Genomic DNA, 106,930 nt, shown 5'->3' with positions numbered 1-106,930 from the left:
CGTACACTTAGGGGTGGCTCTCGCCGTAGACGGCCTCGTACATCGCGACCGCCTGCTCGGCGATCGCGTAGGCCGCGGCGATGTCGCCGATCGCGCGCAGCACGTTGGACAGGTTGCCGGCCACCGTGGCGGTCTCCGGGTGGTGGTCGCCCATGCTGCGCCGTAAGCGGGCATGCACGTCCTTTGGCGAGCTCAAGCGATCCGTCGAAGTCGCCCGCCCTGCGCTTGGCGATCGACAGATCGCGGGCCGGGCGCGGCGTCCGCGGGTGCTCGGCGCCGAGCTCCTGCACCCCGTAGGCGTAGGCGTCCTCGCCAAGGTCCATCGCGCCGCGCGAGTCACCGGTCAGCCGGACGGCCTTGGCCAGGCCGTTCCAGCTGTTGAGCATGTCGGTCTCGCAGATCCGCTTCCGACGCTGTTTCGGAGCACGACCTCGTGCAAGGTCCTGGCAGCCTCGTAGTCGCCGTTCAGTCCATAGTCGACAGCCAAGCTTGTTCATGATTCGCAGGGTCGTCGGCGCCTGATCGCCGAACGCGGTGACGTGCTGGGACTGCAGCCGTTCGTCCAGTTCCCCGCGGGAAGCCGGTCTCGACCCGCCTGTTCCAAGGCGAGGGGAAGATCACCGAGCTGCTCCGCCAAGCGGTCCGCGTCACTGTCGGACAGCGAAGCCCGCCTGGACAGGAACTCCACGGTGTCGACGATGCCCTGCCATTGGTGGTTCCGCGAGGTGATGATCACCTGGCCGGGCCCGCGCGGGATGAGGGCGCTGATCTCCTCCGGCTGGTCGGCGTTGTCGAAGACCAACAGCCATCGGTCGTACGGCTCGCCGCGCCGCAATGCGTCGAACACCGCGTCCGCCGCGTCCTCGGCCCCGCTCCTGCTCGCGGCCTGCAGCTCCAGATGCGGCGCCAGGCCTGCTAGCGACGACTTGACCAGGACGGGCTGCTCTGCCGGAACCCACCAGACCACGTTGTAATCGGACCGGAACCGGTGGGCGTACTCGACCGCGAGTTGTGTCTTGCCCACGCCGCCCAGTCCGTGCAGGGCGTGCGGGACCACGGCGGTCACCTCGGTGGACAGGCCCGCGTGCAACCGCTCCAGCAGGATGGACCGACCGGTGAAGGTGACGTTACGCGGCGGGATCCTGCCCCAGACCTCGGGAATCCGCCCAGCCGGCCGTTAACCTGACTTCACGCCTCCGAGGCGGGGACCGTCCACCCGATAATGGAGGCTGAGCCTTTCCAGCTCCCAGGACTCATTTGCCGTATCACTACGGTTATCCTCTTGCCGACAGAGTTCCGGATCGTAAAAGGGCTTCAATGAGCGATGAGCAGGCTGAGCCAGGCCTAGTCGATACGAGTGACTTGTCGCTGGTCAAACTCGACAAACTGGACAAGTCAGCACTTTCCCATGCGCTGCGCACATTGATGCGCGTAGGTGAAGATGCGATGGGGCCGATCTCCGGGTTCAGCCAGAGCATCGATGGCCACGTCACGCCCCGGTCACGCCACAACCGCACATATCAGCAACAGTGACAGCCCATAGAGCCCGATGGCGAAGTGCAGGACCGCCCACAGCCGATGAAGGCGAATGCGATGCATCCGGGGAAAGGCACGGTAGTGATCAGCGCGCGCTTGTACCAACCTCTCATCCGTGCCCAGTACCCCACGCTCCGCGAGGTCTTTGGTCAAAGCACGCGCCTGAGACAGGTGGTAGGAAGCTCTCTCGTAGTACTTTGAGACGGCGACGGCGCCGTACAGGCCGGCCATCGAGATAAAGACACACAAGGGCAGGACGTACAGCGAGAAGCGCTGCTGAACGATCAGAGCGCTCAAGGCGGCCGTGATTACCATCAGAAGGTTGCTGAGCGTCGAGCGCTGGGTCTCACACTGGCGTAACTGTTCCCGATGTTCCTTCCAGTAGGCGCGTATCGCTTCATCCGAGATCTCGGCCATTGACTCCGCCTCATCTGCATCCGGATACCATCTGCCGCACGAACCGCCACGGTTCACAAAGTGAAACCTCGACCAGTGGAGACATCATATCGTGAGAGCCTTTATCAGCAGCGTACGGAAGGGCTTGGAGGAAGAACGCGACTCCATCCCCGGCTTGATCACCGCGCTGGGCCATATCCCAGTGCGCTTCGAAGACTTCTCAGCCCAGACCACTCCGAGCAGAGAAGCATGTCTGGCCGCCCTGGAGTCCGCAGATGTCTGTCTGTTTCTTATGGGTGCCCACTATGGCCATGTGTTCCTGGAAACTGGACGGTCGGCCACGCACGATGAATGGATACACGCGCAACGCCTGGGGAAACCACGACTGGTCTTCCGTAAGAACGGTGTGAGACTCGAGCCCGATCAGCACGAATTCATGCGCATCGTGGAGGCGTACGGGACGGGTGTGTTTCGGGACTCCTTCTCCAGCAGCATGGAGCTTCAGACCAAGATCGTCAAAGGCTTGCACGAGCTGGATTCACAACCATCTCCCCTAGAATTCAGAAGATTGACTCAGCAGCCTCCTCTGATCTGGATCGCAGATGACGGCGGAGTAAATTCATTCAGGAGCATCCAAGAACCCCTTCTCGAACTACACGCGCTACCCATGGATCACCCTGGATACTCGGTTCGCGAGATGGACCGACTCGTTGATTCGCTGGTGCGTCGGGTTCGCGGGGCCGAATATATCGAGACCAGCCAGGCGCTCAATCTTCTCAGATCCCAGGATCATGCGGCCGTCAGTACCGATAACGATCAGCGGCGCGCAGGGGACAAACCTCAGAACGGAAGAATCAGGGAAGTTCGGTTGCATAAGACGGGGCAGGTCTCAGTTCGATCAACCCTCCCTCAAGACCAGATGGGCTCAATTCTGGATCCCAAAGCGCTACCGGAGCAGCTCGCTGAGATGCTGCGCTTTACAGGAGCGTTGGGCCTTATCCAGCAAGGACGTGTCGTCGTGGCCGCGGGCGTGCCGTCGGACGGACGCATCAGCGTCGATACCTTTGACCCGCATCGCTCGCGAACCCGTGCTCACCCGTTGGGCATTGGCCGTTCGGTTGGCATGTATCAGACGGAACCGGACGAATCCGTCAGCCTGGCAGCTTTGGATAGTGGAGCTCACGAAGTCGGCAGCGTCCTATCCCGAGCACTGTTTGGCCGGCTACCGACGTAGTCATCTGTAGTTCCCTGATCCAGCAAGTCGCTCCGCCTGGAGAACCTCCTTCTCCGGCCTCCTCAAGTGCCGCGCCTCATGGCAGGCGGCCTTTGCCCGTCATCAGAGATGGGAGTCCGACCTCGTCTTCACCCCCAGGCACGGCACACCCACGAAGCCGCAACCTGAAGCGCGCCTTCGGCGTCCGGTGCAACAGGGCAGACGTCCCGCACATCCGCGTACCTGCGCCTCGCTGCTGGCCGCCCTCGGCGTGCACCCTCACGTGGCGACGTGGATCCTCCGCCACATCCAGACGACAGACCCCGCAGCCATACAAGATCGAAAAAGGCCCTCTGGGATGATCCCGGAGGGCCTTTGAGCTGTGGTGCGGCCGGAGGTACTCGAAACCCCAACCTTCTGATCCGTAGGCAACGGCGACGGGGTGGCGGAGACGCTGCTGCGCTGGTCAAGCGTGTGGAGGGGTACGTAGTGATGAGCCGGTGTCCGGGTGCGTTGCTGTACCTGCGTGCTGTACGGCAGAGGCCAGACCTCAGTCTGCCTCGATGGCAAGTGGACCCGTACCGGACCGGGGAGCGGAATCCACACGGCAGTAATGCATCTTTGACGTGTTCAGATTCGTTGATCTTACGATCTGCCGACAGAAAAGTCTCAGTCTTGGCATAGTAGTGCTTATGGGCGACAACGCCAATATTCCGGCCTCCCCGAAATCCGAAAACGGGAAGCCCATATCGGGTGTCCCGCTCCGCATTGTAGTAGCGATTTGGGTTACGGCTAGATTCATCAAACGACCATTTTTAGCAGTCGATGCCTTTTTGTACGGAGCGGTAGAGGAATTCAAAAGCCTCGGTAGAGGACAAAGAGAATATTTCGATGATAGCGCTTGGCGTATTACAGAGGCAACAGAAGCTGGCCTAAGGCTCTCGCTCGAAGAGATAGAGCGAGTCCGGCCGGCACTGCAGGATTCCATCCGTAATGTACTCATCGAGCAGTGGCGTCATTCTCCGATTCAAAGTCGTGGCCTTGTAGAGCGGACTCGACTCTTCACTCTTGCCGTAATGGTTCCTGCATTCCTGGCACTGCTACTGGCGATTCCTGTGATGTCGCGTGCGTTCTCGGGCGAGCCGAGTGCCATAGTCGTATCGCTCTTGCTCTTGATTGGCATCGTATTGATAAACGCCTTGTTTGTGAGAATGATAGGGCGCAAGATTGTTGTAATACTTGGCCTCACCGTTGCGGCCTTTTTGGGCCTCAGCTCTTCACCGGAGAGCCCACAATGGGCAAGATATTGGCTGCATGACATTCAGTCCCTTGTGGGAGAACTTGCCCTCATTTTCGAGGGAGCAACTGGATGGAATATTACTCAATCGCTCGATTGGATGCATGTCGGGGATGCCACTGCTAGGTTAGCAGCATTTACTGGAATAGTTTGGTGGGGGAGTCTCGCGATTCGATTTGGGATCTGGCTTACCACTTTAGAGCAGATTGGGTATATTCATCGATCTCAAGGCGTGACTTCACTAATAACGCACAAACTAGCTCTGATTTGCCAATACCTGAATGCGGTGACAAATATCACACAGCCGTCTCCGGTTTATGCCGTTAGTGCAATCAGGACGGAACTGGTTCGCGAGGCCGAGTCTATCGCACGTCTTATCGAAGGCCCCTTGGTGTCGATCTTTGAAAATTGGCTACAAGGAGAGTGATCGCGAGCTATTTGAACTTGCGACACGCATCTCTCATGCCTTCAGAAGGTGGAAGATACGGCTTGCCCTGGGAGGAGTTGTCAATATCGAACAGGCTCACGTAGCCTTCTCATTGGCCCTTCTAAATGTATGCGATGGAGATTGGGAGCTTCTCGCGGCTACCGAACATCCAAACGAAGGCCATCGGTCTCGTCCTGTGGTCAGGGTATTTCTAAGGATACTCGCTCTCCTTGCCTCATTGGGACTCTTGTTCGCCTCGATCCTCCTGGCAAGCATGTTTCCTGCCGGGCTCTCTGCTGCCGTTACCACTGCATGTACAGTTATGGTGATTGCACAGCTTCTGGCTATCCTCGACCCTTCCGCCAGTGCACGCTACGACACTGGAATAAAGATCCTCGAAGCATCCAAGAAGTAGTTCGGCAACTTATGGCATCGGACGCAAGGCTGAGACACAGCACGACACGTTGCGGTCGCCGCGAGCCAGGCTGCCCCTGAGACCATCGGCAACAGGCCAAGAAGAGCAAGCCACGCATCTGCCTTGATCTGTGTCCGTACGGCCGTGCCGGCACCAGCTCAGATGGAGGGCCGTTTCCTCGGCAGCCGACCTCCCTACGGCTACCGCCTGGTCAACTGTGGCCCGGCACCCCAACCCGGCCAGGCCGCGGACGGCGAGCGCATACACCGCCTGGAACTCGACGAGTTCTCCGCCCCCGTCGCCGCTCGGCTCTTCCACGAGTACCGCGAGAGCCTCGGGCTCTACGCCATCGCCGAACACCTCACTGCTGACGGCATCCCTCAGCCCGGCTGCGCATGATCCCGAGCGTAACCGGCTCGACCTCACCGATGTGAGGTAGACCGATCTCAGACACGTGGCGCTCGTTCCGTGTCGTTATGGAGGATGGTGCTCAGGAGCTTTCCGGTCGATATGGCCGCTTCCCGAGGGGCGGGCCCGCTGGTGGAACTGGTCGGCGCGTCAGGTCGCGTCCTTCTGGTGTCGCTTCCCTGCTCACGGCCGGACGCATGGTGGGGAGAACGGACGATGGCCATACGGCCGGCGCTTGTGACGGCGACCATACACACGGCGCTCGGTCGCGGCTGGGATCCGCGGCAAGCAGGCAACGCCTTCGAGCTTGCCTTCACTGATGAGGACCTGACCAAGCTGATGAACGGCCATCCGCCTGCCTACAACGTCCCGTTCATGCGGAGATAGCCTGCTGCGCGACCAGCACGACCGTCCGCTTCCCAGGCGGAGCAATCACCCTGCTCGCCCAATGGAGGCCGAGCTCGGGGCGTCGTGTACGGCTGTCGCCAGATGCCTCTGGTGGCTGACGTTGCTTTCAGCGCTACTGTCACCTCCCGCCTCGACTCTCCTCCGTCGGAATACACATGTCGATTGAGGCAACCGCTGTCCAGAGGCATGGCACAGGCTTGAAGATAGATCACGCCGCCTGACTGAGGAGGTTCCCAACCCGTCCATCGTCATGGCGGCCCTGATTGACGATGGCGGTAAACGGAGGAGTATCGTGCCCATCCCCGACTTCCAGACTTTGATGCGGCCCGTTCTGGAGATGCACTTCGACGGCGGTGACCATGAGTCCGCTGAGGTGATCGCATCCATGGCCGACCGCTTCGAGCTGAGCGCGGACGAGCGCACGGAGATGCTGCCGTCGGGCGGACAGAAGCTCTTCAACAACCGGATCGCATGGTCCGTCACTCACATGGCCCAAGCCGGCTTGTTGGAGCGGCCACGTCGAGGCGTCACCCGGATCACCGACCGAGGCCGGAAGGTCTCGGCCGAGCACCCGAACCGGGTGGACATGAAGGTGCTGAACCGGTTCACGGAATACCAGGAGTTCCGTACCCGCCGCCGCAAGGCCGACAAGGCTGCGGAGGAGCCGGAGCTGTCCGCGGCGGATGCGCCGCCGCTGGAGTTGATCCCTCAGCTCATCACCGAGGCGCATACAGCACTGGCCGACGAACTGGTCGAGCGACTTCGTCAGGCACCGCCGCAGTTCCTGGAGCACTGCGTCCTCAAGCTGCTGACCCGGATGGGCTACGGTGGCCCCGAAGGCGAGGTGCGCCACCTCGGCGGACCGGGCGATGAAGGCATGGACGGGCTCATCCGCCAGGATCCGCTTGGCTTGGACGTGGTCTACGTCCAAGCCAAGCGCTACGCCGCCGACCGGACGGTGCAACGACCAGATGTCCAGGCCTTCGCCGGCGCTCTCCAAGGCGCCCAGGCGTCCCGGGGGATCTTTATCGCCACCACCCGGTTTTCCCCAGGTGCCGTCGATTTCGCCGAGAAGGTTCCCTCCCGGATCATCCTGATCGACGGCCGCCGCCTAGGAGAACTCATGGTCGCCTACGACTGCGGAGTCCAAGAAGCCCAGACCATCACCATCAAGAAGATGGACGAAGACTTCTTCACCATCGAATAGGAGTCTGCGGAGGCATCGCCGCATGGACTACCTGGTCCGTAGGGCAGGGCGGCCTCTCGGTCATTCCCGGGTGGCGATGCAGCTATCAATCGCATCAACACTGCCGTGCTGGACCGATCCAGTGTGTATGCATGACCTCATGATCTGGTCACGACGACACTCCCACGCCGCCGCCGCGCTTGCATTGGCCGGCCTCCTCACCGCCTGTGGCGGGGCCACGACCAACAAGGACACCGCCGCCATCATCGGCGACCTCGGCGCCAACGGCGTACCCGCCAAGCTCGGCACCGTCCACGACGAGAACACCGACCCGAACAAGCTGCTTGGCCGCCCCAACGGCTACCTCAGCAAGGCTGAGTTCACCGATAGCAGAGTCAAGGCCGAAAGGGCGGGCAGTGTGGAGGTGTTCGAGGACGCCAGCGGCGCCGAAGCTCGCACGGAGTACATACAGGCGCTCGGGAAGACTCCGATGCTGGCTGAGTACACGTACGTCAAGGGCAACGTTGTGGTGCGTGTGGACAAGGACATGGCTCCTTCCGACGCCAAAGCGTACGAGGACGCGCTCAACGAGATCGTCGAATAGCTCCAAGAAGCGCCGAAACGGTCCCATCTCCGGAAGAGGACAGGGCCGGAGCCGCTGGTCCGAGAAAAGCTCTACAGACCGCAGGAGTTCCGAGCGGTCGGGCTCTCCACGTAGGGAGGTGAGACCGCTGGTGGAGCCTAGGAGATTCGAGCTTAGACTTCCTGCTTGCAAACGGGCGCCGGTCACGATTTAGAGGCCTCGTCACGCTGGTCAGACAGCAGATGCGGCCTGGCGACATACGCCCGCGTAAGCCAGCGTTGCTGTACCCGGTTGCTGTACACAGCACCCTCGCTGGCGGCCCGCCTCACTGCTCGATGGTAAGGAACCCGTACCGCAGGGCCGCCAGGCCCGAGGAACGGAGGCCCGCGGCAGCAGATCGCCCCAGCCACCTGCGACGGAAACCGAAGTCAGCGATCGTGACGGTACCGACCCGACTAGCTCTCAGAATCGACAAGTACCCGCTAACTCAAATTGCCTGATCGCTCTCAGTTTGCTGTTCATTCCCGTTCAGCTAGCGCAGCTATGGCCCTTCGCATCCCTTCGGACTCACTCTCAGTGTTCTCTAAATCAAACAACGGCAGTTGTCCCGAAACTGCAAGGTCTGGCACATCAAGAGAATTTGCAAGACGATACCTCCGGACTGCACTCTCAACTACCTCGAAGCTATCCGTACCAATTTGACCCTTGGCATATTCCAGAATATCCTCTACAGTTTCGAGCGTGTACTCACCCTCAAAGGTGCCAAATTCCTCTATATATCCGAAGCACTCTTTGATGTATCTTCTGATCTCTTCGTGAATAAATTCGAGCGCATCATAGGGAACAAGATCACCATATTCCTCTAGAATTCCAAGAGTCAGTCGTGCGGACTCCCAGTCCTCGATGCCCTCCAACTCCATCTCGATAACTCGCTCAAGAACAGGCTCCTTTAGGTCCTGAAGCTGCGGATCATTCGACGCCCACAAGGCTTTTACCATGGGAGGACACCAGTCAGTGTGCGGGTCGATGCTATTGACTGGATGCTGCTCCAGGTATTGCTTCAAGAACGATCCAACATTGACTAGCTTAAGCGCGTTTGACATATTGAGCGCCTCGGTTAGCCGCCTAAAGCGATCCACGATCCTCTTGCGCCCCAGGAGGTATTGAGGGTCGTATGCTAGCGAAGAATCAAGGGTCCTGATGATTGCATCTGATATATCATTGGAATGATGATACAGTCGAGATGGGAGGGGCGTACCCATCCAACGTCCGCCGATTTTCCAGAGATTGTATATCTGCTCGAAATGAGCGGATGCCTGGAATAGATGTGAAACCGTTTCCGGAAGTTTTCCGAGATGCATTACTAGGTAATCGCGAATAGATGGATTGTGGAATCTAAGGAGCGGGCCGTCGGGTGTGATATTTATCTTGAGCATCGTTTCCTCAAGAAGATCTATCGACCGTCGGAATCGGCTCACACTCCACGGACTTCCGATGTTACTGCAGTATTCACGCAGTGCGCCTTTGATGTCTTCGACAAGCGCACCCCCCGGACCGAAGGTCAGGAGCACCAAGAGAAGGTCGACAGCAAATTCGTCGAGCTGATTTTCAACAATATGCTCCCAAAGGCTCGCGGGATGATCCAGGTGTGCGAGGACATCGTCAGCAATTGATATGGAAGGATCCTCCTGCGGAGCTACCTTGGCAAGAATGAAAGATATAATGCGAGGATTGAAGCTCTTATGGGAAACTATCTTTCCGAAGATATCACGATCTGCGAATTCAGCTATCTGTCGAGCCTGGAGATTGGAGAAGTATATGTGATTATAGAGGATACTTCCACGGGCAGCGGGTGAGGTTCGGTCAAGGTCGACTACACATACAAGAGGTGATAGATCGTAGCGACTCAGGCGCTCGTATCGCTGCTGCGCCTGCCTCAGGATATATTCGCGAGTTGTTAGCACTATGCGCTTGTTGTTCGACTTCTGAATTCGCTTAAGAGCGGACAATAGTCTGCCGTCCTCGTTTTTTCCCAGCTTATCGTCGAGACTCGACTGGCCTAGAAAGTCATCATAGTAGAAGAATTGCGGAACATCATCGTTCCATACGGAGTTGATCTCATGAATGTCTTCCGAAATGTCAATGACATCGAAGCTCCGGCTAGCATAGGTGGCAGCCAGAACTTGAGCGAGTGTAGTTTTCCCGGCTCCTGGGTTCCCTGAGATGATGCATACATGTTCCTCGCTCAATAGCTCTTCCGCTTCCGAGAAAGACTCGCTAGGGACATAGGTTTTGATAGATTCATTGATTTCTTCCCTGAGCCACGCCGAACGCGCCAGTAGGCCTCTATTGAGCAGAGAGCTCAGCACCGCTGCGCTGCTAAGCCAGAGGCGAACATGGCTTTCAACGATTCGAGGATTAGACTTTAGAAGTGCTTGGATATCATTGAGCCCGAATATGTCTCCCGGCGCTGAATAGGGAGCCAGGATGTTAGCGAGCTTATCCTTGGCATCGACAGTCAGCTCAGTCGATGTGGCCAATATGTATCTCGCGGGATTCAATCGACGTACTTTGGGAAGTTCAACTTCTTGAATGTGCTTAATCAGGGTTGTGCGCTTGGACCTTGCCCAGTGTTTGCATTGGACTATGATCGCACGATCGGAGATCGACCCAAGATGACGAAGATCCACTCCCTTGTCCTTCCCTTGAGAGAAGATCTCCAGGGGGAGATTTAGCTGGTACTCAAATAGACTCTTGCATACTTCTTCAAAATCAAAATCGGTGAGTCGGCCGATGTCGAAAGCGTCCAACTATTCTCCAGGGATCTTGGTCCAGGCACACGTGGACGGGTGAGATCTATCGTAGAGGTGAAGTGAAAGTTTGAGAGGAAGTCTCCTAAAGATTGCGCGTGGGCGGCGCTGACCGCGACCGGCCGAAGAGCCGCAGCGCGGCCAGCGACCGCCCCGACGCGCACCGGCCGCCGCAGGCGGGCGGCCTTGATTGACGTAGAGATATTTGGCTCTCGTGGCTCAGGAGGTGCTGCGTATCGGCCTGGCTGTTCTCCAGGTGCGTTCCAGGCTGGTGAGGTAGGTGGCTGTTGTGCCGTTGGGGATGGCGTGGTGGAGGCGGATGACGGGTGCGTCTGGAGCTTTGGTGCCGTAGGCGTGGGTGTTGACGTACAGGTCGTCGTCGGCTCGGTAGATCGAGTTGTAGAGGACCGTGCGGTGGAGGCGGATCTCCGCGCTCGGGATCTTCTGGAGTGGGCTGAATAGGGTGAGGGCGTTTCGGACGCGGGCGGCCATGATGTCGGCACCGATCCCCTCGTCGACGCCTCGGGCTGCGACCTCGGGGCTGTCGGGGTCGCCAAGCAGGATGCGGAGTTGTACGCCGGCGCGGCCACGTTCGGCGATCAGGCTCATGAGTCCGGCGTCCTCGGCCAGGAACAGCCCGCTGTAGGTGAGGATGTCGATCTCTCTGGTGGCCCCGGCGAGGAGGGCTCGCCAGGCTGCGTTCGGGACGGCCCAGCGGTGTGGGTAGATGCCGCGGACCTCGTGGCTGATCACTTGGTGAACGTCGGTGGCCTCGGGCCAGAGGTCGATCTCGTCGACCTGGAGGCAGTCGGCCACGGCCGCACGGTGGCGAGGGTAGGGGATGCGGCCGTGTAGCCACCGGCTGACGGTTTTCGGGTCGACGCCGAGACGGGCTGCCAGGTCGAGAGGCTGCAACCGGGCGTGGGCCAAGGCGGCACGAAGGTAGTCGTTCACGGGGGTGTTTCCTCCCATGCGGCTGGCGCTCCTACGCGGACGGTAACACAAGACGTCCCTAGACGTCCCAGAGATGCGGTGCCGATGTTGATGGCCGCGAACGAAGCTCGTTCGCACGACATCCGTCACCGAAGGGCCTGATCATGAGCGAAGCCCCTGCCTATGCCGGAGCCGCGTCCTTCCGCACGAAGCGGCGCGGCTCCTGGTCGCCGAACTCGCCGGTCGGGACGTGGCTGCTGACCTTCAGCCGTTCTTCCAGGGGCGGGCGTGGGTCACACTTTGGGGCGGGTTTGCTCGTCAGTTGCGACGGTCTGCTCTTCTCGTGGATCACCGGCGCGCGAGGAGCTGTTCCGATCTGGGACCACGCTCCCGCTGACACCCCGAGCGCAGCCGCGACCAAGCTCGTTGCGCGCTACAACGAGCTGCGCGCCCGCCAGTGAACCCCGGTGCACGCCTACGGTCAAGAGGCGGTGCCGCGATGACGATGCCCGGCGGCCTCACCGCCTCGTGCGCGTTCGACGACCGGCCGATCAAGATCTCGCCTGGCGCTCGGGTCGTTCCCAGCCCGCGGCACGTGTGCGAGGCCGTTCACTGGTGCGGTCTGCGGTACTGCCTCAACCACTGCGGTGACATCCGCTGCGGTACCTGCTACCCGCCCCTCTGGTAGCGACCTCGGGTACTTCCCGGCGTGCGCCGCCGCGTCCGTGCAAACGGGAGGGAGCGCGGCGGACTCGGCCAGGAACGGGTGCGTACCTCCAATGACTGAGTACGCACCCCGTGCAACCCCCGCTTCGGAAGGACGCTCCCTCCCCGAAGCGGGGCTACAACCTCGCGCGACTGGGTCTCTGCGGCAGTCGCGCCATCCCCTGGTCCAGGCCCATGCCAGGGAACGCGCGGGGCCTTCGGGTGACGGCTCCCAGACCCCGAGGGCCCCGCGGCATTGTCGAAACGTCAATCCAGGTCAAGGTACATGTCTTCGTCTCCGCCCGCTGTATCAAGGAGTAGGTCCATGGCCACTGAGGACCAGCAACCGGCGTCTCTGTTTCCAGATGCCTGGTTTGAGCCGTACTGGCAAACCATGTACGGCTCCTCGCCTGCAACGGTCTCGATCATGGCCAGGTCAACATCGCCCTAGAACGTGTGGGTGTGTCCCCGATCCCTGACGAAGCGTGGAACCAGGCCGTAGCCGACCAGATCCCCTTCTTCGCCCCCTTCGCCCCCTTCGCCGTCGACGTCGATGCGTTGCCTGAATGGGCCGTTGAGAACTTCCAACGCAACTACAACAACGCCCACTGGTGCGAAACTATGCGCCGCTGGGAGCGCACAGGAGGCACGCTCTCCTCGCTCAACAGGTTCGTCGGTACCGTACTGAGCTTCCCGCCGATCCCCCAAGAAGCGTGGGACGCAGCCCTCGCCGGCACCGATCCAGCACCATGAGCCAGCATGTCCAACGCCGATGAGGACGGCTCCTGGCTGACCGGCAACCGCGTCTATCCCCAGATCGCCGCGCGCCTGCGAACACGGATCTCCACCGGCGTCTATCCGGTAGACAGCCTCCTGCCATCCGAGGCTGAGCTGGGGCGTGAGTTTCGGGTCGCGCGCAACACGGTACGGCGCGGCCTGGCGATCCTGGAGAGGGAGGGCTTGATCGTCACCGTCCCCTCCAAGGGCCGCGTGGTGACCGGCGGCCGCGACGAGAGCATGTCCTACCGCTATGAGGTCATCGCCGGCGACCTGCGGGACGCGATCAAGCGGGGTGAGCTGGCTGAGGTGCCCAGCGAACGCACCCTTCGGTGCCGGTACGCGGCGTCGCGCAACACGGTACGGCGTGCGCTGGCCGTACTGGAGCAAGAAGGTCTTATCCACGCACGACAGGGGAGGGGGCGATTCCTCGGGCAGAAGTGACTTTCAGGTGAGACGTCCAGGGACGTCTCACCTCTTCCTCTAGCCCTCGGTCAGGGTCCCCCGCTTATCGTGAACCGCGTGGGACAAGTTGCCTGGGCCTATGACCTGGCCAAACGACTGTTGGAAGAGCCCCTGCCGCGCAGATGGGCACACACGCAAGGCGTCGGCAAGCGCGCCGAGACCCTCGCCCCGATCCTGGGCGCCGATGCGGACACCCTCGTGGCCGCGGCCTACCTCCACGACATCGGATACTCTCCACAGCTTGTGGACACCGGCTTCCACCCTCTCGACGGTGCCCGATATCTGCGTGATGTCCACAAGGCCGACGAGACACTCTGCCGACTGGTCGCCCACCACTCCTGCGCCGTCAACGAGGCCCTTGAGCGCTCACTTTTCGATGCGCTGACCAGCGAGTTCGACAAGGAACGTCCCCACCTGATGGACGCGCTCACCTACAGCGATATGACGACAGGACCGGACGGCCAGCATCTCGATGTCGAGGAACGCCTTACTGAGATCCACTCACGCTACGGTCCCGACCATCTGGTGACGCGCTCCATTGCCGCCTCGACGCCATGCATCCGAGCTGCCGTCCAAGCGATCAACGTATCCCTGGCGGCCCAGGACTAAGCGAGGTGCCGACCCTTCATCATCCAGTTCGCCAGGTGATCGGTGAGGTTCTGGAGCGCAGCCGAGGCCGCGTGTAAGAGATCTTCGTGAGGAAGCTGCTGGCCTTCCGCCAACTCCAGGGCGCGACGTAGTTCACCGATTTCCCGGGAGAACTGCCGGCCAACGTCCCGCCCCAGGGTGAACATGGCGACCTCGACCTTGAGCGCGTTGACGATCCATTCACGGTCGTTCGTGACGTTGCCCAGAGGAACGCCACTGTCGAGAGCTTGCGTCAGCTTGATGTCAAGCGTCCCTAGCATCACGAAGAGTTCGATCGCCGCGCCGCGGGCTTCGACCTCCAGAAGGGTCCGCTGGTCGTGCCGGCGGCTCGCCACCACGACACCCCACGCGGTGAGCGCCGCCGCCACGCCACCGATGATCGAGGAGAAAGCGCCTTGCAGTAGGTTCGGCCACCATCCCTGCACGCCGACCGCCTCTCCGGTCCGCCATCGCCAAGATCAGCCAATGTACGGCAACGCCGTCTCCGCCAGGAAGTGCTCAATCCGTATCCGCATCGAGCGGTCCATGGACAGCGTCGACACCTGGTCCCGTGGCACCCATCGGACCTCGCGCGACTCGTCACTCGGCGTGGGCGTTCCGCTGACGGCGCGGCCGGTGAGCACGAGGGAGAACTCTTGCCGAGCTTCACCGTTTGAGGTGTAGAGGATCACATGCCGCGGATCGCTGTACGTCCCCGAGATCCCGGTGATCTCACAGGTGATCCCGGTCTCCTCCAGCGTCTCCCTGATTGCGGCGTCCGGAATCGACTCCCCGAGATCGATGGCGCCGCCAGGGACGGCCCAGTTGTCGTTGTCGCTGCGCCGGATCATCAACAGCGCACCCTCGACATTGGTGACCATGACGTTCACGGACGGCACCAGGCTGTTGGCCGCGGGCGCGTCGGGGTCGTCGAAGTAGTCGATCCGCGTAGCCATGGGTCAGGACTCTAGCGGGACCGCCCCGTCCCACGTCTTCTCGAAGCTCCCCAGATACAGCCCCACCATGTCCCCACCTGCCACCCTGCGCAGATGCATGACGGGCGCGTCGCCGGCGGGTTGGCCGTACGCGTGAGTGTTGACGAGAAGCTGATCGTCGCCGCGGAAGATCGAGTTGTACAGCACAGTCCGATGCAGCCGAATCTCAGCCCCGGGCACCAGGTTGCGGAAGTACGTGATGGCCTGCTTGCACCGATCGCGCATCGCGTCACCGATGTTCTCATCGATCCCGCGCTGAGCGACCTCGGCACTCTCCGGCTCACCCAGCAAGATCCGAACCCGCACCCCGGCCCCCGCCCGATCGGCCAGCAGCCGCATCAGCCCCTTGTCGTCATGGATGAACGTCCCGCTGTAGACCAGGATCCCGATCTCCTGGGACGCCTTCTCGAAGAGATGTCCCCAAGCGTCCCGAGGTACGGCCCAGCGGTGCGGATGCACGGTGACGATCTCACTCTCGGACGCCGACGCCACCTGCTCCCGCGACAACGCCTTGGGCCAGAGATAGCTCTCATCCACCCCAAGGTAAGAAGCCGCAGCGTAACGATGCTTCCGATACGGCTCACGATCTTTGGTGACCCACCGCTCCACGGTTTTGGGATCGACCTGAATCGCCTCAGCCAGGTCACCCACGCCCACACCCTTGGCCAGCAGCGCAGCCCGCAGTCGCTCGTTCGCCATCTCACCTGCCCACATGGGGGACGTCCGGGGACCTGGCCATCGTAAGCGGGACGTCTTGAACATGTCCCGTCGTGTAGTGATCCCGTCCCGATCACCCGGCGCATCCTCGGTTGCACAAGCTCCACAAGCCCGCAACCGAAGGAGGAATGCCTATGAACGATCCCCAGACCTGCGCATGCGCCGCCGCCCTCGAACCAGGCCAGACGCTCTGCACCAAATGCCGCAACCGCGAGCGCTGGCACAGAAGACAAGCCGCGAACCAGCGCCGAGCCGCCCGCCGCCGCAAGAACCGCCCACCCCGAAACCCTCGTAAGGAGCCTCAGCCATGACCTGGATCCCACTGATCGCCGCCGCCGTCATCGGCATCGCACTCGCGTACGGCTTCGCCACCCTGGTCATCAACATCCGCCGCGAAGACAAGGCCATGAGCCTCCGCCACCGACCAGCGACCGCGGCCAACTCGATGACCCGCATGGTGACCGGCTGCTACGCCAGAGGCGCTAACTCCGCAGCTTCTTCTCTACCCGAGCGAGACGTTCCCCTAGATCTCGCACCGCACTACGCAACTCGCTGACTTCAGCCGCCAAATCCACGGCCGGCACCGAGTCGAGATCCCGGACGTAGACGCCCTTCCCCTGCTGCCCGATCACGAGCCCCTCGTTGCGCAGCAACCCGACCGCCATCTTCACCACCGACAGCGAAGCGTCGTACTGCTCGGCAAGCTGAGCCGTAGAAGGCAACGGCGCCCCAGGCGCAAGAGCGCCACCGCGAATCTGCTCCCGCAGATCATCGGCGATCTGTAGATATCCCGGCCGCCCGGTGTGCTTGACCATCGCCCCAATCTCACCACACCAAGTCACCCACGCCAACGTTGACAACCGAGCCAACTAGGTTAACTATGTTGGCTATGACGGATAGGAGGCACTCGATGCGTACCATCCCGATCCCCGTAGACACCGCCCGCCTGACCTTCACCTGCGCCAAAACCCCACGCCCCCGCCTCGTCAGCAAGGACACAGGCCAGATCAAGACCGACAAGGAAGGCAACACGCTCTACGAGACGATCCTCATGGCAGAGGACACCCTCGGCCGCATCGAACTCGTCAAGGTCAACACCACCGGCGAACCCGCCATCACCCAGGGCCAGGACGTCACCCCGCGCGACCTGCTCGGCTACGTCTGGGAGATCGCCCAGGGCGGCCAGACCCGCTGGGGCATCAGCTACAAGGCCTCAACCATCGAGGCCACCCATGCCTGACACCTTCACCCTCACCCTGATCGCCATCTCGGCGGCAACCGGAATCCTGTGGGCCTGGCGAGCCCTCCACCCGCGCTCGTTCTGGTGGATCATCGGCTACCCCCTCACCGCCCTGAGCGTCCGCCTCACCTGGCGCCGCGTAGCCCTCGGCTGCGGCCTGACGAAGAAGCGCCAGCAGTGGTGGTTCACAACGGTCCCCGGCGCCATCGCCTCCACCGGCATCGTCAAGGCCAAGCGCCGCTTCCAACGCGTCGCCGTAGACACCAAACCGTTCATCTGGCTCCCGCTCCCCACGCGGTACGGCTGGCGCGTCACCCTCCACACCCTGGAGGGCCAGACCCCCACCAACTACTCAGAAGCCGCAGAGGCGTTAGCCCGCTCCTGGGGCGTCCACGCGGTCCGCGTCTCCTCACCCCGTCCCGGCCGAATCGTCCTCCACGTCACCCTGACCGACCCCCTGGCAACGATCGACCAACTCCCCGCCTCAGACGACCTCCTCAAGGTCACCGTCGGCTGCCTCGAAACCGGCCAGCCCTGGACCATCGACTTCCGCACCGTCCCCCACTGGCTCACCGCCGGCGCCACCCAATCCGGCAAATCCAACCTCGCCAACGCCGTCCTCGCGGGCCTCGCCCCGCAACCCGTCGCCCTGATCGGCTTCGACCTGAAAGGCGGCGTCGAATTCACCCCCTACGCGTCCCGCCTGTCCGCCCTCGCTACCAGCCGAGCCGAATCCACCGACCTGCTCACTGACCTCATCGCCCTGATGATCGCCCGCATGGGGCGGTGCCGTACCGCAGGAGCCCGCAACATCTGGCAACTCCCACCCACAGAACGCCCGACCCCCATCGTGATCTTCATAGACGAGATCGCCGAGCTGTACCTGATGGCCGACAAATCCGAAAAGAACGAGATCGCCGCCACCTCGACAGCCCTCCTCCGCATAGCCCAGCTCGGCCGCGCCTTCGGCCTCTACCTGTTCTGCTGCGGCCAGCGCATCGGCTCCGACCTCGGCCCCGGAGTGACAGCGCTCAGAGCCCAGTGCTCAGGCCGCATATGTCACCGCGTCAACGACCCGGAAACCGCCACCATGACCCTCGGCGACCTCGACCCCGCTGCCCTCGTCTCGGCCCGCGCCATCCCCGCCGAACAACCCGGCGTCGCCATCGTCGCCGGACAAGACGGCCACTGGTACCGCGCCCGCTCGTACCTCATCGACGAGCGCACCGTCGAACAGGCCGCCAAGCAGCACGCCCACCTGACCCCGTCCTGGACCGACCTGACCCGCCACCCGATCGCCGTCTGAAAGGGGGATACAACGATGCGACGCCTGGCTACCTGGCTCCTCGACACCGGACCCATCATCGTCCTGGCCGCCATCGCCGGCGCCGGATCGTTCACCCACATCCGCGACACCGCCACCGAACACGGCCAACCCGGCTGGATGTCCTGGGCCGTCGCCATCTGCGTCGACCTCACCTGCGTCATGGCCGCCCGCGAACGCCAACGCGACAAACACCATCACCGTGTACGGCGCGGCCCCGCCTCCTGGCCCACCCTCGTCCTGAGCCTGGCCGCCAACCTCAGGTCCCATCCCCAGAGACCCGCAAGGCGCTCGACAAGCTCAACGACAGCCTGCAGACCCCGTAGCTGTACAACCCAGCTGTACAAGATCGAAAAAGGCCCTCAGGGACGATCCCGGAGGGCCTTTGAGCTGTGGTGCGGCCGGAGGTACTCGAAACCCCAACCTTCTGATCCGTAGTCAGATGCTCTATCCATTGAGCTACGGCCGCCTGCTTCGTAAGAAAGCATAGCGGACCCAGCGGGGTGCCCAGAACCGGATGGTCGATTCTGCCCTGTGGATACATCGAAGTGTGTATCCACAGGTTGGCCGGGCGAAGGAGGGAAGGGGCGAGCGAGAGTGATGAGATAGGGCAATGAAGCGTGCGGCACTCGGGGCGGTCCTGGCCTTCGCCATGGGCGCGGCGCTGATCGCCGGGGGTGCGCACTTCCAGCGGGGCTCCACGTGGCTGCTGTTCGTGCCGTTGGCCTTCGTGTGTGCCGGGGTCGTGGTGCGGACGCGTGCGCCGATCTGGTCGCTGGGGCTCGGGCTCGTCGGGGTGGGGATCGACATCTTTGTCGGGCCTTCGCTGGGGACCGTGCTGGTGTTCACCGACAATCTGTACTCGGCCGCGCTCTACGGGCCGGCGCGTCTGGCGCGCTGGCTGCTGGGCATCACGGCGAGCATCGCCATCACCGCCGGGCTGGGCGCGGGGTTCTTCGTCGACAACCTCTGGCAGCTGGTGGTGATCTCGATCCAGCTCGGGCTGCTGCTGGTCATCCCGGTGACGACGGCCATGGTGTTGCGGCAGCAGCGTGATCTGGCGGCGGCCGAGCGGGCCAGGGCCGAGGAGGTGGTACGGCTGGTCGAGCTCGATCGGCAGGCGGCGATCTCGGCCGAGCGCAACCGGATGGCGCGCGAGCTGCACGACATGATCGCCAACCATTTCAGCGCCATCGCGATCCAGTCCACGGCGGCGTTGTCGCGCCGGGATCTCGACGCGGAGACGATCCACACGATCATGGAGTCGGTCCGGGAGAACAGCGTGAAGGGCCTGGACGAGATGCGCACCATGATCGGGCTCCTCCGGCAGGAAGGCGAGGAGACCGAGGCGATGCGGTTGCGGCTGGCCGACGCGGAGAGCCTGGTCGAGCGGTCGCGGCAGGCGGGCATGGCGGCCGAGCTGGAGATCGTCGGGGAGCCTCGGGAGTTGCCCGCCTCGGTGGATCTGGCGGGGTACCGGATTCTTCAGGAAGCGCTGACGAACGCCCTCAAGCATGGCGATCAGCCGACTTCCGTGCGCGTTGTCTATCAGGCGAGGCATGTGGTGTTGACCGTCGACAATCCGGTCAACGGGCGCAAGGCGCGGTTGCCGGGGTCCGGGGCCGGGATGGTGGGGATGTCCGAGCGTGCCGCGCTGGTGGGCGGGGAGATCGAGGCGGGTCCGCGTGCCGACGGATGGCGCGTACAGGTGAGACTGCCCACGGCGGAGGAGGCTGGATGAGCGGCGGCATCAGGGTGCTGGTGGCCGACGATCACGCGGCGGTCCGGGCGGGGATCGTGCTGATCCTCGGCGGCACCGACGACATCGAGGTGGTCGGTCAGGCGGCCGACGGCGTGGAGGCCGTGGCGATGGCGCGGGAGCTGCGGCCGGACGTGGTGCTGATGGATGTACGCATGCCGCGGATGGACGGGATCTCCGCGGCCCGCGAACTGGCCGGGGTCAGTGACGTGCTGATCCTGACCACGTTCGACCTCGACGAGTATGTCTTCGGGGCGCTGCGGGCCGGCGCGGTGGGGTTTCTGCTGAAGAACACCGACGCCGACGCGCTGGTGGCCGCGGTGCGGCTGGTCGCGAGGGGTGACGGGCTGATCTCGCCGTCGGTGACGCGCAGGTTGATCTCCGCGTTCGCCCAGCAGCCGGAACGGCGGGCGCCCCAGGAACTGGAGAACCTGACGCCACGCGAGCGGGAGGTGCTGGCCTGCGTGGCGCGCGGTCTGTCCAACGCCGAGATCGCCAAGGAGCTTGATATGGCAGAGGCGACCACGAAAACCCATGTCAGCCGGGTGCTCAGCAAGCTCGGGCTGCGCAGCCGCGTACAGGCGGCGATCTACTACTCGGAGGGCGCTTAATGATCATCTACGGATGGCTTTCAGGTTGACGACGGTCAGTTCCTTGCCGCCGCCCTTCTCTTCGGTCGTGCACGAGTTGTTCACGCACTTCTGGACGCCCTCGGCGTCGTCGTCCCAGGCGAGGATGCCTGGCAGGTTCCAGTAGCCGAGCCCCTCCTTGCCGAAGGAGACCAGCCGCTCGGTCCTGAGGTCGTAGGCCAGCGGCAGCTTCGAGCCGCCCATGGCGTTGATGACGTCGTCCTGCAGCCGTTCCTCTGCCGTGTGCAGGCTCACCCCTTCCGGGAGGAGGTTCCGCGAGTCGCCTTGGGGGCCCTGCGAGAACATCCCGCCGTCCTGGGTTCCGACGCACTTGTACTCGTTGCAGATGACGCCCTCGTCCCCCTCCAGCAGAGAGACGTCCGTGGAGTCGCCGGTCTCCAGGTTGACCAGCCGGGTCTGGTTGCGTTCGCTCTGCTTGCCGGGGCCGAAGGCGAACGCCCATGGCCAGGCGTTCAGGTGGAGGTCGTCGGTGCCCTGGATCTTCTCCGGTTCGCCGCCGGTCAGCGGGATCCGGTAGACGCCGCCCTTGCGTACCGACCACACGACGTGGTCGGCGGTGACGTTCAGTACCTCGATCTGCGCCTGGTCGCCGGTCAGCTCCGTGAGTCGGCGGGCCTCGCCGCCGGTGCGCGGCATGACCCAGATGTCAGCCCAGATGTCCTTGTTGTTGGGCGTTTCGCCGTACCAGACGACATGCTTGTCGTCGCCCGCCCAGTCCTGGACGAAGTATCCGCGCCTGGGGTCGGGCACCGCGCCCAGATCGTGTGTGGCCTTGCTCGCCATGTCGTAGACGGCCACGCGGCCGGCCTTCTCGAACGACTGGTCCGCGGCCAGCAGGATCTCCGCCGGGCCGATCGCGGCGACCGGGCGGTACTTCCACCCGTTGGACGCTACCCGCGGGACCTTCGCGATCGCCTCCGGCCAGGCCTCGGTGACGTGTGCGACCGGCTCCGTTGTGCTGGTCACGGTGACCTGGGTCGCCGGTCCGGCCTGTCCGCCCCCGCTGGACAGGGCGAAAGCCGTACCTCCGGCAAGGACGACGACCGCCGCGGCGGCCAGCGCCATCCGCGCCCACTGCGCCTTTTTGTGCCCGCGGCGGCGTGCCACCACGGCTTCCGTCAGTCCGCCCGGCAGGGGCTTGGCCTGGTCGGCGGCCGCTCGCAGCGTCCGCACCAGGTCTTCTTCGCTTCTCATCGCGCCTCCTGAAGCACTCGCTTGATGCGGAGCTTGTCCAGGGCGCGGGCCGCCTGACTGCGTACGGTCCCCCGCGAGACGCCCATGATCTCGGCGATCTCGGCGTCGGCGAGGTCCTCGTAGTAGCGCAACACGAGCACGGCTCGTTGCTTGCGCGGCAGCTCCTGGAGCTCGGCCCACAGGTCGGCGTCGCCGTACCTGTCAGACCTGCCCTCTTCCGGTACGTCGGCGACAAGGTCCTCCCTGTGCCGCCGACGCCAGGCGCTGATGTGCAGCCTGGTCATCGTCGTGCGAACGTACCCCTCGGGGTTCTGTTTGTTCTGCACGCGATGCCAGGCGTCACCCAGGCGCGCCAGTGCCTCCTGGACAAGATCCGCCGCGTCCTCCGAGTTTCCGGACAGCACATAGCCGTACCGGAGGAGGGCGTCCCCCCTCGCTCGGACGAACTCGTCGAAATCAGCTGTGTGGTCCACGTATCCAAGGAGCGGCGGCCGGGCGCTTCTGTTGCACGGCTATTCGGGGACGTACAGGAAGAGCACTTCGGCGGTGCAGGCCGGGCGGCGCTCGCCCTCGACCTCGATCGTGACCTTCAGCGTGGTGAGCTGGCCGGCGGGGCTGCCCTTGACCGCGGCCAGCTCGGCCGTGGCGCGAACACGCGAGCCGACCGGGATGGGCTTGGGGAAGCGGACCTTGTTCAGGCCGAAGTTGACCGCCATCGCGATGCTCTGGACCTCGACCAGTTCCTCCAGGAACGACGGCAGCATCGACAGGCTGAGGTAGCCGTGGGCGATCGTGCCGCCGAACGGGCTCTGCTTGGCCCGGTCGACGTCGACGTGGATCCACTGGTGGTCGTCGGTGGCGTCGGCGAAGAGGTTGACCTGCTCCTGGGTGACGGTGCGCCACTCGGTCGGGCCGAAGATCTCGCCGGCGCTCGCCTTGAGCTCCTGAAGGTTCGCGAAGGTCCGCATGGGTCGGAACGCTATTGGGCGGTCGGCGCGGCTGCCAAGTTCAACCACTTGCTGGCTCGCGGGTGAGTACTTCCTTGCGTCGGGGGTGGTATTGCGAAGATCTTTACTCGAAAGCATCGCGCAGGTGTTCGAGTGCGCGCTACAGTTCTGGGTATCGAATCGAACACGGGTTCGGCCAGGTGAGAGGGGGTGCCATGCTCGTCCAGACACGCCGTAGCTGTTTCTTCCCAAATCTACGACGACCGCTATACCCGGCAATAAAGTCCGAGAGCGTGGACCCCGTGCGCAATCCCTACGCCCCCGGTGCCGGACAGCGTCCCCCGGAGCTGGCCGGCCGTGATCGAGAGCTGCAGCAGTTCGAGGTGGTGCTGGAGCGAGTGGCCCGCGGCCGCCCCGAGCGCAGCATGGTCGTCACCGGGCTGCGCGGCGTGGGCAAGACCGTCCTGCTCAACACCTTCAAGTCCATGGCGATGCAGCGGCTGTGGGGCACCGGCAAGATCGAGGCCAGGCCCGACCAGTCGATCCGCCGCCCCGTCTCCGCCGCCCTGCACATGGCGATCCGCGAGCTGGCGCCGCGCCACCGCGCGCCCGAGCGCATCGAGGAGTTCCTCGGCGTGCTCAAGGCGTTCGCGATGCGCGACCCGGCCGCCGCCAAGGGCACCTCCCACTGGTCGCCCGGCATCGAGGTGCCGGCCAGCCGCGGGCGGGCCGACTCCGGCGACCTGGAGATCGACCTCACCGAGCTGTTCGTCGACGCGGCAGGCGTCGCCACCGACCTCGGCGTCGGCGTCGCGTTGTTCATCGACGAGATGCAGGACGTGCAGGCCGCCGACATCTCCGCCCTGTGCGCCGCCTGCCACGAGCTGTCGCAGACCGGCGGGCCGCTGATCGTGGTCGGCGCCGGGCTGCCGCACCTGCCGAGCGTCCTGTCGGCCAGCAAGAGCTACTCCGAGCGGCTCTTCCGCTATGCCCGCATCGACAAGCTCGACCGTGATGCCGCCGATCTGGCGCTGATCCTCCCCGCCCGGGAGGAAGAGGTGGAGTTCACCCAGGACGCGCTCGACGCGCTCTACGAGGCGGCCGACGGCTACCCCTACTTCGTGCAGGCCTACGGCAAGGTGGCGTGGGACCTCGCGCCGCGCAGCCCGATCACCGCCGACGACGTCAAGGTCGCGGCGCCGGAGGCGGAGGAGGAGCTCGCGGTGGGCTTCTTCGGCAGCCGGTACGAGCGGGCGACGCCGGCCGAGCGCGACTACATGCATGCGATGGCCCAGATCGGCGACGAGCCGGTGGCCACCTCCGACGTGGCCGACGCCCTGGGCCGCAAGCCGTCCAGCCTGTCACCGGCCCGCGACAGTTTGATCAAGAAGGGTCTCATCTACAGCGCCGAACGCGGTCAGATCGCGTTCACAGTGCCGCATTTCGGGAGGTTCCTACGTGCACAACCGATCTAATCGGCACTCCTAGTCCTCTATTGGGTTGTCTAGTGGGGAAGCTAGACAACCCAATAGAGCCACATCGTCATGCCGTCCTACCGCTCTATAGGACGGTCTAGCGTCAGGCCGAGACCGGCGTATATTCCGGCATGGAATCCGTGCTGACCACTGCCATGCGCACGGCAGGCCGGCGTCCGCTGAGGTAGACGGCGAAGACCACGTCGTCGCCCGCCTGGTTCTGGAAGGCGAAGAAACGCCAGCAAAGCTCACGCCAGCTGTCGTACGGCTCCGCCGCGACGAGCCCGTCGCGGTGGGCACGCCAGGCGCCGCTGGCGCGCAGCCGCGCGAGCGTGTGGCTCTCCTGCGGCGCGGGACGCTGCTCGCACGGCGCCCGATACCGGATCCGGTCGACCGCCTCCTCGATCTCGGGCGAGAGCACGGCCAGCACCGCCACCCCCACGAGGAGGAACCACGAAGGGTTCGTGAAGGCCACCCAGCCGGGCACCGGCGCCCATACCGACACCAGTGCCATCCCGGTCAGCACGAGCGTGCGCCCGATCGAGCGGCGGCCCACCGGCGCCGAGCTGACCTCGCCGAAACAGCCGCATCCCGCGTCGGGGCGGCGCCTGCGCAGTTCCATGAGCACGTAGGTGGACAGCGCGAAGAAGAGCACCGTTCCCCAGCGGAACAACGGGTGCGTGGTCAGCACCAGACCGGTCACCAGCACCAGCTCACCGACCGCGCAGCACACCAGTGCGGGGGCCTGCAGCTTGTCGGGGACCAGGACGGCGGGACCGAGGCGGCTGAGGGCGCCGGGTTCGCCTCCGGTGAACACCGTGGCGAGTTTGGCGACCGTACCCAAAACGAGGAGGACGATCAGCACCGGCAGCTGCGATTCGAGCATGTGCGGTCACCCCAATCCGATCTGGGCATTGAAGCAGCCCTTGGTCAGTTCGCCCCCCAGTTCCACGAAGGACGAGGGCGACAGCTCGGTGATCCGCCCCCGCGGAGAGGTGCCGCACTCCACACACCGGTCACAGAAGCGACCGGCCAAGCAGCCGCACGCCACGATCGGCACGTTCGCGCTGCGTGTCGTACACAGGTTCTTGACCTGCAACAACGATCCGATCGCCAGGTACGGCAGGCCGACGCAGGACACCGCCGAATCCGGGCACCCGGCGTCGGAACGCTCCAGCATGGGATAGGCCGCGCCCCGCTCGTCCTCGTCGAAGACGTCGGCCCAGGTCGCGGTGCCCGAGATGCGCGGCTGCTGCCCGGCGTAGGCAGGCGGCGGCGACGGCACGGATCTGGCCGGGTAGGCGGGCTGCGAGGTGGCGGGCAGCAGGGCGTGGCTCTCGCCCTGGTCCCTGATGCCGATGGCGTCGAAGAGGTAGCCGGGCTCGAACTGCGGATGCCGTACCCGCAACCGCCCGGTGGTGCGATACGGGATGACGATGGTGCGGTGGCCGCGATGGGAGCCGCAGTCGAGCTCGACGGACAGGTCCTTGCGGCCGTCGATGGAGACGATGGTGCCGGTCATCCGGGTCACATCCCCCCAGATGCGTTCGACGACCCGGCCGTCGCGCAGCGCGCGCAGCATGACCCGGCCGCCCACGGGCAGATCGGCCGGCGCGACGTCGCCGCCCCGCCACGCCGTCGCCCACGGCGCGATGACCAGCCGCTCTTCCTCGCCGTCCACGGTCTCGATGATGATCAGATGCGGGCTCACGTCGAGGATCTCGCCGGCCACGGCGGTTAACGGCGCGCCGTCCCCGGGATCCGGGCCCGGCACGCCCGCCTCCCGGCCCAACGCGGCCGCGGCGAGCGCTCTGCGCCGCTCAACACTCGGAAACCCCACGCGCATAGCCTCACACGAGATCCGGTACGGCAGGCACCGGACACCCCAGATGAGAGCAAAATACGCAACCCCGGGGGAAGGTGGAGACACCCGGTGTCGAACAAACTGCCACCGGCATGTCCCGACCTTTATGTTTGGTAGACCGAATCCTGAATTCCGGTTCAGCCCGAACAGGCCCTCACCCTGCGATTCTGGCCACGATGCAGACTGCCAGCCGGGAAGAGGAGTTCCGCGAGTACGTGACGTCTCGCGGTCCCGCCCTCCTGCGCACCGCCCACCAGCTCACCGGGCACGCCTGCGACGCCGAGGATCTGCTGCAGAGCGCGCTGGCCAAGACGTACCTGGCGTGGGACCGCATCCAGGACCGCGGCTCGCTCGACGGCTACGTACGGCGGGCCATGGTCAACATCAACATCTCCCAGTGGCGGCGGCGGAAGCTGGAGGAGTACCCCTCCGACGAACTGCCGGAGACCTTCTCCGAGACCGAGGTCTGCGGCGAGGTCCACGTGCGACTCGAACAGGCGCTTGACCAGCTGCCCGCGCGGATGCGCGAGGCGATCGTGCTGCGGTACTACGAGGACATGAGCGAGCCGGACATCGCCAGAGTGCTCGGGATCAGCGTGGGGACGGTCAAGAGCACCGTCTCACGGGCGATGGCCAAGCTCAGGCTGGAGTTGTGCATTCCCGCTCAGCCGCCGCCCCAGCCGTAGCGCCGGGCCGTACGACATCGCGCATTTTGCGCAGGGCGGAGAGAAAGGTCGCGCGCTCGTCGTCGTCGAGAAGAGTGGTGTAGCAGTCGTCGATGTCGGCGAGGTGCCGCGGCAGCACGTCGCTCAGCCGCTCACGCCCCGCGTCGGTCAGCACCGCGTAGGACGCCCGCCGATCGGTCGGGCACGCCATCCGCGCGACCAGGCTCTCACGCTCCAGCCGGTCCACCACGCGGGTCACCCCACTCGTGGACAAACCGGTCTGTGCCGCCAGGTCGGTCATACGCAGGCGCTGCTCGGGTGACCGCGACAGCCTGATCAGCGTCTCGAAGTCGATCCAGGACAGCCCAGCCGCCTGGAAGACCGGGTTCATCCGTGCGGACAGGCCGGCATGGACCTCGGCGATCAGGCCCATGGCCGTAAGGCGGGGGTCGTCAAAGGGGCTCACGCTCATACTGTATCTGACGATAGTTGACGCGAGGAATATTCCTCGTGTAGACATTTGTTGCCGCAAGCATCTGCACTGCCCTGACCTTCAAGCCTGATTTCAAGGAGACCCCGATGAGCACTCGTACCTGGGACGGCCTGGACATCCCCACCGCCGGCACCTACAAGCTCGACGCCGCCCACACCAACGTCGGCTTCACGGCCAAGCACATGATGGTCAGCAAGGTACGCGGCCAGTTCGCCGACTTCGACGGCTCGGTCACGATCGCGGAGAACCCGCTCGATTCCACGGCCGAGATCACCATCAAGACCGCCAGCATCACCACCGGCCAGCCCGACCGCGACGGCCACCTGCGCAGCGAGGACTTCCTCTCCGCCGAGAAGTTCCCCGAGCTCACCTTCCGGACCACGCGCGTGACCGGGCACTCCGGCGAGGAGTTCACCGTCGTCGGCGACCTGACGATCCGCGACGTGACCAAGGAGATCGAGCTCAAGGTCGAGTACAACGGCGCCGGCACCAACCCGTGGGGCCAGCAGGTGTGGGCCTTCAGCATCAGCGCCGAGTTCGACCGCGAGACCTTCGGCCTGACCTGGAACCAGGCACTGGAGACGGGCGGCGTGCTGGTGGGCAAGAAGGTCAAGATCGAGATCGAGGGCGAGGCCAACCCGGCCTGAATCCATGCGCCTTGCGACCCTGTCCACAGGTGTGGACAGGGTTATCCACAGGCGGTGGACAACATGCGTTGCGTAACCGCTTTGCTGCCTCGACAGAAGGCCGGTACGCTGTCGGAAGCCACGTGGCTACCGGGAGGCTTCGCCTAGTCAGGTCTATGGCGCCGCACTGCTAATGCGGTTTGGGTTTACCGCCCATCCGGGGTTCAAATCCCCGAGCCTCCGCAGATGAGAGGCCCTTCCTCGATCACCGAGGGAGGGCCTTTTTGATCTTCTGAACCTGTCGTAGTTGCAGACCTAGTTGCAACTGTCTCCCCAGAGGGCCGACGCCAGGCGCTCCCCTGCGTCGCGCATCAGCGGGCTTGCCACGTGGGTGTACCGCTCCGTGGTGGTCACGCGTGTGTGGCCGAGGACCTCTTGGACGACGCGGATGTGCACACCCTGTTCGATCAGGAGTGTCGCGGCGGTGTGGCGAGCGTCATGGACCCGGACGTCCCTCACCTTGGCTTCCTTGAGAATGGCCTTCCAGGTCTTCCAGTCCTCCGTGCGCTCGACCGGCCCGCCGTACCTGGTCGGGAACACGAGATCCAGGTCGGTCCAACGGTCGCCGGCCACCTCACGTTCCTTGAGCTGCGTGGCGTGGTGTTCGCGGAGCACTTCCAGGAGCGCGGCCGGGCACTGGAGGGTCAGCTTGCGCCTGCCCTTGCGTTGCCGGAACACGATGCCGCCGCCCCTGCGCGAGGGGCACTTGTCCGCGTGTGCCGCGCAATCCTTCTGGCACGGTCGCTTGTAGCAGGTGTGACCGGACTGGGCGCAGTCCGGCTTGCAGGTCGGGCGATGCTTGTGGATGGGGCAGCGCTTCTTGCAGGGCCGACGGTGCCACTTCTCGCCGCACTTCTGCGGGTCGTCACAGCCGTGCAGCCACGGGCGCCGCTGCACCTGGAACCAGGCCCGGATCTCCCCGGTCTCCAGATCAACGAACGACCAGCGCAGCCCCAGAGCCTCGCCCTGCCGAATGCCCAACGCCAGCGCCACGGACCAACGCGCGCCGTTCCGCCTGCTCTTCGCGACGTCGAGGATGTGGCGCGCTTCATCACGCGACAGGGGCTCTATCTCACTCTCTTCCGCGGTCGGTGCGTCAAGGAGAGTCGCGACATTGCGCGTGATCTTGCCGCGCCTCAGAGCGAGCTTGAGCGCTCTGGAGAGGATGCGGTGGATCTTCAGCACGGTCGCCGGCGCCAGCCCGCGTTCCAGCATGATCGTGTACGCCTTGTCGAGGTGCTCGGCTTCGAGCCGGTTCAACCGATGGCGACCCAGAAGCGGGACGATCCAGTGGCGGTTCTTCGACCGGTAGTCGTCCAGGGTGCGGGGCGCCATCTTGTTGGAGGCCACCAGGCGTTCGCAGATCACATCGAGGAACTCCCCCATCCACACGGCCAGCGTCGGGACCTTGCCGGACTTGGTCACCTGGCCGGTGTCGCGCTGGGTCTCCAGTTCGGCGACTTTGCGGGTCACCTCGGGTTCGGTCTTCGCCATCCGGTGGCGGCGGTCGGGAGAGCCATCCGGCTTCGTGCCCACCGTCACCCAGCCGTGCCAGTACCCGTCATTGCCGAAGTAGATCGAGGAACGGCCGTCCGGCTTCTTGGCCATCATGCGACCTCCTTGGATTCGAGGGACTCGGCGAACTCGATGAGCGCGTTCGCGGGGATGAGGCGGTAACCGTCGTGCTTGATCGAGCGCAGGTCACCGGAGCTGAGGAGGCGGAAGATCGCCGTCCGGCTCATGCCGAGGACCGCGGCGGCTTCCTTGGGGCGATAGAAGAGCTTCATGCCGCCTCCCCTTCGGTTGCCGAAAGTTCCGCGCGTTGCTGTTGGCGGCGGGCGATGCTGCGCAGCAGGCGCAGGCCGAGCGGGGCGAGGTCTGGGTCGCCGGGTTTGACCGGGCGCCAGATGTAGCGATGGGGTTCGGTCGGCTCGTCTTGCTGGCCCAGGGCTTCCAGTGCCCAGGTGCGGCGGTCCATCTTGTGGTCGGCCAGGGTCTTGTTCGACCACTTGCGGGAGACCAGGACACGGCGGCCGGCGTAGCCGAGGTGGTCCGGCTTGTGCGCCTTGGAACGGCAGTGGCCGGGAAGCATCCCCTGCCGGGCGTTCTTGGGCTGGACGCCGTAGCGGAGCCAGTTGGGGCAGATGGGCGAGCACGGTTCGTAGCGCAGGGCGGCGACGAAGCGGTCCACGTGGTCCTGTCGTCCCGCGAAGTCTTCACCGAGTGACTTCGTGAGGTACTTGGACAGGTAGCGGATGCACTGGTCGGCGTCCGGGGTGCCGGAGAGCACGCCCTTGACGTCCACCTGGTCGCCGAAGCGGATCACGTGCATGGGCTCGTCGCCCAGGTCGTCGAGGGCCTCGTCCCACGTGGGCAGGTACTCGCCGGTTGAGGGGTCGAGGTAGCCGTCTTCCCAGACGGGCAGGTGGTCGGCGTCGAAGCGGACTTCGTCGGCTTGTGGCCACCACACTTGGTGGTAGGTCGCCGCGGCTATCTGCTTGATCTCGGCGCGCGGCAGGGTGCCCCGGATGGCCATGTGCAGGTGCGGGGCGAGGCGCTTTTGGGGTTCGACGGTGGCGAAGTACTGGACGTCGTAGCCGGCCACGCGCCGGAGGTTCTGGACGAAGCGGTCTACGAGCTTGGAGAAGTGCAGGGCGTCGCGGGCCGCGCGCCGGTAGTCGTAGGCGTCCGGATCTCCCGGAGCGCCGTTGCGGATCTTCCCGTAGGACGGGAGGGTCAGGGTGACGAACAGCGACGGCCGGTAGACGTTCCCGTCGGGCGCTTCGAAGGTACGGCCGAGCGTGGTCTTGACCATGCGGCGCTTGGGCAGGTCCGGGGCGTCCTGCCGCCGCTTCGTCGAGCGGGTTCGTTTGGGAGCAGTGCGACCGAGGACTGAGCCGCGCATCCCTGCGGTGCGGATCTCCTCGTCGAGTCCGTCGAGGATGGTGTCCAGGTCGGCGGTGTCCTGGTCGGCCTGTGCCGCCGCGTCGCGCTGGGCTTGCATGTCGGCGCGGAACTCGACCAGCCAGCGCTGTTCTTCGGTTGTCTCACTGGTGACGGGTTCTTCGGCGAGGTGCCAGCCCTCACGGCACTGGGCCATCCGAAGCTGCCGGTTGCGCTTGGCGCAGGGCGGGCACTTGCTTTCCAGCGCGGCACCGCACGGGACGTCGATGATCTCTTGCTTGCCGTTGCGGGTGTCGAGGCGTTTGAGGGCGATCGGGCGGATGCAGACGCCGTTGAGCTTGGCGACCTCTTCGGCCACTGCGCGGGCCAGAGGCTGAGTGATTCGCACGGGGCGTGGTGTCATACGGGCCTCCCTTCGTCGAGGACGATGAGCGCGGCCTGACCGCATTCGCGGCACTCGACCGAGGCGCGGACGGGGTCGAGCCAGAGGGCGTTGAGCTGGCCGCAGCAGGCGCAGCGCAGGCCGTCGAGGAAGTGTGCGAGCGTCATGGGGCCTCACCGGCCATGGCGCGGATGTCGGTGTCGGAGACGAACGCGGCGCGGACGCGGATCGGGTCGGGGCTGGTTTCCAGGCGGACGTAGCCGACGCCGGCGCCCAGTTCGGGGTTCGGGGAGATCTGGTCGGCCAGCGCGCCCCGGTCGCGGGCACCGTCACCGAGGACCATGTCCACCTGTTCGGATTCGTCGAGGCGAAGGGCGATCTTGTCGGGGAAGAGGTTGCGGACGTTCATGACCTCTTTGCGCGGGTCCTGAAGAGCGGCCATGACGCCGAAGCCGACCGCGCGGCCCTGGGTCGTGAGGGTGGCCAGGGCGGCGGAGATGCGCCGCTTGAGGTCTTTGTCGGCCTGGTAGGCGGTCAGGAACGCCACCTCGTCGACGAGCACCAGGACGAAGGGGTCGGCCACGGTCGGGATGTGGGAGCGCCGTTCACCGGCGTAGCGGGTCGCGCGCTTCTGCATCCGGTTGACCGCTTCGTCGAGCAGGTCGGCGCACTCGGCGGGGTCGGCGGCGTAGCGGCTGAAGATCTCGCGGCCGAAGGACAGCTCCATGAGCTTGGGGTCGAGCGCCCACAGTTCGACGAGTCCGGCTCGCACGGCCGGGAGTAGGCCCCGGATCGTGGACCACAGGACCGAACCCTTGCCTGCCCCGGTCGCACCGGCGATCAGAACGTGGGTTCCGTGGACCTTGAGGAACCAGGGCCGCCCATCCTCCTGCTTGCCGACCTCGATCGGGCCGACTGTGGGCTGTTCGGGCATGGGTATGGCGGACAGCGGGTTCGCCAGTGGGTCGAGTCGGGGGAAGGTGAGTAGCAGCCGCCCACCCTTGATCCTGGAGACGCGGCAGGTGCTCGCGCCGAAGCCCTGGGCGAGGTTGTCGGTGCGGTCGGCCCAGTCCTTGACGGCTTGGCCGTTGAGCATGTGGACGGTGATCAGGTCGGCCCACGATGTACACGTGACCTTGCCGAGCCTGGGCAGGTAGTCGCGGCCGCGGATGTGTCTGCCGAGACCGGAGATGATCATTACGGGTTGCCAGTGACGACGGTAGATCCAGATCAGGCGCCACCAGGCCAGCAGTCGCCAGCCGACCCAGCGCGCGAATGTGGATCGGTCGATCAGGCTCCAGGTGAGCAGTCCTACGGGGATCGGGGTGACGAGTAGTACGGCGATGCGCCAGCCGTACAGGATCGACAGGACGGCAGGGACGACAACGGCGAGGACCACGGCGGGGTGGCGGAAAGCCGTGCGGGCGAGGCTGGAGACTGCGCGCCAGCCGAAGATGACGAAGGTGATGATCGCGGGGGTTTTGACGACGGCCGGTTGGAAGACGACGGCCGTGTCCGGGGTCGTGGAGACGATGCGATGCGGCTCTTCGCCGGGCATCTTCTTGAACATTAGGGTGGAGTCCTTCCGGACATTCGCGTGTAGGGAAGATCAAGGGGCCGCCGGAAGTTGCAGCTTCCAGCGGCCCCGCCGCGCATCAGGCGGCCTGTTCGGCGTGCAGGCGCTCGCAGTCGGTGAGGTACTGCTTCGCGGCCTCGAAGAGGGTGCGGGCGGTCGCGACGTCGGCCTCGTTGACGGGACCGGCGCCGGTGGTCGAGAGGGAGACGCTCGCCTTGCCGCACGACAGGTGGAGCAGCGGCCGGCGATCGGCGAGCACGGTCGCGCGGATCCACATCTCGGCGTCGTGGAACGAGACGGTGACGGAGGGGTCCTCTTTCGGGGTGAGGGCCACGCTGATGTAGGTGTACGGGTCGTGGTCGGTCACGCTGCTACTCCTCTGCGGTAGGCGCGTTCGACGGCTCGGGCGAAGGCGTGCGTCTGGGCGGCGAGTTGGCGGGCGAACTCGACGTCGGCGACGGTGACGCGGGCGGGGGAAGACGTGGTGATCTGGACCTGGACCAGGCCGAAGGTCAGCCCGAGGATCGGGGTTCGTAGCGGGTAGACGTGGTTGTCGGCGCTCGCGCCGTCGCGGGTGTTGAGGGTGATCACGCTCGTCGGGAGAGCCTGTCGCCTGCTCATGCCGCGTCCTTGGCGACCGGCTTGTTCGCGGTGCGGGGCGCGTGCATCTCGCGGACCTTGATCGAGTACGCCAGTCGGCCGCTGCCGTTCACGTACGGCGTGGCGGTGACGTGGTCGAACTCGACCGGCGTGAACGGCAGGCCCGGCATCGGCGGCGGGGGTACCGGCTGAGCCGGGCTGAGGATCTTGACCGACACGGTCTTCTGCGCGGCCTTGACCGTGGGGTCGGCGTCCATCACCGAGACCTGCCAGACCAGCTCACGGGTCTGCTTGTCGCGGGCCTGGACGAAACGGCCGCTGGTCGAGGCGTCGAAGTCCTTGACCGGCTCGACCTCCCCCACGACGTAGCAGCCGTGCGGGAAGACCATGCCGAACGTGACCGGGATGGGTCCTTGGAGTGCCATGGTGGCCTCACCTCCTTCGTCTACCCCTCTAGACAGTTGCGGCGGTTCCGCTGGAGCGAGGTGTCTAGGGGGCTGTACAAGAAAGCTAACTCCATCATGCCCGACTGTCTAGGGGGCTACACACCCAGATGCTCGAAAAGTTTCGAGCGGGCCTTTCAGATGAGGCAGTACGCCGCGGTCGCGTCGTCGAACGTCTTGCCACGCGGCCAACGCGCTCCCTCTGGGTCGGAGCGCTCGGCCTCTCGAACCTGCTGGATCAAGGCGTTCGGCCCATCGTGGGCGAGCATGTCGAGGGCCTGCCGCCAGGAGGCCAGAGCGAAACGATCGACCGGCCGGGAAGCTCCGTCACTGAGCAGCGCAGCCGCACGAACGTTTTCGGCGGGCAGACTGCCCGCAAGAGCCTGATCGGCGGCCAGCGGGTCGGTTGCGGCGACCCAGAAGCCGCCGTCACGGTTGCGGAACGAGCGCAGGGTCTCGACATAGCGTCGGTGCGCCGAGGCGTGTTCGTCACTACCCGAGGCGAGCGCGTCCATCTCGGATCGGTGGAGCGCGCCGACTTGGGCTTCGCGATCATCGCAGATGACCATGGGCTCCCCCGTGTCCAGCACTAGCACGGAGTCCGCCAACACAAGCCATTCCACGGCGGCAGCCGTACGCCGGAGCATGACCACGGTCGCAGACGGAGAGCCGGGATGGGACAGATCGCACGTCCCATCGTGCAGCGAGGCGACCGACTTGATCCCTTCGGCCAGCAGGCCGGCCAAGGCGTCACCGCTCTGAACCATCGAGGCGAGCAGCGTTGAGCCCAGGGTGCGGGAGTACCAGGCCACACCGTGCGCGCAGCCGGAGTCCGAGCCCGCTGGCGTGCCGGCGCCGTCGAGCAGGACTACGGCGTCGGGGGTCGCGGCGACGAAGTCCTCGTTCGGACGGCCGGGGGCGGCTTCGGTGGCGAAGGTGACCCGCACGGGCTATGCCTCCTCATGTAGGTAGAGCGGACTGGCCAGCTCCGCCTTCACGGGTTCCCCAGTGTCGGGGTCGTATTCGGCCCTGATCACCGTAGAGAAGGATTTGTCGGCCACCTGACCCCACAGCGTCGCGATCTCGGTCTGGAGGAGCTGGACCACGCCGAGTGTGCCCTGTGGGTGGATTCCGGTGAGTACCAGCAAGCTTCCCTTGCCGTCCGGACGCGGGAGCCGTCCGAGGTAGGCGTAATCGACCGGCTGTGCGGGCTCGCTGTCCGAGCCCGACCGATACGTCTTACCAGTACGGCTGTCGCGCAGCGTCCACACGTCCTCCTTGACCCATTCGAAGACCGGGTCGGACTCGTACAGGGTCGCCATGACCGGTGAGGGCCTCGGGCCGCAGATGACGATGAGGTTGGGCCGGTTGAGGTTGATCGCTCCGCCGAGCGGGATGTGTTCGAGGTCCGTCGACAGATCGAAGCCGCGGGCCAGGTCCTCCAGGCGCTTGGCCGCGGTGACGTCTTCCATCGCGACGACTGGCCGGGCGTTGGACGCCTCCTGCTTGAGCGGAGTGGCCAGGGTGAGGGTCCCCGTGCCGAGGAACGCGCCCTCCGGAGCTGGGCCGGTGTGGCGGATCTGATGGATGCGGCCGCGGGTGAGGCCGGCCTCCTTGGCGATCTGCGCATAGGAGAGCCCTTGGGCGTGAAGCTCCTGGATCACTCGGCGCCGCAGCCGGGACAGCTCGGTGACCTCCTGCTGAGCGGCGTTCAGGCGCTCAGTGGCGACTCTGAGCAGCTGGTACGGGTCTTCGATCGCGGCGATACGCTCAACGTCGTTGGATGGCACGGCTCCCCCACTACTTGCTTGCCGCGAGTCTAGGCCCCTAGACGAAATGACGTCTATCCCCCTTGACAGTACGATGCGTACCGCTTCGCCGGTGATAGAGCTAACTGCGCGGATAGCCGACCGGCGATTGGGGACGCCGCGCGGACTCATCGGACCAGGCCCTGGATGAGCGCGGTCCAGATCTTCTGGGTCTCTGCCGAGGTTCCGCGATGAGTCTCGGCGATGGTGACGCGCTTCGCGGTCCGCGACGTGCGCCGGATGAAGGTCTGGCCGCCTGCCGCGCACAGCTCGAAGTAGACGGCGCGACAGTCGCAGGTCCATGCGATCACTCTGCACCGCTCGTCACCTCGGGGCGGGAGCCAGGTGAGGCGGACGGCGTCTGCGCGCGGCTGGTAGGGGTGCGGCGAGAGGCAGGAGGTCAGGTCCACGGGATCTCCTGACCGGCGACCAGGGTTGCCCACACGGTGCGGCCGTTCTCGTCACCCCAGATGCCCCAGTCAGTCGACAGTTCGGAGACCAGGAACAGGCCGCGACCACCTTCCCCCTCCGGGCTCGGGCGGAAGCATTTCGGTGTGCTGAGGCCACCTTCGTCGACGACGGCGAGCCAGGCCCGTTTGGGTTGCGCTTGGACGGTGACGATGAAACGTCCGCCGAACCGGCCGCTGGCGGTGTGGTGGATGGCGTTGGTGGCCAGTTCGCTCACGATGAGTTCGGCGGTCTGGGCCATGGGCGAGCGACCGAGTAGGGCAGTGACGAAGCGACGGGCTTCGGTGACCGATGGAGCAGAGCCTAGGAAGTGGCGGGAGAAGGGTGGCATGGACGACTCCGATGTCTAGGGGTCTATACATCCATGTCGCCAGCGTATGAGTCTCCTTCACCATCACTCAAGGTATTCGACGCATAAATGCGCCACTACTTGAACCTGGGGATCAGCTCCCGGAAGTCGGCCGCGATCGAGCCGAGCAGCTCCCGCAGGGCATCGCCGTACACAGCGACGGCAGCGAAGGACTCGAAGGTCTCCACGTGAGCCGCCAGCTCATCCGGTTCGCTCATCGTGAGATCACCGGTCAGGCTCTCCACCACGCTCAACGATCCGTCGTAGATCGTGAACCCATGGAGCGGGAGCCCAGGCGTAGGCAGCGCCCACGGCACGATCCCCAGCCGCACGTTGGGCAGCGTGGCCACCTGCATCAGACGATCGAGCTGGGCGAGCATCAACGAGGGAGTCCCCGGCCACGTGCGGACAGCGCCCTCGGTGAGCACGAAGGAGAACTCGCGGCCGGGCTCGAAGATGACCGCTTGGGCTTCTACCCGTACTGCCGCAGCCTTGGCCGCGTCCGTCTCGTCCACATCACTGCCGAACGCCAGGCAGAGCCGGGCGTACTCGCCCGTTTGCAGGAGAGCCGGGATCATGCCCGCCTGGAACGAGACCACACGGCTGGCGGAGCGCACACGCGCCATGTTCGCCGACTCACGGCCGGCCAACCCGCCCTTCAACCGCGAGACCTCATCGCGCAACCTCAGAACAAGCACGTCCAACTCGGCACGCGAGGCATCATCCAACCCCAGCGCCTCAACCAGTCGATCAACGGTCTCCGGAGTAGGGAGGAGCTGTCCGGTCTCAATCCGCGAAATCGTCGGCTGAGCAATCTGAGCCCGAAGCGCAAGATCCTTACCCGTCAGCCCAGCATCCTTGCGCAGACGCCGAACGAACTCCCCCAGCGCCCGAAGCCGATCCCGACGATCCTCCACACCCAGCGTTCTACCACCCGGCTACGCGGACCACTGCCGAATCCCTCTTATATGGATCAAGGTGTGCGCCCCGCGCCGCGAGCGCGGGCCCTGCGCTCGGCCGCACGCTGGGCGTGCGGCCTAGGGGCCGTTCTCGCGCGCGGCCGTGCTCGGGCCCGCCCGTAGACCAGAGGTGTCAGTCCCTCTGTATCACTCCTGCAAGTTCCAACGATGTCCTAGATGTTGAGCATCAACTACCCGTGCCCGCTATGAGGATGAGCCTACAACGATGTCTGGTATCCATCCCGTGGGAATCGCCGGAAGAGCGCGACGCTTCAGCATTGAGATACAAACACGGACAGGCGCCGGCATCTCTCCAGTTATGGCTGAGCATATTTCAACCAACCCAACAAACGAAGAGATCGCTATGGCGGTCGCCTATCAGATAGCCCTCCAAACCCAGAAGACCATCTACTGGAGATTCACTAGATACATCGCCGCGACCGCGACAATCGGAACGATCTATCTATACACCCAAGCATCATCAGCCTTTCTCATCGGAGGGCCGATCTTTCTTCTGCTCTATACCGCATGGCGACTGCTAAAACTTCACAGCCGAGAAGCCCAAAACACGACGCAGCGGCTCGAAACGAGGGCCCTTAAAGCTCAAGCCATCCACGGCGAGAGTCCTGCAATCTACAATCATCGGGAATGACATGTGAGCACTTCCGCCCTGGACTCCACGCTTCATGGCGACCGCAACGCTACGTAAGCCCAGCGGCTCGACAACTCTTACAAGGAACGAGCAGGTAATGAAGCAAGAGGCAACGACCGAATATCCGTCATACCTTCAAGCGCTCTCCGATTTCACTGCATATCTCGCCGACCAATTCGAGCCACTGGATACCACAGAGCGTGGCCAGCGATTTGCGGAGGCTCTTCTCCTTGTTCTACCCCACTTGCCCAGATGCGAAGAATTTTTCGAGTATCAACTAAACGCCAAAAAGAGTCACGATCGGGGCATCGATATTCTGTCGGATACTCGACCTGATGGCGCGCGTGCAGTATGTCAATCAAAGTTGCGAATAAGTGGAACCGAAGAGCTTGACTCGATTATCAGCAAGTTCCAAGCGTACGAGAATGAAACGATTAATGAGCAAGAAGGGGTTCTTTTCGCAGACGAGCTTACGCAGAACATCACTTACATCATCGCGACGGGCGCAGACCTTTCTGGCATCCGACGACGCTATGAAGATCGACGACTCAGTTCTTTTTCGTTCTACTCAAGCCTAGTCGAAGAAGATCGCATCATCTTCATTGATGGTAACGACCTACTTCAGTGGCTTCGACGCTCCTACGCACGCTCAACAACCCTGCCCGCCTCCTTTGAGTTAAGGTCGCTACGGGCATGGGTCCAAGCAGGGGACGTACTGCTTGGAGTCCTCTCTGGGCAAGATGTCATCAGGCTCGTCGACGAGTACGGCGATGGCCTGTTCTTTGAAAACATCCGAGAATGGCTTGGAAGCACTGAAGACAAATTCAGTGTCAACAACAGCATCATGCAGACAATAAAGAACGAGCCAGAGCGGATGCTTGAGCGCAACAACGGCATCACAGTTCGCTGCGAAGAACTAGCCATGGATCCGCGCGGGCAGGTACTTCGTGTGGAGCGAGCAGCTATTGTCAATGGGTGCCAGACAACGATGTGTCTATGGCACAGCCGCGAAGTATCAGACAACCTTGAGATCGTCGTAAAAGTAGTTCGCACTCCAGACTCTGCCTCTGCGTGGAGTATCGCACAATCAGCCAACTACCAAAACCCTGTCGGTCGAATGGAGCTTGAGCTCGCCCGTTACGTGCGCCCCCAACTTGTTACGCGTGCTGCAACGAAACTAGGCGAAGGACTCAAGACTGATCGAACAGATAGCCTCGCGGCCGTTCTTCGTTCGTACACCAGAACAGAAGTAACGTACGCCCTGACTCGACACATGTTTCTTGGCATATTCTGCCGCAGACCCAACCAGCTATTTCAGGACAACTACACCAACGTCCAAATGGATGCATTGCAGGAGTTCTTCCAGCTCCCGGACGCAGAAGATCACCTCTACAGTGTCCTATTCACTGCAATCAGGAGTGGCAGGGTCGCACTGGATAGAGCTATCAAGCAGTTCGCAAGCGAAGATTACGCGAAGCCGTTTTCCCGCCTTCTGGACGCAGATCGCTACAAATATCAAGCCTACCTATTGCTCTTGGCACTCTGCGCAACGCTACGCATCGACCTATCCGAGCCAAGCGAAGGGACAGCGAGGGCAAGGAGAATTCGCGAATTTCTCGATAAGGCAGATCAGACACTGACAGATCAGCCCAAGAGATTCTCGCGCGCTTACCTTTTTGCATACAAGGAGCTCGCACGGATGGTTGCACGCTCAGCGGAGGAAGCAGAACGAACGCAACAGCGACTGTCTGGACGTGTAAAGGATGCGCCATTCCGCGATCTCTATACCAATCTCTGCATGGAGTTGGATTCCTACGATGTTGCACGTGAAATAGATCAAGAATGACGTGCGACCTATACATGCAGGACTCCCAGCGGTGCGAAGGACCTCTGGCATGAACAGCAAGACATCGTCATGGCAACGCTCCCGCGTCTCCGCACGACTACCGCCCTCACGATCGCCAGATGTGAGTTGAGCCCAGGTAGTGGCTGGGGGCGATCGAAGGTCCGGGACTTCGTTCCTCAGCCCCGGCCCAGCGAGCATCGAGGCGTGCCCTTGTGCAGGTAGTGGGCCCGAGCTTCAGTCGAGCGATATGCGCGCGTAGTCCTGGCAAGCCATGTGCGCCGGAAGTCCTTGCAGGTCAGCGGATTGGGTACCGGTGCCCAACCCCCCACCGACGTAACCATGCCTCCGGCGGGGGCGCTCCAGCTCCGGGATGATCGCCGTGCCGAGCCGGAGGTTCGTAGGTGACTGGGGTGGATGCCTGATCATCCCGTCCGCCATCGATCCGGGACAAGCCGAGCAGACCTGGGCCATGGGTACCAGATCGTTCGTCCAGTAGGGCGCTCCATCTGGCACCCATGCCCCAGGCCCGCTTCCCCTGCGGGCGGGTCGACGGCAGACGGGAGGCGCATGTGCGTCCACACGGAAGATCAGAGACCGGCGATGCCGGCGGCCTGATGAACAAGGTGTTCTAGTTGCAGCGCTAGTTGCAATCCGGGTCCGTTCACAGGCGTTGCATGCAGTCCAGGATTCAGCGTTTGCCGAGCTGACGCAGGTCCGGCGAGGCAGGACCCGAGCTGCTAATGCGGTTTGGGTTTACCGCCCATCCGGGGTTCAAATCCCCGAGCCTCCGCACGGCATGGTCTTGCCCCTCATGCGCGCTTCGCGCGTGGGGGGCAAGGCTGTTTCTCCAGTCGAGCTGAAGCTCGACCCCTGAAGGACCTCCCTCCGGTCGGACGCCCTCCCGGCCCACCCGTTGCCCAGCCAAGTGGTTGAGCAGCTGGATCCCACTCTGGTCAAAGGTGCTCCGCGCGTTTCTTTCACCTCGCTTGCGCCCTTCGGTCCTACCTGTGAAGGGGACATCGAAAGCTGGCTCCCCGATTGATGAACCTTGTGGCCTTGTCGCCAGAAGAGGCGGTCGGGACCGTGGGTGAGCGATCGAGTAGGGCTGTGCCGAAACAGCAGGCTTCGGGACCGGTGGGGCCGAGCCTGGGAGTGGCGGGAGAAGGGCGGCATGAAGGCTTCGATGTCTAGGGGCCATCACTCAAGGTCTTCCACGCCCAGCGTTCTCCTACCCGAGCACACAGACCACTGCCGAATCCTCGCCTATGGATCGAGGGCGGCGCTCCGTGCGGTCAGATTCCAAACAGCTGACAGGCAGACCGTGTGCTGGTGCTTCCAGCAGTGGGAACAGGCCGGTGTCACCGAAGCCCTGCTGGTCGAGCTGTGAGTCAAGGCGCGCCGTCAGCCGCGTGGGATCGACTCCCAGAACATCAAGAGCGCCGACACCGTCGGCCGTGACAGCCACCTGTCCGGGTCGCGTGGATGCGCCGGCAGCAGGCTCGCCTGCGCCCGCCGCTGCGGGATCAAGCGTCCGCTATGCGGCCTTTCAGGATCTACGCGAAGACCAGGGCCGAAGCGACAAGATCAGAGCTTGCCCGTGAAGGTGGTGGTGTTGTTGCACAGGTTGCCGCCCAGAAAGCAGCGACGAGCCTTGATGACTACCGTGTCGGCGCCCTGCTTGGCGGCGACGGAGAAGGCGAAATCTCTGCTGCCCTTCTTCCGGCCCGCCTCCACCCGGCCGCCGGTGCCGCCGACCCTCTTGCCCGCCTTGGAGAAGCTGACCTCGACGACCGCCGTCCACAGATCCCACTTGGTGTCGTGCACAGTCCCCGAGGCGGCGGCGTAGCCGTCACCGCACACTTTCCACAGGTATTTGACATGACCGTGCTTGGTCTTGAGCGTTGCCCCGCCGCCGGAGCAGCCCCACGCGGCGGCTGTCGCCGGGGCGGGAGCCAGTACGGCGAGAGCGACGGCGGCGGCGGCGAGCGTCTTTAATCCGGAGGTCTTTCGCATGATCGGCAGCCTAGGAGAGCCGCTTGCAACCCACTGTCAGGCGCGCATCCGGGCCAGGAGACCGGTGTCGGAGGACCTGTCCAACGCCGACCGCACTACATCTGCTGCCGGTGCAGATGGGGTTTACTGCCCATCCGGGGTTCAGATCCTCGGGCCTCCGCAGTGTAGAGGCCCACGGATGTGTCAAGGAGAGCTCAGCCAGGCAGGCAGTTGGCTGGCTGAGCTCGTTGTGTGGGAAGGCCGGTTCGGCAGAGGCGGTTGCCAGGGGTCACTCAGCGTCGGAGGATTGAGGCGGGGAGTGACGCTTATGTCGATGAAGGTGTCTGTCAGGGTTGTGGCGGTGTTCGTGGTGGCTGTCGCGGTTGGGTTTGCGGTGCATCGGGTGGTGTTGGCTCAGGCTGACTCCAGGTCTCCTGTCTCGCCGGCCGTACTGGAGAACGACGGGGATCCCGGGCAGGTTCTCGACTACTGGACGGACGAGCGCCAGCGCGACGCCACCGGAGGGTGAGTTAGCGGTCCTTGACCGTGTTGTAGACGTTGACCGCGGCGTCGCCCAGGTACGGGTCGCGCCACTCGTCGTTGTCGAAGAAGTGCCAGCTGTTGGCGCTGATGATGTAGCCCCAGCCGCGGGGGAACTGGAGATCGTAGAGCACGGGTCCGCCGCTGGCCCCGTGGAACATGTCGCAGTGGAAGCCCATACGGCTGTCCGAGCCCGGCTTCCAGGTGGCGCCGGTGCAGTACCAGAGGCGCTGGCCGTCCATTTCGGGGCGGTCTTCCGGGGCGGCGTCCTCGGGGTAGCCGAAGGCGTAGACCTGGTAGTCGTGCCGGCCGCTGTTGAAGTGGTATCCCTGGGAGCCCGTGATGTCCTGGACGTTGCCCTGGGAGTTCGGGGCCAGGGCTATGGCGCCGATGTCGTAGGCCCAGTCGCCGTTCTCGGTCCAGCCTCGGGGTGAGGCCGCGGTGCGCCAGCCCCATGTGCCCAGGGAACTGCCGGCGTCGAAGTCGGGGCGGAACAGGAAGTTCGTGAACCAGCCCTGGGCGCCGCCGCCGCCTTCGCGGTGGACGCAGTGTCCGGCGGTCCAGATGGTGTTGCGGTTGTTGGCGTTGATCACGGAGGCGGAGCAGTATCGGTCCGCGCCCTGGTCGTTGGTGTAGAAGAGCTTGCCGATCGTGGTGGCCGGCATCACGCCGTGGCTGTTCCAGCGCTGCGCCTTGACGATGGCGGCGCGGACGTCGCGGGGGGCCGGGCCGGCGGCTCTGGCGGGGCGCGTGCCGGCGGAGGTGAGGGGCGGGAGGCTGGTTTTCGGTACCGAGGTGCTCCTGTTGCCCGCGCCCCGGTTCTCGGGCCGGGTCTCCTTCGCGCCCCTGATGCGGGCCGGGGTCCAGTAGGCGGAGAGTTGCGCCGCGGTCTGACCGGCTTGCTTGACGGCCGCCTGGTCCGGGTCGGCTCTGCTCGCGGTCGCGGCGGTGGCGTTCACTGTGCTCGTGGCGAGGCTCAGCACGCCGAGGATGACGAAGAAGCGCTTTCTTGCTGTACCGAAATTGTGGTTAGCCATCCGTAATATCCTTCTTGTCGGAATTTGTTGGCTGGGTTGCCACCACTCACAGTTCGCGTTTGCGCATCCGTCAAACCCTGCCTCGACCTCCCTGTATGCGCCTATGCATTTCCGAGATGCGCACATCAACAATCAATTGTTGAGATGGGCAGGTCAAGGCTGTCAAAGATGAAATCTTGGAGCGCGGGAATTGCGCTGAATATTCGGGCCATAGCGCCATTTATCCCTTTTAGAGAGGCGCCCTGGATCGCGAAGGGCACCAGGCCCTCTCGGGGCGAGAGATCGAGTCGGCCGCCCCGGAGCGCGTCCCCGACACCGTTGCGGCCCCGCCGGCTGAGGTGGACGGCCCGCTGTCCCCGTTCTCGGCTTTGCTTGAAATGCTGCGCACAGTGCTTGCTTTGCTGTGTATGCTCTGCACAGAGAGGAGATCCCTGATGGCGCTTATCGAGGTATCGCAGGACACCAAGGACAAGGTGGCGTTCGCCGCCCGTATGGCAGGCACCACCGAGGGGGAGATCGTGCGGCGCTTGATCCTCGACCCCTCGGCGGGTGGGGAGGCCGTCTCCCCCCAGACGACGGGAGACGGCATCCCCATCTATGCCGACTACGCAGGACATCGAACCCGTGCTCAGTTCATTGCTCCGGCCCGGGTCGAGATCGTTGACGGGCCTCTGGCAGGGAAGTCCTACAAGTCCCCCACCGGGGCGGCTCGGGCCGTCGTCGGGCATTACCAGCCGGAGGTGAACGACAACCGCAACGGCTGGATGTTCTGGGCGATCGAGAATGGTGGCGGGCCTCGCGTCTGGCTCCAGACGATTCGTCCGGAGTAGGCACCAAGACGTGTTCTGCGGTATCGCGCGCAAAATCCACACTTCATCCGCATCGATAGCGTCAGGTCCGTTTTTGCCAGACGGGCTGAATCGGTCGATGGAGTCCCAGGATTTCCGATGCCCGCGGGTCTCTCGGCGCGAAGCCAGGACAGGGCGGACCGAGTCGCCCTGAGGGTGTCAGAAGCCGCCGGTGGTGCCGTCGTTGTAGAAGTCCGCGCCGCGGATCACGTCTCCCGTGTCGTTCTGGCCGCCGGTCGGGGAGGACGGGGTGTTGAGGTCCTGCCGGCGCGCCCTCCGGCGGCGGAATCGTCGCTTGGCGAGGATCTGGCGGATGCGGCGGCGTAACCATCTCATGGACCGCAAGGCTAGGGGCAATGTGTCCAGGCGCGGCCGCGTCCCCAGGAGCAGGTGTCGATCTTCTTGAGGTCGGATGACCGGTGGATGCTCGCGGTGTCGCCGTCGTTGTTCCATACGTACTGGCCGCGGTTCCAGTACACGGTGGAGGTGCCGTCGTCGCCGGTGCCGGTGCGGACCGTCACCGTCTTGCCGGGCTTGAGGACTAACGCCAGGAAGCGGTACTTGTAGCCGGTCTTGTCGCGCAGGATCCACTTCTCCATCTGGATCGGCTTGCGGGTGGTGTTCTTGAGGACGACGTACTCGGCGTTCAGGCTGGTGCTGGAGCGGGTGTCCTTGCCCGGACTGTCGTAGTACACCTTGATGATCTGTACGGCGGGTGCCGCGGCCTGGGCGGGCATGCCGATGAGGGCGGCGGCGGTCAGGGTGGCGGCGGCTGTCCGAAGGAGGAGGCGCATCGTCGGATCCTCTGCGTCCGAAGGGAACGGGAACGCTCCATGGGACGGGTGGTCCATGACGGTGGTTGTCGGCCTGGCCGCATCCGGTCAGCAGGGGTCGGGTACGGAAGCGGGCTCCCCGACGGACGGAGCCCGCGCACCGAGAAGGCCCGGCCTACAGGTGGCGGGCGGCTATGTAGCCGAAGGTCATCGCCGGGCCCAGGGTTGAGCCGGCTCCGGCGTAGCTGCGGCCCATGACCGGGGAGGAGGCGTTGCCGGCGGCGTACAGGCCGGGGATGACGGTGCCGGCGGTGGTCAGGACGCGGGCGTGGACGTCCGTCTTCAGGCCGCCCTTGGTGCCCAGGTCGCCGGGGACGATTTTGAGGGCGTAGAAGGGCGGGAGCAGCAGGGGGGCCAGGCAGGAGTTGGGGATGACGGCGGGGTCGGTGAAGTAGTGGTCGTAGACGCTGTCTCCGCGGCGGAAGTCCAGGTCGCGGCCGGTCCAGGCGAAGCCGTTGAAGCGGGTCAGCGTCGAACTCAGGGCGGAGGCGGGGACGCCCATCTTGGCGGCCAGGCCGTTCCATGACCATGACTTCACAACCGCGCCCGCGCTGTACCAGGAGCCGGGGAAGTCCAGCGTCGGGGCGATGTCCTTGAACAGGTAGCGGTTGCGGTAGTTCTGGTCGATCACCAGCCACGCCGGGATCGCGTCCCGCTCGTACATGACGTGCACGACGTCGCTGTACGGCGCCGCCTCGTTGACGAACCGCCGCCCGGCCTGGTTGACGATCAGGCTGCCGGGCAGGGTGCGTTCGGCCAGGCAGAAGTACGGCTCGCCGGGCAGCGGGATGGACGGCCCCCACCAGGCGTCGTCCATGAACTCCACGGCGGCGCCCACCTGGAGGCCCGCCCGGTGACCGTCGCCGGTGTTGGCGGCGGCGCCGACGGTCCAGTCGGTGCCGATGGGCTGTTCCTGGTACTGGTCGCGCATGGCGTCGTTGTGCTCGAAGCCGCCGGAGGCCAGGATGACCGCGCGGCGGGCGCGTACCAGTGTCTGGGTCCCGTCGCGGGTGACGAGGACGCCGGCCACGCGGCCGTTCTCCACGCGCAGGTCGGTCAGGGGCGTGTTGAGCCAGACGGGGACCCCGGCCTGGGCCAGTCCGGCGCGTAGCGCGCCGGCCAGCGACTGTCCCATGGTCAGGGGCTCGATGCCGCGCGCCTTGGCGGCCAGCCACCGGGCCGCGCCCTCCAGGGCCACGGCGGCGCCGCGGGCGTTGACGAGGGCGAGGTTGAGCCACTTGTAGTCGGCGCTGAAGATGACCTCACCGGCGGGGACGGGGATGTAGGCGGGGTTCAGGTTGGCCAGTTCGGCGCCGAGGAGGTTGCCGTCGAACAGGTCCGGCTCGATGGAGCGCCCGTTGGGCAGGCCGCCGGGGAGTTCGGGGTAGTAGTCGGAGTAGCCCTCCATCCAGCGGAACCGCAGCGGGCTGTTGCGCGTGACGAACGAGATCATCGCCGGCCCGTTGGCGAGGAACGCCGCCTGCTTGTCCGCCGGCACCCCGCTGGGCCCGACCACGGCTCCCAGGTACGCCGCGGCCTTGGCCGGAGTGTCCGGTACGCCCGCCGCCAGGATCGTCTCGTTGTTGGGAACCCAGATCCCCGCTCCCGACCTGGCCGCCGAGCCGCCGAACGTCGCGGCCTTCTCCACGACGAGCGTGCTCAGCCCTCGTTTGGCCGCTGTGAGCGCGGCCGTCATCCCCGCGGCCCCCGCTCCGACCACGACGACGTCGAACTCCTGTGTGGCGGCGGCGTCGGCGTGGGCGGCGCCGGCCCCCAGGATCAGCAGCCCGGCTCCGGCCGCGGTGCCGCGTAAGACGGTCCGGCGGGTGGGGTGGGGGTGTGCAGGCATGGCGGAACCCTTCGCAACGGAGTGAAGTACGGCCTCGCGCCAAGGGCCACAGCCACCCAAGCATGCGTTTGGTTCGATCACCTGTCAACCGTCAGCGGTACCGCCAGCCGGGCGGGAAGATGAGGGCCCGCATGCCGTGGCCCTCCAGCTTGCCGATCCATTCGTCGCCCGTCGGCAGGATGGTGCCGTCGCCGTCCAGCGCGCTCTTCACGGGCGTGTAGCCGAACCCGGAGCCGAACAACCGGGCGGCCAGCTCGCCGCCGCGCGTCGCCGGGCCGGGAAGGGCCAGCTTGGCGGCGTCGTAGCCCAGGATGTAGCCGGTGTTGGCCGTCACGATCTTGCCGAACTCGGTGGCCGACGGGTCCACGTCCCTGCCGTGGGCCACGTCCACGGAGGCGTCGGCGGCCATCGAGCCCGCGGCGTAGGCCGCGCCGTCCACCGCGGCGTAGTTCAGGGTGGTCAGGACGTACTTCGGGAAGGTCAGCTGCAGAATCCTGGCCACGTTGTGGAGGAAGACGGACTTCAGGACCTGGGCCAGCTTGACCAGGCGGGCGAGCTGGGCGGCGGCCATCGCCTGGGCCACACCGTACAGGGCGGTGGTGAGGGGCTGGAAGGCGACCAGCCACAGCAACTGCATGATGGCCTTCTCCAGCTCCACGAACCGCTCGCGCACGTCCTCCACCATGCGCGCGTACGCCTCGCAGCCCACCGCGATCACCCGGCAGTCGTTGGCGAAGGCGTAGGGAAAGAACCTGAGGTTGGTCAGGTAGAGCTTCGAGAAGGCGTCCACGCCGTCGCCGGAGTTGTTGAGCCAGACCGTGGAGGCGGCGGCGTTCGCCCTGGTGGCGATGGCCCCGTCGCCGCGGTCCAGGTCGTCGGCCAGCTCGCGGAAGGCCTTGGCGGCCTTGCGCAGTTCGCCGGGCGGGATCTCCGGCGCGGTCACTCCCGCGTAGACGCGCAGCGCGACCATTGAGCCCGTGCCACCGGCCATGAGGGCCAGCAGCAGCGCGTTCACGGCCATCGGTACACCGGGACGTCGGCGATGCGCAGGTCGTCGGCGATGCCCCAGTCGACGGTGGCGACGTTGCGGCGCATCATCAGCAGTCCCTCGGCGAGGTCGCGGTAGGCCTCGGCGAAGTCCTCGATCATCTCCGGCATCTCCCGCCGCTTGGGGCCGTACCAGGCGACGAACGCCTCGTCCGCCTCCTCACCCACGGGCCAGGCGCCCAGCCGTCCCAGGATGTCCTCGGCTTTCCGCACCGATCTGGCCAGGTCGTCGGCCAGGTCCGTGAAGGCGGGCGCGGCCTGCTTCGTGAGCTGGTCGTGCGCGATCGACGTGTCTCGCATGCCGGACATGCTGCGGGCCGGATGTTACGGCTACCGCCTCACGTACGTAACGATCACGTGTGCGGGCGTAGACACAGTTCGAAGACGGCGGTGATCCGGTCGACGTCGGCCGGGGTGGGCACCTCGGGGCCGAGCAGGCGCCGCATGGTCCCGATTCCCAGGAAGACCGCGATCGCCAGCCGCGCCCGCGCCTGCGCGTCCGGCCCTTCGAGCCCGGTGGTCAACGGGGCGATGATCGCGTTGCGGAGCCGTTCGCGGACGAGTTCCTGGATCTCGGGGTCACCGGCCGAGCGTTCCAGGGAGCGCAGGATCGGGCTCTCCGGGTCGGAGTACATGCGTTCCGCCGCGTACTCCCCCAGCCGTCTGGCCAGACCCTCCCGGTCGCCTTCGATGACCCGGGCGACCGTGGGCTCGCCGGCCAGCACCTCGCCGAACAGTCCGGCCTTGGAACCGAAGTAACGCCCCACCAGCGCGATGTTGGCGTCGGCCGCCGCCGCGATCATGCGGACGGTCACCTGCTCGTAGCCGTGCTCGGCGAACAGTGAGCGCGCGGCGCGCAGCAGGCGCTGCCGGGTGGCCTCGCGATCACGCGGCTTGGTCTCCGTGGCCGCCTCGGCGTTCATGCCCGAACTCTACCCGCGCGGAGGCCACTTGCCGCGCGGCTAGTAAACGGGCGTATACTCGCTTGGTATTCACATGTTAAGGGGGTGGGGCGCTTGGTGGCCCAGGCCGAACGGCGGCAGTATTCGCATCGCGAGATCCTCGAGGTGATGGCCGGGCTCATGCTCGCGATGCTCACCTCGATGATCTCGACCTCCGTCGTGGGCACCGCCCTTCCGACGATCGTCGGCGAACTCGGCGGCCAGGACCAGTACTCGTGGGTGGCCTCGGCCACCATGCTCACGATGACGGTCTCGACCCCGCTCTGGGGCAAGCTGTCGGACCTGTTCGGCAGGAAGCTGCTCTTCCAGACGTCGCTGGCGTTGTTCGTCGCCGCGTCGCTGGCCGCCGGGCTCTCCCAGGACATGGGCCAGCTCATCGCGGCGCGAGCCGTACAGGGGCTCGGTGTGGGTGGCCTGTCGGCGCTGTCGCAGGTGATCCTCGGCGACATCGTCTCCCCGCGCGAGCGCGGGCGCTACTCCGGCTACATGGGCGCGGTCTTCGGGCTGTCCACGGTGGCGGGGCCGCTGCTCGGCGGCTTCATCGTCGACACCGACTGGCTCGGCTGGCGCTGGTGCTTCTACGTCGTGGTGCCGTTCGCCGCCGTCGCGTTCTTCGTGATCCAGAAGTTCCTGAAGATCGAGCACGTCCGGCGCGACACCACGGTGGACATCTGGGGCGCCTTCACGATCACCGCGAGCGCGAGCGCGCTCATGCTGCTGCTGACGCTGGGCGGCCAGGAGTTCGCGTGGAACTCCTTCTGGACCTACGCGCTGGCCGCGATCAGCCTGCTGATGCTGGCGCTGGCCGTCCTGGCCGAGCAGAAGTCCCGTGACCCGATCCTGCCGCCGCGGCTCTTCCGCAACCCCACGTTCGTCCTCACCAGCCTCGCCTCACTGCTGGTCGGCATGGCGATGTTCGGGGCGATGATCTACCTGCCGCAGTACCTGCAGATCGTGAAGGGGCTCAGCCCGACCAACTCCGGGCTGATGACGCTGCCCATGGTGATCGCGCTGTTCCTGTCCGGCGTGATCTCCGGGAAGATCGTCACCAAGACCGGCAAGTGGAAGATCTTCCCGGTCTCCGGCCTGCTGATCGTGGCGATCGGGCTCTTCCTGCTGTCGCGGCTGCACGTCGACTCCGGCGAGTGGCTGATCGGCTTCGACGTGGCGGTGCTGGGCATCGGCCTGGGCCTGTCCATGCAGATGCTCATCCTCGCCGCGCAGAACGCCTCCGAGCCGCGCGACATGGCCTCGACGACCTCGGGCGTCTCGTTCTTCCGCTCGCTCGGCGGCGCGGTGGGCGTGGCCGCGTTCGGCGCGATCCTCACCAACCGCCTCAAGGACGAGATGGCGCACATGCTCCAGGCGGCCGGGATCAGCCTGCCCGCCGGAGGCACGCCGAAACTGGGCAGCCCCGAGGCCATCCAGCACCTGGCCGAGCCCGTCAAGGGCATCGTGCTGGAGTCGTTCACGCGCGGGCTGGAGACCGTGTTCCTGGTCGGCGTTCCGATCGCGGTGCTCGGCTTCGTGGCCACGCTGTTCCTCAAGGAACTTCCGCTGCGCACCAACCAGCCCGCCGCCGCGCCCCAGACGCTCACCAAGGACGACATGGTCCTGGCCGGCCTGCTGCTCGAACTCATCGCCCAGCGCGTCGAGAACACGAACGGCCACCCCTCCGCCCTGCTGAGCGCCGTCGCCAGGATGGCGCCGCCGGACGGGCGCTCGGAACGCGAGCGCGCCAGATCCGTGGCCCACGACGTGCTCCGCCCGACCTCGCGGGCGCTCATCGCACAGGCGGCGCCACCCGAGAAAGAGAGAGTCACCCTATGATCCGCACGTTCGTGGGCGCGGTCACGGCCGCCCTGGCACTGCTCGCCGGGCTGTGGCTGATGATCGCCCCGTTCGCCCTGGGCACCCAGCCCGAGGGCGCCGACTGGACAGCCGCCACCAACGCGGAGTTCTTCACCGGCCTCGGCGTGGCCGTGGTCGCGCTCGCCGGCGTGGGCGCGTTCATCGCCGCGATCTACGAGGAGCTCGTCGCGCGCGGTCTCGTGACGGTACGGCAGCGCCCCGCTGAACCCGAGCCCGCCCCCGCCGCCCCGGCCGGCGCGTCCTCCGCGGACCTGGCCACGATGCTGGCCCCGCTGGTCGAAGCGCTGCGCGAGGACATGAGAACCCGGCACAACGGCTCGCTGGTTGAGGAGAAGCGATGAAGGCGAAGCTGGGCGTGAGCGCCCTGGTGTTGTTGTTCCTCGGCGGCCTCTGGCTGGTCGCCGCCCCGTTCGTGGTCGGTTACCAGCCGCGCGGCGCCGCCTACACCGACGCGACCGTCAACGACCTGTGGCTCGGCGGGATCCTGGCCGGCCTGTCGTTCGCCGCGCTGGTGGCCTACGCGGCCGACGCCCTGCGCGAACTGGCCCGCCGCGGCCGCCACGTGGCCGAGAAGCGCTGACCAGGGACGTGCCGTGTATCCCCAAGGGGAGCCGCTGGCCGACCCAGGGTTCGAGATCGGCAAGGACGGCGCCGGCCTGATCGTGGTCGGCTACGACGGCTCGGGCCCGAGCCGCAACGCGCTCGCGTACGCGGCCGGGCTCGCCCGCCGGGACAACGCCGGACTGCTGGTGGCGTTCGTGGAGTCAATGAACAGCGCCACGCTCTGGTTCTTCGCCGGTGCGCCGATCGTCCCCGATCCGGCCGGCGACCTTGCCGAGGATCTGCGGGACGAGATGCGCGGCGTCGGCGTGCCCTGGCAGTTCATCGCCATGCGCGGCGACGCCACCCGCGCGCTGGAGTCGCTGGCCGACGCGAGCATGGCCGACGCGATCGTGGTCGGCCGCTCCCGCTCGGTCTGGCGCGGCTTCACCGGCTCCGTGTCGGTGGGACTCGCCCGGCGCTCCCGGCGCACCGTCCTCATCGTGCCCTAGCGGAAAGCACGTATCGTGGCTGGATGAAGCGTGTAACGGCCCTGGTCATGGTGCTTGCGGCGGCAGCGTGCGCCGGGCAGCAGAAACCGGTCGCCTCGGCCGCGCAGGCCCCGGCCCCGCCCACGACCGCACCGCCCACGGAACCCGCGGAGCCCACAGAGCCCACACAGGTCCCGAGCACACCCGCCGGGCCGCCGGAGTTCACCGCCAAGATCTCCAAGGTCTCCCGCGACCGGGTCCCGTACTCGTGGCGCCCCGGCTGCCCGGTGCCGCTCGGCGACCTGCGGCTGATCACGATGACCTACTGGGGCTTCGACGACAAGGCGCACACCGGCGAGCTGATCGTGCGGGAGACGGTCACCGACGACATCGTCACGGTCTTCCGGAAGTTGTACGCCCAGCGCTGGCCGATCAAGAAGATGGAGCTGGTCGACGCCTACAAGGGCGACGACTACGACTCGATCGACGCCGACAACACCTCGGCCTTCAACTGCCGGCCTGCCACCGGGTCCAGCAACTGGTCGAAGCACGCCTATGGCCAGGCAATCGACATCAATCCCCGCGAAAACCCGTACGTCACTGCGGACGGCGGCACAGCCCACCAAAATGCGAAGAAATTCACCGAGCGTCCCATGGAAGGTAAAGGCGTCATAAATCCCCGCGACAAGGTGGTGAAGGCTTTCGCCGCCGTCGGATGGGAGTGGGGCGGCTACTGGTCGGGCACGAAGGACTACCAGCATTTCAGCAAGGGCGGGGGCTGACAGACTATTCGCATGGCGGCGAAAGACGGTGACGGATGGGCCCAATGCGCGCGTGGACACCGGCATTGGGGGGTGCACGGGGCATCGGGGCTGCTGGCCGTACACCATGACGAACAGGGCACCCCGCACGTCCTCATGCAGAAACGCGCGTGGTGGAGCCATCACGGCGGGACGTGGGGCCTGCCCGGCGGCGCCCGCGACAGCCACGAGGACGCGATCGTCAGCGCCCTGCGCGAGGCCCACGAGGAGGCGGCGCTCGGCGCCGACGGCCTGCGGGTGCGCGGCGTCTACCTCGACGACCACGGCGGATGGACGTTCGAGACGGTGATCGCCGACGCGGGCACCCTGCTGGACGCGGCGCCCGCGAACTCCGAGAGCTCGGAACTCCTCTGGCTGCCCCTGCCGGAGATCGCCGCCAGGAAGCTGCACCCGGGCTTCGCCGAGACGTGGGACGAGGTCCAGGGCGTGCTCGTCCCCGAGACCGTCGTGCTGGACGTGGCCAACATCGTCGGCGCCCGCGCCGAGCACGGCTGGTGGAACGACCGCCTCGGCGCCGCCACCCGCCTGGTGCGCGACGTGGCCGCCCGCAGCGGCCTCACGCACCCGCTGCTCGCGCAGTGGTACCCGAGGATCGTGGCGGTCGTGGAGGGCGCCGCCAGGCAGGCGCCGCCCGCCGGCCAGGTCGAGGTCGTCGCGGCCGCCGGCAGCGGCGACGACACCATCGTCGAGCTGGTACGGCAGGCCAGGCCGTGGGAACGCTACCGCGTGGTCACCGCCGACCGGGGACTCAAGGAAAGGGTGGCCGCCCTGGGCGCCGAGACGTCGGGACCCCGGTGGCTGCTCTCACAGCTGACCTCATAGCCGGGCGACTCCCCGCTCCTCCTCCCGTACGGCGGAGGCCACCAGCTCACCGATGCGCGGGTAGGACTCCCCGGCCCGCGCCGCACTCACCACATCCGCCCAAATTTCCCCCGAAGCCCGATAAATCCGGGAAGCGTCGTCCTCCCCCACCTCGGCCAGGAACTCCGCGAACAGCGGCCGCGACGCCGCCGGAGCCGTGTACTCCACGTCCAGGCACACCGCCAGCCGCTCCAGCGCGACCCCGGCATCGGTGAACCGGCGCGTCCACCCCTGCTTGGTCGAGGTGTCGCCGAGTTGCTCGGCCAGCTTGCGCATGCCCGACAGCCCGAAGTTGACGTCGAAGTTGTTGCCCAGCACCGGCCCGGTCAGCCTGGCCGCGGTCTCCTTGATCGCCCCGGCGACGTCCGGCCGCCCACCCGCGGTCCCGGTGATCTCGACGAGCTGGTGGCGTTCCTTCTTGGCCGCCGACCAGGCGCCGAGGAACGCCTCCAGGGACAGGTCGCCGTCGCCGAGCCGTACCCGATCTCCGTCGAGGTCGAGCACGTCCACGTCGATGGGTTCGGGGAAAGGAAAGTCTGGCCGCCAGGGCAGCCTGTGCCGGTCCACCCGGCAGACCACCCGGTGCCCGGCGCCGAGCGCGGCCCGCAGGTTCCGCTCCGCCACCTTGGCCGAGCCGGTGTGACGGATCTCGTGCGGCACCCCCGCCCGATCCAGGGCCCGCGCGAGCATCGGCTCCGGGTGCGCCTGGGCGATGACCGACAGGTGCGGCGGCTCACCGGCGTACTCGAAGACGAAGTACATGAAGCCGATCCCGCCGCCCAGGCCGAACCACATGGCCTCGGACAGTTCCTCGCCGAGCACGCGGCGCAGCAGCGCCGACTCGTGGTGGGTCATGGTGCCCTCACCGGGTAGAAGACGGCCCTGAGGCCGGTGACGTCGAGAACGCGCTGCAGGATGCCGTGCACGCCGCTCAGCCGCATGGTCCCGCCGAGCGCGGTCAGGCGCCGGTGGTGCTCGACCAGCACCCACAGCCCGCTGGAGTCGCAGAAGTCGAGCAGCGCCGCGTCGAGCACGAGCGTGTGGCAGCCGTCCTCGGACAGCTCCACGAGCCGCTGCTTCAGCCGGGGAGCCGACAGCTTGTCGAGATCCCCCTCAAGACGCACGAGGGCGTCCCCACCGGCGCGTTCGACCTCGACCCTGAGATCCACCCACCGAACTTACCGCGAGCGTCAGGAGCGGAACAGGCGCTAAGGTGGTGTGCGCACTGGAGGGTTCGCATAGTGGACGAGTGCAGCCGCCTTGAAAGCGGCCAGGCCAGCGATGGTCTCGTGGGTTCGAATCCCACACCCTCCGCTCACTCGTGTCCGGCGAAGCCGTCCCCCACGCTGGCGGCGAGCTGGAGATAGGACTCCCTGGTCGCCTCCTGCAGCCGGTCCAGGTCGATCTCCGCGCCCTCCTCCAGATGCGGGTCGTACGGCACGCGGACCACCGCCCGGCACCGCGCCGCGAAGTGGGCCTCCAGCTTCTTGATGTCCACGGCCGACTTCGAGCGCGGCCGTACGCTGCAGAGCACCACGGTGGCGTCCCTGACCAGGTCGCCGTAGTGGTGCGCCTCCAGCCAGTCGAGCGTCGCCGACGCGGCCCTGGCGCCGTCCACGGAGGGAGAGCTGACCAGCACGATCTGGTCGGCCAGGCCCAGGACGCCGCCCATGGCCGAGTGGAGCAGGCCGGTGCCGCAGTCGGTGATGCAGATCGAGTAGAAGTTCTCCAGCACCTGCGCGGCGGCCTGGTAGTCGGCGCCGCTGAACGCCTCGGAGACCGACGGGTCGCGGTCGGAGGCGAGCACCTCCAGCCGGGAGGGCGCCTGCGAGGTGAAGGCCCTGATGTCGACGTATCGCTTGACCTGGTCGCGCTCGTTCAGCAGGTCCCGCACGGTCGCGGAGGTCTCCAGCTCCAGCTTGTCCGACAGCGTGCCGCGGTCGGGGTTGGCGTCCACGGCGATCACCCGGTCACCGCGCACCTGCGCCAGCGTCGCGCCCAGCCCGACCGTGGTCGTGGTCTTGCCGACCCCGCCCTTCAGGCTCAGTACGGCGACGCGGTGGTGACCGGTGGCCACCGGCGTGCGGGCCCGGTTGAGCAGCTCGCGGCGGCGGCGCACCTCGGCCGGCTCGCCGGGCTTGATCCAGCCGCCGGAGGCCTTGTACACCAGCCTGCGCCAGCCCTTGGACGGCGCGTTGCGGCGCCCGCGCAGCAGCGACTCGGGGTCGAGGCTGTCGGCGGTGGGACGTCCGGTGACCGGCGGGCGCGGCGGCGAGGTGAACACCGGCACGGGCGCGGCACGGCGCCGCGCCGCGGGCCGCTCGGCGGCGGGCCGCTCAGCAGGCTCGGGATGAACGGCGGGCTCGGGATGAACGGCAGGCTCTGCGCGGGCGGCCGACTCGGTGCGGGCGGCGGGCTCGGTCCTGGCGGGGCGCTCCGCGGACTCGGAACGAGCGGGCTCGGGGCGCTCGAAGCCCCGGTCCGCGGGCTGTGGCCGCTCGGTGAAGGACCGCTCGTTGAAGGGCTGCCGCGGCTCGGCGGGCTGCTGCCGCGGCTCCGGGGCGGGGCGGTCGGCGGCGGGCCGATCGGCGGGCTGGCCGAACGGGTCGTTACGCGGCGACCAGTCCGGCTTGAACGCCTCGAAGCGCTTCTGCAGCCGCTCCTCTTCCTCGGCGTCCTCAAGGATCTCCGGCGCGTCCGGCTCGGGCAGGTCCACGGCGGCGCGGGAACGTTCGAGGTCGAGGGGAAGGTCCTGCGTGAAGGGACTGTCGAAGTCCTTCCCGAAGCCGCCCTTCGGCTCGTCGAACGCGGGCTTGGGCAGGTCGAAGGCGGGCCTGGACCACTCCGACGGCTTCGGCCACGGGTTGTCCGGCTGGGTGTCGGCCTCGGTGTACTCCGCCTTGGGCGGCGTCTCCTCCTCCGCCGGGGCGGGAGCAGGGGAGAGAAGCGTGTAGCTGTCGGTGTCGTCCGGCCTCGGCAGCGGCTTCAGCGGCGCCAGGAAGCTCTCGGCCTCGTCGTCGCCCGGCCCGGCCGGCTCCTTGCCCGGCGCGGACTCCTCACCCAGCCACTCGGCGGCCTCGCTCTCGGTGGCGGGCAGCTCCTCCGCGGCGGCGGAGCCGTACACGGAGTCGACGGCGGCACGGAACAGCGGCGGGGTCGGCGTCTCCTGCGCGGACGGCACCGACAGCCATGGGTCCTTCGGGTACGGCGAAGCCGCGGCCTCGGCGGTGGCGCTCACAGCCACCGGCGCCTCTTCCGTCTCCTTGATGGCGTCGAGCCAGGCCAGCTGCTCTTCGAGAGATTCTTCGCGATCGTGCCTTGCCACCGTGTTCCCCCTTGGGTGGGTCTAAAGGGGCAGCAAATACATTGCAGGTTAACGTCAAGCGTCGCGCCGGACGGCGGCAACCCTCAACTTCTTTGCCCGGCACCCGCGCTCGGGGGCTCGGCCGAGCGCCACACGCCTATCTTGGTCAGCATGCGAGCGATTGTGATCTCCAAGATCGGCGCGCCTGAGGTTCTGGAGTGGCGCGAGGTGCCGGATCTCCGCCCCGGGCGGGGAGAAGTGCTCATCGACGTGGCCGCCTCGGCGCTGAACAGGGCGGACGTCCTCCAGCGGCTCGGCTTCTACAACCCGCCTCCCGGCGACTCGGAGTATCCGGGCCTGGAGTGCTCGGGGGTCGTGGCCGAGGTCGGCGCGGACGTGGAGCACTTCCAGGTCGGCGACCGAGTCTGCGCGCTGCTGGGCGGCGGCGGATATGCCGAACAGGTGACAGTGCCGTGGCAGCAGGTGATGCCGGTGCCGGAGAACGTCTCCCTGACCGAAGCGGCGGCGCTGCCCGAAGTGGTCTGCACGGTGTGGTCGAACGTGTTCATGACCGCGCGGCTGCGGCGTTCGGACACCCTGCTGGTGCACGGCGGGGCCAGCGGCGTGGGGACGATGGCGATCCAGCTGGCGAAGGCGTTCGGCTCGCGGGTGATCGCGACCGCGGGGACCGCGGAGAAGCTGGAGCGGCTCAGGGAGCTGGGCGCCGACGAAGTGATCAACTACCGGGAGGACGACTTCGCCGAGAAGGCGGAGGCCGACGTGATTCTGGACATCATGGGCGCAAAGTATCTATCCCGAAATATCAAAGCTTTGCGGACGGGTGGGCGGCTCGTGATCATCGGTCTGCAGGGCGGCACCTCGGCCGAGCTCGATCTGCGGATGCTGCTCAACAAGCGCGCGGCCGTACACGGAACCACGCTGCGCTCGCGGCCCGCCGACGAGAAGGGCGTCATCGTGCGCGGGGTCGTCGACAACGTGTGGCCGCTGGTCAGCGCGGGTGCGGTGCGGCCGGTGATCTACGCGGAGGTGCCACTCGCCGAGGCCGCGCGGGCGCACGAAATGCTCGATTCCGGGGAACACGTCGGCAAGATCCTGCTAGTACGGTGAGACGTATGAATGCTGAGGAGAACAACACCCCCCACATCGTGGTGGTCGGGCCTGACTTCCAGGGGCAGCAGGGCGACGGCGGCGAGGAAGAGCGCTCGGTGGCGGGCCTGGTCGAGCAGCCCGCGAAGGTGATGCGCATCGGCAGCATGATCCGCCAGCTTCTCGAAGAGGTCCGCGCGGCTCCTCTCGACGAGGCCAGCCGCAAGCGGTTGAAGGAGATCCACGAGTCCTCCATAAAGGAGCTTGAGGACGGCCTCGCCCCCGAGCTGGTCAACGAGCTGGAGCGGTTGTCGCTGCCGTTCACCGAGGACAACGGCGCCCCGCCCAGCGAGGCCGAGCTGCGGATCGCCCACGCCCAGCTGGTCGGCTGGCTGGAGGGGCTCTTCCACGGCATCCAGACGACGCTGTTCGCCCAGCAGATGGCGGCCAGGGCCCAGCTGGAGCAGATGCGCAGGGCGCTGCCCGGAGTGCCGCAGGAGGGCCAGCAGCAGCCCGGCGGCTCCGGCCCCTACCTGTAGAGCTCTTCGAGCACGCGGGCGACGCCGTCCTCGTCGTTGGCCTCGGTCGTCTGACCGACCACGGCCAGCACGTCGCGATGCGCGTTGGCCACCGCGTACGACCTGCCCGCCCACGCGAGCATGGGCAGGTCGTTCGGCATGTCACCGAACGCCACGGCGTCCTCGGGGCCGATGCCGTGCCGCCCGGCCAGCGCCGCGAGCGCGGTGGCCTTCGTGATGCCGTGCGCGCTCATCTCGACCAGCGCGCTGCGGCTGGAGTGGGTGGCGGTCACCAGGTGCCCCACGAGCTCGTGCACGGCGCCGTGGAGCCGGTCCGGGTCCATCTCCGGGTGCAGGGCGAGCAGCTTGGCGCACGGCCGCGAGGTGAGGATCCCCGGCGCGACGCCGCCGCCGCGTCCCGCCCTTCGGTCCAGGCCACCGAGCCGGAAATCTGACTCGTGCGCAAAACCACCTTCGTACTCGACCGAAAATGCCAGTCCGGGGATGTTCGCTCTTAGCTGATCCACGACCTCCACGAGGACGTCGGCCTGGATCAGGTGAGATTCAAGAATCTGTTCGGTGTGGAGATCGTAGACAAGCGCCCCGTTCGCGCAGATCGCCACCCCGCGGTGCCCGACGACCTCGGCCACCTCCCTCATCCACCGAGGCGGGCGGCCGGTGACGAGTACCAGCACAGCCCCGGATTCCTCTACCCTGGCGAAGGCAGCAGCCGTTCGGGAAGAGACCGTTCCATCGGAGCGCAGGGCGGTTCCGTCGAGGTCGGTGGCCACAAGGCGAGGGGTGTTCATAACGGGTTCCAGTTTGCCCGGTGATGCCGTCCAACAGAAATCTTCCTAGCGAGGGGAACACCAAGGCGGTGGAATGGTGTTAGATGTGATGGCGTTGTATTAGCTGATCCCGTAGTGAAAACCAGCATGACTTTGTCTGAGCCACCCCGGGTTGCTGCTGTACGACACACCGGGACCCATGAGGTGTGGGTCCCATAGATTCACATCCTGAGGGAGAGCTTTTATGGCTCAGGGAACCGTCAAGTGGTTCAACGCTGAAAAGGGCTTCGGCTTCATCGCTCCGGACGGCGGTGCACCGGACGTGTTCGTGCACTTCTCCGAGATCCAGGGCAACGGCTACCGCAGCCTCGAAGACGGCCAGCGGGTCGAGTTCGAGATCACGCAGGGACAGAAGGGGCCGCAGGCCTCTGCCGTCCGCGCCATCTGATCTGAAGTAAGCGAGGTAGGGCGGGGTTCGCTTCCAGCGGACCTCGCCCTTTCCGCTGTCCAGGCTCCGGGTCACCGGTAGACCAGCCCCGACAGCCGCCAGGCCAGCGCCCGGCGGAAGGGGGGCAGAGCGGCCAGCAGCCGCAGCACCACGTTCCTGACCGGCCGCAGCGCCCGGCTCATCGTCGCCAGGCGGGTCAGCCGGCCGGCGAAGGCCACGACCTCCCGGGCCACCGGGCGGCGGGCCGCCGCGTAGGCGTCCAGGGGCGCCTCGTCCCCGGTCTTGAGCGTCTCCGCCAGGGCCTCACCGAGCGCCACGGCGTCCTGGACGCCGGTGTTCATCCCCTGACCGCCCGCCGGGCTGTGCACGTGCGCGGCGTCGCCCGCCAGCACGACCCTGCCGCTCCTGTACGCGTCCGCGACCCTGTGGTGGACCCTGAAGCGCGAACCCCACACGACCTCGCTCACCACGACCTTCTGGCGCCGCGGGCCACGCTCGTCCAGCAGGCGCTGCACATAGGCCACGTCGGGCTCATGGGGCGCCTCGTCGACCGTGGCCACGATCCTGAACGTCCCGTCGGGCAACGGGGCCACCACGACGAGCCCGGCCGGCGAGAAGTACAGCACGACCTCCTCGCTGGGCACGCCGCCGCTGAGCCGTACGTCCGCCAGCGAGAACGACTCCGGGTAGGAGGCGCCGCTGAACCCGATGCCGGCCTGCTCCCGCACCGTGCTGTGCATGCCGTCCGCGCCGGCCACGTAGCGGGCGCGCACGCTGCTCCCGTCGGCGAAGACCGCCGTCGCGCCCGCGCCGTCCTGGGTGAGCCCGGTCAGCGTGTACGGCCGCGCCACCCGCCCGCCCAGCTCGACCAGCCGGTCCAGCAGGATCCGCTCGGTCTCCGCCTGGGAGATCATCAGCGTGTACGGGTAGTCCGTCGGCAGGTTCCCGAACGGAACCGGCACTAGCACGCGGTCCCCGTCCCTGATCGTGAAGCGCTTGGCGTGGATGCCCCGCTCGACCATGGGCCCGGTGACGCCGAGCGGCTCGAGCTGCTCCAGGGTGCGAGCGTGCACGACGGCGGCGCGGGAGGTGTTGTCGCCCTCGGCCTGGTTGTCCACGACGGTGACGTCGAGGCCCTGGAGCCTGAGCGAGATCGCCAGGGTGAGTCCGGTGGGGCCGGCGCCGATGACCAGAACGTCGGTGGCGGTGGGAAGCATCTTCGTTCTCCTTTGGTCAACGCTTGTTGGCATCAGTCTGCGCCTGGCGTGCTGGCAATGTCAACACTTGTTGGCCTACAATCGTTGACATGAGAAGGAGCTCCGCGGACACCAAGGCCGTCATCCTGGCCGCGGCCAGGGAACGCTTCGCCGCAGACGGCTACGAGAAGGCCACGATCCGGTCTATCGCCGGTGACGCCGGGATCGATCCGGCGATGGTGATGCGCTACTTCGGCAACAAGGAGAAGTTGTTCGCCGCCGCCGCACACATCGACCTGAAATTTCCGGACTTCTCGGCACTGCCGCGGGACCAGATCGGCGCCGGGCTCGTCGGCCACTTCCTCGGACTGTGGGAGCACAACGAGGCTCTGCAGGTGCTCCTGCGCACCGGCGTCACCAACGAGGCGGCCGCCGAGCGCATGCGTGAGATCTTCGCCACTCAGCTGGCCCCCGTCATCGTCACCCTGACCGGCCCGGACGAGGCCACCGTGCGCGCCGGCCTGGCCGCCTCCCAGATCCTGGGACTGGCGCTCGCCCGATACATCCTGAAATTTCCGCCCATCGTGGCGATGTCCCGCGACGACCTCATCCACTGGGTGGCCCCCACCATCCAGCGCTACCTCTGCGACTGACCCGACCACGCTCCCCCGCCCGGCGGCACGCCGCCATGAACGCCCCCGTGCGCCGTGTCCACCCGATCGGTGTCGAGAGAGACGCGCACGCTCTGCAGCCTCACCCTGGGGCGCCCAGGGATCACCAACCGGCCGACGGTCCAGAGGCCGTGGGCAGAACCGCGGCGAGGCGGGATGGGCGCTGCTGGAGCGGGATGGGGCGTTACGAGGGGATCACGAGTGTGACTCGAAGCGCGTTCCGGCCGAACGACCGCAAATCCGGAACCGTCGATGAGTGCATGAGGTACGCGTGGCTGTGCCATCCCGTGACGCTCGTCGCGGCGTCGCTGTTGCTCGTCAACGACCACCTGCTCAAGCAGGCCTGGCCCGGGTTCGTCACCGGCAAGCTGAGCGACGTCGCCGGACTGGTCGTCGCCGCTCCCCTTCTTTCCCTTCTCCTGCTGCGTAAGGCCGACCTGGCCGCCACCCTGCTCACCGGGGCGCTGTTCACCCTCGTGAAAACCACCGAGACGGGCGCGGAGGCCGCCTCCCTTGCCTGGACCTTCGTCGCGGGCCCTTCGCACGTCCTGGCCGATCCCAGCGACCTCCTGGCGCTTCCCGCGCTCGGGCTGGCGTGGTGGGTCAGGAAGCACGAGGCGCCCCGGAGGTGGCTGGCGGTGGTGGGGGTGCCACTGGCCGTACTGGCCGTGGCCGCCACGGGCCCGGCGGGAAGCCCGCCCGCCGCGGACACGGTGCGGGTCGACGGCGGGCGGATCACGGTGACGAGCACCTGGGGGTCCGGCAACGTCTCCACGGACGGCGGGCGCACCTGGAGGCTCGCCCCCGACCGCGATCAGGACGCGCAGGGGCAGAAGTCGATGTGCGTGCCGCGGGAGCCGCGGCGCTGCTACTGGGTACGCGGCGACGGCGTCAGGGTCATGCAGTCGGACGACGCCAGCGTGACCTGGCAGCCGTCCTGGGAGATCTCCCCCGGTCGGCTCGAAATACTCGAACGGATCTATGGCGAGCGGGTGTCCTCGGTGTCGCTGGCGGTCCAGGCGACGGCGCGGGGTCATGTGGTCGTCGTGGCGAACGGGCGGGACGGCGTGGCCGTACGGGATGAGAGCGGGCGGTGGACGCGGCTGGGGTACGACCCGTCGGGGCAGCTGACCGCGGGGGCCGCCACGGCGATGGACGGCGGTCAGGAGGTCCACGGCGAGCTTGCCGTCGCGCTGCTGGCCGGGGTGTGGGCGATCGTGGCCGGGCTCATGATCGCGGCCAGGGGCAGGCGCAGGATCGCCACCCACTGGATCGCGCCCGCCCTGGCGACCGGGAGCGTGCTGCCGTACGTGCTGCTCGATCCGGTGGCGAGCGGTGTCTCCGCCATGCTGTGGCTGGCCGCCAGCGCGCTCCTGCTCGCCGCGGTCGTGCTCGCGATCGTGGAGTCGGTCCTCGCGAAGATCCCCTCCACCGCCCTCTGGCAGGCACTGGGCACGGGGGTGCTGGTCGCGCTGGGCATCGCGGCGCCGTTCCGCGGCTGGGCGTTCGGGTGGCCCGACTCCTACGACGTGGCGCTCGCCATGGCCGCGTTCTTCTCCGTCGCCATCGGCGCCCTCGGGCTGACGTTGGTACGGCGCACCGCCCGCACCCACTCCGCCCAACCCTGAGGCGGGCCCGGTGATGCGGCCATCGCGGCGGAGCGCGGTCGCGCGTCCGCCGCGATCGCTTACTTGGCCGGCTCCAGCACGTCCAGCCCCAGGAAGGGGCGGAGCGCCTTGGGGACCACCACGGAGCCGTCGGCCTGCTGGTGGTTCTCCAGGATGGCCACGATCCAGCGGGTCGTGGCCAGCGTGCCGTTGAGCGTCGCCACGTGCTGCGGCTTGCCGTCCTTGTCACGGAAGCGGACCGCCAGGCGGCGCGACTGGAACTCCGTGCAGTTGGAGGTCGAGGTCAGCTCGCGGTAGCGGCCCTGGGACGGGATCCAGGCCTCGCAGTCGAACTTGCGCGCCGCCGACATGCCGAGGTCTCCTGCCGCGGTGTCGATGATGCGGTACGGCACCTCGATCTTGGCCAGCATCTCCTTCTCCCAGGCCAGCAGGCGCTGGTGCTCGGCGGCGGCGTCCTCCGGGCGGACATAGGTGAACATCTCCACCTTGTCGAACTGGTGGACGCGGATGATGCCCCGGGTGTCCTTGCCGTAGGAGCCCGCCTCGCGCCGGAAGCACGACGACCAGCCCGCATAGCGCAGCGGCAGCTCGGCGCCGTCGAGGATCTCGTTGGCGTGGTAGCCGGCGAGCGCGACCTCCGAGGTGCCGACGAGGTAGAGGTCGTCGTCGGGCAGGCGGTAGATCTCCTTGTCGTGGGCGACGTGGAAACCGGTGCCCGCCATCGTCTCCGGACGCACCAGGACCGGGGTGATCATCGCGGTGAACCCGGCCTCGATCGCGTGCTGCATGCCCATGTTGAGCAGGGCCAGCTGCAGGCGGGCGCCGACGCCCTTCAGGAAGAAGAACCGCGAACCCGACACCTTGGCGCCGCGCTCCATGTCGATGGCGTCGAGCGCCTCGCCGAGCTCCAGGTGGTCCTTGGGCTCGAAGTCGAACGCGCGCGGCTCACCGATCGTCTCCAGCACGACGAAGTCGTCCTCGCCACCGTGGGGAGCCGCCTCCTCCACGATGTTGGGCACCGCGTGGGCCATCTCGTCGAGCTCGGCACCCAGCTGCTCGGCTTCGACCTCGGCGGCCTTGACCTGCGCGGCGAGCTCCTTGGCCCGCTGCAGCAGCGCCTGCTTCTCCTCGCCCTGCGCCTTGGAGACGGACTTGCCCATGGACTTCTGCTCGGCGCGCATGGTCTCGAACGAGGTCAGCGCGGATCGCCGGCGCTCGTCGAGGGCCAGCAGCTTGTCGACGATCGAGTCGTCCTCACCCCGTGCGCGCTGCGACGCTCGCAGCCGCTCAGGGTCCTCCCGAAGTGTCCGCAGGTCAATCACAGGCCAAGCGTACTCGCTCCTCCGCTGACGGCAGGACCGATTAAAACCACCGCCCCGGCGACCTCACCACCACCACCCCGGCTCACGTGGGCCGTGGCGGTGGGCAGCCCGTCCGACGTGAGAGGCGACCCCCACGATCGGCGGTCACCCACGTCGGCGGGTGGCGGTGGTGCGGCTTGCCGTAACGGATGAAAGGCCCGTGACGGGATAAGGGCCCGTGACGGAAAGGAGAACTACGGCCTGCCCTGGCGGATGTGGGTGAGCCAGCTACCGGCCTCGGTGAAGGCGGCGTCGGTGGTGGCGGGCTTGATCTGGGTGGTGACGCCGTCCGCGCGCGGGTAGCTGCCCAGGAAGCGGACCTCGCCGCAGATCCGGTGCAGGCCCGAGATGGCCTCGCCGACCCGCGCGTCGGCCACGTGTCCCTCGAAGTCGAAGTGGAAGAAGTAGCGGCCGATGCCGTCGCCGGTGGGCCGCGACTCGATCCGGGTCAGGTTGACCCCGCGCACCGAGAACTCGGTCAGCATCTCCAGCAGCGCGCCCGGGTGGTCGTCGGCCAGGAAGACCACGAGCGTGGTGCGGTCGGAGCCGGTGGGCTCCGGCAGCGCGCCGGGCCGGGCGACGCGGACGAACCTGGTCACCGTGTCGGTCCGGTCGCCGATGTTGGCGGCGATCTCGACCAGGCCGTAGTGCTCGCCGGCGATGCGGGCGGCGATCGCGGCGTCGTACGGCGAGCCGGGCAGCGACACCTCCTGGGCCGCGGCGGCCGTGGAAGGGGCGGAGACCACGACGGCGTCGGGCAGTTCGCGGTTGATGTAGCCGCGGCACTGCGTGATGGCGGCCGGGTGGGTGTAGACGCGCTTGATGTGCACCAGCTCGGTGTCGGGCCGGGCCAGCAGGGAGAACCGCACGGGCAGCAGCAGCTCGGCGGTGATCAGCAGCGGCTCGCCCCACGCGAACTCGTCGAGGGTGGTGGTGATGCCGCCCTCCAGCGAGTTCTCCAGCGGGACGACCGCGCCGTCGGCCTCACCGGACCGTACGGCGTTGAGCGCGGCACCGACGGTGGCGCAGGGCATGCGGTCGGCGTCGGGCTCCATGAGCCGCAGGGCTTCCTCGGTGAAGGTGCCCTCGGGTCCGAGATAGGCGATTCTGGGCATGACACCAGAGTAACCAGCTCAGCGGCGTGCCATCTGTGGTTCTATCTCCGGGCCGAGTCCGAGTCTGGCCGCGCGCACCGCCTCCTCCTCTTCCGGGGCCAGCGGCGTCTGACCCTTTCCGCCCACGACCGGCCGCACGTACGTGCGTGTCTCCGAGCGGCCGTTGATCGAGGTGAGGACGATGCCGTCGCCCAGGCCGTTGATCATCGCGATCGAGAACGACAGCCTCCCCGTCATCTCCTCAAGGGCGTCGTAGCGGTAGACCGCGACGTCGCGAATGGCCTTGAGGTCGCCGCCCATGGTGCTGACGGTGGACTGCCTGGCCAGCATCTGCTGGCAGTCCTGCACGGCCAGCCTGGCCTGCTTGAGGGCGACGTAGCCGATGACGACGCCGCTGACGCCCGCGAGGACGCCGATCATGACCCATACGGTAACGAGCACACCACACAGGGTAATCAGTCAGCCAAGATCCCGCGGCGTTTGGGCAACCAGGCCGCCAGGAGCCAGACGAGGGCGATCGCGCCCAGCCCGTACCCGTTCTGCACGATCTTGCCCAGGACCGGGCTGACGGCAGGGATCTCCAGCGCCTTGAGCGAGACGCCCCACCAGGGGACCGGGACGACGTAGTACAGCCAGACCCCGGCGGCCACCCACAGCCTGACCCGGTCGCGCCCGTCGCCGACGATCGCGCCCAGCACGACGACGACCCAGGCCAGGTGGTGGATCCAGGCGACCGGCGACAGCAGCACCGCCATCAGGCCGGTGAGGGCGACCGCGGTGACCATGTCCTTCGCCTGGTACGCCCGGTAGGCCCCGCGGAAGCCGTACCAGCCGATGAAGGCGATGACCGCCACCCAGATCGCGGACGTCAGCAGGTCGGGCAGGTACAGCCGGATGAGCATGCCGCGCACGGACTGGTTGGTGGTGGCGGCGTTGGAGCCCAGGCGTTCGGGGTCGAGCAGCGCGGAGAACCAGAACGCGGCCGCGTCCTGCGGGATGACGGCGAAGGGCAGCACCGTGAGCAGCGCGGCGACGAAGCAGGCCATCCAGAACGTACGCCACTGCCGGGTGACCAGCAGGTAGATCAGGAAGACGCCGGGCGTGAGCTTGACCGCGGTGGCCAGGCCGATGAGGAAGCCGCGCGGCCACTTCGGCCGGACCGCCAGCAGGTCGGCCACGCACAACGCGACCAGCAGGATGTCCACCTGCCCGAAGCGCACCTGGTCGCGGATGGGCATCAGGTACGTGCAGCAGACCATGGCCAGCGCGAACAGCAGCGGCTTCTTGTCGGCCCGCGCCTGCTTGAAGGAGAACCAGACCGTGACGGCGAGGGCGGCGAAGACACCGATCGTCCACACCCACTGGGCGGTGGTCCACGACATCATCGCCAGCGGTACCGCCAGCAACGCCGCCACCGGCGGGTAGGTGAACGGCAGCAGTTGCGGCGCGGGCGTGAAGAACTCGTAGACCGGCCGCCCCTCCCGGATCATCTCGCCACCGGTGCGGTAGACGTCGAGGTCGACCAGCCGCTGGTCGTCGGGGTTGGTCAGCCAGTACTCGACCAGCGGCCACGCCGCCAGCGCGACGGCCGCCGCCGCCAGCAACCACGTCCACCACTGCCGCTTGCCACCTGTCACGGTCTGGCACGTTACCGTGGCTCCAGTCGATCGAGGACGCACACTGCGGGGGTTGCGCTCATGGCACGTCGGTTCCTGGCGGCTCTGGTGCTGGGCGCCGTCCTGGCGGGCGTCCTCGGCGCCGGTACGGCTTCCGCCGCCCCCCGAGGCCGGGTCGTGCTGCTGGGAGTGCCCGGTCTGGAATGGGGCGATCTCCACCCGTCACGCACCCCCAACCTGTGGAAACTGGTGGCCGAGGGCGGCTCGGCCTCGATGTCGACCCGTGCCGTGCCACCGCCGGACCGGGGCGTCACCTGTCCGGTCGCCGGCTGGCTGACGGTCTCGGCCGGGCAGCGCTCCGGCACCGCGGGCAGGGGCTGCGCCCCGGTGCCCAGGCCGGAGCCGGACGGCGCGAGCGCCCGGGTCCCCGGGTGGGAGTCGCTGGCCGCCTACCAGTCCGGCACCGGGTACAACGCGGTGCTCGGGACGCTGGGCCAGCTCGTGGCCGACTCGGGCGGCGCCGTGGGGGCCGTGGGTCCGGGTGCGGCGCTGGCCGCCGCCGACAAGAGCGGCCGGATCTCGAAATATGCGGACAACGTGGAGGGGCTGGGCGATCTGACCGGCTACGCCCTGGTCGTCTTCGAGGCCGACGCGCTCGCCGCCGCCTGGGCCCGCATGCCCCAGGACGAGGCCGGGGTGCCCGCGGGGCTCCCCGCCGAGCAGCGCGCGGCCGCCGCGGCCGAGGCCGACAAGAGGGTCGGCGCGCTGATGGCCCGGGTTCCCGAGGGGAGCACGGTCCTGGTGGGCGGCATCTCCGACACCTCATCCGCCGCCCATCTCCACGTGTCCATGGCGGCCGGGCCTTCTCCCGGCGGCCCGCCGTACCGTCGTGGCTTCCTCACCGCGGCCTCGACGCGGCAGGACGCGCTCGTCACCATCACCGACCTGACCGCCACCGCGATCGGCGCGCTGGGGCTCGAGTCGCCCCGCGCGGTCGTCGGGCGGGCCTGGAGCGACGGCGGTGACGCCCCCGCGACCACCGAGGAGACCGTCACCCAGCTGGCCGACGCCGATCTGGCCAGCCAGGTGCTGCGTGAGGTGCGCGGGCCGTTCTTCGCCGTGTTCGTCGTGGTGCAGTTGCTCTTCTACCTGTTCGCCGCCCTCGCCCTGCGCCGTCGTCGCGCCCAGCCCGCCTCGCCGCGGGACGGCGAGGCCGCGGCGTCGCGGCTGCTCGTGGTCGTTCAGGTGGTGTCGGTGCTGGCCGGTTCCATCGCGGTGGCGACGTTCCTGGCCCAGCTCGTGCCCTGGTGGAGCCTGCCCGCGCCGATGGCGGCGCTGATCGTCACGATCGTGGCGGCGGCCGGGCTGATCACCGGGCTGGCCTTCGCGGGGCCGTGGCGGGCGGCGGTGCCGGGGCCGCTCACGGTGGTGGCGGGCGTGACGTCGCTCGCCCTGCTCATCGACGTGATGACCGGCTCCAAGCTGCAGGTCAACGCGGTCAGCGGCTACGAGCCGGTCACCGGCGGCCGCTTCTACGGGTTCAGCAACATCGCCTTCGCCATCCAGTCCACCGGCACGATCCTGGCGCTGGCGGGTGTCGCCTGGCTCCTCAGGGCGCGTACCTGGCTGGCTTTGGGGGTGTGCGCGGCGTATGGGATGTTCGCGGTGTTCGCGGATGGCTGGCCGGCGTGGGGGGCGGACTTCGGCGGCGTGCCGGCGTTCGTGATCGGGCTGGCGGTCTTCCTGATCCTGCTGTCGGGTCGCCGGGTCTCGGTGGGCAAGCTGCTGGTCGTGGGGCTCGCGGGGGCGTTGCTGATCGGTTCGATCATGGTCTTCGACTTCATGCGGCCGGCGGCGCAGCGTACCCATCTGGGGAACTTCGTCCAGCAGATCCTGGACGGGCAGGCCTGGACGGTGGTCGGCAGGAAGTTCGGCGCGATGATCGGCGTGACCGTCGGCAACTGGTCGCTGACGCTGCTGTCGCTGGTGGCGCTGGCCTTCCTGTTCCTGGTGCTGAACCGGCCCTCTCGATGGGGCGCCTCCGCGCTCGGCCAGGCCTACAAGCTGGCGCCGCCGTTGCGTGCGGGCTTGTTCGGCGCGCTGACCTGCGCTTTCATCGGCTTCCTGATCAACGACTCGGGCATCGCGATCCCGGCCATGGCGCTCACCGTGGCGGTGCCGCTGGCCGTGGCCGCGTCCGTGCGCGCGCTGCAGCTGTCCACGCCCATCCCGCCAGAGCCAGCGTCAGAGCCAGCAGCGCCCACGGCGCCACCTGCTGCCTGACGACGGTCCGCAGCCACTCCAGGTCGGCGGGCTGCATCTCGACCCGGGCAGGCAGGTACGCCAGCGACAGGATCACCAGGTGCCCCGCCAGGAACCGGTCCACCAGCGAGGCCCCCGCCATCGCCACCATCGCGAAGGCCAGCCCGTCGTACCAGGGCAGGATGTACGGCGTGGCGAACACGTAGGCCACCGACAGCACCGCCGCCACGGCCGGGGCGTCCCTGCCGGGCAGCGCCCGGAACAGCGCCCACGCCACCAGCGCCAGCACGAGCAGCGACGCCACCTGGATCTCGCCCCGGTACGCGCTGCCCTCCCCCACCACGGCCTGCAACATCCCCTGGAACGTCTTCCAGTAGGAGGCGTGCGAGATCGCCTTGCTGGTCCTGGTCACCGGTTCGAGCGCGGCGAGCCCGGCCAGCGCGTACCCGGCCACCACGACGGCCACCGCAACCCCCGCCATCACGGCCAGCCGTCCGGGCCGCCGCCGCAGCTCCCATGCGGGGCCGAGCGCCACGATCCCGGCGTTGAGCTTGACCGCCACCCCGAGGCCCAGGAGCAGTCCCGAGCTCGCGGGCCTCGACCTGGCCAGCAGGGCGGCGACCATGCAGGCGATGGCCAGCGTGTCCACGTGCATGCCGGCGACGAGCTGGTAGAGCAGCAGCGGGTTGGCCGTCCACAACAGCGCGGCCCGCAAGCGGCGGGCGGGGTCGTCGCGGGTGAAGCGGTCGAGCAGCAGCCCGGTGGCGATGAACGCGGCGGCGTTGACGAGCGCGAGCACCAGGACGGTCAGCCACAGCGAGCCGCCGCCCACCCAGCCGGCCAGCGCCTGGACGACGGTCGCGACCGGCCCGTAGACGCTGGCCTCCTCACGCCACGGCTCCTCGACGGCCCCGGCGATCGGGTCGCCGGGAAGGTCGGCCGCGCCGTGGGTGTAGGGGTCGACGCCGAGCGCCACCATGCGGCCGTAGGCGGCGTAGTTGAGGTGGTCGGCCGAACCCGAGGGCGGGAGGAAGGCCAGCACGGCGGCGGCCGTACATCCGAGGACGACCAGGAGCCTGGGGGGCAGGCGCGAGCCGTACGCGAGCCCGCCGAGCAGGCCGAGACCGCCCAGCACGATCGCCGCGGCGGCCAGCCCGATCACGAGGTGGGGGCCTGGATCCAGGCCGAGCGAGGGCCCGCCCAGATCGGGGACGACCGCCGACGGCCCGAGCAGCCCGATGACGATCGTGAGCAGGACGCTCGCCGCGGTGCACAAGGACGCGCTCAAGGCCCTGCTCTCGGAAGTCACCCGCAGATTCCAGCACACCTGACGAAAGTCGGGGGACACCGCTGCCGATCGGGCGGTCCGCCGGGGGTGGTGGGATTTCTACGGTTTCCTCATGCGAACTCCGATGGTGATCACCGCCCTGACCGGCGCTTTCCTTCTTTCCGCGATGGGTACGGCGACCGCCGACGACACCCTCGGCATCGACTCCTATGTCCGCGACTACGTCGAGCGGACCGGCCTGCCCGGGGCCATGGTCGCCGTCACCAAGGGCGACAAGGTCGTCCTCACCGCCGGCTACGGCCACACCGCCGACGGCGACGCGATCACGAAGGACACCCCGATGCCGCTGGCCTCGGTCTCCAAGTCGTTCACCGCCCTGGCGGTCACCAAGCTGGCCGAGGAGGGCAAGGTGAAGCTCGACGCCCCGGTCAGGCAGTACCTGCCGGAGTTCACGATGGCCGACCCGCGCGCGGCGAAGATCACCGTCAGGCAACTGCTCAACCAGACCTCCGGCATGTCCGACCACAGCTTCCCCGAGCTCACGCTCGACGCCCCCGCGACGCTGAAGGACGCGGTGGCCATGCTGCGCACCGCCGGGTTGAGCGCGGAGCCGGGCGCCAGGATGTACTACCACAATCCCAACTACTCGCTCCTGGGCCGCCTGGTCGAGGTCGTCGCGCGGCGGCCCTTCGCCGAGCACATGGCCGCCGGCGTCTTCCGCCCACTCGGCATGAACGCCACGAAGACGGTCGACTCCAGCCTCGAACTGCCCGGCGCAGCCAAGGGCTACGTCCGCGCCTACGGCCGGACAGTGCCGCGCTCGCACCCCGAATGGTTCGTCAACGGCGGCTACGGCGTGGTCTCCACCGCCGGCGACATGGCCAGGTGGCTCATCGCCCAGAACGGCGACCGGCCCGCGATCAAGGCCACCCACCAGGGCTCCGGCGTCGGCGAGAGCACGTACGCCATGGGCTGGTACACCGGCCGCACCCCCGGCGGCGCGCCCATGCTCAAGCACACCGGCTGGCTGCTCACCCACAACGCCGCGCAGGTCCTCCTGCCCGGCAGCGGGTACGGCATCGCCGTGGTCACCAACACCGGCATGATGTCGGGCGACGACGCCGCGATCATCGCCGACGGCCTGATCGACCTCGCGGAAGGCCGCCCCGACCAGCGGCTCACCCCCTTCACCAGCTCCGCCGACCCGATCCTGGCCGGAATGACCCTGCTCACGCTGGCCCTGGGCGCGCTGGGCGTCTACCGCGCCCGCACCTGGGCTCGCCGCCGCTCCGGGCGTGCGACCTGGCGTCTGGTGGTACGGCTGGCGCCGTACGCGCTGCCGGTGGCGCTGTTCGCCGGGCTGGCCGAGCTCTTCGGCCTGCTCATGAACCGCTCCGGCACCCTCGCCCAGATCTCCTACGTCTGGCCCGCCCTGTTCGTCTGGACGGCCACGGCCGCGCTGACCGCCCTGGCCGTGACCGGAACCCGGATCTTCCACACGGTCCGCGCCCGCCGCCGGACGGTGACGTTCACCGGCTAGTCGCGGGGAATGGCCTCGATGCGGGCCATGTGCTCCTCCCCCCATTCCCCGAGCGGGATGAGCGCGGCGAGGAGGGAGGAGCCGAACGCGGTCAGCGAGTACTCGACCTTGGGCGGGATCTGGTGATAGTCCTCACGGAGCACCAGGCCCGCCTTCTCCATTTCCCGCAGCTGCAGGGTGAGGATGCGCTCGCTGATCCCGGGCACCTCCCGCCTGACCTCGCCGAACCTGCGCGGGCCGTCGTACAGGCCCCACAGGATCAGCACCTTCCACTTGCCGCCCATCACGTCCATGGCGGCGTCGAGACCGCAGGTGTAGCGCGCCTTCTTCACGAACAAAATAGTAGGTACTTGATGAAATGTTCGCTAGCCCGGAGCATGGCGAGCATGAGAACACCAGTAACGATCATCGGCCTGGGCGCCATCGGCAGCGCTCTGGCCAAGGCATATGTCGCCGCAGGGCACCCGACGACCGTATGGAACCGCTCTGCCGGCAGGCCGACGCCCGAAGGGGCGGTGCGGGCGGCGAGCGTCGAGGAGGCCGTGGCGGCGAGCGAGCTGGTCATCGCGATCCTGACCACCTTCGACGCCGCCCGGGAAGCGCTGGAACCGGCGGCGGGCCAACTGTCCGGGCGTACCTTGGTCACCCTGAACACCGGAACCCCGGCGGGCGCGCGCGAGACCGCGGCGTGGGCGGCGGGGCACGGCGTGGACTTCCTGGCGGGCGCGATCAAGAACGTGCCCTCGGCGGTCGGGTTGCCGGACACCTTGCTGTACTACAGCGGCGACCGGGCGGTCTTCGACCGCTACGCGCCGACGTTGCGGGTCATGGGCGGCGACACCGTGCACCTGGGTGAGGAGCCGGATCTGGCCGGATTGTACGAGCTGGCCGTGGGCGGCACGCTGCTGCCGACCATCGTCGCCTTCCTCCAGGGCGCGGCGCTGGTCACCGCGCGCGGGCTGGAGGCGAGCTCGCTGGTGCGCTACGAGACGAAGTGGCTGGAGATGATCATCCAGCTGCTGCCGTCCCTGGCCGAGGCCGTGGACAAGGGCGACTACGCCAACCCGGAGTCGGCGCTCGGCCTCTTCCACGAGGGCATCTCGCACGACCACGAGATCGGCAGGGAGGGCAACCTGGACGTCGCCTGGCACGAGCCCATGCACGACCTGCTCAGGCGGGCCGTGGCGGAAGGACGCGCCGACCAGAGCATCGCCTCTCTGGTCGAGCTCCTCCGCAAGCAGCCGTAACGGACCGTCCTGGCGGCCCAAACCGCCGAGACGCGTCCGCAACACCCTCAATTGAGGGCCGGAACCGCGTTAACGGGCGGGCCGCTTGCCGAGCGCGCTGCGCACCGCCGGCTCCCTGACCGCCAGGGCCAGCGCCACGTCCCGCAACTGCTTCGCGCGGTGCACCTGGGCGCGCCAGTCGTTGCCCGTGGCCCGGTGAGCCATCTCGACCTCGACCTCGGCCACCCGGTAGCCCTTGCGCACCAGGTCGATCGTCAGCCCGGTCTCCACGCCGAAGCCGTGGGCCAGCGGCCTGGCCGCCTCGAACGCCGCCCTGGTCAGGCAGCGCTGGCCGTTGAGCGGCTGCGTCGCCTCGAACCCGCCGGTGGCCCGCCGGATGCCGTCGCGGGACAGGCGGACGACCATGCCGTGGCCGCCCAGCCGTACCCGGGTGGCGAAGACCGCGATCGACATGTCCGCCTTGCCCGCGCGTACCGGCTCGATCAGGGCGGCCGCCGTACGCGCGGACTCGCCCAGATCGGCGTCCAGGAACAGCAGGTGCCGCGGCGTGTCGCCGTCGAGCAGACGGACCGCTTCCGAGCCCGTCTCCATGGCGGCGGCCTTGCCGCGGTTGCGGCTGTGGCGCACCACCCTGGCGCCCGCCGCCCGCGCCACCCGGCCGGTCTGGTCGAGCGAGCCGTCGTCGACGACCACGACGAGATCGACCCCGGGCAGCTCCAGGGCCGCCCGTACGGTCGCGCCGATGCGGTCGGCCTCGTTCTTGGCCGGGATGACGACCGCCGTGTCCGGCGTCATGACCCCTCGGAGATCAGAAACTCCTCGGGCACCTCATCGTGCACGGTGAACACCGAATCGAGTCCCGTGACCTGAAGGATCTTGCGCACCGCGGGGCGCGGGGCGGCCACGTCGAGCTCACCCCCCTGCTCCTTCATGCGTTTGAGTGCTGACAGCAGCACGTTCATCCCCGTGGAGTCGCAGAACTCCACCAGGGACATGTCGATGACCACGCGATTGGGCCCGTCCTGCAGGAGGCGAGTGAACTCCTGCTGCAGGCGGGGCGCCGTATAGAGGTCGATTTCACCGGCGATCGCAACTAGTGCATGGCCGGCATGTGATCGAGTCGAGACCTTGAGCTCCACATGGGCAGGCTAGCGGGGTGGAGGCGTCTGGTCACGTTCTCACGCCGATAGTGGAACGCCAGGTTTTTGTCCCGCGTTTGGGCTCCATGAAAACGGAGAGTACGCGAAGCTTGACACTGTGACACCGGCAAGTGCCGGAAAGGGGGGTTGCACGGGCCCTCCTGGTCAATACCATCGCATCACGGAAGCCAGGGGCCCGAGCGTACACATGACCACAGAGCATTCCGAAGATCCCCAGCGCCAGCGCCTGCGCGAACAGCTGGAGGCCATCCACATCCGCACCGAGAAGGCCACCTCGTGGCACGACGAAGCAGGGCGCCTGCGGGGGCTGCTCAACAACGACGGGTACGTCCCCGTCCGCACCAGGCTGGCCGGCGAGGACCTCGACTTCCTCGGCGACGCCAGGGACACCCTGCTGACCTTCGCCGAGCTCGGCCTGCGCCTGCTCGACCTGCACCAGCCTCGTGACGCCGGGGGGATCACGAGCGACACGGCCCATCCGATCCTGCGGTGCCGGAGCTGCATGTGGCGCTGGCCCTGCCCCACGTTTCGGGCAATGTCCGAATCTTTCGGGACGCCTCGCGTGCCTTCACCCGCCTAGGGGCACGGTCCTCGCGGGTGGCGCGCCTCGCGCTCGGGCTCCCCTCAGTGGGGGGCCAAGCCCCCCACGACCTCCGGCCGGGGGTCGGCCGGGGACCTGCCGACCCAGGGTCTTGGCAGCTGCGGGGCGCTCTGGAGATCGGAAGGCCGTCTCCCGGGACGCCGAGCCGTTGCCGTTGAGGGCGACCGGTGCACGCGACCGCTAGTGATCCTGGGGGAAGGGCACGCGGGCCTGGCCGCAGAGGTAGGTGCGGTCGGCCAGGAGTTCAGGGGTGACGCGGATGCCGGTGAGGCGTTCGGCCAGGGCGAAGGAGGCGGCGATGAGCGGGAAGGTGAAGTCGGTGTCCTCCACCGAGGCGTCGTCGCGCAGGTCGTAACCGATCTCCACCATGTCGTCGAGCAGGGCGTCCGGGGTGCTGCCGCGCCGGTCGTTGGCGTACAGCGGGTCGAAGTCGAGGCGGACGTCACCGTCCTCGGCCCAGAAGAACCGGTAGCGCCCGTTCCCGCCCTCGTAGTGGGAGACGACTCGGGTGCCGATCGACACCGGGATCATCGCCTCCGCGGTGATGCCGAGGTGGCCGTTGCTCTCGTAGGCGAGCGTCCAGTTCTCGCCGGGAACGGCCGCGGCGCCGATGAAGAGAGACTCACCGGCGCTTCGGAGGTCGTAGCTGACGTCGTGGAAGTCCGCGTCCAGGCGCATGGGCCGGGGGCGGGTCTCCGCGTGCACCCGTGCCATGAACTCCTCGGGCGTGAGCCCGCGTACGAGTGTCAGGCAGTAGGGGTCGTCGAGGGTGCCACTGTCGGCCCAGGCGTAGTCGGTCGTGGTCGGCATGGCTGCGGTCATCTGAAGATCTTAGAAACGGTTCGGCCGTGCGCGGTGCAGGATCGCGCCATAGTCTGCCGAGGTGGACCTCTTCTCACGTTCTTGGACGGCATTGCGTACGGCGGTAGCCGAACTCCCCGACGAGGACTTCGCGAAGCCGTCGGGGTGTTCCGGCTGGCTGGTAAGGGATCTGGCCTGCCACCTCGTCATCGACGCCCAGGATGTTCTGATCACTCTCGTGACCCCGGCCGAGACGGAACCGACCCGCGACGCGGTGACCTACTGGGAGGTCACCGGCACGCCTCCGACCGGCGACGAGCCGCTCGACGCGCTGACCGTGCGGCTGGCGGCCGCCTATGGGGAGCCGTGGATGCTCAAGTTCCACCTTGACGACGTCGGCTCGGCTGCCGGACGCGCCGCCGTACTGGCTGATCCTGGGGCTTGGGTCGGCACCAAGGACATCGTGCTGACGGCGGGCGACTACCTGTCCGCGTACGTCATCGAGTGGACGCTGCATCATCTCGACCTGATCGCGTACCTGCCGGGCGTGGCCGGGCCGCCCGCGGAGGGGCTGGCCCGGTCTCGCGAGATGCTGGAGAAGATCGCCGGGGCCGCGTTCCCGGAGTCGTTCTCCGACGAGGACGCGCTGCTGGTCGGCACCGGGCGGCGTGCCCCCACCGAAGCGGAACGGGCGGAGCTGGGCGATCTGGCGGCGAAGCTCCCGTTCGTCCTCGGTTGAGCGTCAGTTCCAGTTGTCGATCTTGACGTCGTGCGGATCCGGGGCGCCTGTCCCGGTTTCGACCAGAGACTTTAGGCTCATCAGGAAAACCGCCCACTTGGTGCTGCAGTGGTGCATGAACTCCACCGGCTCCGCCCAGCCCTCATGCCTGAACAGGATGATGGTCTGGTCGTCGGCCCGATCGAGGTCCCAGACCACGTGCGTGCCGATCCACTCCTTGGGCCCCTCGACGACCTCCCACACCACGCGCTTGTCCGGCTGCAGTTCGAGAACCTTCATGTCGAACCCGCCCGCCCCGAACCGGAACGCGATCACGCCGTCGCCCCCGTCCTTTGTGTCGGTCGTCCACCAGCCGGCGAGTCCGCCGGTGGTGGTCAGGGCCGCGTAGACCTCGGAGGCCGGTGCCTTGATGCCCACTCGATGAAGGATGTCCACCATGTCGTGCTCCTCTCACTGTTCGTCTCTGTTGCGCTGAATCGCCTCGGCGATCCGCTTGATGCGCTGCAGCCGCGCGTCCCACGCCGCGCCCACCGCGGACAACTGGGCGACCGCGCGCGCGAGTTGCGCCTCGTCCACCTGGTACCGCCTCTCCCGCCCGTACGGCGCCGCGTGCACCAGGCCGACGCGGTCGAGCACACCGAGATGTTTGGCGATGGCCTGCCGGGTCACGGGCAGCCGCTCGCTGAGGCTGGTGGCGGTGCCGTTGCCGTCGGCCAGAAGCAGGTCGAGGATCCGCCGTCGGGTCGGATCGCCGACCGCTGACCACAGATCGTCGTCGACGGCGGCACTCACGGAGCCGACACCAGCCGCCCGATGTACTCCCCGAGCCGGGGCACGAAGGTGTCCCAGCCGGTGACGTGATCGCTGTAGACCTCCTCCAGCTTGGCCGCCTCCCAGCCCATCTCCCGGAACCCGCTCTCGGTGAGCCGGATCCGCGTACCGTCGCCGGACGGGGTGAGCTCGAAGGTGACCAGCAGCGAGCCGACGGAGTCGTCGACCTTGCCGCCGGGATGGCACCAGCGGAACGAGAACAGCCGCGGCGGTTCGGCGCTGACCACGGTGAACGGAACGACATTCACCCGATCACCCCAGACCAGTTCGCCTATGGCGCCGGGGGTGGATCGTTCGATGGAGGCGTCGTCGCTCCACCACTGCGAGATGTGCTCCGGGCGGCTGACGACCTCGTAGACCACCTCGGGCGAGGCCTCGACGTGAATCTCCCGCTCGATGCTCCCGTACTCCATGCTCGTCCCCACTTCGCTACGTGCAACGCTTGGTTGCACGTCACGTTAGCGCGGGGGCCGTCCACGCGCAACTGTAGGTTGCGCGTTTGGCGCGTTGGAAATAGAACTGAAATGTAACCAGATCCCGTGCAAATGTAACTGGGCGCCGACCTCAAGCAGGAGCTGAACCTTTCCCAGCCAACGTCCGCAAGGCGCTACGCGAGCTGCGATCGAGAGGGCTTGTCGAGCAGCTGGGCGGTAGGGGGCAACCAACCGTCTACCGGAATGTCGCGGAGTAGGGCGATCGCGAAACGATCACCGGCGCCAGGCCCCGGCCAGCCGGCCCCACTGCAGGGAACGTTCGGCCTTGCCGTTGTCCGCAGGACAACGTCTGCCACGTACCCCGCGGACATGCGTCCGCGGCACTGGGTGTGCGCACGGGGCGCCGGATTGGGCGAGGGCCGAGGTAAAAACCGGGACCGCATCGGTGGTCGGCCTGGAGGACAGCCCCCGGAATGGAAGCGCGCTTGACCCTGATGCTTTTGAGGACCAGGTCTTCGCGCCGTGCCCGGCCCTCGCCCGGGGTCCGGGGGCGGGCCCCCGGCCGGGGTCGTGGGGGGCTTGGCCCCCCACTGAGGGGAGCCCGAGCGCCGTGTCGCGCGAAGCGCGCCACTCCGTGAGGACCATGCTTGTCAGGTGGGCGCCAGAGGCAGGCGGATTTCGAAGCGGCAGCCGGCCCCCTCGTTCACCACGTCGATCATCCCGTCGTGTGCCTCCACGATGCCCTGGGCGATGGCCAGCCCCAGGCCCGCCCCGCCATCCGAAGAAGGCGTGCGGGCGGACTCGCCGCGGAAGGCCACGTCGAAGACCCGGGCGAGGTCCGCCGCCGGGATTCCGCCGCACGCGTCGGAGACGGCCAGGTAGGCGCTGCCGTCCGACACGCCGGAGGTGAGCGTCACGGTCCCGTCCGAGGGCGTGTGGCGGATGGCGTTGACGACCAGGTTGGCCAGTGCCCGTCCCAGCGCCCCCGCGTCGGCCTCCACCGGCGCCGGGGCGGCGTCCGCTGCCAGCCGTACCCCCTTGGCCGCCGCCACGGCCTCGACTCCGGCCAGCGTGTCGGCCACGAGGTCGGCCAGCCCGATCCGGCCACGGCTCAGCCGCAGCGCCCCGGCATGGATCCTGGACAGCTCGAACAGGTCGTCCACCATCACCGACAGCCGTTCGACCTCGTGCCGGATCCGGGTGACGTAGCGCAGGTCGGTGACGACGCCGTCCTCGAGCGCCTCGGCCATCGCGCGCATGCCGGCGAGCGGGGTACGCAGGTCGTGGCTGACCCAGGCGACGAGTTCGCGCCGCGCGCCTTCCAGGGCCTGCTCGCGCGCGTACGCCTCCTCCAGCGTGTTGGCGATCGTCTGCAGCTCCGACGGCAGGCCCTGCGGGGCGACGAACGGCGCCGAGCGCACGGCCTCGACCAGCCGCCTGCTCTCCCGCACGACCCGCCGGGCCACCACGTACGCCACGCCGAGCCCGACCAGCGCCCCCACGCCCACGACCGCGAGCACCACGTCCCTGGCCCGGCCCTCGATGACCATGTCGACGGTGATCGCGGCCACGCCCGCCAGCGTCGCCGCGACGGCCGCGACCACGACGACCGCCAGCATGGCGCCGATCGAGCGGGCGCGCCGCCAGCGCAGCACGCCGATGCCGGCCGCGGCCACCAGCAGGCCGAGCGCGGCGGCGACGATGATGGACAGGGCGGTCATGGCAACGGTTCGTACCGGTATCCCACGCCCCAGACGGTGACGATGCGCTGGGGCGCCGTCGGGTCGGGTTCGATCTTCTCGCGCAGCCGCCGTACGTGCACGGTCACCGTGGAGGAGTCGCCGAACGACCAGCCCCACACCTGGTCGAGCAGCTGGGCGCGGCTGAAGGCCTGCCTCGGGTTACGCATGAGGTAGGCGAGCAGGTCGAACTCGCGGGCGGTCAGCATGATCTCGGCGTCGCCGAGCCGTACCTCATGGGCGCCGACGTCCACCGCGAGGTCGGCGTCGCGCAGGACGCCGGTCCCCGCGGTGCCCGTCGCGCCACGGGCGCGGCGCAGCACGGAGCGCACGCGCAGGGCCAGCTCGCGCGGGCTGAACGGTTTGGTCACGTAGTCGTCGGCGCCGGTCTCCAGGCCGACCACCCGGTCGATCTCCTCGCCGAGCGCGGTCAGCATGATCACCGGGACCGGCCAGCGCTCCCTGAGTTTCCTGCACACCTGGAGCCCGTCGACCTTGGGCAGCATCAGGTCCAGGACCATGAGGTCGGGCGGCCTGGCGAGGGCCCGGCGCAGCGCCTCGGCCCCGTCGCCGACGCATTCGACCTGGTGACCGTCGCGCTCCAGGTATCGGGCGACGACCTCGGCCACCGTGGGGTCGTCGTCGACCACCAGGATGCGGGTGTTCACCTCTTCACGGTACGGCCCCGCGGCACGCAACCGATATGGACGTCACCGAGCCGTAAGGACGCCGAAGGACGTACCTTGGTCACATGGGTCGCATTGTCGCGCTGGTGCTTGGCACGCTGGCCGCTGCTTTCGTGCTGTTCAACTTCGTCCTCCCGATGGTCGCCGTGCTGTTCAAGGTGGCTCTGATCATCGGTGTCATCGCTCTGGTCGTGTTCATCGCGGTCAGGGTGATCAGCGGGTCGCCCTCCCGGTGACCCTTCTGTTCGATCCCGCCTGGCTGGTGGCGCTGGCCACGCTGGCGAGCGTCGGCATCCTGCTGCTGGCCGCGTGGGCCGCCAGGCTGCTGCCCGCGCGTGACGGCGCCGCGCCGAGCTTTCCGCTGCGCTACGCGCGCCGGATCGCGCTCGTACGGCAGCGCGATCCCGACGCCGCCGGCCGGGCCAGACCGAGAGCGCCATCACCGAGTCCCGCTTCACGTTAAGCGGGGCTCGTATCCAGGCGAGCCCTCATCTCCCCCGAGGAAGGGCTCATGATCGACTCTCTGGTCACATTCGTCATCGGCACGGCGGGCGGCAACGCCGCGCTCGGCATCGTGCTGTTCACCATCGCGGTACGCGTGCTGCTGCTACCGCTCGGCGTCAAGCAGGCCAAGGCCGCCAAGCTCCGCGAACGGCTGGCGCCCAAGCTGAAGGAACTGCAGAAGCGCCACTCCCGCAACCCCGAGCGGCTGAGCAAGGAGATGACCGCGCTCTATGCCAAGGAGGGCACGTCGCCGCTGGCGGGGATCGGGCCGAGCCTGGCGCAGGCGCCGTTCCTGTGGCTGGTGTATCAGGTCGCCACGCACCCGACGGCGCTGGCCGGGCACACCCTTTTCGGTGCGCCCCTGGGGCACCAGGTCGCCGCGCTGGTCGCGAATTACGGACTGATCAGTTGGCCATTTTTGGTCTTTGTAATGGTGATCTTCCTGATCGCTGTCGTGGCATGGCTGACCGCCCGCAAGATGGACGGTCCGGCGTGGATCAAGGCGCTGCCGTTCGCCTCCGCGCTGTTCGCGCTCGTGATGCCGCTGGCGGCCGGGCTGTACCTGCTCGTCTCCACCGCGTGGACGGCGGGGGAACGGGCGGTGCTGGCTACCCGGCCTCTCTGAGCGCGGCCACCTGCCCGTTCGCCACGCCGTTCGGAGCGGGCAGGATCGCCCACACCGTAGTGGTGTCGCCGTCGTGCCGAACGCCCCAGCTCTCCGCGACGTATTCGACGATGCCCAGGCCACGGCCACCGAGCGACGAGAGCGTGGGGCGGCCCGCGCGCGGCTCGGTGGCCGCTCCGCCGTCGCTCACCGCGACTTCGATGTGATCATCGCTCCACAACCAGGCCACCCTTACCATGCCGGAAGGCAGCGGATGGGCGTGCCTCAGAGCGTTGCTCAGCAGCTCGCTCACGACCAGGACAGCGTCGTCGACGGCGTTCTCGAAAACGCCGCTCGCCTGCAGATCAGTGCTCAGACGCTGGCGGGCGACGGCGACGCTGGACGGTGCGTAAGGCAACAGCACCACGCTCGACACGCGCACCTCCCCGCTCCCAGTTCCCCCCGAGGGAACACTCCCCGGTACGACCGAAATGCCCCGTTACCCAGTCCCAGAAACCGCATCTCGATCACAGCTTGTACACATTGGACGATAGATCAGCGCATCCGTGACCACCTCGTTACCGCATCGGTGTGTCGGATCGGATATCAGGCGCACGTCCCAGCGCCAGCCTGATGCGGGTGCCCCCGCCCGGCCGGGGATGCGCGCTCACCTCGCCGCCCTGGGCCCTGGCCAGGCTCCGCACGATGTAGAGCCCGAGCCCCACGCCGCCGAACCTGCGCCTGTCGCCGCTGTCGACCTGCACGAACCTCTCGAAGATGCGCTCGCGGTCCTGGGCCGCGATGCCGACGCCCTCGTCGTCCACCACCACGATCACCCGATCGTCCTCCGGCCAGGCCTCGACCGAGATGAGACCGCCCCTCGGCGAGTACTTGAAGGCGTTCTCCAGCAACTGCCCCAGGATGATGTCGGTGGCCAGCGCGTCGCCCCGCACGGACGGCAGGCGATCGGGCACCACCACCTCGACGCTGTGGCGGTCCGACAGCACCGGCAGCCCCAGCGTCGCCGCCCGCACCCGCTCGGCCAGGTCGAACGTCTCCATCCGCACCGACAGCTCCTCGGCCCCCGCCCGCGAGCCGAGCAGCAGATGGTCGATGAGCTGCCCGAGCGACCTGGCCCGCTCGGCGATCGTGTGCACCGCCGAGCGCCGCTCGGCGTCGGTGAGCTTGTCCCAGCGCGCGTCGAGCGTGCTGGCGAAGCCGCCCACGATCGTGATCGGGGTACGCAGCTCGTGGCTCGTGGTCGCCAGGAACAGATCCTTGGCCTCCTCAAGCTCCTTGGCCGTGGTCACGTCGCGGAAGTCGACGACGATCTCCCCGGTCTCCTCGATCCGCGCGCTCACCACGTCGAGCCAGCGCCCGGTCTCCATCTGGAACGTCAGCTTCTCCCCCGGCTGGGGCAGCGGGAACGGCGGCGGCCCGCCCAGTACCGCCTCGGCGCTGAAGGCGGTCATCTCGGCGGCCGCCGGGTTCCACTGCAGCACCCGGCCCTCGTCGTCGAGGACCGCGATGCCGTCGGCGCTGGCGTCGAACACCGCGCGCTCGTGTGCCCGCTGGCGTACCGCGTCCTGGTAGGCCATCGCGTTGCCGACGGCGATGCCGGCGTGTCCGGCGAGCAGCTCCAGCAGCTCCAGCTCGACGTGCCCCGGCTTGTGCTCGGCGAACAGCGCGTAGAGCGCCCCGTACGGCCGGCCGCCCACCGCCGCCACGCCGAGCGCGATCGTGTGCAGTCCGGGCAATCGCGCCCAGACCAGGTCACCGAGCCCGTGCGACTCGAGCAGAACGGTCTTGCCGGTGCGTAAGAGCTTGCCGACCAGGCTGTTGCGCATGTCGGCCGTGGTGTCCTTGAGTGAGTCCGGCAGCTGATGCACGCTCACCAGGCGCAGCCGTTCCCCCTCGATCAGCACGAAACCGCCGGCGTCCGCGCCCGTCAGCTCGGTGAGGCTGGCGGCGATGCGGTCGAGCACGGCGGGCAGCTCCAGCTCGGAGTTGATGTCGCCGACGACGTCGTTGAGCCGGCGCACCAGCCGTTCGCGGCGCGCCACGCGCACCCTGGCGCCCTCGTCCTCCTGCGTCAGGTGGTGCACGCAGACGTAGCCGGCGACGGAGCTGCCCTGGAGCAGCGCGCTGGTGTCGATCCGCACGTCCAGCAGGCTCCCGTCACGGCGGAAACGCTTGGTGTGCAGCGAGACCTGGCCGCCGGTGCGCACGCGTTCGAGCACGGCGTTGTGCTCGGCGGTCAGCTCCGCCGGCACGATCGGGGCCCGGCGCCCGACGATCTCCCCGGCCGTCCAGCCGAACAGCCGCTCGGCCGCGGGATTCCAGTGGAGCACCGTCTGATCCCGGTCGAGAGCGATGATCGCGTTGGGGGAACTGGCGAGCACGACGGCGGCGAGGTCGTCGTCACTACCTGCCCGCATGTCTCCCACATCTCCATAGTGCCCGTGGCGAGGTGCTTCCGTCGGGCGATCCGTCCGATACGCTGCGGTCACGGGTTCCCAGGTGGCGAAGTGGGTGAGGGTATGTCGAGCGGTGACCTCGATGCCCTGCTCCGCGTGACCTCTTCGACCTACCGCAGCGAGGACCCGCCCGACGTCGCCTTCGGCCCCTACGACGGCGCGGTCGGCAGGCTCGTCCTCGCCGTGACCGCGCGCGGGGTCGTGACCTGCAGTTTCGACGAAGAGAACACGGTGTTCGAGCGGGTCGCCAAGCAGTTCGGCTCCTTCATCGGGCCCGACGCCGCCCGGCTCGACCCGGTGCGCCGCGAGCTCGACGCGTTCTTCTCCGGGCGCCTGCGCACGTTCACCACGCCGGTGGACCTCACCCTCGCCACGCCGTTCGCCAAGACGGTTTTGCAGAAGATGATGGCGGTGCCGTACGGGACGACCACGACCTACGGCGAGATCGCCGAGCGCATCGGCCGGCCGCGCGCGCTGCGTGCGGTCGGGAACGCGCTCGCCCAGAACCCCGTCTGCGTGATCGTCCCGTGTCACCGGATCGTGCAGGCCGACGGCGAGCTCGGCGACTACGCCGGAGGCGCCGCCGCCAAGCGCCACCTCCTGACCGTCGAGAGCCGCTGACTCACTTCACCGCCGCCCGCCCGCGGGTGCGGCCGAGCAGTCCGACCAGCAACGTCACCAGCGCCGCCACGATGGCGCCGCCGAGCGCGCCGTTCATCCACGGCTGGCGTACGGCCTCGCGCAACGGCAGCCAGATCCGGTCCCACGCCTCGACCGTCGGCGTGCCCGTGGTAACCCAGTAGGCGGCGAAGCCCAGGGCCCACGGGATCAGCATCGACCAGCGGGCCGGCGCGTTCTCCGCGGTGTTCCACCGGGTGCCGCCGCCCAGCAGGAAATAGTCGACGGCGAGCACCGCGAACATCGGCACGAAGACCGCGCCGATGACCCCGAGGAAGGCGCCGTAGGAGGTGACGTCCACGGCCAGCGCGATCGCGACCGTCACCACGCCGATGGCGGTGGAGAAGATCCGCCGGTCCACTCTCGGCATGAGGTTCTGCAGGGAGACGGTCGTGGAGTACACGTTCGCGAACGACTGGTCGGTCTCGCGCAGCACCAGGATGGCGAAGAACAGCGCGCCCAGCGGCGCCGCCACGAACGGCGCGAACACCGCGGTGGAGTTGGCCGCGACCGCCGAGGCCCCGGCCAGCGCGACCGCGTAGACGCCCAGGCCCAGGCAGGCGATCTGGGCCAGCGTGTAGCCGCCCACGACGCCGGTGAAGGCGGCCCTGCTGGAGCGCGAGTGCCGCGCGAAGTCGGCCGCGAGCGGCACCCACGAGATCGACAGCGCGATCACGTAGTCGACGGCCGGGGCGAACGCGGTCCAGTCGCCACCGGTCTGCGGCGGCGCCTTGCCCAGGAAGTCCACGGCGAACCAGACCATCGCGATGATCACGCCGATCGTCACGTACCTGCGCAGCAGCCTGATCGCGCCCAGCGGCCAGATCGTCAGCCCCGTGGTGATCGCCCCGGCGACGAGCACCCAGACGGCGTACGGCACCGCCGTACCGAAGATGGCCATCGCGCCGTTGGAGATGACCCAGAGCTCGAACGCGCCCCAGCCGATCATCTGGACGATGTTGAGCACGGTCGGGATGTAGGACAACTTGGCGCCGAACAGCCCGCGCAGCAGGACCATCGCCGGTTTGCCCGTCTGGGTGCCGGGGATGGCCGACAGGCCGACCATGGCGGTGCCGATGAGGCTGCCGACCGCGGTGGCGGTGAGCGCCGCCGCCAGGCTCAGCGGCGCGTCGCCCAGGGGGTTGAGCAGCAGCAGCGCACCGGAGAAGCCCAGCAGGCTGACCGCGAGGTTGGCCCACAGCGCGCCCTGGTCGAGCACGCCGAGGGTTTTCGGCGTGGCCCCGTCCAGGGTCAGGGCCACCTCCGAGTGGTGGGGTTCATCAGAGTGGTGTGATCCATCGACGACACGCGTCATCGTGAACGCTCCCTACGCCGGCATTACCCGGTCAGGTTCATGCGGTCGGCAATGCGTGGGGATTGCCCTCTCAGCCCGGCCGTGCCCGAGCTCCCGCGCTTATGTAAGTTTCAGGCGGATTATGCCATTCGCCCGGCGGGTGGCAAGACACCGGGCGGTCCTGAGGCCTGGGAGAATGGGTACATGACGGTTCCCGAGATCGAGGCCAAGGACGTGCCCGCGGACGCGTATCTGCTTGACGTGCGTGAGCAGGGCGAGTGGGTGGCGGGGCACGCGCCCGACGCCGTGCACATCCCCATGGGCGAGCTGCAGTCCCGTCTCGACGAGGTGCCCGCCGGGCAGCCCGTGTACGTGGTGTGCCGGGTCGGCGGGCGCTCGGCGCACGCGGCGGCCTGGCTCAACCACGTCGGCCGCGAGGCGGTCAACGTGGGCGGCGGCATGCAGTCGTGGGAGGCGGCCAGGCGCCCGATGGTGAGCGAGGGCGGCCAGGAGCCGTTCGTGGCCTGACCCCGAATGCCAGGTCCGACCGCCGCCAGCATCGGGCGGGCGGCCGGGAGAGCATCGGAGCATGGAATACGAGATCAGCGCCATCGACCCGGTGATCGTGCGCGAGCTGCTCCGGGCGGACGACGCGGGCCGGGCGCCCCGCTTCAGCATCGACGAGACGGGCGGCGCGCCGCTGCGGTGCTGCCTGCGCAAGGCTGCGGCGGGCGAGCGGATCGCCCTGGTGTCGTACGCGCCGCTGCGGCGCTGGGCCGCCGAGACCGGCGCCGACCCCGGGCCCTACGACGAGCTGGGGCCCATCTTCGTCCACGCCGAGCCGTGCGAGGGGCCCGGCACGACCGCCTGGCCCGCCGCCCACACCGCCCAGCGGGTCCTGCGCGCCTACACCGCCGACGGGCGCATCCACGGCGGCCGCCTCCTGCCCGAGGGCGCCGACCCGGAGGTCGCGCTCAAGGAGGTGCTCTCCGACCCCGAGGTGGCCTTGGTCCACGTACGGGCGGTCGAGTACGGCTGCTTCCAGTTCGCCGCCCACCGGGCTACTTGAGCAGGCGCGACAGACGGCGGTCGGCGAGCGGCTTGCCGCCCGTCTGGCAGGTCGGGCAGTACTGCAGCGAGGAGTCGGCGAACGAGACCTCCCTGATGGTGTCGCCGCACACGTCGCAGGGCTGCCCGGCCCGGTTGTGCACGCGCAGGCCCGACTTCTTCTCCGCCTTCAGGTCCTTGGCCGCCACCCCGTGCGCCCGCTCGACCGCCTCGCGCAGCGTGGCGACGATCGCCTCGTGCAGATCGGCCACCTGCGCGTCGGTCAGCGAGGCCGCGATCTTGAACGGGGACATCTTGGCCGCGTGCAGCACCTCGTCGGAGTAGGCGTTGCCGATGCCCGCGATCACCTTCTGGTCGCGCAGAAGACCTTTGATCTGGGTACGGTTGCCACCCACGATCCCCTTCAGCACGTCCACGGTGAAGGTGTCGGCCAGCGGGTCGGGGCCGAGCGAGGCGATGCCGGGCACTTCATCCGGATTTTTCGTGACATAGACGGCCAGGCGCTTCTGTGTGCCCGCCTCCGTCAGCTCGAACCCGGGGGCCAGGCCCTCGTCGTCGGGCGCCAGCCGTACCCGGACCGCCAGCGGGCCCTTGCCGGGACGGACCGGCTTCGCGCCCGAGAGGTCGTCCTTCCAGCGCAGCCACCCGGCGCGCGCCAGATGGATGATCAGGTGCAGACCGTCGCAGTCGAGGTCGAGGAACTTGCCGTGCCGCGCCACGCCGGTCACGGTGAGCCCGCCGAGCGCGCTGACGGGCGGATCGAAAGTCTTCAGCGCCTGGAAGGCGACCACGTCGACGGCCAGGATCGTCCGGCCCACAGCCCGCTCACGCAGGAAATCGGTGAGCGACGCCACTTCTGGAAGTTCGGGCATGCATCCAGATTATGGTCCACAGGCTGTGGAAAACACGGCGCTAGGGTCAAGGTATGAACGTGACGATCGCCGAAGAAGTCCTCCTTCTCGCCCACAGCGAGGAAGAGGGCAGACAGCTCATCCCCGGCACGCAACTGGACACCGCGCTGGGCGGCTCCATCCTCGCCGAGCTGGCGATCAACGACCGGCTGGAGCTCTCGGACAAGAAGGTGTCCGTCAAGAACGCCGCCCCGCTCGGCGACCCCGAACTCGACGCCGTCCTCGCCCGCATGGCCGAGGACGGCAAGGCGCGCCGCCCGGTGTGGTGGGTGCAGAAGCTGTACTCGGGCAAACTCCGCAAGCGTCTTCTCGAACGGCTGGCCGCCGCCGAAGTCCTGAGCGAGGAGCGGGCCAAGGTGCTCGGCCTGTTCCCCACCTCGCGCTGGCCCGAGGTGGACGGGCGGGTCGAGGCCGAGATCCGCGCCCGGGTGGCCGCCGTGCTGGGCGGCGCCGAGCCCGACGCGCGCACCGCCGTGCTGATCGCGGTCCTGCACGCCGCCAACCTGGACCGCAAGGCCTTCCCGGGGGCCGACAGGAAGCGGGTCAAGGAGATCGCCGAGGGACAGTGGGCGGGCGACGCGGTGGCCAAGACCATCGCCGCCATCAACTCGGTCATCCTCATCACGGCCACCACGGCCGCGATCACCGCCACCACGACGACCTGACCCGACCCACCCCAGACCCGACCCGCCCAGACCCCATGCGCCGGGAGACCCACCCACCGGGGTCCGGAAGCCCCGAACGGGCCAGGGCGTGCTTGCCGAGCGGGCTGTTGGCGGGTGTGCCCCAGGAGCGGGTGTGCCCGCCTCGGTCCCGGCGCGTGCCGGCGGGGCGGCGTTGCGGCGGGCCGCCCGCGCGCCCTGCCCGCCGTGTCCCTGGACGGAGGGTCAGGGGCTGCGGCGGGTGGGGTGGAGGCGGCGGAGCCGTAACGGAAAGACCGCCCGTGACGAAAGACGCGGTCAGTTGGCGTCGAGGATGTCCTTGGGGACGGGCTTGTCGGCCTTCAGGGCGTTGAAGAGCGCCAGCGCCTTCTGGGTGTCCCACTTGACGGCCGTGCCGCCGCCGGCGATCTCGTTGCCGCCGAACGGCACCACCGTGGTCACCGGGCTGTCGCCCATCGCCAGCCCCAGCGACAACATGTCGAACGCCCCCGTCGACTCGTCCACCACGACCGCGTCCGTCGCGCTCGCCGCCAGCGGGATCGAGGTGAACGGGTTGATCAGCACCCCGGGGCTCGCGGCCTTCTTCACCACCGCGCCCAGGAACTGCCGCTGCCTCTTGGTCCGCTCGAAGTCCGGCAGCGCGCCGCCCTTGCGGGTGCGGACGTAGCCGAGCGCCTGGCCGCCGGTCAGCTCCTGCTTGCCCTTCTTGAGGTTGAGCCCGGCCTTGGGGTCGTTGATGTCGGCCCGCACGTTGATCTCGACGCCGCCGATCGCGTCCACGATGTCCACGAACCCGGCGAAGCCGATCTCCATGTAGTTGTCGATGCGCAGGCCGGTGACGTTCTCGAGGGTTCTGACGAGCAGCTTCGGCCCGCCGAGGGTGTAGGCGGCGTTGAGCTTGTTGCGGCCCTTGCCGGGGATGGTGACCGCGGAGTCGCGCGGCAGGCTCACCAGCGTCGCCTTGTCGCTGCCCTCGGGGACGTGCAGCAGCATCATGGAGTCGGTGCGCTGCCCGGCGGCGCGGCCGGTGGCGAGCTTCTTGCGCTGGGCGGCGGACAGGCCCTTGCGGCTGTCGGAGCCGACCAGCAGCCAGTTGGTGCCGGGGGTGTCGGCGGGACGGCCCTCGTAGTCGTCGAGTACGCCCGGGATGCCGGTGAGCCGGGAATTGACCCAGAAGAACATGCCGATGGCCGCCACCAGCAGCAAGACCAGCAGGCCCGCCACGCTGATCGCGATGATCTTCCCGATGGGCCGGCGCCGTCCGGTGCGGGGCGGCTTGGCCGGTGGACGGTTGAACGGCCCGCCGCCGCCCTGGTGGACCGCCGTGGGCGGCACCTCGCCCCCGCCGCCGCCACGCCCCTTCAGCGGCTTCACCGGACTGTTGCCGGGACGCTCGCGGCCGTAGACTCGCCCGGCAGAGCGCGGCGGCTCCGCCGGAGATGGCGGAAACTGCTGTGCCGGAGCTCCGGCCGACCGCATGCCGTCATCAGGCCGGCTCGGCAACGGGCGGCCCTCGCCCGGCGAGCGCAGCGGGCGCGTGCGATCTTCCTCTGCCACGTCTTCCCTCTCCCATCGGTTGCCATAACGCTACGTCGAGCCCCCCACCAGTGGATGCGTCCCGCCAAGGATTTCCCACGGAAAAGTACGCGGAACACACTGTGGGTCACTCCGGAAACATCTGACGCCACCAGCGTCGTTACGGTTTATGGACGACCTCTATCGAAGGGAAGATTGTGTCCGCTTCGGACCCATGGAGTAGCTGCCCGTGCACGAGCACGGGTTCCGCTGAAGGCGGCTCACTGCGGTGAGCGCCTATCTGGGCCTGCTGGCCCTCCTCCTCCTCACCGTCGCGACCGGTTACTTCGTCGCGCAGGAGTTCGCTTTCGTCGCCGCTGACCGGGGAATCCTGCGCGAGCAGGCCGCGGCCGGCGACAAGTCCGCCGAGAAGGCCCTCCAGGTGACCTCCCGGCTCTCCTTCATGCTGTCGGGCGCCCAGCTGGGCATCACCGTCACCGCGCTGCTCGTCGGCTTCCTCGCGGAGCCGGCCATCGCGACACTGGTGCGGCCCTGGCTGACCGACCAGGGCCTGCCGCCCGCCGTGATCACCGGCCTGTCCGTCACCGCGGGCGTTTTCGTCGCCACGGTCGTGCAGATGGTCCTCGGCGAGCTGGCCCCCAAGAACCTCGGCATCGCCAGGCCCGAGGCCGTCGCCAAGTTCCTCGCCCGTTCCACGCTGGTCTACCTGGCCGTGGTCGGCCCCCTCGTGCGGCTGTTCGACTCCGCCGCGACGGGCCTGCTGCGCAAGGTGGGCGTCGAGCCGGTCGAGGAGGTGGAGCACGGCGCCACCCCCGAGGAGCTCTCGCGGATCATCGCCGAGTCCACCCAGGCGGGCGAGCTGCCCCCGCGCCTGTCGGACCTGCTGGAGCGCGCGCTGGAGTTCGGCGACCGCAACGCCGAGGAGATCATGGTGCCGCGCCCGCGGGTCGTCGTGCTCCGCTCCGACCGGCCGCTGTCCGACCTGGTCGACGCGATCCGGGAGCACGGCCACTCCCGCTACCCCGTCCTGGGCGCCGACGGTGACGTCGCCGGTGTCACCGGGGTACGCGAGCTGCTGGCCTCCGGCCGGGAGGAAGGCGTGATCGCCGAGATCACCCGTCCCGCGCTGCTGGTGCCGGACTCCCTTCCCCTGCCGCTGGTGCTGGAGCGCATGCGCCAGGCCAAGGACGACATCGCCTGCGTCATCGACGAGTACGGCGGCCTGGCCGGCGTCGTCGCGGCCGAGGACCTGGCGGAGGAGCTGGTCGGCGAGCTCGTCGACGAGAACGACCCCGAGCCGGAAGGCGCCACCGAGCACCCGGACGGCACCTGGGAGGTGCCCGCCTCCTTCCGCCTCGACGAGGTCGAGCGCGCGACGGGCATCGCCCTGCCGGAGAGCGACGACTACGACACGCTGGCCGGACTCGTGCTGGCCCGGCTCGGCCGCATGGCCGAGCCCGGCGACGCGGTGACGGTCGAGTGCACGCCGGAGACCGACCCGTTCTCCGAAGACCCCGATGAGCACCTCGCCGAACTCACGGTCCTGTCGCTCAGCCGCAGGGTCCCCGAGTGGGTACGGCTGGCGCCGGTACAGCACCACGCGAGGGCCGCCCGATGACCATGATCATCATAAGCCTCGCGCTGCTGGCCTTCAACGCCTTGTTCGTCGCGGCCGAGTTCGCCTTCGTCTCCGCCAGGCGCCACCGCCTGGAAGAGGTGGCGACCGGCGGCAACCGCATGGTCAGGTTCGCCGCCAAGTCCGCCGTGGGCGGCAGCAGGCAGCTGTCGCTCATGCTGGCCGGCGCCCAGCTCGGCATCACGCTGTGCACGCTGGGTCTCGGCCAGGTGACGGAACCGGCCATCGAGCACTTCCTGGAGCCGGTCTTCGCCGCGATCGGCGTACCGGAGTCGCTGCGGATGCCGATCGCGCTGACGATCGCGCTGGCGCTGGTCACGTTCCTGCACATGGTCATCGGCGAGATGGCGCCGAAGTCCTGGGCGCTGACCCACCCGGAGCGGGCGGCGTTGCTGCTGACGGTGCCGTTCAGGGCGTTCACGTCGCTGATGAAGCCGCTGCTGTGGTCGCTGAACGGAGTGAGCAATCTCATCCTGCGCCTGTTCGGCGTCGAGGCCCGCGACGAGCTGGCCACGACCCGGACGCCGCGCCAGCTCGCCATGCTGGTGGGCGAGTCGGCCAGGATGGGCCTGCTGGACCGCGAGGAGCACGACCTGCTGACCCGGGCCCTGCGCCTGCAGGCCGAGGGCATCGAACGCCTGATGGTCCCCATCGCCGAGGCCGCCTGCGTGCCGCCGGAGGCGACGGCGGGTCAGATCAAGGAGGTCGCGGCCAGAACCGGACACCTGAGGCTGCTGGTGGGCTCGGGCACCGACGTCCAGGGCGTCCTGCACGCCCGGGACGCGCTGCTCCACAAGGACGCGACCGCGGCCGCGCTGGCGCGGCCGCTGCCCCGGCTGGCCTGCGTCACCCAGGTTCCCGAGGCCGTCACGGCCCTCCAGGAGGCACGAGCCCACCTGGGCCTCGTGACCAGCGCGGACGGCACCGTCATCGGCCTGGTGAGCCTGACCGACCTTCTGGGCGAACTCCTCGACATGCGGGCGATCGCCGCCTAAAGGTCAAATCTTGTCCGCTCATGGCGAAACCCGCGAAAGCGGTTAGAAAGCGAGTTGCAAGCGCCCGCGTCTAGGTTCTCCGGACGCGGGCGCTCGCTGCGCGCATGGCAAAAAAGAAGAGCCCCGGCTCTTGCGAACCAGGGTTCGTTTCGTCACTGTGGGTCTGCCACCAGCAAGGCCAAAGCATCAGAGCCCGGGAACAACACCCCGGGAAACAGGAAGGACCTGGCAATCACGATGACCGGGGGCGAAAGCACAAACCGGGAATCAACGAGGGGCGAAAGCCCTGCTGGAGGTCCGGGGGTTATCCCCCGGGAGAAATACGAAGAGGCCTGCGGGAGAAGCCCTGATGGGGCTACAACCACAAGCCTCCGCCGAATCGCGTGGGCGAGGAGGGATTTGAACCCTCACGTCCTTTCGGACACACGGACCTGAACCGTGCGCGTCTGCCGTTCCGCCACCCGCCCTTGTTGGGTGCGGAGAAACAGTAGCACGGAACTGCCGCTGGTACTGAACCCGGATACGATCGCATAAGACACGGGAGCGGATGAGCTGGGCGCGACTGCCGACGAGCGCCTGGCTCACGGTCGCGTGGAACGTGCGGAAGCCCAGGAGCAGCAGCTTCTTGGCGGCCGCGATCATATGCACGGAGGAAGGGAGGTACCCGGTGGGAGTCCTTCAGCGCTTCGAGCGACGGCTCGAAGGCTTGGTTGAGGGGGCCTTTGCGCGGGCGTTCAAGTCTGACCTTCAGCCGGTCGAGGTCGCCAGCGCGGTCCAGCGTGAGATGGACGAGCGCGCGGCGATCGTCGCCCAGGGTCGGACACTCGTGCCCAACGACTTCGTGGTTGAGCTGTCCACCACGGACAGCGAACGGCTTGAGGTCTACGCCGACAGCATCAGCCACGAGCTGGCCAACCTCGCCAGGGAGTACGCCAAAGAGCAGGGCTACTCCTTCGTGGGACCGGTCCGGGTGCGTTTCGAGACGGCCAACGACCTCGCGGTCGGACTGTTCCGCATCAGGTCGGGCGTCATCCGCGGCGCCACGGTCGAGCAGGACGAGATCCGCCAGCCGGCCAGCGACCTGCCGCCCTCGCGGCCGAACGCCTTCAACGGCAGGCCCCGCCTGCTCGTCTCCACGCAGGACGACCCCCAGGGCGACCGTTCCTACGAGCTCACCACGCCGGTGACCTTGCTGGGCAGGGGCACCGACTGCGATCTCCGTCTCGTCGATCCCGGCGTCTCCCGTCACCACGCGGAGCTACGCGTCGAGGGCCAGCAGGTGGCGCTCGTCGACCTGGGATCCACGAACGGCACTTTCGTCAATGGCCAGCCGGTACGCAGGATCGAGCTCCAGAACGGCACGCGAGTGACGTTGGGACGCACGACCCTGGTGTTCCGGCGCGATTAGGGGTAGACAAACGGTCCATGTCCGAGCTCACGCTGCTGCTGATCCGGCTCGCCTTCCTGGCGGTGCTGTGGTTTTTCGTCATTGCCGCAGTCGGCGTGATCCGGACTGACTTGTTCGGGTCACGCACTGCTCCCGCGGGGCCACGCAAGGGCGCCAAACCCACCAAACCCGTGGCAAAGCCAAAGCCCAAGAAGGGCGAGCCACGCCAACTGGTTGTGACGGGTGGCCCCCTGCAAGGCACCACCATTAACCTCACGGAGACGCCCATCACCATCGGCCGGGCCAACGACGCCACGCTGGTAGTCAGCGACGACTACGCTTCCAGCCGGCATGCCCGGCTCTTCCCTCAGGACGGTCAGTGGATCGTGGAAGATCTCGGTTCGACCAACGGCACGTATCTCGACCGCTCAAAAGTCACCCGTCCGACCCCGGTGCCGCTCGGTGTTCCGATCCGCGTCGGCAAGACAGTCATTGAATTGCGCAAATGACCATCGCACTCCGCTACGCCGCCCGCTCGGACGTCGGCCTCCTCCGCGAAGGAAACGAGGACTCGGCGTACGCTAGCGGCCGCCTGCTCGCCGTCGCGGACGGTATGGGCGGGCACGCACACGGCGAGGTGGCGAGCTCTGTCGCCATCGCCGCAATGGCCTCACTCGAAGAGGCCCAGCAGGGGGGTGACCTGCTCAACGCCATCGAGGCAGCGGTACGCGACGCCAACCGCAAGCTGCACGAGATGGTGGGCAGGGATCCGAGCCTCAAGGGGATGGGCACCACCCTGACCGCCATGCTCTGGAACGGCACCCAGGTCGCCCTGGTGCACGTCGGCGACTCGCGCGCCTACCTGCTCAGGCGCGGGGAGCTCTACCAGATCACCCACGATCACACGCTGGTGCAGCAGCTGGTCGACGACGGGCGGATCACCCCCGAGGAGGCGGCGACGCATCCTCAGCGGTCGATCCTGCTCAGGGCGCTCGACGGCAGCGGCGAGGTCGATCCCGACCTCACGCTCCGCGAGGCGCAGGTCGGCGACCGCTACCTGCTCTGCTCCGACGGGTTGTCCGGTGTGGTGAGCGCGGAGACGCTGCACGCCACGCTGACGAACATCGACGACCCGGAAGAGGTCGTGCGCCAGCTGATCGACCTGGCCAACCGGGGCGGCGGTCCCGACAACATCACGTGCGTGCTCGCCGACGTGATCGAGCTGACCGACGGGCAGCAGGTGCCCGCGGAGGCCGCGGTCGTCGGCGCGGCGGGCATGAATCGCTCACACCCCTCGGGCAATCCGGCGGGGCGAGTAAGCGCGGTGACCGCGCCCCAGCCGGCCATCACCGACGATGACTTCGACGAGCCGGGCGTCCAGACGTCCCGCCGTTCGCCGAAGCGTCGCCGGGTGTGGCCCGTGCTGGTCACCGTGCTCGCCGTCGGCGCGGTCGTCGTAGGCGTCGGCGGCTACGTCGGTTGGCAATGGACCCAGGACCAGTTCTTCGTCGGAGCTAGGGGCGACGAAGTGGTCATATATCGCGGCATCCAACAACAAGTCGGGCCGCTTGAGCTCTTCAAAGTAGTCAAGGGGACCGGCCTGCAGGTATCCACCCTTTCAGACCCCGACAAAGCCGACATCCAGCAGGGCATCCCTGTCGAAAGCATCGATGACGGCATCAAGAGGATCAGCGGCTTGAAGCCCTCCACGAACAAGTCAACTCCGCCGGCTTCCACCTCGCCCACCCCGACAGCGACGAAGAAGTCGCAGTAGGGTCCGAACAGGTGAGTAACGAAGTGGCAGCAGCCCCCGTCCCCATGCCCGCGAAACGGCGTGTGGCGCAGCTTCTCATGCTCGCGCTCGCGGTGGTCGTCGTGATGGGCGCGTACGCCAACGTCGGCCTGGCCATGGACGAGAAGATCCCGTCCGGCATGCTCACGTACGGCCTCAGCCTGGGCGGGCTCATGCTGGCCGCCTACCTGGTGCTGGCGAAGTTCGCACCCTGGGCGGATCCCCTGATCCTGCCGCTGGTGACGCTCGTCAACGGCCTCGGCCTGGTGATGATCTACCGGTTGTCCGAGTCCGACTCCCCGCTGCCGTCGGCCAAGCTGGCCTCGCCCAACACGCAGCTTCTCTGGACGCTGATCGGCATCGTGCTGTTCAGCGCCACCCTGATCTTCCTGCGCGACCAGCGCGCGCTGCAGCGGCTGACCTACACCGCCGGGGCCGTCGGCATCTTCCTGCTGATCTCGCCGCTGATCCCGTTCCTCGGCCAGGAGATCAACGGCGCCCGCATCTGGATCGGCATCCCGGGCGTCGGCCAGATCCAGCCCGCCGAGTTCGCCAAGCTGGCGCTGGTCATCTTCTTCGCCGGCTACCTGGTCGCCAAGCGGGACGTGCTCGCGCTGGCCGGGCGGCGGCTGCTCTTCATCGACCTGCCCCGCGCCCGCGACCTCGGCCCCGTTCTCATCACCTGGGGCGTCAGCCTGGGCGTGCTGGTCATGCAGAAGGACCTCGGCTCCTCGCTGCTGCTGTTCGGCACGTTCATCGCGATGCTCTACGTCGCCACCCAGCGCATCTCGTGGGTCATCATCGGCATCCTGCTGTTCGTGGGCGGCGCCGTACTGGCCGGGCTGGTCTTCGACCACGTGCAGCAGCGGTTCGAGGTCTTCCTCAACCCGGGCGACCCCGAGCTCTTCACCAAGATCGGCGGCAGCGAGCAGCTGATGCAGGGCCTGTTCGCGATGGGCTCCGGCGGCATTCTCGGCACCGGTCTCGGGCAGGGGCACCCCGAGCTGATCCCGCTGGCCTTCTCCGACTTCATCTTCGCCGCGACCGGCGAGGAGATCGGGCTCACCGGCCTGATGGCGCTGCTGATGGTCTACGCGCTGATCGTGGAGCGCGGCCTGCGCACCTCCATCGCGGCCCGCGACCCGTTCACCAAGCTGCTGGCGGGCGGCCTCTCCTTCCTGCTGGCCTGGCAGGTCTTCATCATCGTCGGCGGCGTGACGAACCTGATCCCGCTGACCGGCCTGGTCACGCCGTTCATGTCCCAGGGTGGTTCCGCCCTACTGGCTAACTGGATACTTATCGCCCTTTTGGTACGCATGTCGGACGCGGCGAGAAGGCCTCCGCCCCAGGCGATCCAGGACGAAGGACTGACGCAGGTGTTCCAGCGATGAACAGCACACTCAAGCGCGCCGCCGTGGCCTGCCTGGCCATGTTCGCGCTGCTCATGATCAACGTCAACTATCTGCAGGCCGTCAAGGCGGACAACTACCGCGAGGACTCCAGGAACAACCGCAACTACTTCGAGCGGTACGCCGTCCAGCGCGGACGCATCACCGCCAGCGGCAAGACGATCCTCGCGCAGTCCACGGAGACCAAGGGCCCGTTCAAGTTCCTCAGGGAGTACCCGGAGGGCGAGCTCTACGCGCACGTCACCGGCTTCTTCTCCCCGGAGAGCGAGTCGGCCGTCGAGCGCGCCGAGAACAGCCTGCTCGACGGCTCCAGCGCCGACCTGCTCCTGCGGCGCAGCATCGACCTGTTCACCGGCGAGCCCACCAAGGGCGCCAACGTCGACCTGACGCTCAACCCCAAGGCCCAGAAGGCGGCCTACGACGCGCTGCGCCAGAGCGGCAAGCGCGGGGCCGCGGTCGCGATCGAGCCCAAGACCGGCAAGATCCTCGCCCTGGTCTCGCTGCCGACCTACGACCCGGCCAAGATCTCGGTGCCGGAGAAGCCGCAGGCGTTCGCGGCGTACAACAAGCTGGAGAAGAACCCCGACAAGCCGCTGATCAACCGCGCGATCGGGGACTTCTACGCGCCCGGCTCGACGTTCAAGGTCGTCACCACCGCCGCCTGGCTGGAGGACGACTCCAGCCGCGACGGCCAGACGGTCGTGGACGCGCCCACCCGCCTGTCCCTGCCGAACACCACCACCACGCTGCCCAACTACGGCGGCGCGGCCTGCGGCGGCGGCCAGGTGCCGATGGTGTACGCGCTGGAGCGCTCGTGCAACACCCCGTTCGGCAAGATCGGCCTGGAGCTGGGCTACGCGAAGATCGCCGAGCAGGCCAGGAAGTTCGGCGTGGGCGAGCCGCTGAGCATTCCCATGGGCGTCGAGGCCAGCACGATCGGCAAGGAGGAGACGGACGACCCCGCCGCCATCGCCATGACCTCGATCGGCCAGCGCAGCGCGGTGATGACGCCCCTGCAGATGGCCATGGTCGCCGCGGGCATCGCCAACAACGGCTCGGTCATGAAGCCGTACCTCGTCAACAAGATCACTGACGCCAAGGGCGACGCGGTCGACGAGGGCGAGCCCGAGGAGTTCTCCGAGGCGATGAGCCCCGAGAACGCCGCCAAGCTCAAGAGCATGATGGTCAGCGTGGTCGCCAACGGCACCGCCAAGACCGCCCAGGTCCCCGGCGTCGAGGTGGGCGGCAAGACCGGCACCGCCGAGACCCGCGAGGGCAAGGCGCCGCACGCCTGGTTCATCTCCTTCGCCCCGGCCCAGGACCCGCAGGTGGCCGTGGCTGTCTTCGTCGAGTCCGGCGCCGCCAGAGTCGGCGAGGAAGCCACCGGCGGTGGCGTCGCCGCCCCGATCGGCAAGGCGATCACCGAGGCGGTGCTCAACAAGTGACCCCGGGCACGCAGCTGGCCAACCGCTACCTCCTCGTCTCCCGCATCGCCGCGGGCGGCATGGGCGAGGTGTGGCGTGCGCGCGACCAGTTGCTCGCCCGCGAGGTCGCGGTCAAGGTGCTGCGCAGCCACGTCTCCGGCGACCCCACCTTCCGCAGCCGCTTCCGCAACGAGGCGCGCATCACCGCCGGGCTCGCCGACCCCGGCATCGCGCAGGTCTTCGACTACGGCGAGGAGGCCGACCTGGCCTTCCTCGTGATGGAGCTGGTCCAGGGCGAGCCCCTGTCGGCCATCCTCGGGCGCAACGGCTCGCTCGGGCCCGACGTGGCGCTCGACGTCATCCACCAGACCGCCAAGGCGCTGCACACCGCCCACAGCTCCGGCGTGATCCACCGCGACATCAAGCCCGGCAACCTGATGGTCACCCCCGACGGCAAGATCAAGGTGACCGACTTCGGCATCGCCAGGGCCCTGGAGGCCGCGCCGGTCACCCAGACGGGCACCGTCCTCGGCACCGCCCAGTACGTCAGCCCGGAACAGGCCCAGGGCACCACCCTCACCCCGTCGACAGACCTCTATTCCCTCGGCGTCGTGGCCTACGAGTGCCTGGCCGGGCGGCCGCCGTTCCAGGCCGACACCCAGGTCGCCATCGCGCTGATGCATCTCAACGAGTCGCCGCCGCCGCTCGGCGTGGACGTGCCGCGGCCGGTGCGCGAGCTGATCATGGCGTTGCTGTCGAAGGACCCTGAGCGCCGGCCCGCCTCGGCGATGGAACTGGCCGATCGGGCGTACGTGCTGCGCGACTCGCTGGCCGCGCTCCAGCAGCGGACCGACCTGAGCATGTTCACCGACCCGGCCGGGTTCCGGGTGCGGGAGCCGTACACCGGTGAAGCGAGCGGGCCGCGATCGGGCGAGGTCGAGGGCGTCGCTCAGGGGTACGGCGAGGCGTACGCGCAGCCGGAGGGGTCCGATCGCACCACCGACGACCTCGGCGGCGGCGCGCCCCTCACCACGCGGCAGGCCCCGGCGGCCCGCAAGGGCCGGCGCACCGTTGTGCTCTTCGCCACCGCGGCCTCCGTGGCGGCGGTGGGTTTCGGCGCCTTCATGGTGGCCAGAGGGCAGGAGGCACCACCGCCTGACGTGGCCGAACCCACCCAGGCGTCGCTCAACCGGCCCGCGGAGATCAAACCGCGCAAGACGAAGACGCCGACCCCGCGCCCCTCGGTGGTTCCGGTGAAGTCGACGCGGCCGGTAACCTCGCGGTCAGCTACCGTAAGCTCGTCGGCAACTCCAAGTCAGAAGCCGACTCCGAAACCGACCCCGACGACGACCCGGACCCGGACCCCGACTCCGACACCCACCCCAACGCCCACGATGTCGCCGACACCGACACCGACGGCCTCACCTGACCCGGGTGACACAAACCCGCCGAAGGAGGAGACGTGATGCGTCTCGGGGTCGATGATGGACACCGGCGGCCACTCGTTACAGCACGGTGCAGGCCGGTACCCAAGATGAACGGTAAGGGACAGTGCAGGAAATGACTCAGCCTCGGCTACTCGGTGGTCGCTACGAACTCGACGGTGTCGTCGGGCGCGGCGGCATGGCCGAGGTGTATCGCGCCCGAGACATCCGGCTGGACCGCATCGTCGCCATCAAGACGCTCCGGGCGGACCTCGCCAGGGACCACACGTTCCAGGCCAGGTTCCGGCGTGAGGCGCAGTCGGCGGCCTCCCTGAACCACCCCGCCGTCGTCGCGGTCTACGACACCGGCGAAGACGGCACCGAGGGCACCCCCGTGCCCTACATCGTGATGGAGTACGTCGACGGCCGGACGCTGCGCGACCTGCTGCGCCAGGACCGGCGGCTCATGCCGGAGCGCGCGGTCGAGCTGGTCGACGGCATCCTGCGCGCGCTCGACTACAGCCACCGCGGCGGCATCGTCCACCGTGACATCAAGCCGGCCAACGTGATGATCACCCGGGCCGGCGACGTCAAGGTGATGGACTTCGGCATCGCCCGCGCGATGGCCGACTCGGCCGCCACCATGACGCAGACCGCGCAGGTGATAGGGACCGCCCAGTACCTGTCGCCGGAGCAGGCCCGCGGCGAGCGCGTCGACGCCCGCAGCGACATCTACTCCACCGGGTGCGTGCTCTACGAGCTGCTGACCGGGCAGCCGCCGTTCACCGGCGACTCCCCCGTCGCGATCGCCTACCAGCACGTGCGCGAGGAGCCCATCCCGCCGTCGCAGATCGACCCCGAGATCCCCGCGTGGGCCGACGCGATCGTGCTCAAGGCGATGGCCAAGGACCCCGCCCAGCGCTACCAGAGCGCCCAGGACATGCGCGCCGACATACAGCGCGCGATGTCCGGGATGCCGGTCGACGCGCAGACGATGGCGATGACCAACTACGGCGCGGGCACCCGCACCATGGCCGCCACGCAGCAGCAGGGCGGCCCGGCCACCGGCCGCACCGGCGCCGTCCCGCCCTACGAGTACGGCGAGACCGAGCACGGCGGCCGGGGCGGTCGCCGGCGCGCGGGCGGCGGCGGCAACAAGGCGGTCAAGACCGCCCTGTGGATCGTGATCCCGCTGCTGATCATCGGCGCGTTCATCGGTGTCGCGTACGCCTTCCTCGGCGGAGGCGGCGGCGGCACGCCCACCACCACGGCGCCGGTGAAGGTGCCGTTGCTGACCGGCATGACCCAGAAGGAAGCCGAGACGCAGCTCACCACGCTGGGGCTCACGCCCAAGGTGGTGGAGGAGTTCAGCAGCGACGTCAAGAAGGGCGTCGTGATCTCCAGCAACCCCGCGGTCGGCGCCGAGGTGCCCAAGGGCGGCGAGGTCACGCTCACCGTGTCCAAGGGCGTGCAGAAGGTGAAGGTGCCGGACGGGCTCATCGGGCTCGACAAGGACGCCGCCCGGACGATGCTGACCGACCTCGGGTTGAAACCCGTGTTCAAGACCGGGGTGTCCGGCAAGTCGCAGGGCAAGGTGTACAAGACCGACCCCGAGTCGGGCGCCGAGGTCAACGAGGGCAGCACGGTCACGCTCTTCGTGCCGGCGGAGCTGTCGGAGGTGCCGAGCGTGCTCGACCTCACCGAGGCCGACGCCGCCGCGGCGCTGCGCGCGGCCGGGTTCCGGGTCAAGGTGGTCCCGCAGTCCAGCCCGGACAAGCCCGAAGGCGTCGTCATCCAGCAGAACCCGGGTGAGGGGACCAAGGTGGCGCCCAAGACCACGGTCACGATCGTGGTCTCCACCGGGCCGGACGTGCAGCCGACGGACACGCCCACCACCGACCCGCCGTTCCCCACGGACGAGCCGACCGGGGAGCCGACGGAGGACGATCCTCCGGGCGACGACGGCGGCTTCTGAGGCCGGACGACGGGCCCTCCGGTTTTCCCGGGGGGCCCGTCGGCGTTCCCGGGGGTGGTGACGCGAAAAGGCGTCCCCGCCGCTCGGGGGCAACGGCGGGGACGCTTAATGAGTAGTCGTGCGCGGCCCCGAGCGCGTTACAGCGTCGAGTTCAGCCAGTTCGCCAGGAGTCGGTGCCCATGATGGGACAGGATCGACTCTGGGTGGAACTGGATGCCTTCCACGGGTGCCGTGCGGTGGCGCAGGCCCATGATGACGCCGTCGGGGGTCCGGGAGACGACGTCCAGGACGTCGGGAACCGTGGCCGGGTCCACGGCCAGCGAGTGGTAGCGGGTCATCTCGACCGGGCTGGGCAGGCCCTCGTAGAGGGTCTTGCCGTCGTGCTCCACCTGGCTGGTGCGTCCGTGCATGAGTTCGGGGGCGGTCGAGACGGTCGCGCCGTAGGCGACGGCGATGGCCTGGTGGCCGAGGCACACCCCCAGCAGCGGCAGGCCGCGGTTCGCCGCGTGGTGGACCAGCGGGACGCTGATGCCGGACGCCTCGGGGGTGCCGGGCCCCGGGCTGATCAGCACCGCGTCGAAGGCGTCGGCGTCGGGCGGCAGCACCTCGTCGCGCGGGCGCACGTCGCAGGAGGCGCCCAGTTCGCGCAGGTACTGGACGATCGTGTGGACGAAGCTGTCGTGGTTGTCGACGACCAGCACCCTCGTCACGTGGAGCTCACTTTCTGACGGTGACCTCGTCGAGCGTCACCGCGGGTTCGAGCAGGGGAAAAACCACATACCAGAGTACGGCTGCCGCGATCGCGGCCAGGACCGCGGCCGTCAGGAGCCGTTTGCCCAGCGGGGCGGGGAGCTTGCGCCAGAGCCAGCCGTACATGTCAGACCTTTCGTTCCTCGGTCTCCTTGAGCACGCCGTAGACGATCAGCCGTTGGGCGGCCGAGTACTCGGGATGACAGGTAGAGAGCGTGATATATGAGCGGATGGGGCTGATGTCGGGCTTGCCGGGGACGGGGGCGATGATCTCGATCTCGTTGGGTTCGACGATGTCCTGGGAGGTGACCCGATAGGTGTAGCGGGCCTCGCGGGCCTCCACGACGATCTCGTCGTCGCGCTGGAGCTCGTCGATCCGGTTGAAGGGCGCCGAGTACGTGGTCCGGTGACCGGAGACGACGAAGTTGCCCACCTGGCCGGGCAGGGCCGTACCCGGGTAGTGGCCCGGCCCCTTCTTCAGGTGGTCGGTCTCCACACCCTCCACCACCGCGTAGCGGTAGTCGCGGCCCAGTTTGGGGATGCGCAGCAGCGCCATCGCCTTCCCCAGCGAGATCTTCGGGATCTTGCCGTCGGCGGCCGGCTGCGCCGGAGTGGCGCTCTCCTCCGCGAGTTGCTGCTGCAGCAGGAGTTGCTGGCGCTGGGTGTAAGCGCTGGTGCCCCAGAGAAGGTAAGCGCAGAAGAGCAGCATGATCACGCCCGCCGTGATGCTCAGCTCGCCCACGCTCCGCAGGATGGCCCTCACCCGGCCAGGGTATTCGTGACTGATCCGGTTCCCTGGGGATCGCCATGTCATGCGCGTGGCGACTATCCTGGGCCACGCTTCAACTACGCTAACCACAGAGCCTGTGGACGATCCGGATGCCCCAGGCCCTCAGCAGGAGTTATCCAGTGTCCAAGCCCAAGGCTCGCAAGAAGGCGGTTTACACACCGCCGCAGAAGACCCAGCAGGTCAAGGTCAGCCCCCGCTGGCTGGCACCGACGATGGTGGGCACGTGGATCATCGGCATCCTGTGGATCGCCGTCTACTACATCGCGCCCGACGCGCCCTTCCTCGGCGACCTACAGAACTGGAACCTGCTGATCGGGTTCGTTTTCATCATCTTCGGTGTGGTGCTTTCCACCCGCTGGCGTTAGTTCTTTCCACAGTCTTTTCCACACCTGGGGAAAGTCAGCTCACGATCGCGGACGTCCGGAGCAACACGAGCACGCCGAGGACGACCACCGCCCCCACCACGGTCAGCGTCTGCACCAGGGCGCGGTTGTTCTTGGGGGCGTACGCCAGCGCCGCGGCCAGCGCGGATCCGGTGATCAGGCCGCCCACATGGCCGGTCCAGCTGATGTTGAACCCGGGCAGGAACGTGATCACCAGGTTGATCACGATCAGCACGGCGATGCCGCGCACGTCCATGTTGAGCTTGCGGCCGACCACGAAGATCGCGCCGAACAGGCCGAAGATGGCGCCGGACGCGCCGACCGTCAGCGTGTCGGGCGTGTCGAGCCAGTAGCCGAGCGTGGAGCCGCCGAGCGCGCTGACGACGTAGATGGCCGTGAACTTCACGTGCCCGAAGGCGCGCTCCAGGTAGGGGCCGACGACGTACAGCGCCCAGCTGTTGAACAGGATGTGGAAAACTCCGCCGTGCACGAACGCGGCGGTGATCAGCCGGTAGTACTGCTCGCCGAAGGCGACGCCCATCGGCCACATCCCCAGGCGGGCCGTGACGGCGTTGCCGGTGAGGTACTGCGCGCCGAAGACCAGGATGTTGACCGCCAGGATGGCCCAGGTGACGTAGGGCGTGGTGACGACCGTGCCGCCGAAGGCCGCTTTGGCCTGCCGTACCCCTTTGTTGCCTTCGGCGACGCACTCGGGGCACTGGAAGCCCACGGCGGCGTCGCGCATGCAGTCGGGGCAGATGGGCCGGTCGCAGCGCTGGCAGCGAACCCAGGTCTCACGGTCGGGATGCCGGTAACACGTCGGCACCGCCTCGGCGGGATGCTCGGGCGGGCTGGGCGGCTGGCTGGTCATGCTCGCAGCCTACGGCCTGCAGCCCGCCCGACGCGCAAGCGAACTCAGGCGGGCTGGCGGTCGAACGTGAGCGACTCGATGACCACGTCCTGCACCGGCCGGTCGTTGCGACCGGTCGGCACCTTGCAGAGGGCGTCGACGACGTTCTTGCCCTCGATGACCTCGCCGAAGATCGTGTGACCCCCGTTGAGGTGCGGCTGGGCGCTCACGGTGATGAAGAACTGCGAGCCGTTGGTGCCCCTGCCCATGCGGATGCCCGCGTTGGCCATGGCCAGCAGGTACGGGCGGTTGAAGTTGTTCTGGGCGTGGATCTCATCGTCGAAGGCGTAGCCGGGGCCGCCGATGCCCTGGCCGAGCGGGTCCCCGCCCTGGATCATGAAGCCGTCGATGATGCGGTGGAAGATCGTGCCGTCGTAGAGCGGCTTGGTGGACTTCTCCCCCGTCTCCGGGTGGGTCCACTCGCGCGTCCCCTCGGCGAGTTCGACGAAGTTGGCGACCGTGTTCGGAGCAAGCTCAGGGAAGAGCTTGATACGGATCAGGCCGTGGTTTGTCTTCAGGTTTGCGATCAGCTTCTCAGCCACGAGACAGCTGCCCCCCTCTATGCACAGGGTTGGTTTTGTGGTGTTTTGATGTCGATGGCCCTCGGGCCGTTGGCAGCATCCTCCCACGGCTCACGATGATTGAGCCGCCTTGTACCGGGAAGGTCACGCTCCGGGGCCCCAATGACAGGGGAGGTTGTCGTGTCCCTGACACTTAGAAGACGCCGTGCGGTGATCGAAATACCCGATACATGGATGGGCCGCGTCAAGGCTCAGGCCGTGCAGGCGGGCCGCCGGCTCGCGCCGATGGCGGACCAGGCCAAAGTGGCCACCGCCCAGCGCATCGAAGATGCCCGCTACTGGGCAGCGCCCAGGTTGGAAGACGCGGCGCATCAGGTGGAGGATCGGCTCGCGCCGGCGGTCAGCACCATGCTGACCCAAGCCGCGCACAAGATCGATCCGACGCCCACGCCCAAGTCCCGCCGGTGGCCGGTGATCCTGCTGATGACCGGTCTGGCGGTGGGCGCCATGGGCTACATGTTCTACCGCCGCAACGCGCAGCAGTGGACTGACCACATGAAGGACTCCGCCTCGGACGCCTCACAGTGGGTGAACGACCGGGCGGAGAAGGCTGCCGACCGGGTCTCTGACACGGCGGACAAGGCCGCGGACCACATCTCGTCCACGGCCAACGAGGCATCTCGCAAGATGTCCTGATTTATCCGCAGAAAGCGCGCCCCCAAGAGGTGGGGCGCGTTGGGGGACCCCCACCAGCCCCCCCCCCCCCCCCCCCCCCCCCCCCCCCCCCCCCCCCCCCCCCCCCCCCCCCCCCCCCCCCCCCCCCCCCCCCCCCCCCCGCCCCACCG

Annotated in this window: 122 protein-coding genes, 4 tRNA genes and 1 riboswitch; of the genes, 59 read left to right on the top strand and 67 right to left on the bottom strand. The window is 67.7% G+C overall.

Annotated features, from left to right (window positions below; translation table 11 throughout):
* Window positions 1–7 precede the first annotated feature (7 nt).
* Both ACIBHY_RS20270 and ACIBHY_RS20265 read right to left on the bottom strand, forming a co-directional pair.
* A complete protein-coding gene (locus ACIBHY_RS20270; RefSeq protein ID WP_397307422.1) occupies window positions 8–178 on the bottom strand; it encodes a tetratricopeptide repeat protein in 171 nt (56 codons plus the stop codon).
* Between the two features lie 315 nt (window positions 179–493).
* The gene (locus ACIBHY_RS20265) at window positions 494–1,090 is read right to left on the bottom strand and encodes an NB-ARC domain-containing protein (RefSeq protein ID WP_397307421.1); all 597 of its coding nucleotides are present in this window, start codon (window positions 1,088–1,090) and stop codon (window positions 494–496) included.
* A 227-nt stretch (window positions 1,091–1,317) separates the two neighbouring features.
* On the opposite strand from ACIBHY_RS20265, the gene ACIBHY_RS20260 reads away from it, so the two are divergent.
* On the top strand, window positions 1,318–1,533 hold the full coding sequence (locus ACIBHY_RS20260) for a hypothetical protein (protein ID WP_397247187.1): 216 nt from the start codon (window positions 1,318–1,320) through the stop codon (window positions 1,531–1,533).
* On the opposite strand, the gene ACIBHY_RS20255 is transcribed toward ACIBHY_RS20260, so the two are convergent.
* A complete protein-coding gene (locus ACIBHY_RS20255) occupies window positions 1,501–1,953 on the bottom strand; it encodes a hypothetical protein (RefSeq protein WP_397247185.1) in 453 nt (150 codons plus the stop codon). The two genes, ACIBHY_RS20260 and ACIBHY_RS20255, sit on opposite strands and share 33 nt — an antisense overlap.
* Before the next feature lie 91 nt (window positions 1,954–2,044).
* Between ACIBHY_RS20255 and ACIBHY_RS20250 the strand changes: the two genes are divergently transcribed.
* From ACIBHY_RS20250 to ACIBHY_RS20220, 7 genes are all read left to right on the top strand, one after another.
* The gene (locus ACIBHY_RS20250) at window positions 2,045–3,166 is read left to right on the top strand and encodes a DUF4062 domain-containing protein (protein WP_397307420.1); all 1,122 of its coding nucleotides are present in this window, start codon (window positions 2,045–2,047) and stop codon (window positions 3,164–3,166) included.
* 671 nt (window positions 3,167–3,837) lie between these two features.
* Window positions 3,838–4,869: a hypothetical protein gene (locus ACIBHY_RS20245; RefSeq protein WP_397307419.1), complete on the top strand. Its 1,032-nt coding sequence runs from the start codon at window positions 3,838–3,840 to the stop codon at window positions 4,867–4,869.
* Window positions 4,844–5,284, top strand: coding sequence for a hypothetical protein (locus tag ACIBHY_RS20240; protein ID WP_397307418.1), 441 nt, complete (start codon window positions 4,844–4,846; stop codon window positions 5,282–5,284). Before ACIBHY_RS20245 ends, ACIBHY_RS20240 begins: the two co-directional genes overlap by 26 nt.
* 162 nt (window positions 5,285–5,446) lie before the next feature.
* Window positions 5,447–5,683, top strand: a complete 237-nt coding sequence (locus ACIBHY_RS20235; protein WP_397307417.1) for a hypothetical protein — start codon at window positions 5,447–5,449, stop codon at window positions 5,681–5,683.
* An 84-nt stretch (window positions 5,684–5,767) separates the two neighbouring features.
* Window positions 5,768–6,079, top strand: coding sequence for a hypothetical protein (locus ACIBHY_RS20230; RefSeq protein WP_397307416.1), 312 nt, complete (start codon window positions 5,768–5,770; stop codon window positions 6,077–6,079).
* A gap of 313 nt (window positions 6,080–6,392) precedes the next feature.
* On the top strand, window positions 6,393–7,307 hold the full coding sequence (locus ACIBHY_RS20225) for a restriction endonuclease (protein ID WP_397307415.1): 915 nt from the start codon (window positions 6,393–6,395) through the stop codon (window positions 7,305–7,307).
* Between the two features lie 139 nt (window positions 7,308–7,446).
* Window positions 7,447–7,890: a hypothetical protein gene (locus tag ACIBHY_RS20220; protein ID WP_397307414.1), complete on the top strand. Its 444-nt coding sequence runs from the start codon at window positions 7,447–7,449 to the stop codon at window positions 7,888–7,890.
* Window positions 7,891–8,387: 497 nt separating this feature from the next.
* Here ACIBHY_RS20220 and ACIBHY_RS20215 read toward each other — a convergent pair whose 3' ends face one another.
* A complete protein-coding gene (locus ACIBHY_RS20215; RefSeq protein ID WP_397307413.1) occupies window positions 8,388–10,679 on the bottom strand; it encodes a restriction endonuclease in 2,292 nt (763 codons plus the stop codon).
* A gap of 219 nt (window positions 10,680–10,898) precedes the next feature.
* The gene (locus ACIBHY_RS20210) at window positions 10,899–11,633 is read right to left on the bottom strand and encodes a helix-turn-helix domain-containing protein (protein WP_397307412.1); all 735 of its coding nucleotides are present in this window, start codon (window positions 11,631–11,633) and stop codon (window positions 10,899–10,901) included.
* 1,146 nt (window positions 11,634–12,779) lie between these two features.
* Here ACIBHY_RS20210 and ACIBHY_RS20205 point away from each other — a divergent pair.
* The 3 genes from ACIBHY_RS20205 (at window position 12,780) to ACIBHY_RS20195 (ending at window position 14,168) form a co-directional block, all read left to right on the top strand.
* A complete protein-coding gene (locus tag ACIBHY_RS20205) occupies window positions 12,780–13,070 on the top strand; it encodes a hypothetical protein (RefSeq protein ID WP_397307411.1) in 291 nt (96 codons plus the stop codon).
* 6 nt (window positions 13,071–13,076) lie between these two features.
* Entirely contained in the window at window positions 13,077–13,538 is a 462-nt protein-coding gene (locus ACIBHY_RS20200; protein WP_397307410.1) for a GntR family transcriptional regulator, read from the top strand.
* Window positions 13,539–13,616: 78 nt separating this feature from the next.
* A complete protein-coding gene (locus ACIBHY_RS20195) occupies window positions 13,617–14,168 on the top strand; it encodes an HD domain-containing protein (protein ID WP_397307409.1) in 552 nt (183 codons plus the stop codon).
* Here the strand turns inward: ACIBHY_RS20195 and ACIBHY_RS20190 are convergent.
* The 4 genes from ACIBHY_RS20190 to ACIBHY_RS20175 form a co-directional block, all read right to left on the bottom strand.
* Window positions 14,165–14,575, bottom strand: a complete 411-nt coding sequence (locus ACIBHY_RS20190) for a hypothetical protein (RefSeq protein ID WP_397307408.1) — start codon at window positions 14,573–14,575, stop codon at window positions 14,165–14,167. The genes ACIBHY_RS20195 and ACIBHY_RS20190 overlap by 4 nt on opposite strands.
* Before the next feature lie 90 nt (window positions 14,576–14,665).
* On the bottom strand, window positions 14,666–15,142 hold the full coding sequence (locus ACIBHY_RS20185; RefSeq protein ID WP_397307407.1) for an NUDIX hydrolase: 477 nt from the start codon (window positions 15,140–15,142) through the stop codon (window positions 14,666–14,668).
* A gap of 3 nt (window positions 15,143–15,145) precedes the next feature.
* Window positions 15,146–15,880 carry a helix-turn-helix domain-containing protein gene (locus ACIBHY_RS20180; protein WP_397307406.1) on the bottom strand — a complete coding sequence of 245 codons (735 nt, stop codon included), beginning with the start codon at window positions 15,878–15,880 and terminating at the stop codon, window positions 15,146–15,148.
* 500 nt (window positions 15,881–16,380) lie between these two features.
* Window positions 16,381–16,713, bottom strand: a complete 333-nt coding sequence (locus ACIBHY_RS20175) for a GntR family transcriptional regulator (RefSeq protein ID WP_397247161.1) — start codon at window positions 16,711–16,713, stop codon at window positions 16,381–16,383.
* A gap of 95 nt (window positions 16,714–16,808) precedes the next feature.
* Between ACIBHY_RS20175 and ACIBHY_RS20170 the strand changes: the two genes are divergently transcribed.
* From ACIBHY_RS20170 to ACIBHY_RS20160, 3 genes are read left to right on the top strand one after another with little or no spacing between them, the layout of a single operon-like run.
* Window positions 16,809–17,138, top strand: coding sequence for a hypothetical protein (locus ACIBHY_RS20170; RefSeq protein WP_397307405.1), 330 nt, complete (start codon window positions 16,809–16,811; stop codon window positions 17,136–17,138).
* The gene (locus ACIBHY_RS20165) at window positions 17,131–18,444 is read left to right on the top strand and encodes an FtsK/SpoIIIE domain-containing protein (protein ID WP_397307404.1); all 1,314 of its coding nucleotides are present in this window, start codon (window positions 17,131–17,133) and stop codon (window positions 18,442–18,444) included. The genes ACIBHY_RS20170 and ACIBHY_RS20165 overlap by 8 nt, the downstream gene beginning before the upstream one ends.
* A 15-nt stretch (window positions 18,445–18,459) precedes the next feature.
* Window positions 18,460–18,900: a DUF2637 domain-containing protein gene (locus ACIBHY_RS20160; protein WP_397307458.1), complete on the top strand. Its 441-nt coding sequence runs from the start codon at window positions 18,460–18,462 to the stop codon at window positions 18,898–18,900.
* Here the strand turns inward: ACIBHY_RS20160 and ACIBHY_RS20155 are convergent.
* Window positions 18,856–18,931: transfer RNA gene (locus tag ACIBHY_RS20155), tRNA-Arg, on the bottom strand. The genes ACIBHY_RS20160 and ACIBHY_RS20155 overlap by 45 nt on opposite strands.
* Before the next feature lie 144 nt (window positions 18,932–19,075).
* Between ACIBHY_RS20155 and ACIBHY_RS20150 the strand changes: the two genes are divergently transcribed.
* Window positions 19,076–20,203 (top strand): sensor histidine kinase, encoded by a 1,128-nt coding sequence (locus ACIBHY_RS20150; protein WP_397307403.1) that lies wholly within the window; start codon window positions 19,076–19,078, stop codon window positions 20,201–20,203.
* Window positions 20,200–20,832, top strand: coding sequence for a response regulator (locus ACIBHY_RS20145; RefSeq protein WP_397307402.1), 633 nt, complete (start codon window positions 20,200–20,202; stop codon window positions 20,830–20,832). The genes ACIBHY_RS20150 and ACIBHY_RS20145 overlap by 4 nt, the downstream gene beginning before the upstream one ends.
* A 3-nt stretch (window positions 20,833–20,835) precedes the next feature.
* Here ACIBHY_RS20145 and ACIBHY_RS20140 read toward each other — a convergent pair whose 3' ends face one another.
* Genes ACIBHY_RS20140 through ACIBHY_RS20130 form a run of 3 tightly spaced genes read right to left on the bottom strand, consistent with a single transcriptional unit; the run spans window position 20,836 to window position 23,033 of the window.
* Entirely contained in the window at window positions 20,836–22,065 is a 1,230-nt protein-coding gene (locus tag ACIBHY_RS20140) for a hypothetical protein (RefSeq protein WP_397307401.1), read from the bottom strand.
* Window positions 22,062–22,538: a SigE family RNA polymerase sigma factor gene (locus ACIBHY_RS20135; protein ID WP_184958952.1), complete on the bottom strand. Its 477-nt coding sequence runs from the start codon at window positions 22,536–22,538 to the stop codon at window positions 22,062–22,064. The genes ACIBHY_RS20140 and ACIBHY_RS20135 overlap by 4 nt, the downstream gene beginning before the upstream one ends.
* Before the next feature lie 39 nt (window positions 22,539–22,577).
* Window positions 22,578–23,033, bottom strand: a complete 456-nt coding sequence (locus tag ACIBHY_RS20130) for a MaoC family dehydratase (RefSeq protein ID WP_397247149.1) — start codon at window positions 23,031–23,033, stop codon at window positions 22,578–22,580.
* A gap of 272 nt (window positions 23,034–23,305) precedes the next feature.
* On the opposite strand from ACIBHY_RS20130, the gene ACIBHY_RS20125 reads away from it, so the two are divergent.
* Window positions 23,306–24,487 (top strand): AAA family ATPase, encoded by a 1,182-nt coding sequence (locus tag ACIBHY_RS20125; RefSeq protein WP_397247147.1) that lies wholly within the window; start codon window positions 23,306–23,308, stop codon window positions 24,485–24,487.
* 103 nt (window positions 24,488–24,590) lie between these two features.
* On the opposite strand, the gene ACIBHY_RS20120 is transcribed toward ACIBHY_RS20125, so the two are convergent.
* A complete protein-coding gene (locus ACIBHY_RS20120) occupies window positions 24,591–25,373 on the bottom strand; it encodes a MauE/DoxX family redox-associated membrane protein (protein WP_397307400.1) in 783 nt (260 codons plus the stop codon).
* 6 nt (window positions 25,374–25,379) lie between these two features.
* Complete coding sequence (locus tag ACIBHY_RS20115) at window positions 25,380–26,333, bottom strand: hypothetical protein (protein WP_397307399.1); 954 nt, start codon at window positions 26,331–26,333, stop codon at window positions 25,380–25,382.
* Window positions 26,334–26,527: 194 nt separating this feature from the next.
* On the opposite strand from ACIBHY_RS20115, the gene ACIBHY_RS20110 reads away from it, so the two are divergent.
* Entirely contained in the window at window positions 26,528–27,037 is a 510-nt protein-coding gene (locus tag ACIBHY_RS20110; RefSeq protein ID WP_397247141.1) for a SigE family RNA polymerase sigma factor, read from the top strand.
* Here ACIBHY_RS20110 and ACIBHY_RS20105 read toward each other — a convergent pair.
* Window positions 26,991–27,488, bottom strand: a complete 498-nt coding sequence (locus ACIBHY_RS20105) for a MarR family winged helix-turn-helix transcriptional regulator (protein ID WP_379615512.1) — start codon at window positions 27,486–27,488, stop codon at window positions 26,991–26,993. The genes ACIBHY_RS20110 and ACIBHY_RS20105 overlap by 47 nt on opposite strands.
* Before the next feature lie 107 nt (window positions 27,489–27,595).
* On the opposite strand from ACIBHY_RS20105, the gene ACIBHY_RS20100 reads away from it, so the two are divergent.
* The gene (locus ACIBHY_RS20100) at window positions 27,596–28,156 is read left to right on the top strand and encodes a YceI family protein (protein WP_397110381.1); all 561 of its coding nucleotides are present in this window, start codon (window positions 27,596–27,598) and stop codon (window positions 28,154–28,156) included.
* A gap of 132 nt (window positions 28,157–28,288) precedes the next feature.
* Window positions 28,289–28,378, top strand: a tRNA-Ser gene (locus ACIBHY_RS20095).
* 72 nt (window positions 28,379–28,450) lie between these two features.
* On the opposite strand, the gene ACIBHY_RS20090 is transcribed toward ACIBHY_RS20095, so the two are convergent.
* From ACIBHY_RS20090 to ACIBHY_RS20030, 13 genes are all read right to left on the bottom strand, one after another.
* Window positions 28,451–29,806: a tyrosine-type recombinase/integrase gene (locus tag ACIBHY_RS20090; RefSeq protein ID WP_397307398.1), complete on the bottom strand. Its 1,356-nt coding sequence runs from the start codon at window positions 29,804–29,806 to the stop codon at window positions 28,451–28,453.
* Window positions 29,803–29,982 (bottom strand): helix-turn-helix domain-containing protein, encoded by a 180-nt coding sequence (locus ACIBHY_RS20085; protein ID WP_157248516.1) that lies wholly within the window; start codon window positions 29,980–29,982, stop codon window positions 29,803–29,805. Before ACIBHY_RS20085 ends, ACIBHY_RS20090 begins: the two co-directional genes overlap by 4 nt.
* Complete coding sequence (locus ACIBHY_RS20080) at window positions 29,979–31,547, bottom strand: replication initiator (RefSeq protein WP_397307397.1); 1,569 nt, start codon at window positions 31,545–31,547, stop codon at window positions 29,979–29,981. The genes ACIBHY_RS20085 and ACIBHY_RS20080 overlap by 4 nt, the downstream gene beginning before the upstream one ends.
* Window positions 31,499–31,648: a hypothetical protein gene (locus ACIBHY_RS20075; protein WP_397307396.1), complete on the bottom strand. Its 150-nt coding sequence runs from the start codon at window positions 31,646–31,648 to the stop codon at window positions 31,499–31,501. Before ACIBHY_RS20075 ends, ACIBHY_RS20080 begins: the two co-directional genes overlap by 49 nt.
* On the bottom strand, window positions 31,645–33,051 hold the full coding sequence (locus ACIBHY_RS20070) for an FtsK/SpoIIIE domain-containing protein (RefSeq protein ID WP_397307395.1): 1,407 nt from the start codon (window positions 33,049–33,051) through the stop codon (window positions 31,645–31,647). Before ACIBHY_RS20070 ends, ACIBHY_RS20075 begins: the two co-directional genes overlap by 4 nt.
* Before the next feature lie 85 nt (window positions 33,052–33,136).
* Window positions 33,137–33,424 (bottom strand): hypothetical protein, encoded by a 288-nt coding sequence (locus ACIBHY_RS20065; protein WP_397307394.1) that lies wholly within the window; start codon window positions 33,422–33,424, stop codon window positions 33,137–33,139.
* Entirely contained in the window at window positions 33,421–33,678 is a 258-nt protein-coding gene (locus ACIBHY_RS20060; RefSeq protein WP_397307393.1) for a hypothetical protein, read from the bottom strand. The genes ACIBHY_RS20065 and ACIBHY_RS20060 overlap by 4 nt, the downstream gene beginning before the upstream one ends.
* Window positions 33,675–34,082 (bottom strand): plasmid replication, integration and excision activator, encoded by a 408-nt coding sequence (locus ACIBHY_RS20055; RefSeq protein ID WP_397307392.1) that lies wholly within the window; start codon window positions 34,080–34,082, stop codon window positions 33,675–33,677. The genes ACIBHY_RS20060 and ACIBHY_RS20055 overlap by 4 nt, the downstream gene beginning before the upstream one ends.
* Before the next feature lie 155 nt (window positions 34,083–34,237).
* Window positions 34,238–35,047 (bottom strand): protein phosphatase 2C domain-containing protein, encoded by an 810-nt coding sequence (locus ACIBHY_RS20050; protein ID WP_397307391.1) that lies wholly within the window; start codon window positions 35,045–35,047, stop codon window positions 34,238–34,240.
* Between the two features lie 3 nt (window positions 35,048–35,050).
* The gene (locus ACIBHY_RS20045) at window positions 35,051–35,890 is read right to left on the bottom strand and encodes a sigma factor-like helix-turn-helix DNA-binding protein (RefSeq protein WP_397307390.1); all 840 of its coding nucleotides are present in this window, start codon (window positions 35,888–35,890) and stop codon (window positions 35,051–35,053) included.
* Window positions 35,891–36,036: 146 nt separating this feature from the next.
* The gene (locus ACIBHY_RS20040; RefSeq protein ID WP_397307389.1) at window positions 36,037–36,318 is read right to left on the bottom strand and encodes a hypothetical protein; all 282 of its coding nucleotides are present in this window, start codon (window positions 36,316–36,318) and stop codon (window positions 36,037–36,039) included.
* Window positions 36,309–36,707: an ATP-binding protein gene (locus ACIBHY_RS20035; RefSeq protein ID WP_397307388.1), complete on the bottom strand. Its 399-nt coding sequence runs from the start codon at window positions 36,705–36,707 to the stop codon at window positions 36,309–36,311. Before ACIBHY_RS20035 ends, ACIBHY_RS20040 begins: the two co-directional genes overlap by 10 nt.
* A gap of 95 nt (window positions 36,708–36,802) precedes the next feature.
* Window positions 36,803–37,642, bottom strand: coding sequence for a helix-turn-helix domain-containing protein (locus ACIBHY_RS20030; RefSeq protein ID WP_397307387.1), 840 nt, complete (start codon window positions 37,640–37,642; stop codon window positions 36,803–36,805).
* A 268-nt stretch (window positions 37,643–37,910) separates the two neighbouring features.
* On the opposite strand from ACIBHY_RS20030, the gene ACIBHY_RS20025 reads away from it, so the two are divergent.
* Both ACIBHY_RS20025 and ACIBHY_RS20020 read left to right on the top strand, forming a co-directional pair.
* Window positions 37,911–38,336 (top strand): hypothetical protein, encoded by a 426-nt coding sequence (locus tag ACIBHY_RS20025; RefSeq protein ID WP_397307386.1) that lies wholly within the window; start codon window positions 37,911–37,913, stop codon window positions 38,334–38,336.
* 97 nt (window positions 38,337–38,433) lie between these two features.
* Window positions 38,434–40,182, top strand: coding sequence for an AIPR family protein (locus ACIBHY_RS20020; RefSeq protein WP_397307385.1), 1,749 nt, complete (start codon window positions 38,434–38,436; stop codon window positions 40,180–40,182).
* Window positions 40,183–41,766: 1,584 nt separating this feature from the next.
* Here the strand turns inward: ACIBHY_RS20020 and ACIBHY_RS20015 are convergent.
* Complete coding sequence (locus tag ACIBHY_RS20015; RefSeq protein ID WP_397247139.1) at window positions 41,767–42,195, bottom strand: hypothetical protein; 429 nt, start codon at window positions 42,193–42,195, stop codon at window positions 41,767–41,769.
* 307 nt (window positions 42,196–42,502) lie between these two features.
* Between ACIBHY_RS20015 and ACIBHY_RS20010 the strand changes: the two genes are divergently transcribed.
* Window positions 42,503–42,703: a hypothetical protein gene (locus ACIBHY_RS20010; RefSeq protein ID WP_397247138.1), complete on the top strand. Its 201-nt coding sequence runs from the start codon at window positions 42,503–42,505 to the stop codon at window positions 42,701–42,703.
* A 1-nt stretch (window position 42,704) separates the two neighbouring features.
* Here ACIBHY_RS20010 and ACIBHY_RS20005 read toward each other — a convergent pair whose 3' ends face one another.
* Complete coding sequence (locus tag ACIBHY_RS20005; protein WP_397307384.1) at window positions 42,705–43,751, bottom strand: hypothetical protein; 1,047 nt, start codon at window positions 43,749–43,751, stop codon at window positions 42,705–42,707.
* A gap of 434 nt (window positions 43,752–44,185) precedes the next feature.
* Here ACIBHY_RS20005 and ACIBHY_RS20000 point away from each other — a divergent pair, with 434 nt between their 5' ends.
* Window positions 44,186–44,581, top strand: a complete 396-nt coding sequence (locus ACIBHY_RS20000) for a hypothetical protein (protein WP_397247134.1) — start codon at window positions 44,186–44,188, stop codon at window positions 44,579–44,581.
* A 177-nt stretch (window positions 44,582–44,758) separates the two neighbouring features.
* On the opposite strand, the gene ACIBHY_RS19995 is transcribed toward ACIBHY_RS20000, so the two are convergent.
* From ACIBHY_RS19995 to ACIBHY_RS19970, 6 genes are all read right to left on the bottom strand, one after another.
* A complete protein-coding gene (locus ACIBHY_RS19995) occupies window positions 44,759–44,935 on the bottom strand; it encodes a hypothetical protein (protein ID WP_379615567.1) in 177 nt (58 codons plus the stop codon).
* A gap of 11 nt (window positions 44,936–44,946) precedes the next feature.
* Entirely contained in the window at window positions 44,947–45,393 is a 447-nt protein-coding gene (locus ACIBHY_RS19990) for a lamin tail domain-containing protein (protein ID WP_397307383.1), read from the bottom strand.
* A gap of 154 nt (window positions 45,394–45,547) precedes the next feature.
* Window positions 45,548–47,281: a 3-oxosteroid 1-dehydrogenase gene (kstD, locus tag ACIBHY_RS19985; protein ID WP_397247131.1), complete on the bottom strand. Its 1,734-nt coding sequence runs from the start codon at window positions 47,279–47,281 to the stop codon at window positions 45,548–45,550.
* 91 nt (window positions 47,282–47,372) lie between these two features.
* The gene (locus tag ACIBHY_RS19980; RefSeq protein ID WP_397247129.1) at window positions 47,373–48,302 is read right to left on the bottom strand and encodes a hypothetical protein; all 930 of its coding nucleotides are present in this window, start codon (window positions 48,300–48,302) and stop codon (window positions 47,373–47,375) included.
* The gene (locus tag ACIBHY_RS19975; RefSeq protein ID WP_397247128.1) at window positions 48,293–48,628 is read right to left on the bottom strand and encodes a hypothetical protein; all 336 of its coding nucleotides are present in this window, start codon (window positions 48,626–48,628) and stop codon (window positions 48,293–48,295) included. Before ACIBHY_RS19975 ends, ACIBHY_RS19980 begins: the two co-directional genes overlap by 10 nt.
* Window positions 48,629–48,681: 53 nt before the next feature.
* Window positions 48,682–49,251, bottom strand: a complete 570-nt coding sequence (locus tag ACIBHY_RS19970) for a TetR family transcriptional regulator (protein WP_397247126.1) — start codon at window positions 49,249–49,251, stop codon at window positions 48,682–48,684.
* Window positions 49,252–49,335: 84 nt separating this feature from the next.
* Between ACIBHY_RS19970 and ACIBHY_RS19965 the strand changes: the two genes are divergently transcribed.
* The 6 genes from ACIBHY_RS19965 (at window position 49,336) to ACIBHY_RS19940 (ending at window position 53,836) form a co-directional block, all read left to right on the top strand.
* Complete coding sequence (locus tag ACIBHY_RS19965; protein WP_397247125.1) at window positions 49,336–51,120, top strand: MDR family MFS transporter; 1,785 nt, start codon at window positions 49,336–49,338, stop codon at window positions 51,118–51,120.
* Window positions 51,117–51,503, top strand: coding sequence for a hypothetical protein (locus tag ACIBHY_RS19960; protein ID WP_397247124.1), 387 nt, complete (start codon window positions 51,117–51,119; stop codon window positions 51,501–51,503). The genes ACIBHY_RS19965 and ACIBHY_RS19960 overlap by 4 nt, the downstream gene beginning before the upstream one ends.
* Complete coding sequence (locus tag ACIBHY_RS19955; RefSeq protein ID WP_397307382.1) at window positions 51,500–51,742, top strand: hypothetical protein; 243 nt, start codon at window positions 51,500–51,502, stop codon at window positions 51,740–51,742. The genes ACIBHY_RS19960 and ACIBHY_RS19955 overlap by 4 nt, the downstream gene beginning before the upstream one ends.
* Window positions 51,743–51,755: 13 nt before the next feature.
* Window positions 51,756–52,214, top strand: a complete 459-nt coding sequence (locus tag ACIBHY_RS19950; RefSeq protein WP_397247120.1) for a universal stress protein — start codon at window positions 51,756–51,758, stop codon at window positions 52,212–52,214.
* A gap of 23 nt (window positions 52,215–52,237) precedes the next feature.
* Window positions 52,238–52,975 carry a M15 family metallopeptidase gene (locus ACIBHY_RS19945; protein ID WP_397247119.1) on the top strand — a complete coding sequence of 246 codons (738 nt, stop codon included), beginning with the start codon at window positions 52,238–52,240 and terminating at the stop codon, window positions 52,973–52,975.
* A 72-nt stretch (window positions 52,976–53,047) separates the two neighbouring features.
* Window positions 53,048–53,836, top strand: a complete 789-nt coding sequence (locus ACIBHY_RS19940) for an NUDIX hydrolase (RefSeq protein WP_397307381.1) — start codon at window positions 53,048–53,050, stop codon at window positions 53,834–53,836.
* Here ACIBHY_RS19940 and ACIBHY_RS19935 read toward each other — a convergent pair.
* Window positions 53,831–54,730, bottom strand: a complete 900-nt coding sequence (locus ACIBHY_RS19935) for a BtrH N-terminal domain-containing protein (protein WP_397307380.1) — start codon at window positions 54,728–54,730, stop codon at window positions 53,831–53,833. The two genes, ACIBHY_RS19940 and ACIBHY_RS19935, sit on opposite strands and share 6 nt — an antisense overlap.
* Window positions 54,727–55,044: an STAS domain-containing protein gene (locus ACIBHY_RS19930; protein WP_397307379.1), complete on the bottom strand. Its 318-nt coding sequence runs from the start codon at window positions 55,042–55,044 to the stop codon at window positions 54,727–54,729. Before ACIBHY_RS19930 ends, ACIBHY_RS19935 begins: the two co-directional genes overlap by 4 nt.
* Window positions 55,045–55,102: 58 nt before the next feature.
* Here ACIBHY_RS19930 and ACIBHY_RS19925 point away from each other — a divergent pair.
* Window positions 55,103–55,189 (top strand) — tRNA-Ser (locus tag ACIBHY_RS19925).
* Window position 55,190: 1 nt separating this feature from the next.
* On the opposite strand, the gene ACIBHY_RS19920 is transcribed toward ACIBHY_RS19925, so the two are convergent.
* A complete protein-coding gene (locus tag ACIBHY_RS19920) occupies window positions 55,191–57,200 on the bottom strand; it encodes an AAA family ATPase (protein ID WP_397307378.1) in 2,010 nt (669 codons plus the stop codon).
* Between the two features lie 150 nt (window positions 57,201–57,350).
* On the opposite strand from ACIBHY_RS19920, the gene ACIBHY_RS19915 reads away from it, so the two are divergent.
* The gene (locus tag ACIBHY_RS19915) at window positions 57,351–58,307 is read left to right on the top strand and encodes an NAD(P)H-quinone oxidoreductase (RefSeq protein WP_397247109.1); all 957 of its coding nucleotides are present in this window, start codon (window positions 57,351–57,353) and stop codon (window positions 58,305–58,307) included.
* 5 nt (window positions 58,308–58,312) lie between these two features.
* Window positions 58,313–58,825 carry a bacterial proteasome activator family protein gene (locus ACIBHY_RS19910; protein WP_397247108.1) on the top strand — a complete coding sequence of 171 codons (513 nt, stop codon included), beginning with the start codon at window positions 58,313–58,315 and terminating at the stop codon, window positions 58,823–58,825.
* On the opposite strand, the gene ACIBHY_RS19905 is transcribed toward ACIBHY_RS19910, so the two are convergent.
* Window positions 58,816–59,613, bottom strand: a complete 798-nt coding sequence (locus tag ACIBHY_RS19905; RefSeq protein WP_397247106.1) for an HAD family hydrolase — start codon at window positions 59,611–59,613, stop codon at window positions 58,816–58,818. The two genes, ACIBHY_RS19910 and ACIBHY_RS19905, sit on opposite strands and share 10 nt — an antisense overlap.
* Window positions 59,614–59,836: 223 nt before the next feature.
* Here ACIBHY_RS19905 and ACIBHY_RS19900 point away from each other — a divergent pair, with 223 nt between their 5' ends.
* Entirely contained in the window at window positions 59,837–60,040 is a 204-nt protein-coding gene (locus ACIBHY_RS19900) for a cold-shock protein (RefSeq protein ID WP_157248489.1), read from the top strand.
* A 71-nt stretch (window positions 60,041–60,111) separates the two neighbouring features.
* Here the strand turns inward: ACIBHY_RS19900 and ACIBHY_RS19895 are convergent, their stop codons facing one another.
* Window positions 60,112–61,257 carry an FAD-dependent oxidoreductase gene (locus ACIBHY_RS19895; RefSeq protein WP_397247104.1) on the bottom strand — a complete coding sequence of 382 codons (1,146 nt, stop codon included), beginning with the start codon at window positions 61,255–61,257 and terminating at the stop codon, window positions 60,112–60,114.
* An 89-nt stretch (window positions 61,258–61,346) separates the two neighbouring features.
* Between ACIBHY_RS19895 and ACIBHY_RS19890 the strand changes: the two genes are divergently transcribed.
* Both ACIBHY_RS19890 and ACIBHY_RS19885 read left to right on the top strand, forming a co-directional pair.
* Complete coding sequence (locus tag ACIBHY_RS19890) at window positions 61,347–61,889, top strand: TetR family transcriptional regulator (RefSeq protein WP_397307377.1); 543 nt, start codon at window positions 61,347–61,349, stop codon at window positions 61,887–61,889.
* A 278-nt stretch (window positions 61,890–62,167) separates the two neighbouring features.
* On the top strand, window positions 62,168–63,535 hold the full coding sequence (locus ACIBHY_RS19885) for a hypothetical protein (RefSeq protein ID WP_397307376.1): 1,368 nt from the start codon (window positions 62,168–62,170) through the stop codon (window positions 63,533–63,535).
* A gap of 59 nt (window positions 63,536–63,594) precedes the next feature.
* On the opposite strand, the gene serS is transcribed toward ACIBHY_RS19885, so the two are convergent.
* From serS to ACIBHY_RS19865, 4 genes are all read right to left on the bottom strand, one after another.
* The gene (serS, locus tag ACIBHY_RS19880) at window positions 63,595–64,857 is read right to left on the bottom strand and encodes a serine--tRNA ligase (RefSeq protein ID WP_397247098.1); all 1,263 of its coding nucleotides are present in this window, start codon (window positions 64,855–64,857) and stop codon (window positions 63,595–63,597) included.
* A 233-nt stretch (window positions 64,858–65,090) separates the two neighbouring features.
* Window positions 65,091–66,011: a prephenate dehydratase gene (pheA, locus tag ACIBHY_RS19875; RefSeq protein WP_397247096.1), complete on the bottom strand. Its 921-nt coding sequence runs from the start codon at window positions 66,009–66,011 to the stop codon at window positions 65,091–65,093.
* Window positions 66,012–66,029: 18 nt separating this feature from the next.
* Entirely contained in the window at window positions 66,030–66,431 is a 402-nt protein-coding gene (locus ACIBHY_RS19870; RefSeq protein WP_221339935.1) for a DUF4446 family protein, read from the bottom strand.
* A gap of 35 nt (window positions 66,432–66,466) precedes the next feature.
* Window positions 66,467–67,648, bottom strand: coding sequence for a glycosyltransferase 87 family protein (locus tag ACIBHY_RS19865; RefSeq protein ID WP_397307375.1), 1,182 nt, complete (start codon window positions 67,646–67,648; stop codon window positions 66,467–66,469).
* A gap of 60 nt (window positions 67,649–67,708) precedes the next feature.
* Here ACIBHY_RS19865 and ACIBHY_RS19860 point away from each other — a divergent pair, with 60 nt between their 5' ends.
* A complete protein-coding gene (locus ACIBHY_RS19860; protein ID WP_397307374.1) occupies window positions 67,709–69,910 on the top strand; it encodes a hypothetical protein in 2,202 nt (733 codons plus the stop codon).
* On the opposite strand, the gene ACIBHY_RS19855 is transcribed toward ACIBHY_RS19860, so the two are convergent.
* The gene (locus tag ACIBHY_RS19855; protein WP_397247091.1) at window positions 69,792–71,177 is read right to left on the bottom strand and encodes a glycosyltransferase 87 family protein; all 1,386 of its coding nucleotides are present in this window, start codon (window positions 71,175–71,177) and stop codon (window positions 69,792–69,794) included. The genes ACIBHY_RS19860 and ACIBHY_RS19855 overlap by 119 nt on opposite strands.
* A gap of 112 nt (window positions 71,178–71,289) precedes the next feature.
* On the opposite strand from ACIBHY_RS19855, the gene ACIBHY_RS19850 reads away from it, so the two are divergent.
* Window positions 71,290–72,717, top strand: a complete 1,428-nt coding sequence (locus ACIBHY_RS19850) for a serine hydrolase domain-containing protein (RefSeq protein ID WP_397307373.1) — start codon at window positions 71,290–71,292, stop codon at window positions 72,715–72,717.
* On the opposite strand, the gene ACIBHY_RS19845 is transcribed toward ACIBHY_RS19850, so the two are convergent.
* Window positions 72,714–73,049 (bottom strand): winged helix-turn-helix transcriptional regulator, encoded by a 336-nt coding sequence (locus ACIBHY_RS19845; RefSeq protein ID WP_397307372.1) that lies wholly within the window; start codon window positions 73,047–73,049, stop codon window positions 72,714–72,716. The genes ACIBHY_RS19850 and ACIBHY_RS19845 overlap by 4 nt on opposite strands.
* A gap of 54 nt (window positions 73,050–73,103) precedes the next feature.
* Between ACIBHY_RS19845 and ACIBHY_RS19840 the strand changes: the two genes are divergently transcribed.
* Window positions 73,104–73,964, top strand: coding sequence for an NAD(P)-dependent oxidoreductase (locus tag ACIBHY_RS19840; protein WP_397307371.1), 861 nt, complete (start codon window positions 73,104–73,106; stop codon window positions 73,962–73,964).
* 69 nt (window positions 73,965–74,033) lie between these two features.
* On the opposite strand, the gene ACIBHY_RS19835 is transcribed toward ACIBHY_RS19840, so the two are convergent.
* Window positions 74,034–74,759, bottom strand: coding sequence for a glycosyltransferase (locus ACIBHY_RS19835; RefSeq protein WP_184959004.1), 726 nt, complete (start codon window positions 74,757–74,759; stop codon window positions 74,034–74,036).
* Window positions 74,756–75,103: an STAS domain-containing protein gene (locus ACIBHY_RS19830; protein ID WP_184959005.1), complete on the bottom strand. Its 348-nt coding sequence runs from the start codon at window positions 75,101–75,103 to the stop codon at window positions 74,756–74,758. Before ACIBHY_RS19830 ends, ACIBHY_RS19835 begins: the two co-directional genes overlap by 4 nt.
* Window positions 75,104–75,311: 208 nt before the next feature.
* Between ACIBHY_RS19830 and ACIBHY_RS19825 the strand changes: the two genes are divergently transcribed.
* Window positions 75,312–75,704: a hypothetical protein gene (locus ACIBHY_RS19825; protein ID WP_379615634.1), complete on the top strand. Its 393-nt coding sequence runs from the start codon at window positions 75,312–75,314 to the stop codon at window positions 75,702–75,704.
* A 201-nt stretch (window positions 75,705–75,905) separates the two neighbouring features.
* Here the strand turns inward: ACIBHY_RS19825 and ACIBHY_RS19820 are convergent, their stop codons facing one another.
* Window positions 75,906–76,547, bottom strand: coding sequence for a DUF6461 domain-containing protein (locus tag ACIBHY_RS19820; RefSeq protein ID WP_397247084.1), 642 nt, complete (start codon window positions 76,545–76,547; stop codon window positions 75,906–75,908).
* Between the two features lie 61 nt (window positions 76,548–76,608).
* On the opposite strand from ACIBHY_RS19820, the gene ACIBHY_RS19815 reads away from it, so the two are divergent.
* Window positions 76,609–77,265, top strand: coding sequence for a maleylpyruvate isomerase N-terminal domain-containing protein (locus ACIBHY_RS19815; RefSeq protein ID WP_397307370.1), 657 nt, complete (start codon window positions 76,609–76,611; stop codon window positions 77,263–77,265).
* Window positions 77,266–77,268: 3 nt separating this feature from the next.
* Here ACIBHY_RS19815 and ACIBHY_RS19810 read toward each other — a convergent pair whose 3' ends face one another.
* From ACIBHY_RS19810 to ACIBHY_RS19790, 5 genes are all read right to left on the bottom strand, one after another.
* Complete coding sequence (locus ACIBHY_RS19810) at window positions 77,269–77,703, bottom strand: SRPBCC domain-containing protein (protein WP_397307369.1); 435 nt, start codon at window positions 77,701–77,703, stop codon at window positions 77,269–77,271.
* Between the two features lie 12 nt (window positions 77,704–77,715).
* Complete coding sequence (locus ACIBHY_RS19805) at window positions 77,716–78,057, bottom strand: ArsR/SmtB family transcription factor (protein WP_397247079.1); 342 nt, start codon at window positions 78,055–78,057, stop codon at window positions 77,716–77,718.
* Window positions 78,054–78,509 (bottom strand): SRPBCC family protein, encoded by a 456-nt coding sequence (locus tag ACIBHY_RS19800; protein WP_397307368.1) that lies wholly within the window; start codon window positions 78,507–78,509, stop codon window positions 78,054–78,056. Before ACIBHY_RS19800 ends, ACIBHY_RS19805 begins: the two co-directional genes overlap by 4 nt.
* A 671-nt stretch (window positions 78,510–79,180) precedes the next feature.
* Window positions 79,181–80,251, bottom strand: coding sequence for a sensor histidine kinase (locus tag ACIBHY_RS19795; RefSeq protein ID WP_397247074.1), 1,071 nt, complete (start codon window positions 80,249–80,251; stop codon window positions 79,181–79,183).
* The gene (locus ACIBHY_RS19790; protein WP_379615650.1) at window positions 80,248–80,937 is read right to left on the bottom strand and encodes a response regulator transcription factor; all 690 of its coding nucleotides are present in this window, start codon (window positions 80,935–80,937) and stop codon (window positions 80,248–80,250) included. The genes ACIBHY_RS19795 and ACIBHY_RS19790 overlap by 4 nt, the downstream gene beginning before the upstream one ends.
* An 83-nt stretch (window positions 80,938–81,020) precedes the next feature.
* Here ACIBHY_RS19790 and ACIBHY_RS19785 point away from each other — a divergent pair, with 83 nt between their 5' ends.
* Genes ACIBHY_RS19785 through ACIBHY_RS19775 form a run of 3 tightly spaced genes read left to right on the top strand, consistent with a single transcriptional unit; the run spans window position 81,021 to window position 82,084 of the window.
* Window positions 81,021–81,191, top strand: a complete 171-nt coding sequence (locus tag ACIBHY_RS19785) for a hypothetical protein (protein ID WP_379615652.1) — start codon at window positions 81,021–81,023, stop codon at window positions 81,189–81,191.
* Window positions 81,188–81,418: a DUF6412 domain-containing protein gene (locus tag ACIBHY_RS19780; RefSeq protein ID WP_397247072.1), complete on the top strand. Its 231-nt coding sequence runs from the start codon at window positions 81,188–81,190 to the stop codon at window positions 81,416–81,418. Before ACIBHY_RS19785 ends, ACIBHY_RS19780 begins: the two co-directional genes overlap by 4 nt.
* Before the next feature lie 48 nt (window positions 81,419–81,466).
* Entirely contained in the window at window positions 81,467–82,084 is a 618-nt protein-coding gene (locus ACIBHY_RS19775) for a YidC/Oxa1 family membrane protein insertase (protein WP_397247070.1), read from the top strand.
* Here ACIBHY_RS19775 and ACIBHY_RS19770 read toward each other — a convergent pair.
* Together ACIBHY_RS19770 and ACIBHY_RS19765 are read right to left on the bottom strand one after the other, a co-directional pair.
* On the bottom strand, window positions 82,068–82,499 hold the full coding sequence (locus ACIBHY_RS19770; protein WP_312896209.1) for an ATP-binding protein: 432 nt from the start codon (window positions 82,497–82,499) through the stop codon (window positions 82,068–82,070). The two genes, ACIBHY_RS19775 and ACIBHY_RS19770, sit on opposite strands and share 17 nt — an antisense overlap.
* A gap of 142 nt (window positions 82,500–82,641) precedes the next feature.
* On the bottom strand, window positions 82,642–84,501 hold the full coding sequence (locus ACIBHY_RS19765; RefSeq protein WP_397247068.1) for a PAS domain S-box protein: 1,860 nt from the start codon (window positions 84,499–84,501) through the stop codon (window positions 82,642–82,644).
* Between the two features lie 135 nt (window positions 84,502–84,636).
* Between ACIBHY_RS19765 and ACIBHY_RS19760 the strand changes: the two genes are divergently transcribed.
* Window positions 84,637–85,161 (top strand): methylated-DNA--[protein]-cysteine S-methyltransferase, encoded by a 525-nt coding sequence (locus tag ACIBHY_RS19760; RefSeq protein WP_397247067.1) that lies wholly within the window; start codon window positions 84,637–84,639, stop codon window positions 85,159–85,161.
* 1 nt (window position 85,162) lies between these two features.
* On the opposite strand, the gene ACIBHY_RS19755 is transcribed toward ACIBHY_RS19760, so the two are convergent.
* Window positions 85,163–86,479 carry a purine-cytosine permease family protein gene (locus tag ACIBHY_RS19755; RefSeq protein WP_397307367.1) on the bottom strand — a complete coding sequence of 439 codons (1,317 nt, stop codon included), beginning with the start codon at window positions 86,477–86,479 and terminating at the stop codon, window positions 85,163–85,165.
* Between the two features lie 46 nt (window positions 86,480–86,525).
* Window positions 86,526–86,640: riboswitch (TPP riboswitch) on the bottom strand.
* A 76-nt stretch (window positions 86,641–86,716) separates the two neighbouring features.
* On the opposite strand from ACIBHY_RS19755, the gene ACIBHY_RS19750 reads away from it, so the two are divergent.
* Together ACIBHY_RS19750 and ACIBHY_RS19745 are read left to right on the top strand one after the other, a co-directional pair.
* Window positions 86,717–87,040, top strand: a complete 324-nt coding sequence (locus ACIBHY_RS19750; protein ID WP_397247063.1) for a rhodanese-like domain-containing protein — start codon at window positions 86,717–86,719, stop codon at window positions 87,038–87,040.
* Window positions 87,041–87,101: 61 nt separating this feature from the next.
* Window positions 87,102–87,581 carry a DUF1203 domain-containing protein gene (locus ACIBHY_RS19745; RefSeq protein ID WP_397247062.1) on the top strand — a complete coding sequence of 160 codons (480 nt, stop codon included), beginning with the start codon at window positions 87,102–87,104 and terminating at the stop codon, window positions 87,579–87,581.
* Here the strand turns inward: ACIBHY_RS19745 and ACIBHY_RS19740 are convergent.
* Window positions 87,574–88,452: an Fpg/Nei family DNA glycosylase gene (locus ACIBHY_RS19740; protein ID WP_379615673.1), complete on the bottom strand. Its 879-nt coding sequence runs from the start codon at window positions 88,450–88,452 to the stop codon at window positions 87,574–87,576. The two genes, ACIBHY_RS19745 and ACIBHY_RS19740, sit on opposite strands and share 8 nt — an antisense overlap.
* A gap of 53 nt (window positions 88,453–88,505) precedes the next feature.
* Between ACIBHY_RS19740 and ACIBHY_RS19735 the strand changes: the two genes are divergently transcribed.
* Window positions 88,506–89,156, top strand: a complete 651-nt coding sequence (locus tag ACIBHY_RS19735) for a GPP34 family phosphoprotein (protein ID WP_397247060.1) — start codon at window positions 88,506–88,508, stop codon at window positions 89,154–89,156.
* 294 nt (window positions 89,157–89,450) lie between these two features.
* Here ACIBHY_RS19735 and ACIBHY_RS19730 read toward each other — a convergent pair whose 3' ends face one another.
* On the bottom strand, window positions 89,451–90,527 hold the full coding sequence (locus ACIBHY_RS19730) for an LCP family protein (protein WP_397247058.1): 1,077 nt from the start codon (window positions 90,525–90,527) through the stop codon (window positions 89,451–89,453).
* A 430-nt stretch (window positions 90,528–90,957) separates the two neighbouring features.
* Here ACIBHY_RS19730 and ACIBHY_RS19725 point away from each other — a divergent pair, with 430 nt between their 5' ends.
* Both ACIBHY_RS19725 and ACIBHY_RS19720 read left to right on the top strand, forming a co-directional pair.
* Window positions 90,958–92,307, top strand: a complete 1,350-nt coding sequence (locus ACIBHY_RS19725; protein ID WP_397247056.1) for a hemolysin family protein — start codon at window positions 90,958–90,960, stop codon at window positions 92,305–92,307.
* On the top strand, window positions 92,304–93,320 hold the full coding sequence (locus ACIBHY_RS19720) for a hemolysin family protein (RefSeq protein ID WP_397307366.1): 1,017 nt from the start codon (window positions 92,304–92,306) through the stop codon (window positions 93,318–93,320). The genes ACIBHY_RS19725 and ACIBHY_RS19720 overlap by 4 nt, the downstream gene beginning before the upstream one ends.
* Before the next feature lie 384 nt (window positions 93,321–93,704).
* Here the strand turns inward: ACIBHY_RS19720 and ACIBHY_RS19715 are convergent.
* A tRNA-Leu gene (locus ACIBHY_RS19715) sits at window positions 93,705–93,787 on the bottom strand.
* Between the two features lie 200 nt (window positions 93,788–93,987).
* Here ACIBHY_RS19715 and ACIBHY_RS19710 point away from each other — a divergent pair.
* From ACIBHY_RS19710 to pknB, 7 genes are all read left to right on the top strand, one after another.
* The gene (locus ACIBHY_RS19710) at window positions 93,988–94,728 is read left to right on the top strand and encodes a DUF3662 and FHA domain-containing protein (RefSeq protein ID WP_184959026.1); all 741 of its coding nucleotides are present in this window, start codon (window positions 93,988–93,990) and stop codon (window positions 94,726–94,728) included.
* A gap of 17 nt (window positions 94,729–94,745) precedes the next feature.
* Window positions 94,746–95,216: an FHA domain-containing protein gene (locus ACIBHY_RS19705; protein ID WP_397247052.1), complete on the top strand. Its 471-nt coding sequence runs from the start codon at window positions 94,746–94,748 to the stop codon at window positions 95,214–95,216.
* Window positions 95,213–96,481: a Stp1/IreP family PP2C-type Ser/Thr phosphatase gene (locus ACIBHY_RS19700; RefSeq protein ID WP_397247050.1), complete on the top strand. Its 1,269-nt coding sequence runs from the start codon at window positions 95,213–95,215 to the stop codon at window positions 96,479–96,481. Before ACIBHY_RS19705 ends, ACIBHY_RS19700 begins: the two co-directional genes overlap by 4 nt.
* Window positions 96,482–96,525: 44 nt before the next feature.
* The gene (locus ACIBHY_RS19695; protein ID WP_397248024.1) at window positions 96,526–97,890 is read left to right on the top strand and encodes an FtsW/RodA/SpoVE family cell cycle protein; all 1,365 of its coding nucleotides are present in this window, start codon (window positions 96,526–96,528) and stop codon (window positions 97,888–97,890) included.
* Window positions 97,887–99,353: a peptidoglycan D,D-transpeptidase FtsI family protein gene (locus ACIBHY_RS19690; protein WP_397247048.1), complete on the top strand. Its 1,467-nt coding sequence runs from the start codon at window positions 97,887–97,889 to the stop codon at window positions 99,351–99,353. The genes ACIBHY_RS19695 and ACIBHY_RS19690 overlap by 4 nt, the downstream gene beginning before the upstream one ends.
* Window positions 99,350–100,798 (top strand): serine/threonine-protein kinase, encoded by a 1,449-nt coding sequence (locus ACIBHY_RS19685; RefSeq protein ID WP_397247046.1) that lies wholly within the window; start codon window positions 99,350–99,352, stop codon window positions 100,796–100,798. The genes ACIBHY_RS19690 and ACIBHY_RS19685 overlap by 4 nt, the downstream gene beginning before the upstream one ends.
* A gap of 94 nt (window positions 100,799–100,892) precedes the next feature.
* Window positions 100,893–102,731, top strand: coding sequence for a Stk1 family PASTA domain-containing Ser/Thr kinase (gene pknB / locus ACIBHY_RS19680; RefSeq protein ID WP_397247044.1), 1,839 nt, complete (start codon window positions 100,893–100,895; stop codon window positions 102,729–102,731).
* 137 nt (window positions 102,732–102,868) lie between these two features.
* Here pknB and ACIBHY_RS19675 read toward each other — a convergent pair whose 3' ends face one another.
* The 3 genes from ACIBHY_RS19675 to ACIBHY_RS19665 are packed head-to-tail and all read right to left on the bottom strand — an operon-like array spanning window position 102,869 to window position 104,244.
* Entirely contained in the window at window positions 102,869–103,441 is a 573-nt protein-coding gene (locus ACIBHY_RS19675) for an anthranilate synthase component II (RefSeq protein ID WP_397247042.1), read from the bottom strand.
* Between the two features lie 7 nt (window positions 103,442–103,448).
* Window positions 103,449–103,607 carry a hypothetical protein gene (locus ACIBHY_RS19670; RefSeq protein ID WP_397247041.1) on the bottom strand — a complete coding sequence of 53 codons (159 nt, stop codon included), beginning with the start codon at window positions 103,605–103,607 and terminating at the stop codon, window positions 103,449–103,451.
* A gap of 1 nt (window position 103,608) precedes the next feature.
* Window positions 103,609–104,244 (bottom strand): class E sortase, encoded by a 636-nt coding sequence (locus ACIBHY_RS19665; RefSeq protein ID WP_379615698.1) that lies wholly within the window; start codon window positions 104,242–104,244, stop codon window positions 103,609–103,611.
* 116 nt (window positions 104,245–104,360) lie between these two features.
* On the opposite strand from ACIBHY_RS19665, the gene ACIBHY_RS19660 reads away from it, so the two are divergent.
* Window positions 104,361–104,636 (top strand): cell division protein CrgA, encoded by a 276-nt coding sequence (locus ACIBHY_RS19660; protein ID WP_397247039.1) that lies wholly within the window; start codon window positions 104,361–104,363, stop codon window positions 104,634–104,636.
* 34 nt (window positions 104,637–104,670) lie between these two features.
* On the opposite strand, the gene ACIBHY_RS19655 is transcribed toward ACIBHY_RS19660, so the two are convergent.
* Both ACIBHY_RS19655 and ACIBHY_RS19650 read right to left on the bottom strand, forming a co-directional pair.
* Window positions 104,671–105,525 carry a rhomboid family intramembrane serine protease gene (locus ACIBHY_RS19655; RefSeq protein WP_397247037.1) on the bottom strand — a complete coding sequence of 285 codons (855 nt, stop codon included), beginning with the start codon at window positions 105,523–105,525 and terminating at the stop codon, window positions 104,671–104,673.
* Window positions 105,526–105,569: 44 nt separating this feature from the next.
* Window positions 105,570–106,106, bottom strand: coding sequence for a peptidylprolyl isomerase (locus ACIBHY_RS19650; RefSeq protein ID WP_397247036.1), 537 nt, complete (start codon window positions 106,104–106,106; stop codon window positions 105,570–105,572).
* A 159-nt stretch (window positions 106,107–106,265) separates the two neighbouring features.
* On the opposite strand from ACIBHY_RS19650, the gene ACIBHY_RS19645 reads away from it, so the two are divergent.
* Complete coding sequence (locus ACIBHY_RS19645; RefSeq protein ID WP_397247034.1) at window positions 106,266–106,781, top strand: hypothetical protein; 516 nt, start codon at window positions 106,266–106,268, stop codon at window positions 106,779–106,781.
* The last annotated feature ends 149 nt before the right edge of the window (window positions 106,782–106,930 follow it).

Origin of the sequence: Nonomuraea sp. NPDC050547, assembly GCF_044457345.1 — a bacterium.
In the GTDB taxonomy this organism is placed as follows: domain Bacteria; phylum Actinomycetota; class Actinomycetes; order Streptosporangiales; family Streptosporangiaceae; genus Nonomuraea.
This window is presented reverse-complemented; position numbering and strand designations above follow the sequence as displayed.

Excerpts from the sequence above, each read along its gene's own strand:
- pknB (WP_397247044.1), top strand. The coding sequence starts at position 100,893 with ATGACTCAGCCTCGGCTACTCGGTGGTCGCTACGAACTCGACGGTGTC.
- ACIBHY_RS20000 (WP_397247134.1), top strand. The coding sequence starts at position 44,186 with ATGGCGCTTATCGAGGTATCGCAGGACACCAAGGACAAGGTGGCGTTC.
- ACIBHY_RS20035 (WP_397307388.1), bottom strand. The coding sequence starts at position 36,707 with ATGCCACCCTTCTCCCGCCACTTCCTAGGCTCTGCTCCATCGGTCACC.
- ACIBHY_RS20130 (WP_397247149.1), bottom strand. The coding sequence starts at position 23,033 with ATGCGGACCTTCGCGAACCTTCAGGAGCTCAAGGCGAGCGCCGGCGAG.
- ACIBHY_RS20260 (WP_397247187.1), top strand. The coding sequence starts at position 1,318 with ATGAGCGATGAGCAGGCTGAGCCAGGCCTAGTCGATACGAGTGACTTG.
- ACIBHY_RS19810 (WP_397307369.1), bottom strand. The coding sequence starts at position 77,703 with ATGGTGGACATCCTTCATCGAGTGGGCATCAAGGCACCGGCCTCCGAG.
- ACIBHY_RS19820 (WP_397247084.1), bottom strand. The coding sequence starts at position 76,547 with ATGACCGCAGCCATGCCGACCACGACCGACTACGCCTGGGCCGACAGT.
- ACIBHY_RS19900 (WP_157248489.1), top strand. The coding sequence starts at position 59,837 with ATGGCTCAGGGAACCGTCAAGTGGTTCAACGCTGAAAAGGGCTTCGGC.
- ACIBHY_RS20160 (WP_397307458.1), top strand. The coding sequence starts at position 18,460 with ATGCGACGCCTGGCTACCTGGCTCCTCGACACCGGACCCATCATCGTC.
- ACIBHY_RS20180 (WP_397307406.1), bottom strand. The coding sequence starts at position 15,880 with ATGGCGAACGAGCGACTGCGGGCTGCGCTGCTGGCCAAGGGTGTGGGC.
- ACIBHY_RS19860 (WP_397307374.1), top strand. The coding sequence starts at position 67,709 with ATGGCACGTCGGTTCCTGGCGGCTCTGGTGCTGGGCGCCGTCCTGGCG.
- ACIBHY_RS19955 (WP_397307382.1), top strand. The coding sequence starts at position 51,500 with ATGAAGGCGAAGCTGGGCGTGAGCGCCCTGGTGTTGTTGTTCCTCGGC.
- ACIBHY_RS20200 (WP_397307410.1), top strand. The coding sequence starts at position 13,077 with ATGTCCAACGCCGATGAGGACGGCTCCTGGCTGACCGGCAACCGCGTC.
- ACIBHY_RS19800 (WP_397307368.1), bottom strand. The coding sequence starts at position 78,509 with ATGGAGTACGGGAGCATCGAGCGGGAGATTCACGTCGAGGCCTCGCCC.
- ACIBHY_RS19785 (WP_379615652.1), top strand. The coding sequence starts at position 81,021 with ATGGGTCGCATTGTCGCGCTGGTGCTTGGCACGCTGGCCGCTGCTTTC.
- ACIBHY_RS20060 (WP_397307393.1), bottom strand. The coding sequence starts at position 33,678 with ATGAGCAGGCGACAGGCTCTCCCGACGAGCGTGATCACCCTCAACACC.
- ACIBHY_RS20100 (WP_397110381.1), top strand. The coding sequence starts at position 27,596 with ATGAGCACTCGTACCTGGGACGGCCTGGACATCCCCACCGCCGGCACC.
- ACIBHY_RS19970 (WP_397247126.1), bottom strand. The coding sequence starts at position 49,251 with ATGAACGCCGAGGCGGCCACGGAGACCAAGCCGCGTGATCGCGAGGCC.
- ACIBHY_RS19775 (WP_397247070.1), top strand. The coding sequence starts at position 81,467 with ATGATCGACTCTCTGGTCACATTCGTCATCGGCACGGCGGGCGGCAAC.
- ACIBHY_RS19655 (WP_397247037.1), bottom strand. The coding sequence starts at position 105,525 with ATGACCAGCCAGCCGCCCAGCCCGCCCGAGCATCCCGCCGAGGCGGTG.
- ACIBHY_RS19765 (WP_397247068.1), bottom strand. The coding sequence starts at position 84,501 with ATGCGGGCAGGTAGTGACGACGACCTCGCCGCCGTCGTGCTCGCCAGT.
- ACIBHY_RS19750 (WP_397247063.1), top strand. The coding sequence starts at position 86,717 with ATGACGGTTCCCGAGATCGAGGCCAAGGACGTGCCCGCGGACGCGTAT.
- ACIBHY_RS20245 (WP_397307419.1), top strand. The coding sequence starts at position 3,838 with ATGGGCGACAACGCCAATATTCCGGCCTCCCCGAAATCCGAAAACGGG.
- ACIBHY_RS19740 (WP_379615673.1), bottom strand. The coding sequence starts at position 88,452 with ATGCCCGAACTTCCAGAAGTGGCGTCGCTCACCGATTTCCTGCGTGAG.
- ACIBHY_RS19935 (WP_397307380.1), bottom strand. The coding sequence starts at position 54,730 with ATGACCCACCACGAGTCGGCGCTGCTGCGCCGCGTGCTCGGCGAGGAA.
- ACIBHY_RS19975 (WP_397247128.1), bottom strand. The coding sequence starts at position 48,628 with ATGCGAGACACGTCGATCGCGCACGACCAGCTCACGAAGCAGGCCGCG.
- ACIBHY_RS19905 (WP_397247106.1), bottom strand. The coding sequence starts at position 59,613 with ATGAACACCCCTCGCCTTGTGGCCACCGACCTCGACGGAACCGCCCTG.
- ACIBHY_RS20145 (WP_397307402.1), top strand. The coding sequence starts at position 20,200 with ATGAGCGGCGGCATCAGGGTGCTGGTGGCCGACGATCACGCGGCGGTC.
- ACIBHY_RS19890 (WP_397307377.1), top strand. The coding sequence starts at position 61,347 with ATGAGAAGGAGCTCCGCGGACACCAAGGCCGTCATCCTGGCCGCGGCC.
- ACIBHY_RS20170 (WP_397307405.1), top strand. The coding sequence starts at position 16,809 with ATGCGTACCATCCCGATCCCCGTAGACACCGCCCGCCTGACCTTCACC.
- ACIBHY_RS20185 (WP_397307407.1), bottom strand. The coding sequence starts at position 15,142 with ATGGCTACGCGGATCGACTACTTCGACGACCCCGACGCGCCCGCGGCC.
- ACIBHY_RS20015 (WP_397247139.1), bottom strand. The coding sequence starts at position 42,195 with ATGCGAAAGACCTCCGGATTAAAGACGCTCGCCGCCGCCGCCGTCGCT.
- ACIBHY_RS20085 (WP_157248516.1), bottom strand. The coding sequence starts at position 29,982 with ATGAAGCTCTTCTATCGCCCCAAGGAAGCCGCCGCGGTCCTCGGCATG.
- ACIBHY_RS19840 (WP_397307371.1), top strand. The coding sequence starts at position 73,104 with ATGAGAACACCAGTAACGATCATCGGCCTGGGCGCCATCGGCAGCGCT.
- ACIBHY_RS20175 (WP_397247161.1), bottom strand. The coding sequence starts at position 16,713 with ATGGTCAAGCACACCGGGCGGCCGGGATATCTACAGATCGCCGATGAT.
- kstD (WP_397247131.1), bottom strand. The coding sequence starts at position 47,281 with ATGCCTGCACACCCCCACCCCACCCGCCGGACCGTCTTACGCGGCACC.
- ACIBHY_RS19910 (WP_397247108.1), top strand. The coding sequence starts at position 58,313 with ATGAATGCTGAGGAGAACAACACCCCCCACATCGTGGTGGTCGGGCCT.
- ACIBHY_RS19700 (WP_397247050.1), top strand. The coding sequence starts at position 95,213 with ATGACCATCGCACTCCGCTACGCCGCCCGCTCGGACGTCGGCCTCCTC.
- ACIBHY_RS20005 (WP_397307384.1), bottom strand. The coding sequence starts at position 43,751 with ATGGCTAACCACAATTTCGGTACAGCAAGAAAGCGCTTCTTCGTCATC.
- ACIBHY_RS19705 (WP_397247052.1), top strand. The coding sequence starts at position 94,746 with ATGTCCGAGCTCACGCTGCTGCTGATCCGGCTCGCCTTCCTGGCGGTG.
- ACIBHY_RS19660 (WP_397247039.1), top strand. The coding sequence starts at position 104,361 with ATGCCCCAGGCCCTCAGCAGGAGTTATCCAGTGTCCAAGCCCAAGGCT.
- ACIBHY_RS20025 (WP_397307386.1), top strand. The coding sequence starts at position 37,911 with ATGTCTGGTATCCATCCCGTGGGAATCGCCGGAAGAGCGCGACGCTTC.
- ACIBHY_RS20070 (WP_397307395.1), bottom strand. The coding sequence starts at position 33,051 with ATGTTCAAGAAGATGCCCGGCGAAGAGCCGCATCGCATCGTCTCCACG.
- ACIBHY_RS19795 (WP_397247074.1), bottom strand. The coding sequence starts at position 80,251 with ATGACCGCCCTGTCCATCATCGTCGCCGCCGCGCTCGGCCTGCTGGTG.
- ACIBHY_RS19825 (WP_379615634.1), top strand. The coding sequence starts at position 75,312 with ATGACCACAGAGCATTCCGAAGATCCCCAGCGCCAGCGCCTGCGCGAA.
- ACIBHY_RS20165 (WP_397307404.1), top strand. The coding sequence starts at position 17,131 with ATGCCTGACACCTTCACCCTCACCCTGATCGCCATCTCGGCGGCAACC.
- ACIBHY_RS20105 (WP_379615512.1), bottom strand. The coding sequence starts at position 27,488 with ATGAGCGTGAGCCCCTTTGACGACCCCCGCCTTACGGCCATGGGCCTG.
- ACIBHY_RS20235 (WP_397307417.1), top strand. The coding sequence starts at position 5,447 with ATGGAGGGCCGTTTCCTCGGCAGCCGACCTCCCTACGGCTACCGCCTG.
- ACIBHY_RS19915 (WP_397247109.1), top strand. The coding sequence starts at position 57,351 with ATGCGAGCGATTGTGATCTCCAAGATCGGCGCGCCTGAGGTTCTGGAG.
- ACIBHY_RS19720 (WP_397307366.1), top strand. The coding sequence starts at position 92,304 with ATGACCATGATCATCATAAGCCTCGCGCTGCTGGCCTTCAACGCCTTG.
- ACIBHY_RS19895 (WP_397247104.1), bottom strand. The coding sequence starts at position 61,257 with ATGCTTCCCACCGCCACCGACGTTCTGGTCATCGGCGCCGGCCCCACC.
- pheA (WP_397247096.1), bottom strand. The coding sequence starts at position 66,011 with ATGCCCAGAATCGCCTATCTCGGACCCGAGGGCACCTTCACCGAGGAA.
- ACIBHY_RS19850 (WP_397307373.1), top strand. The coding sequence starts at position 71,290 with ATGCGAACTCCGATGGTGATCACCGCCCTGACCGGCGCTTTCCTTCTT.
- ACIBHY_RS20230 (WP_397307416.1), top strand. The coding sequence starts at position 5,768 with ATGGTGCTCAGGAGCTTTCCGGTCGATATGGCCGCTTCCCGAGGGGCG.
- ACIBHY_RS20120 (WP_397307400.1), bottom strand. The coding sequence starts at position 25,373 with ATGCTCGAATCGCAGCTGCCGGTGCTGATCGTCCTCCTCGTTTTGGGT.
- ACIBHY_RS20010 (WP_397247138.1), top strand. The coding sequence starts at position 42,503 with ATGTCGATGAAGGTGTCTGTCAGGGTTGTGGCGGTGTTCGTGGTGGCT.
- ACIBHY_RS20150 (WP_397307403.1), top strand. The coding sequence starts at position 19,076 with ATGAAGCGTGCGGCACTCGGGGCGGTCCTGGCCTTCGCCATGGGCGCG.
- ACIBHY_RS19885 (WP_397307376.1), top strand. The coding sequence starts at position 62,168 with ATGAGGTACGCGTGGCTGTGCCATCCCGTGACGCTCGTCGCGGCGTCG.
- ACIBHY_RS20055 (WP_397307392.1), bottom strand. The coding sequence starts at position 34,082 with ATGGCACTCCAAGGACCCATCCCGGTCACGTTCGGCATGGTCTTCCCG.
- ACIBHY_RS20110 (WP_397247141.1), top strand. The coding sequence starts at position 26,528 with ATGCAGACTGCCAGCCGGGAAGAGGAGTTCCGCGAGTACGTGACGTCT.
- ACIBHY_RS19695 (WP_397248024.1), top strand. The coding sequence starts at position 96,526 with ATGCCCGCGAAACGGCGTGTGGCGCAGCTTCTCATGCTCGCGCTCGCG.
- ACIBHY_RS20080 (WP_397307397.1), bottom strand. The coding sequence starts at position 31,547 with ATGCGGTCAGGCCGCGCTCATCGTCCTCGACGAAGGGAGGCCCGTATG.
- ACIBHY_RS20090 (WP_397307398.1), bottom strand. The coding sequence starts at position 29,806 with ATGATGGCCAAGAAGCCGGACGGCCGTTCCTCGATCTACTTCGGCAAT.
- ACIBHY_RS20115 (WP_397307399.1), bottom strand. The coding sequence starts at position 26,333 with ATGCGCGTGGGGTTTCCGAGTGTTGAGCGGCGCAGAGCGCTCGCCGCG.
- ACIBHY_RS19870 (WP_221339935.1), bottom strand. The coding sequence starts at position 66,431 with ATGATCGGCGTCCTCGCGGGCGTCAGCGGCGTCGTCATCGGCTACGTC.
- ACIBHY_RS19960 (WP_397247124.1), top strand. The coding sequence starts at position 51,117 with ATGATCCGCACGTTCGTGGGCGCGGTCACGGCCGCCCTGGCACTGCTC.
- ACIBHY_RS19945 (WP_397247119.1), top strand. The coding sequence starts at position 52,238 with ATGAAGCGTGTAACGGCCCTGGTCATGGTGCTTGCGGCGGCAGCGTGC.
- ACIBHY_RS19995 (WP_379615567.1), bottom strand. The coding sequence starts at position 44,935 with ATGAGATGGTTACGCCGCCGCATCCGCCAGATCCTCGCCAAGCGACGA.
- ACIBHY_RS19980 (WP_397247129.1), bottom strand. The coding sequence starts at position 48,302 with ATGGCCGTGAACGCGCTGCTGCTGGCCCTCATGGCCGGTGGCACGGGC.
- ACIBHY_RS19670 (WP_397247041.1), bottom strand. The coding sequence starts at position 103,607 with ATGTACGGCTGGCTCTGGCGCAAGCTCCCCGCCCCGCTGGGCAAACGG.
- ACIBHY_RS19835 (WP_184959004.1), bottom strand. The coding sequence starts at position 74,759 with ATGACGCCGGACACGGCGGTCGTCATCCCGGCCAAGAACGAGGCCGAC.
- ACIBHY_RS19990 (WP_397307383.1), bottom strand. The coding sequence starts at position 45,393 with ATGCGCCTCCTCCTTCGGACAGCCGCCGCCACCCTGACCGCCGCCGCC.
- ACIBHY_RS19690 (WP_397247048.1), top strand. The coding sequence starts at position 97,887 with ATGAACAGCACACTCAAGCGCGCCGCCGTGGCCTGCCTGGCCATGTTC.
- ACIBHY_RS19745 (WP_397247062.1), top strand. The coding sequence starts at position 87,102 with ATGGAATACGAGATCAGCGCCATCGACCCGGTGATCGTGCGCGAGCTG.
- ACIBHY_RS20020 (WP_397307385.1), top strand. The coding sequence starts at position 38,434 with ATGAAGCAAGAGGCAACGACCGAATATCCGTCATACCTTCAAGCGCTC.
- ACIBHY_RS20220 (WP_397307414.1), top strand. The coding sequence starts at position 7,447 with ATGATCTGGTCACGACGACACTCCCACGCCGCCGCCGCGCTTGCATTG.
- ACIBHY_RS20255 (WP_397247185.1), bottom strand. The coding sequence starts at position 1,953 with ATGGCCGAGATCTCGGATGAAGCGATACGCGCCTACTGGAAGGAACAT.
- ACIBHY_RS20140 (WP_397307401.1), bottom strand. The coding sequence starts at position 22,065 with ATGAGAAGCGAAGAAGACCTGGTGCGGACGCTGCGAGCGGCCGCCGAC.
- ACIBHY_RS19735 (WP_397247060.1), top strand. The coding sequence starts at position 88,506 with ATGAACGTGACGATCGCCGAAGAAGTCCTCCTTCTCGCCCACAGCGAG.
- ACIBHY_RS20075 (WP_397307396.1), bottom strand. The coding sequence starts at position 31,648 with ATGACGCTCGCACACTTCCTCGACGGCCTGCGCTGCGCCTGCTGCGGC.